Source organism: Streptomyces clavuligerus (assembly GCF_005519465.1).
Classification (GTDB): Bacteria; Actinomycetota; Actinomycetes; order Streptomycetales; family Streptomycetaceae; genus Streptomyces; species Streptomyces clavuligerus.
In genome coordinates, this window is record NZ_CP027859.1 from 460,776 (window position 1) to 576,118 (window position 115,343).

The 115,343-nt window shown below is 72.1% G+C and carries 86 protein-coding genes and 4 pseudogenes (2 of these 90 cut by a window edge); 54 read left to right on the forward strand and 36 right to left on the reverse strand.

Going from position 1 to position 115,343, the window contains the following annotated elements; all coding sequences use genetic code 11:
* Window positions 1-793, forward strand: partial view of a helix-turn-helix domain-containing protein gene (locus CRV15_RS30370; protein WP_009999123.1) — the 3' portion only. The gene continues 200 nt to the left of window position 1, outside the view; the window shows 793 of its 993 coding nt (coding positions 201-993); its start codon lies off the left edge, out of view; the stop codon is at window positions 791-793.
* 43 nt (window positions 794-836) lie between these two features.
* On the opposite strand, the gene CRV15_RS30375 is transcribed toward CRV15_RS30370, so the two are convergent.
* Together CRV15_RS30375 and CRV15_RS30380 are read right to left on the reverse strand one after the other, a co-directional pair.
* Window positions 837-1,481, reverse strand: coding sequence for a response regulator transcription factor (locus CRV15_RS30375; protein ID WP_003954328.1), 645 nt, complete (start codon window positions 1,479-1,481; stop codon window positions 837-839).
* Between the two features lie 17 nt (window positions 1,482-1,498).
* On the reverse strand, window positions 1,499-2,812 hold the full coding sequence (locus CRV15_RS30380) for a sensor histidine kinase (protein WP_003954329.1): 1,314 nt from the start codon (window positions 2,810-2,812) through the stop codon (window positions 1,499-1,501).
* A gap of 125 nt (window positions 2,813-2,937) precedes the next feature.
* On the opposite strand from CRV15_RS30380, the gene CRV15_RS30385 reads away from it, so the two are divergent.
* Window positions 2,938-3,762 (forward strand): DedA family protein, encoded by an 825-nt coding sequence (locus CRV15_RS30385; RefSeq protein ID WP_003963119.1) that lies wholly within the window; start codon window positions 2,938-2,940, stop codon window positions 3,760-3,762.
* On the opposite strand, the gene CRV15_RS30390 is transcribed toward CRV15_RS30385, so the two are convergent.
* Window positions 3,665-4,420, reverse strand: coding sequence for a thioesterase II family protein (locus CRV15_RS30390; protein ID WP_009999126.1), 756 nt, complete (start codon window positions 4,418-4,420; stop codon window positions 3,665-3,667). The genes CRV15_RS30385 and CRV15_RS30390 overlap by 98 nt on opposite strands.
* Window positions 4,421-4,661: 241 nt before the next feature.
* Between CRV15_RS30390 and CRV15_RS30395 the strand changes: the two genes are divergently transcribed.
* The 3 genes from CRV15_RS30395 (at window position 4,662) to CRV15_RS30405 (ending at window position 8,544) form a co-directional block, all read left to right on the forward strand.
* Window positions 4,662-5,396 (forward strand): ABC transporter ATP-binding protein, encoded by a 735-nt coding sequence (locus CRV15_RS30395; protein ID WP_029183243.1) that lies wholly within the window; start codon window positions 4,662-4,664, stop codon window positions 5,394-5,396.
* Window positions 5,390-7,852, forward strand: a complete 2,463-nt coding sequence (locus tag CRV15_RS30400) for an FtsX-like permease family protein (RefSeq protein WP_003963121.1) — start codon at window positions 5,390-5,392, stop codon at window positions 7,850-7,852. The genes CRV15_RS30395 and CRV15_RS30400 overlap by 7 nt, the downstream gene beginning before the upstream one ends.
* Window positions 7,853-7,929: 77 nt before the next feature.
* Window positions 7,930-8,544, forward strand: a complete 615-nt coding sequence (locus CRV15_RS30405) for a ribose ABC transporter ATP-binding protein (protein ID WP_009999129.1) — start codon at window positions 7,930-7,932, stop codon at window positions 8,542-8,544.
* 30 nt (window positions 8,545-8,574) lie between these two features.
* On the opposite strand, the pseudogene CRV15_RS30410 reads toward CRV15_RS30405, so the two are convergent.
* Window positions 8,575-8,805 (reverse strand): annotated as a pseudogene (locus CRV15_RS30410) (TauD/TfdA family dioxygenase); the annotation flags it as partial.
* A 120-nt stretch (window positions 8,806-8,925) separates the two neighbouring features.
* Window positions 8,926-10,401 carry a DNA polymerase subunit beta gene (locus CRV15_RS30415; RefSeq protein ID WP_009999130.1) on the reverse strand — a complete coding sequence of 492 codons (1,476 nt, stop codon included), beginning with the start codon at window positions 10,399-10,401 and terminating at the stop codon, window positions 8,926-8,928.
* 274 nt (window positions 10,402-10,675) lie between these two features.
* On the opposite strand from CRV15_RS30415, the gene CRV15_RS30420 reads away from it, so the two are divergent.
* Window positions 10,676-12,055, forward strand: coding sequence for a helix-turn-helix domain-containing protein (locus tag CRV15_RS30420; protein ID WP_003954335.1), 1,380 nt, complete (start codon window positions 10,676-10,678; stop codon window positions 12,053-12,055).
* Window positions 12,056-12,542: 487 nt separating this feature from the next.
* Here the strand turns inward: CRV15_RS30420 and CRV15_RS30425 are convergent, their stop codons facing one another.
* Window positions 12,543-13,010 (reverse strand): hypothetical protein, encoded by a 468-nt coding sequence (locus tag CRV15_RS30425; protein ID WP_003954337.1) that lies wholly within the window; start codon window positions 13,008-13,010, stop codon window positions 12,543-12,545.
* Window positions 13,011-13,343: 333 nt separating this feature from the next.
* Here CRV15_RS30425 and CRV15_RS30430 point away from each other — a divergent pair, with 333 nt between their 5' ends.
* Complete coding sequence (locus tag CRV15_RS30430; RefSeq protein ID WP_003954338.1) at window positions 13,344-13,985, forward strand: hypothetical protein; 642 nt, start codon at window positions 13,344-13,346, stop codon at window positions 13,983-13,985.
* Between the two features lie 619 nt (window positions 13,986-14,604).
* On the opposite strand, the gene CRV15_RS30440 is transcribed toward CRV15_RS30430, so the two are convergent.
* The gene (locus CRV15_RS30440; RefSeq protein ID WP_230864320.1) at window positions 14,605-15,450 is read right to left on the reverse strand and encodes a polyprenyl synthetase family protein; all 846 of its coding nucleotides are present in this window, start codon (window positions 15,448-15,450) and stop codon (window positions 14,605-14,607) included.
* A gap of 663 nt (window positions 15,451-16,113) precedes the next feature.
* Between CRV15_RS30440 and CRV15_RS30450 the strand changes: the two genes are divergently transcribed.
* From CRV15_RS30450 to CRV15_RS30460, 3 genes are all read left to right on the forward strand, one after another.
* Window positions 16,114-17,445: a phthiocerol/phthiodiolone dimycocerosyl transferase family protein gene (locus CRV15_RS30450; protein WP_009999132.1), complete on the forward strand. Its 1,332-nt coding sequence runs from the start codon at window positions 16,114-16,116 to the stop codon at window positions 17,443-17,445.
* 192 nt (window positions 17,446-17,637) lie between these two features.
* Entirely contained in the window at window positions 17,638-18,990 is a 1,353-nt protein-coding gene (locus tag CRV15_RS30455; RefSeq protein WP_003954345.1) for a cytochrome P450, read from the forward strand.
* Window positions 18,991-19,042: 52 nt separating this feature from the next.
* Window positions 19,043-20,680 (forward strand): labda-7,13-dienyl diphosphate synthase, encoded by a 1,638-nt coding sequence (locus CRV15_RS30460; RefSeq protein WP_003963126.1) that lies wholly within the window; start codon window positions 19,043-19,045, stop codon window positions 20,678-20,680.
* A 16-nt stretch (window positions 20,681-20,696) separates the two neighbouring features.
* Here CRV15_RS30460 and CRV15_RS30465 read toward each other — a convergent pair whose 3' ends face one another.
* A complete protein-coding gene (locus tag CRV15_RS30465) occupies window positions 20,697-21,728 on the reverse strand; it encodes a labda-7,13(16),14-triene synthase (RefSeq protein WP_003954347.1) in 1,032 nt (343 codons plus the stop codon).
* A 270-nt stretch (window positions 21,729-21,998) separates the two neighbouring features.
* The gene (locus CRV15_RS37110; protein ID WP_009999135.1) at window positions 21,999-22,211 is read right to left on the reverse strand and encodes a hypothetical protein; all 213 of its coding nucleotides are present in this window, start codon (window positions 22,209-22,211) and stop codon (window positions 21,999-22,001) included.
* Window positions 22,212-22,482: 271 nt separating this feature from the next.
* On the opposite strand from CRV15_RS37110, the gene CRV15_RS37545 reads away from it, so the two are divergent.
* Together CRV15_RS37545 and CRV15_RS30475 are read left to right on the forward strand one after the other, a co-directional pair.
* The gene (locus CRV15_RS37545) at window positions 22,483-23,361 is read left to right on the forward strand and encodes a hypothetical protein (protein WP_009999136.1); all 879 of its coding nucleotides are present in this window, start codon (window positions 22,483-22,485) and stop codon (window positions 23,359-23,361) included.
* Window positions 23,362-23,536: 175 nt separating this feature from the next.
* Window positions 23,537-23,817, forward strand: a pseudogene (locus tag CRV15_RS30475) (transposase family protein); the annotation flags it as partial.
* 537 nt (window positions 23,818-24,354) lie between these two features.
* Here the strand turns inward: CRV15_RS30475 and CRV15_RS30480 are convergent.
* The 3 genes from CRV15_RS30480 to CRV15_RS30490 all read right to left on the reverse strand — a co-directional run bounded on the left by CRV15_RS30480 (window position 24,355) and on the right by CRV15_RS30490 (window position 29,333).
* A complete protein-coding gene (locus CRV15_RS30480; protein ID WP_003954351.1) occupies window positions 24,355-24,645 on the reverse strand; it encodes a transposase in 291 nt (96 codons plus the stop codon).
* A 552-nt stretch (window positions 24,646-25,197) separates the two neighbouring features.
* A complete protein-coding gene (locus CRV15_RS30485) occupies window positions 25,198-27,576 on the reverse strand; it encodes a S8 family serine peptidase (RefSeq protein ID WP_009999139.1) in 2,379 nt (792 codons plus the stop codon).
* A gap of 146 nt (window positions 27,577-27,722) precedes the next feature.
* Window positions 27,723-29,333 (reverse strand): phospholipase A2, encoded by a 1,611-nt coding sequence (locus CRV15_RS30490; RefSeq protein WP_009999140.1) that lies wholly within the window; start codon window positions 29,331-29,333, stop codon window positions 27,723-27,725.
* Window positions 29,334-29,634: 301 nt separating this feature from the next.
* On the opposite strand from CRV15_RS30490, the gene CRV15_RS36125 reads away from it, so the two are divergent.
* From CRV15_RS36125 to CRV15_RS30510, 4 genes are all read left to right on the forward strand, one after another.
* The gene (locus tag CRV15_RS36125; RefSeq protein WP_157849253.1) at window positions 29,635-29,802 is read left to right on the forward strand and encodes a hypothetical protein; all 168 of its coding nucleotides are present in this window, start codon (window positions 29,635-29,637) and stop codon (window positions 29,800-29,802) included.
* Between the two features lie 697 nt (window positions 29,803-30,499).
* Window positions 30,500-31,606: a protein-L-isoaspartate O-methyltransferase family protein gene (locus CRV15_RS30495; RefSeq protein WP_003963131.1), complete on the forward strand. Its 1,107-nt coding sequence runs from the start codon at window positions 30,500-30,502 to the stop codon at window positions 31,604-31,606.
* A gap of 224 nt (window positions 31,607-31,830) precedes the next feature.
* The gene (locus tag CRV15_RS30500) at window positions 31,831-32,166 is read left to right on the forward strand and encodes a hypothetical protein (protein ID WP_197371779.1); all 336 of its coding nucleotides are present in this window, start codon (window positions 31,831-31,833) and stop codon (window positions 32,164-32,166) included.
* Between the two features lie 193 nt (window positions 32,167-32,359).
* A complete protein-coding gene (locus tag CRV15_RS30510; RefSeq protein WP_003963133.1) occupies window positions 32,360-33,154 on the forward strand; it encodes a 2'-5' RNA ligase family protein in 795 nt (264 codons plus the stop codon).
* 62 nt (window positions 33,155-33,216) lie between these two features.
* Here CRV15_RS30510 and CRV15_RS30515 read toward each other — a convergent pair whose 3' ends face one another.
* A complete protein-coding gene (locus tag CRV15_RS30515) occupies window positions 33,217-34,047 on the reverse strand; it encodes a hypothetical protein (RefSeq protein WP_003954361.1) in 831 nt (276 codons plus the stop codon).
* Window positions 34,048-35,048: 1,001 nt separating this feature from the next.
* On the opposite strand from CRV15_RS30515, the gene lgt reads away from it, so the two are divergent.
* From lgt to CRV15_RS30540, 4 genes are read left to right on the forward strand one after another with little or no spacing between them, the layout of a single operon-like run.
* The gene (lgt, locus tag CRV15_RS30525) at window positions 35,049-36,092 is read left to right on the forward strand and encodes a prolipoprotein diacylglyceryl transferase (RefSeq protein ID WP_106428624.1); all 1,044 of its coding nucleotides are present in this window, start codon (window positions 35,049-35,051) and stop codon (window positions 36,090-36,092) included.
* 42 nt (window positions 36,093-36,134) lie between these two features.
* Window positions 36,135-36,896: an SDR family NAD(P)-dependent oxidoreductase gene (locus tag CRV15_RS30530; protein ID WP_003954363.1), complete on the forward strand. Its 762-nt coding sequence runs from the start codon at window positions 36,135-36,137 to the stop codon at window positions 36,894-36,896.
* A gap of 37 nt (window positions 36,897-36,933) precedes the next feature.
* A complete protein-coding gene (locus CRV15_RS30535; protein ID WP_003954364.1) occupies window positions 36,934-37,695 on the forward strand; it encodes an SDR family NAD(P)-dependent oxidoreductase in 762 nt (253 codons plus the stop codon).
* A 20-nt stretch (window positions 37,696-37,715) separates the two neighbouring features.
* Window positions 37,716-39,875 (forward strand): MMPL family transporter, encoded by a 2,160-nt coding sequence (locus CRV15_RS30540; protein ID WP_009999149.1) that lies wholly within the window; start codon window positions 37,716-37,718, stop codon window positions 39,873-39,875.
* Here CRV15_RS30540 and CRV15_RS30545 read toward each other — a convergent pair.
* The 7 genes from CRV15_RS30545 to CRV15_RS30575 all read right to left on the reverse strand — a co-directional run bounded on the left by CRV15_RS30545 (window position 39,814) and on the right by CRV15_RS30575 (window position 47,546).
* The gene (locus CRV15_RS30545) at window positions 39,814-40,707 is read right to left on the reverse strand and encodes a phosphatase PAP2 family protein (protein ID WP_230864319.1); all 894 of its coding nucleotides are present in this window, start codon (window positions 40,705-40,707) and stop codon (window positions 39,814-39,816) included. The genes CRV15_RS30540 and CRV15_RS30545 overlap by 62 nt on opposite strands.
* Window positions 40,708-40,780: 73 nt before the next feature.
* Window positions 40,781-41,395: a sterol desaturase family protein gene (locus tag CRV15_RS30550; protein ID WP_009999151.1), complete on the reverse strand. Its 615-nt coding sequence runs from the start codon at window positions 41,393-41,395 to the stop codon at window positions 40,781-40,783.
* A gap of 119 nt (window positions 41,396-41,514) precedes the next feature.
* Window positions 41,515-42,711: a beta-ketoacyl-[acyl-carrier-protein] synthase family protein gene (locus tag CRV15_RS30555; protein ID WP_003954368.1), complete on the reverse strand. Its 1,197-nt coding sequence runs from the start codon at window positions 42,709-42,711 to the stop codon at window positions 41,515-41,517.
* Window positions 42,708-44,507 carry a beta-ketoacyl reductase gene (locus tag CRV15_RS30560; RefSeq protein ID WP_003954369.1) on the reverse strand — a complete coding sequence of 600 codons (1,800 nt, stop codon included), beginning with the start codon at window positions 44,505-44,507 and terminating at the stop codon, window positions 42,708-42,710. Before CRV15_RS30560 ends, CRV15_RS30555 begins: the two co-directional genes overlap by 4 nt.
* Window positions 44,504-45,574, reverse strand: a complete 1,071-nt coding sequence (locus tag CRV15_RS30565) for a MupA/Atu3671 family FMN-dependent luciferase-like monooxygenase (RefSeq protein WP_230864318.1) — start codon at window positions 45,572-45,574, stop codon at window positions 44,504-44,506. The genes CRV15_RS30560 and CRV15_RS30565 overlap by 4 nt, the downstream gene beginning before the upstream one ends.
* Window positions 45,565-46,710: a 3-oxoacyl-ACP synthase III family protein gene (locus CRV15_RS30570; protein WP_044955161.1), complete on the reverse strand. Its 1,146-nt coding sequence runs from the start codon at window positions 46,708-46,710 to the stop codon at window positions 45,565-45,567. The genes CRV15_RS30565 and CRV15_RS30570 overlap by 10 nt, the downstream gene beginning before the upstream one ends.
* Window positions 46,711-46,718: 8 nt before the next feature.
* Complete coding sequence (locus CRV15_RS30575) at window positions 46,719-47,546, reverse strand: fatty acid desaturase family protein (RefSeq protein WP_009999155.1); 828 nt, start codon at window positions 47,544-47,546, stop codon at window positions 46,719-46,721.
* Window positions 47,547-48,225: 679 nt separating this feature from the next.
* On the opposite strand from CRV15_RS30575, the gene CRV15_RS30580 reads away from it, so the two are divergent.
* On the forward strand, window positions 48,226-49,041 hold the full coding sequence (locus tag CRV15_RS30580) for a M12 family metallo-peptidase (RefSeq protein WP_230864317.1): 816 nt from the start codon (window positions 48,226-48,228) through the stop codon (window positions 49,039-49,041).
* A gap of 191 nt (window positions 49,042-49,232) precedes the next feature.
* Here the strand turns inward: CRV15_RS30580 and CRV15_RS30585 are convergent, their stop codons facing one another.
* The 3 genes from CRV15_RS30585 to CRV15_RS30595 all read right to left on the reverse strand — a co-directional run bounded on the left by CRV15_RS30585 (window position 49,233) and on the right by CRV15_RS30595 (window position 53,026).
* The gene (locus tag CRV15_RS30585) at window positions 49,233-50,012 is read right to left on the reverse strand and encodes an RICIN domain-containing protein (protein WP_003954375.1); all 780 of its coding nucleotides are present in this window, start codon (window positions 50,010-50,012) and stop codon (window positions 49,233-49,235) included.
* A complete protein-coding gene (locus CRV15_RS30590; RefSeq protein WP_003954376.1) occupies window positions 50,009-50,791 on the reverse strand; it encodes a CHAT domain-containing protein in 783 nt (260 codons plus the stop codon). The genes CRV15_RS30585 and CRV15_RS30590 overlap by 4 nt, the downstream gene beginning before the upstream one ends.
* A 783-nt stretch (window positions 50,792-51,574) precedes the next feature.
* On the reverse strand, window positions 51,575-53,026 hold the full coding sequence (locus tag CRV15_RS30595) for a beta-propeller fold lactonase family protein (protein ID WP_003954379.1): 1,452 nt from the start codon (window positions 53,024-53,026) through the stop codon (window positions 51,575-51,577).
* Window positions 53,027-53,197: 171 nt separating this feature from the next.
* Between CRV15_RS30595 and CRV15_RS30600 the strand changes: the two genes are divergently transcribed.
* From CRV15_RS30600 to CRV15_RS30610, 4 genes are all read left to right on the forward strand, one after another.
* The gene (locus CRV15_RS30600) at window positions 53,198-53,398 is read left to right on the forward strand and encodes a hypothetical protein (protein ID WP_003954380.1); all 201 of its coding nucleotides are present in this window, start codon (window positions 53,198-53,200) and stop codon (window positions 53,396-53,398) included.
* A 144-nt stretch (window positions 53,399-53,542) separates the two neighbouring features.
* Window positions 53,543-53,680 carry a hypothetical protein gene (locus CRV15_RS36130; RefSeq protein WP_169445907.1) on the forward strand — a complete coding sequence of 46 codons (138 nt, stop codon included), beginning with the start codon at window positions 53,543-53,545 and terminating at the stop codon, window positions 53,678-53,680.
* A gap of 253 nt (window positions 53,681-53,933) precedes the next feature.
* On the forward strand, window positions 53,934-54,332 hold the full coding sequence (locus CRV15_RS30605) for a hypothetical protein (RefSeq protein WP_230864316.1): 399 nt from the start codon (window positions 53,934-53,936) through the stop codon (window positions 54,330-54,332).
* 26 nt (window positions 54,333-54,358) lie between these two features.
* The gene (locus tag CRV15_RS30610; protein ID WP_009999160.1) at window positions 54,359-54,877 is read left to right on the forward strand and encodes a hypothetical protein; all 519 of its coding nucleotides are present in this window, start codon (window positions 54,359-54,361) and stop codon (window positions 54,875-54,877) included.
* Window positions 54,878-55,709: 832 nt separating this feature from the next.
* Here the strand turns inward: CRV15_RS30610 and CRV15_RS30620 are convergent.
* The 3 genes from CRV15_RS30620 to CRV15_RS30630 form a co-directional block, all read right to left on the reverse strand.
* Window positions 55,710-59,825 carry a WD40 repeat domain-containing protein gene (locus CRV15_RS30620; protein ID WP_230864315.1) on the reverse strand — a complete coding sequence of 1,372 codons (4,116 nt, stop codon included), beginning with the start codon at window positions 59,823-59,825 and terminating at the stop codon, window positions 55,710-55,712.
* Window positions 59,826-60,139: 314 nt separating this feature from the next.
* Window positions 60,140-61,192 (reverse strand): Kelch repeat-containing protein, encoded by a 1,053-nt coding sequence (locus CRV15_RS30625; RefSeq protein ID WP_003954386.1) that lies wholly within the window; start codon window positions 61,190-61,192, stop codon window positions 60,140-60,142.
* A 322-nt stretch (window positions 61,193-61,514) separates the two neighbouring features.
* Window positions 61,515-62,366: a LysR family transcriptional regulator gene (locus CRV15_RS30630; protein ID WP_003954387.1), complete on the reverse strand. Its 852-nt coding sequence runs from the start codon at window positions 62,364-62,366 to the stop codon at window positions 61,515-61,517.
* Window positions 62,367-63,002: 636 nt separating this feature from the next.
* On the opposite strand from CRV15_RS30630, the gene CRV15_RS30635 reads away from it, so the two are divergent.
* Window positions 63,003-64,097 (forward strand): endonuclease/exonuclease/phosphatase family protein, encoded by a 1,095-nt coding sequence (locus CRV15_RS30635; protein WP_009999163.1) that lies wholly within the window; start codon window positions 63,003-63,005, stop codon window positions 64,095-64,097.
* Between the two features lie 365 nt (window positions 64,098-64,462).
* Here CRV15_RS30635 and CRV15_RS30640 read toward each other — a convergent pair.
* Window positions 64,463-65,029 (reverse strand): annotated as a pseudogene (locus CRV15_RS30640) (helix-turn-helix domain-containing protein); the annotation flags it as partial.
* Window positions 65,030-65,116: 87 nt separating this feature from the next.
* Between CRV15_RS30640 and CRV15_RS30645 the strand changes: the two are divergent.
* Window positions 65,117-65,710, forward strand: a pseudogene (locus tag CRV15_RS30645) (class I SAM-dependent methyltransferase); the annotation flags it as partial.
* Window positions 65,711-65,809: 99 nt separating this feature from the next.
* Here the strand turns inward: CRV15_RS30645 and CRV15_RS30650 are convergent.
* Window positions 65,810-67,246, reverse strand: coding sequence for a hypothetical protein (locus CRV15_RS30650; RefSeq protein ID WP_137986991.1), 1,437 nt, complete (start codon window positions 67,244-67,246; stop codon window positions 65,810-65,812).
* Window positions 67,247-67,920: 674 nt separating this feature from the next.
* Here CRV15_RS30650 and CRV15_RS30655 point away from each other — a divergent pair.
* From CRV15_RS30655 to CRV15_RS30685, 7 genes are all read left to right on the forward strand, one after another.
* Window positions 67,921-68,214 (forward strand): hypothetical protein, encoded by a 294-nt coding sequence (locus CRV15_RS30655; protein WP_230864314.1) that lies wholly within the window; start codon window positions 67,921-67,923, stop codon window positions 68,212-68,214.
* Between the two features lie 278 nt (window positions 68,215-68,492).
* On the forward strand, window positions 68,493-71,360 hold the full coding sequence (locus tag CRV15_RS30660; protein ID WP_003963147.1) for an eCIS core domain-containing protein: 2,868 nt from the start codon (window positions 68,493-68,495) through the stop codon (window positions 71,358-71,360).
* A 438-nt stretch (window positions 71,361-71,798) separates the two neighbouring features.
* Window positions 71,799-73,043 (forward strand): LLM class flavin-dependent oxidoreductase, encoded by a 1,245-nt coding sequence (locus CRV15_RS30665; protein WP_003963148.1) that lies wholly within the window; start codon window positions 71,799-71,801, stop codon window positions 73,041-73,043.
* 407 nt (window positions 73,044-73,450) lie between these two features.
* Entirely contained in the window at window positions 73,451-74,413 is a 963-nt protein-coding gene (locus CRV15_RS30670; protein WP_009999167.1) for a DUF389 domain-containing protein, read from the forward strand.
* A 303-nt stretch (window positions 74,414-74,716) separates the two neighbouring features.
* Window positions 74,717-75,874, forward strand: coding sequence for a polyprenyl synthetase family protein (locus tag CRV15_RS30675; protein WP_003963150.1), 1,158 nt, complete (start codon window positions 74,717-74,719; stop codon window positions 75,872-75,874).
* 676 nt (window positions 75,875-76,550) lie between these two features.
* On the forward strand, window positions 76,551-76,976 hold the full coding sequence (locus tag CRV15_RS30680) for a hypothetical protein (RefSeq protein WP_003954402.1): 426 nt from the start codon (window positions 76,551-76,553) through the stop codon (window positions 76,974-76,976).
* A gap of 366 nt (window positions 76,977-77,342) precedes the next feature.
* Window positions 77,343-84,338, forward strand: coding sequence for a LamG-like jellyroll fold domain-containing protein (locus CRV15_RS30685; protein WP_003963151.1), 6,996 nt, complete (start codon window positions 77,343-77,345; stop codon window positions 84,336-84,338).
* A 111-nt stretch (window positions 84,339-84,449) separates the two neighbouring features.
* On the opposite strand, the gene CRV15_RS30690 is transcribed toward CRV15_RS30685, so the two are convergent.
* Window positions 84,450-85,088, reverse strand: coding sequence for a cutinase family protein (locus CRV15_RS30690; RefSeq protein WP_003954405.1), 639 nt, complete (start codon window positions 85,086-85,088; stop codon window positions 84,450-84,452).
* 465 nt (window positions 85,089-85,553) lie between these two features.
* On the opposite strand from CRV15_RS30690, the gene CRV15_RS30695 reads away from it, so the two are divergent.
* A complete protein-coding gene (locus tag CRV15_RS30695) occupies window positions 85,554-86,486 on the forward strand; it encodes a trypsin-like serine peptidase (RefSeq protein ID WP_009999170.1) in 933 nt (310 codons plus the stop codon).
* Window positions 86,487-86,697: 211 nt separating this feature from the next.
* Here the strand turns inward: CRV15_RS30695 and CRV15_RS30700 are convergent, their stop codons facing one another.
* Window positions 86,698-87,195, reverse strand: coding sequence for a tellurite resistance TerB family protein (locus tag CRV15_RS30700; protein WP_230864313.1), 498 nt, complete (start codon window positions 87,193-87,195; stop codon window positions 86,698-86,700).
* A gap of 365 nt (window positions 87,196-87,560) precedes the next feature.
* On the opposite strand from CRV15_RS30700, the gene CRV15_RS30705 reads away from it, so the two are divergent.
* Window positions 87,561-88,730, forward strand: coding sequence for a tryptophan dimethylallyltransferase family protein (locus CRV15_RS30705; protein ID WP_009999172.1), 1,170 nt, complete (start codon window positions 87,561-87,563; stop codon window positions 88,728-88,730).
* Between the two features lie 126 nt (window positions 88,731-88,856).
* Here the strand turns inward: CRV15_RS30705 and CRV15_RS30710 are convergent, their stop codons facing one another.
* Window positions 88,857-89,861: a hypothetical protein gene (locus tag CRV15_RS30710; RefSeq protein ID WP_003954410.1), complete on the reverse strand. Its 1,005-nt coding sequence runs from the start codon at window positions 89,859-89,861 to the stop codon at window positions 88,857-88,859.
* Window positions 89,862-90,069: 208 nt separating this feature from the next.
* Between CRV15_RS30710 and CRV15_RS30715 the strand changes: the two genes are divergently transcribed.
* The 6 genes from CRV15_RS30715 (at window position 90,070) to CRV15_RS30740 (ending at window position 96,814) form a co-directional block, all read left to right on the forward strand.
* A complete protein-coding gene (locus CRV15_RS30715; RefSeq protein WP_003963155.1) occupies window positions 90,070-90,627 on the forward strand; it encodes a carboxymuconolactone decarboxylase family protein in 558 nt (185 codons plus the stop codon).
* 202 nt (window positions 90,628-90,829) lie between these two features.
* Window positions 90,830-91,567, forward strand: a complete 738-nt coding sequence (locus CRV15_RS30720; protein WP_003954412.1) for a rhomboid-like protein — start codon at window positions 90,830-90,832, stop codon at window positions 91,565-91,567.
* A 64-nt stretch (window positions 91,568-91,631) separates the two neighbouring features.
* Window positions 91,632-93,395, forward strand: a complete 1,764-nt coding sequence (locus tag CRV15_RS30725; RefSeq protein WP_003954413.1) for a phosphatidylglycerol lysyltransferase domain-containing protein — start codon at window positions 91,632-91,634, stop codon at window positions 93,393-93,395.
* Window positions 93,392-94,105, forward strand: coding sequence for a hypothetical protein (locus CRV15_RS30730; protein ID WP_003954414.1), 714 nt, complete (start codon window positions 93,392-93,394; stop codon window positions 94,103-94,105). The genes CRV15_RS30725 and CRV15_RS30730 overlap by 4 nt, the downstream gene beginning before the upstream one ends.
* 157 nt (window positions 94,106-94,262) lie before the next feature.
* Entirely contained in the window at window positions 94,263-95,936 is a 1,674-nt protein-coding gene (locus tag CRV15_RS30735) for an APC family permease (RefSeq protein WP_044955190.1), read from the forward strand.
* Window positions 95,933-96,814 (forward strand): hypothetical protein, encoded by an 882-nt coding sequence (locus tag CRV15_RS30740; RefSeq protein ID WP_003963157.1) that lies wholly within the window; start codon window positions 95,933-95,935, stop codon window positions 96,812-96,814. Before CRV15_RS30735 ends, CRV15_RS30740 begins: the two co-directional genes overlap by 4 nt.
* On the opposite strand, the gene CRV15_RS30745 is transcribed toward CRV15_RS30740, so the two are convergent.
* Both CRV15_RS30745 and CRV15_RS30750 read right to left on the reverse strand, forming a co-directional pair.
* A complete protein-coding gene (locus tag CRV15_RS30745; protein WP_044972734.1) occupies window positions 96,792-97,220 on the reverse strand; it encodes a peptidase inhibitor family I36 protein in 429 nt (142 codons plus the stop codon). The genes CRV15_RS30740 and CRV15_RS30745 overlap by 23 nt on opposite strands.
* Window positions 97,221-97,289: 69 nt before the next feature.
* A complete protein-coding gene (locus CRV15_RS30750) occupies window positions 97,290-97,655 on the reverse strand; it encodes a beta/gamma crystallin family protein (RefSeq protein ID WP_009999176.1) in 366 nt (121 codons plus the stop codon).
* A gap of 227 nt (window positions 97,656-97,882) precedes the next feature.
* Between CRV15_RS30750 and CRV15_RS30755 the strand changes: the two genes are divergently transcribed.
* The 9 genes from CRV15_RS30755 to CRV15_RS30795 all read left to right on the forward strand — a co-directional run bounded on the left by CRV15_RS30755 (window position 97,883) and on the right by CRV15_RS30795 (window position 109,216).
* Entirely contained in the window at window positions 97,883-98,944 is a 1,062-nt protein-coding gene (locus CRV15_RS30755; protein ID WP_003963158.1) for an ABC transporter substrate-binding protein, read from the forward strand.
* A 25-nt stretch (window positions 98,945-98,969) separates the two neighbouring features.
* Window positions 98,970-100,028 carry a FecCD family ABC transporter permease gene (locus CRV15_RS30760; RefSeq protein WP_003963159.1) on the forward strand — a complete coding sequence of 353 codons (1,059 nt, stop codon included), beginning with the start codon at window positions 98,970-98,972 and terminating at the stop codon, window positions 100,026-100,028.
* Entirely contained in the window at window positions 100,025-101,101 is a 1,077-nt protein-coding gene (locus tag CRV15_RS30765) for a FecCD family ABC transporter permease (RefSeq protein ID WP_003963160.1), read from the forward strand. The genes CRV15_RS30760 and CRV15_RS30765 overlap by 4 nt, the downstream gene beginning before the upstream one ends.
* Window positions 101,102-101,274: 173 nt before the next feature.
* A complete protein-coding gene (locus CRV15_RS30770) occupies window positions 101,275-102,012 on the forward strand; it encodes a hypothetical protein (protein ID WP_003963161.1) in 738 nt (245 codons plus the stop codon).
* Between the two features lie 284 nt (window positions 102,013-102,296).
* Complete coding sequence (locus CRV15_RS30775; protein ID WP_003963162.1) at window positions 102,297-102,554, forward strand: hypothetical protein; 258 nt, start codon at window positions 102,297-102,299, stop codon at window positions 102,552-102,554.
* A 211-nt stretch (window positions 102,555-102,765) separates the two neighbouring features.
* Window positions 102,766-106,503, forward strand: coding sequence for a WD40 repeat domain-containing protein (locus CRV15_RS30780; RefSeq protein ID WP_137986992.1), 3,738 nt, complete (start codon window positions 102,766-102,768; stop codon window positions 106,501-106,503).
* A 385-nt stretch (window positions 106,504-106,888) separates the two neighbouring features.
* Entirely contained in the window at window positions 106,889-108,109 is a 1,221-nt protein-coding gene (locus tag CRV15_RS30785) for a cytochrome P450 (protein ID WP_003963165.1), read from the forward strand.
* Window positions 108,106-108,336 carry a ferredoxin gene (locus tag CRV15_RS30790; protein ID WP_003958913.1) on the forward strand — a complete coding sequence of 77 codons (231 nt, stop codon included), beginning with the start codon at window positions 108,106-108,108 and terminating at the stop codon, window positions 108,334-108,336. The genes CRV15_RS30785 and CRV15_RS30790 overlap by 4 nt, the downstream gene beginning before the upstream one ends.
* 178 nt (window positions 108,337-108,514) lie before the next feature.
* Window positions 108,515-109,216: a flavodoxin family protein gene (locus CRV15_RS30795; RefSeq protein ID WP_003963166.1), complete on the forward strand. Its 702-nt coding sequence runs from the start codon at window positions 108,515-108,517 to the stop codon at window positions 109,214-109,216.
* A 75-nt stretch (window positions 109,217-109,291) separates the two neighbouring features.
* On the opposite strand, the gene CRV15_RS30800 is transcribed toward CRV15_RS30795, so the two are convergent.
* Entirely contained in the window at window positions 109,292-109,693 is a 402-nt protein-coding gene (locus tag CRV15_RS30800; protein WP_003958911.1) for a RidA family protein, read from the reverse strand.
* Window positions 109,694-109,794: 101 nt separating this feature from the next.
* Here CRV15_RS30800 and CRV15_RS30805 point away from each other — a divergent pair, with 101 nt between their 5' ends.
* Complete coding sequence (locus CRV15_RS30805) at window positions 109,795-110,178, forward strand: winged helix-turn-helix transcriptional regulator (protein WP_003958910.1); 384 nt, start codon at window positions 109,795-109,797, stop codon at window positions 110,176-110,178.
* Window positions 110,179-110,303: 125 nt separating this feature from the next.
* Here the strand turns inward: CRV15_RS30805 and CRV15_RS30810 are convergent, their stop codons facing one another.
* Both CRV15_RS30810 and CRV15_RS30815 read right to left on the reverse strand, forming a co-directional pair.
* Complete coding sequence (locus CRV15_RS30810) at window positions 110,304-110,885, reverse strand: sensor histidine kinase (RefSeq protein WP_009999180.1); 582 nt, start codon at window positions 110,883-110,885, stop codon at window positions 110,304-110,306.
* A 76-nt stretch (window positions 110,886-110,961) separates the two neighbouring features.
* On the reverse strand, window positions 110,962-114,267 hold the full coding sequence (locus tag CRV15_RS30815; protein ID WP_003958907.1) for an amino acid adenylation domain-containing protein: 3,306 nt from the start codon (window positions 114,265-114,267) through the stop codon (window positions 110,962-110,964).
* Window positions 114,268-114,496: 229 nt separating this feature from the next.
* Between CRV15_RS30815 and CRV15_RS30820 the strand changes: the two genes are divergently transcribed.
* Together CRV15_RS30820 and CRV15_RS30825 are read left to right on the forward strand one after the other, a co-directional pair.
* On the forward strand, window positions 114,497-114,733 hold the full coding sequence (locus CRV15_RS30820; protein ID WP_003958906.1) for an acyl carrier protein: 237 nt from the start codon (window positions 114,497-114,499) through the stop codon (window positions 114,731-114,733).
* Between the two features lie 68 nt (window positions 114,734-114,801).
* Window positions 114,802-115,343 carry the start of a beta-ketoacyl-[acyl-carrier-protein] synthase family protein gene (locus CRV15_RS30825; protein ID WP_044977644.1) on the forward strand. Its footprint extends 667 nt past the window's final position, so only the first 542 of its 1,209 coding nucleotides appear in the window; the start codon lies at window positions 114,802-114,804; its stop codon lies off the right edge, out of view.

A 115,343-nucleotide genomic window follows, 5' to 3' on the forward strand; every position in this document is an offset into this window, starting at 1 on the left:
TCCTGAAGTCGGACTGCAAACTCTGATCGACGCACAGGAAAGGGAATTGCTCCGGCGGCAGCAGATTCTCACGCAGACGAAACTCGCGGCGGAGAACCTGGTCGACGAATACCGCAGTGCATCGGAGAGCGGGCCGGTGTCATCCGTGCGGGAACTGCGCGGGATCGACGCCGTGCAGACCTGTGTGGAAAAGGCGTGTCATGAGTGCCGGGAGGAGATCCAGGTGTTCGTGCCCGGTGGCGCGCAGCCCGGCGACGTCCTCGCCTCGTCCCAGCCGCTCGATCTGCTGCTCCTGGAACGGTCGGCCCGGGTCAGCTACGTCTACCAGGGCAGCATCCGCAACGACCGGCCCACCAGCGAGTACGCGCAGTGGCTGGTCGAGCAGGGGGCCGAGGTCAGGACGGTTCCGCATCTGCCGCTCCGGGTGATCATCTGGGATCGGCGCACGGCGCTCGTGCCGATCGACCCGGCCGCACCGGACGCGGGAGCCTTCCTGCTGTCCAGCCCGGGGCCGGTGGCCGCGCTGCAGTCCTTGTTCGAGCAGGTGTGGCAGCGGGCAGCGCGGTTCGGCGAGGAGCGGGACCGGGAGCGGGACGGGGCGCTCGCCGACCAGGAGAGCGCGGTGCTCGGACTGCTCGCGGCCGGCCTCACCGACGAGGTGATCGCCCGCAAGCTGGGGGTGTCGGTGCGCACCAGCCGCCGGGTGACGGCGGCGCTGATGAACCGTCTGGGGGCCCGTAGCCGCTTCCAACTGGGTGCGCTGGCGGCCGAGCGGGGCTGGCTCGTCGACTGAGCGGACCCGGACGACGGGGCCACTGTCATGCTGTCCCGGAAGGTCAGCCGCGCAGGTAGGCCAGGACGGCCAGTACCCGGCGGTTGGTGGCGTCGGACAGGCTCAGGTCCAGTTTGGTGAGGATGGAACCGAAGTGCTTGCTGACGGTGCCCTCGCTGACGTGCAGGGACGCGGCGACGGACGCGTTGGACTGGCCCTCGGCCATCAGCGCGAGGACTTCCTGCTCACGGGGGGTCAGTTTGGCCAGGGGGTCGCGGCGGTGGCGCAGGAGCTGGCGCACCACTTCGGGGTCGACGACGGTCGCGCCGGCGGCCACCCGTTGGAGGGCTTCCACGAACTCCTCGACGTTTCCGACGCGTTCCTTGAGGAGGTAGCCGACGTGTGTGCCGTCGGAGGAGTCGAGCAGCTCCTCGGCGTAGGCGCGCTGGACGTACTGGCTGAGGACGAGGATGGGCATGCGGTGGTTCTTCTCGCGCAGCCGCAGTGCGGCCCGCAGCCCCTCGTCGGAGAAGCCGGGCGGCATCCGCACATCGGTGACGACGATGTCGGGGTCGTGTTCCGCGACGGCTGCGATGAGTTCGTCGGCCGTACCGACACCGGCGAGGACCTGGTGGCCGAAGCGCTCCATGATCCCGACGAGGCCCTCGCGCAGCAGCACGCTGTCCTCGGCCAACACGATGCGCAACATCTGGTTCCTCTATCGGGCTATCGGGCCGGCGGGGCGTCGAGTCGGCGGTCCGGAGCCGGGGTGCAGGGCACGAGGAGGCGGAAGACCGTGGGCCCGCCGGACGGTGAGGACACTAGCAAATGCCCGCCCAGGACCGAGATGCGATCCGCGACCCCCTCCAGCCCTGTGCCGTCGGCCTCATCCGCGCCTCCGACACCGTTGTCCCGTACTCGGACGACGAGTTGGCCCTGGTCGACGCGGGCGTCGACGGTGGCCCGGGTGGCGCGGCTGTGCTTGGCGACGTTCGCCAGCGCCTCGCACACCGCGAAGTAGACGGCGGACTCGACCGCTTCCAGGAACCGGTGGGGCAGGTCGAGATCGAGGTCGACGGGGACCGGGGAGCGGTCGGCGATGTCCTCGATGGCCGCAGCCAGACCTCGGTCGGTGAGCACCCGGGGATGGATGCCCTGGATCAGCTCCCGCAGCTCTACCAGGGCGGCTTGGGCCTCACCGTGGGCCTGGGCCAGGAGCCCCGCGAGGGGCTCCTCGCGGGCGTCGAGGCGCGCCAGGCCCAGCCGCATCGACAGGGAGACCAGCCGCTGCTGGGCGCCGTCGTGCAGGTCGCGTTCGATACGGCGGCGCTCGGCCTCGAAGGCGGTCACCAGACGCATCCGTGAACGGCTCAACTCCCGCACTCGCAGGTCGTCCTGAGGGGGTGACACGTCCAACAGGAGGCGGGTGAGCTGCGCGCGTCCCACGGCGAGCAGGCCGAGCGGGTAGGCCAGCAGGGGGAGCAGGAGCAGCCCGGCCAGGGCGACGGCGAACGCCGCCGGGTAGGAGTGGACCAGCCACAGCTTGATGACCCGCGCCTCCTCGCCGCCGCCGGCCGTGGCCATGACCAGGGGGGTGGAGATCAGCCCCCCGCTCACACCGAGGACCGTGCCGATGACCGCTGCCTCCAAGGGCCACAGGAGGCAGCCGAACAGGAGGGCGTATCCCAACTCCCGCCAGGTGGAACGCTCCTGGAGGCGGGTGCGCAGCCAGGCGGCGGGCCCGGTGCGTGGCGGGTCCTGGTGGGCGTCGGCCAGCGGTACGGCCGGGTCGATCAGGCGCAGCCGGCGCCGCTCCACATGCGCGACCGGCAGCCCGGCGAGGACCAGTGTCAGCAAAAGAGGCACCCCGACGAGGACCACGGTCAGCAGGCTGCCGGCCAGCGCGAGGACGAGCAGGCAGGCCAGCAGAGCGGCGCCCAGCGGCACGCTGGTCAGGAAGTACAGGGCGCAGCGCCAGGGCCAGCCGCTCCGGAGGTACCGGCGCTGGTGCAGGGCCTGCCAGAGGCTGGGTGAGTGCATGGGGGCACGATATGAGGCCCGTATCGCGCCGGACCACCCAGCCAGCTCCACCATCGGACCGGTAGCGGGCTCCCCGTAAGGACGGCCACCAGGTGCAATGTGCGCGAGGGGTGCCGCGGGGTCGGATGGGGGCAGTGGGCAGCCGCCCGCTCCTGTACAAGGGGGAGGGGACCGGGATGTTCTCGCCGGAGGCCATGTTCGCGGTCGTGCCCGTCTGGCTGACGCTGGTGATCGTGTTCCTGCTGCCCGCGGTGGAGCCCGCGGTACCGGTGGTGGGCATGCTGTTCCCTTCGCAGACCGCCCTGGTGGCGAGCGGGGTGCTCGTGCACCACGGGGTGCTGCCGGTGGCGGGGGTGTTCGCGCTGGCGGTGGCCGGGGCTCTGGCGGGCAATGCGCTCGGGTACGGGGTGGGCCGGCGCTGGGGGGACCGGCTGGAGGGCGCCCTCCCCGGAAGGCTTACCGGCTCGCGGTCCTACCGGCTGGCGCTGGCCACGGTGGGCGCCCGGCACGGCCGGGCGGTGCTGCTCGGCCGGTTCAACGGGGGCCTGCGCACCCTGGTCCCGGCGCTGTGCGGCTCCGTACAGGTGCCCTGGCGCCCGTACCTGGGGTGGTCGGTGCTGGCCGCGCTGCTGTGGTCGCCCTGCTGTGTGGGGATGGGGCTGCTCGCCGGGAGCTCCTGGGAGAAGTGGGGCGGTTCGGGTGTGCTGGCCTGCGCGTCGGTCGTGCTGCTGCTGACCACGTCGCTGCCGCTGCTGCTCACGGCCCGCAGCGAGCACACCCGGGCCGCCCGTGCCGCAGAGGGGCCTGTCCAGGGCTCTTCGGGCGGGCCCGCCGTGGCCGGCGACGTCCGGGTCACAGCCGCTCGGCGAGGAAGCGCACCAGCGCCTCTTCCTGCGGGACCAGGTAGAAGTGGTCCCCGGGGAACAGCCGGTGCTCGTACGACGCTGTAGTCAGCGCCGACCAGGACAGCAGCTCGGGAAGGGTGCAGCCCGGGTCGGCCGTGCCGCCGACGGCCGTCACCGGAGCGTGCAGCGGGGTCACGTCGAGCGGCTGGTAGGACTCGATGATCCGGAAGTCGCCGCGCAGCGACGGCAGCAGCAGCGGACGCAGGTCGGGGTCGTCGTAGACGACGGAGCCCATGTCGCCGAGCCGGCGGGCCGCGGCCACCAGGTGCTCATCGTCGAGCAGGTGCACGGTGCCGCCGGCCCGCTCGGTGTGCGGGGCTCCCCGGCCCGAGACGACCACCCGTTCGGCGACGACGTCGTGGCGGTCCTCAAGGCGGCGGGCCACCTCGTAGGCGACGGCCGAGCCGAGACTGTGGCCGAAGAGGACCACCGGGGCGTCGAGTTCGGGCTCCAGGGCGTCGGTGATCGCGTCGGCGAGCTCCGTCATGGACGAGGCGCACGGCTCGCCCAACCGTTCCTGGCGGCCGGGGTACTGGGTGGCCAGCACCTCCACCCCGCCGGGCAGCAGCCCCGCCCAGCCGTGGAACAGGGTCGCGGTGCCGCCGGCGTGCGGCAGGCAGACCAGGCGCAGCCGGGGCGCCCCGCTCCGCGCCGGGTACCTCCGGAACCACTTTTCCCCGGTTCCCCTGCTGATGACCGTCATTCCGAGCCGCCCTCCCGCCACCTGCGGTGGCCGTGTCCGTTCCTCCATGGTGCAGGCCGGCGCCGCGGTGTTCCGCCCGGGCCGACGGCAGGAGCCTGCCCACGCAAGTTCCTGTCGCCTTCGGGTACCGCCCTTCCCGCCCGGGGCGGCCACCGTGCACAGAAGGGTGGAGCTATCTCCACCCCGAAGACTCCGCCCGGCTGCGATGTGCGCCAGCTCCGGGCCCGATTGAGTGGACACCATGAATCAAGCAGCCGTCCGACTCCGTTCGGTCACTCGCTCCTACGGCAAGGGCGCCAGCGCCGTGACCGCCCTGGACAACGTCTCCCTGGACATTCCCCGGGGTACGTTCACCGCCGTCATGGGGCCCTCGGGCTCCGGCAAGTCGACCTTCCTCCAGTGCACCGCGGGCCTGGACCGGCCGACCAGCGGCCAGGTGCTGCTCGGGGAGACCGACCTGAGCAAGCTGAGCGAGAAGAAGCTCACGCTGCTGCGGCGGGACCGCATCGGCTTCGTCTTCCAGGCGTTCAACCTGCTGCCCTCGCTCACCGCCGAGCAGAACGTGGCACTGCCGCTGCGGCTCGCCGGCCGCCGCCCCGGGCGGAGCGACGTCCTGGACGTACTGGAGAAGGTGGGCCTGCGCGAACGCGCCGGGCACCGGCCCAGTGAGATGTCCGGCGGCCAGCAGCAGCGGGTGGCGCTCGCCCGCGCCCTGGTCACCCGGCCGGAAGTGCTCTTCGGCGACGAGCCGACCGGCGCCCTGGACACCACCACCAGCCGTGAAGTCCTCACGCTGCTGCGGCAGATGGTCGACCAGGGACAGACCGTCATCATGGTGACGCACGACCCGGTGGCCGCCTCCTTCGCGGACCGGGTGCTCTTCCTCACCGACGGCCGGGTCCACGACGAGCTGTTCGCCCCGACGGCCGATCAGGTCGCCGCGCACATGACCGGACTGGCGGCCCTCCCGTGCTGAAGCTCACTCTGCAGGGAATGCGGACCCGCTGGGTCACGTTCATCGGCTCGTTCATCGCCCTCGCCCTCGGCGTCGGCCTCATCGCCACCACGGGGCTCGCCCTCGCGGCGACCTTCAGCGCTCCGGACCGCGGGCCCGAGCGGCTCGTGAAGGCGCCGGTCGTAGTGAAGACCTCCGACCTCGTCCGTGCCGACACACCCATCGGGGAACGTACGCAGACGATCACCGACCCCGCGCCGGTCCCGGCCGCCGTCACCGAGAAGCTCGCGGCGCTCGGCAAGGTCGTCGAGGACCGCAGCTTCCCCGTGTCGGGCCCCGGACTCGGCGAGGACACGGTCGGCCACCCCTGGTCGGTCGCCGCGCTCACCCCGTACACACTGACCACCGGACGCGCCCCCTCAGCGCCCGGCGAAGCCGTCGCCACCGGGGACGCGCTGCGGCCCGGCACCCGGGTGCAGGCCGCCACCGCCCGCGGGTCCGAGCAGATCACCGTCGTCGGGACGGTCGCGTCGGCCGGATTCGAGAACGCACTGTTCTTCACCGACGCCGAGGCCGCGCGGATCTCCCCCGACGTGGACGCCGTCGCCGTGCACGCCCCGGCCGACCGGGTCGAGGCGGCCGTGGGCGCCGGGTTCGACGTACTGACCGGCGACGGACGCCGGCGCGCCGACCCGGACCCCGACCGGGACGAGGAGGCACTGGTCTCGGTGAACGCGCTCCTCGGCACGGCCGCGGGCGTCACCGGCTTCGTCTCGGTGTTCGTCGTCGCCTCGACCTTCTCCTTCGCGGTCGCCCAGCGACGCCGCGAGTTCGGACTGCTGCGCACCGCCGGTGCCACCCCCTCCCAGGTGCGGCGGATGGTGTTCATCGAGGCGTTCGTCATCGGGGCGCTCGCCTCGGCGGCCGGCTGCTGGCTCGGCGCGGCGGGCGCGCCCCGGCTCGCCGCCTGGATGGCCGACGCCGGCATCGCCCCCGCCTGGTTCCGGATCGGCGAGCAGACGTGGCCGCTGCACACCGCGTTCTGGACGGGCCTGTTCGTCGCCCTGAGCGGGGTGGTCGTCTCCTCGTGGCGGGCCGGCCGGGTCGGTCCGACGGAGGCGCTGCGCGAGTCCGCGGTCGACGCCCGGGCGATGCCGGTCAGCCGCTGGCTGATCGGCGGCGCGGTCCTCGCGACCGGCCTCGGGCTGCTCTCCCTGGCCCTGCTGGACAGCCCGGGCGACGTCCTGAAGCGGAAGACCTACATCACCCAGCCGATGCTGCTGATCGTCGGGTTCACCCTGTTCGCGCCGGTCCTGGTCAAGCCGCTGATCCGGCTGCTGACCTGGCTGCCGGCCCGGTTGCCCGGTCCGACCGGGATGCTGGCCCGGGAGAACGCGTCCGCCGGGATCCGCAGGACCGCCGCCGTCGCCGCCCCGGTCATCATCACGGTGGCCCTCGCCGCCTCCCTGATGGGCACCACCGCCACGATCAGCGAGGCGAAGGCCGACGAGGCGCGAGAGCAGATCACCGCGGACCTGATCGCCACGGCGGGCGGGGAGGGCCGCGCGCTGCCCGACGAGTTCGTCCGGCGCGCCGGGGCCGTCCCCGGCGTGACCGTCAGCGCCACCCGGTCCACCGGGGTGACCGTCCTGGAGGAGGGGGTCGCCCTCGTCAAGTCCGAGGCCAAGGGGGTCGATCCGAAGACGCACGCGGTCGTCTCCCACCTGCCGGTCGTCGCGGGCCGTCTCGCCGACCTCGACGACGACAGCATCGTCGTCAACGAGGAGTGGCTGACCACGAAGGTGGGGGACACCGTTTCCGTCTGGCTGGGCGACGGCCGCAAGGCGGACCTGCGCATCGCGGCGGTGCTCTCCACCGGCACCGGCAGCAACGGCGTCTACCTCACCGAGCGCAACGCCGCCGGCGCCCCTGTCGACCGCGTCGACCTCGCGCTGCCCCGGGACGGCGCGGACAGCGCGGCGGCCGCACTCGACGCCGCCGCGAAGGCGACCGGAGTCCAGCTCCTGACGGGCGACCGGTGGGTTGAGGCCCACTACCCGCGCTCCAGCGAGAACACCCGGCTCGGCCTGTGGATGATCCTCGGCATCGCCCTGGTCTACACGGGCATCGCGCTCGCCAACACCCTGATGATGGCGACGTCGGACCGGGTCCGCGAACTCGCCTCGCTGCGACTGATGGGAGCCACGAAGGCGCAGGTGCTGCGGCTCGTCGGGGCCGAGGCCCTGGTGGTGGTCGCGGTCGGCGCGGTGCTCGGGGCGGTGATCGCCGGAGTGAACCTGCTCGGAGTGTGGAGCGCCCTCGGCCTGCTCGACGTCTGGTCCGACGTCGTCGTGCCCTGGGGCACGGTCGCCGCGGTGATCGGCGTGAGCGCCCTGCTCGCGACAGTGGCCTCCGTGCTGCCCGCGTCGTTCGCGCTGCGCGTCCGGCCGGTCGAACTGGCGGGCATGCGCGAGTGACCGCCCGGTACCGGGGCATGCCCCGCCGTGCCCCGGCACCCCGCGCCCACTCCCTTACAACGCGAGAGGCCAGCGCTGTGATCAGCGATCGAGCCATCCTGCCCGGCGGGCTCCGGCGCCGAGGGCCCCGGGCCCGCACCGCGGCGTCCGGCCCCCGCCGGATCGCCATGGCCCTGACCGCGCCGGTGCCCGAGTCGGGACAGGCCGTGGTCGTGGAGCTGGACCCGTACGAGGGCGAGGTGACCGCCCTGGTCCGGGAGCTGCTGGGCGGTCGGGGGCGGCACCTTGCCGTCGAGCCCGACCCGGTGCGGGCCGCCCGCCTGAGCCTGTGCTTCCCGGACGTCGAGGTCGTCACCGCCGACGCCGCGTCCCTGCCCGGTGTGCTTGCCGGGCGGGGGATCGCGGTGGCGGACGTGGTGATCGCCGGACGGTCCTGGGCGGGCCTGCCGCATGCGGAGCGGCGAGCCTCCCTCGCCGCGGTCCGCGAGGTGCTGAGCCCCGAAGGGGCGTTCACCGCGCCCGGCCCGCTGTACGCGCGGTTCCGGGCGGAGGAACGGCACTTCCGGCGGATGCTCGGGGTGTCCTTCGAGGAGGTGGTGGCCGGCCGCACGGCATGGGATTGTCTGCCGCCGGCCTTCGTGCACCACTGCCGGCGCCCGCGCGTGCTGGCCCCGCTGGCCTCCTCCCCGTGAGGCCGGCGGAACACGCGGACGGACGATGGCTCAGCCTGCCGCCAGCTGCGACGGCTCGGCCATCGCCACCGCGATCCTGCGCGGGCCGGTGAACGGCTCACGGGCGTGGGCGGCGAGCATGTTGTCCACCACCAGGATGTCGTGGCGCTGCCAGTCGAAGCGGGTGGAGGCGTCGCGGTAGCACTGGCGCAGGTGGGCCACGACGTCGTCGGGGATGGGGGCGCCGTCACCGTAGTAGGAGTTCGTCGGCAGGTCCTCGTCCGCGGGTGTTGTGGCGCTCGGGCGGCGGGGCCGCGCGCCGGGGCACGGGCAGGTGCGGGCTGACGGGCAGGTCCCAGGCCCCGTCCGGGTACAGGGCGTCCAGCCCCGTACGGGAGGGGGTCACCTGGTGGCTCCGGCGAGCGTGTGGGTGCGGGTGATGGCGTTCGCGGCGGCGATGCCGGTCATGGCGGCCTGGACGATGCCCTGGGCGATGCCGGCGGCGTCCCCGGTGACGTGGAGGGGCAGCCCCCGGGGCACCTGGAAGCCGTCGTCGAGCGGCGGGGTGGCCCACAGGGACTCCAGCTCGGGCCCGATCACGAGGATGTCGTCGAGTCCGGAGTCGGGCAGCAGCGTCCCGGAGTGGCGGAGGATGGAGTCCATGAGCCGCCGGAAGCCGGTGGCGAGCGCGGCGTGCTCGGCGTCGGCGAACAGGCGGTCGACCCGGCCCGCGACGAGGTCGGCGACCGACGGGTCGAACGACAGGCGGGTGCGGATCTCCTCCCACGAGGCGGGGGTGTCGGTGCGGGTGAGGAAGGCGCGCAGGCTCTGGACGAGGGGCCGTCCGCCGCTGAGCTCGCGGTAGCCGGTGAGGAAGGAGCCGAGGGCCGCTGCGGGTGTGCCGCGGCCGGTGGCCTGGCACAGGAGGCCGAAGTTCGCCGCGAGATGCCGGTGACCGTCCGGCTGGTGGCGTTCGAGGGTTTCGTGGCCGTCGAGGGTGATCACCGGCCCGCCGGGACCGAAGGCGTCGTGGTAGTGGGTGAACTTGATCCGGCCGCCGTTCGGGCCGCCGCAGAAGCAGAACGTCTTGACCTTCTGGCGCCCGTCCAGGTGCTGGGTGACCTTGACGTCGGGGTGCTCGGCGCCGATCGCGGCCAGCAGGGGCGCGGGCATCTCCAGCCGGATCCCGACCGACATGTCCGGCGGCTGGGAGGGGATGCCGAGGGTGTCGAGGAGGCGGGTGGTGGCGGTGACGCCCCGGCGGCCGGTGGCCAGCACCAGGCGCCCGGCGGTGACCTGCCGTACCCCGGCGACGTTGCGGACCGTCAGCCGCATCCCCGCCCGGTCCAGCTCCGCCCCCGTCAGTTCGCTGCCGTGCCACAAGATGGCCCGGCCGTCGAGCTCGGTGTGCAGGGACTCGATCACGGTCCGCAGACCGCTCTCGGACAGCACGGCGACCGGGTACTCCCGCAGCGCGAGCCCGTCCGCCGCGAATGCGGCCACCGCCCCCGGGGAGACGGCCTGCCCCACCAGCACCGGCGGCACGGTGAGCGCCCCGGTGAGCCACCCGTACGCCTGCTGGCACAGCTCATCGGCGCGCAGGCCGCCGAGGTGGTCGGTCAGCCGGCGACCCGAGGGAAGCTGGGAGAGCTTGGCCCCGTCCCCGTAGTGCATGCTGCCGCCGAACCCGCTGATCACGTTGCACACCCCGGCGCACCCCGTGCAGTGGAACCCGCAGTCAACCGGGCACGGCCGCCGCCGGTAGGCGCGGCCCGCCTCCAGCAGCAGGACCCGCAGCCCCGGCTGCTCGTTCAACAGCGTGCGAGCGCACGCGAGACCGGCCGGCCCGGCGCCCGCGACAGCCACATCGACATGCATGGTCAACCCCCAGGAAAACACGCGGAATTCGGAACCCCTGCCCCGGGCCGCGACACAGCCAGCGGCCGACGGCGGCCCGCCGTATCCGGGCCCGGCCGCGGGGCGGGAGCACCACGGTGCCGGAGGCCTCGAAGCGACGGCCAGTACCCGGGCTGTTGCTCCCTGTTGCGGCGCCGAGCAACAACGAGCAACACCCGAAACCCGCCTCACCGCCCCCGGGCGCGCGCTACGGTCCAGGTGACCATGCGAGGCACCGACACGCAGGGGGCCACCGATGCCGCCACCCCGACACCCCACCGCCTTACCCCAGCCCCGCGGCTACCTCCTCACCCGCGCCCGGACCGCACGCGGGTGGACCCAGACCGAACTCGCCCGCCGCCTGTGCGCCCTCAGCCTCACCCGCGGACGCCCGCTGCGCACCGGCCGCGACGGCGTCAGCCACTGGGAGAACCAGCGGGCCCCCGACCTCTTCACCCAGCTCCTCATCGCCGAGCTGCTCGGTATTCCACCGGGGGCCGTGGATGAGCGACCATGGCCCCAGTGGCTGTCCGAGGACCCCGCCCAACGGCCCGCCCCCAGGCCGTGGACGCTTCCCGGCGCCGCGCAGTCCCTCACCGAACTCGCCGCCGTACCCGGGAGTGCCGTGGACACCACACGCAGAGACCTCGTCCTGATCGCCGGCTCCACCCTCACCGCGTCCCTCCTCGCCTGGATCACCGCCGACCCCGTCGCCGCCGGCCAGCTCACCACCGGCCGCCGCATCGGAGACGCCGCCGTCACCCGGATCGAGGACCGGGTACGGACCCTGCGCCGCACGGACGACACCGACGGCGGCGGCGCCGTCCTCGCCGAAGCCGCCGCAGCCCTCTCCCTCGTCCGCGGACTGATCCGCACCCGCACCTACAGCACCACCCAGGGCGCCCGCCTCTACGCCGCCGCCTCCGACCTCGCCCGCCAGCACGCAGCCGCCGCCTTCGACATCCACGGCACCTGCGCCGACACCGCCTTCGACACCGCCCTGCGCACCGCCCACGCCGCCGGCGACCAGGCCCTCGGCGCCAACGCGCTCGCCTTCTGGACCGTCAGTGCCTACAACACCGGCCGCCTCCAGGACGCCGAAACGATGGCCACGACCGCGCTCGCGGCCGTCCGCGGCACCCACCCCCGCATCGAGGCCCTGGTCATCACCCGCCGAGGCCGGGCCCGCGCCCACCTCGGTGACGCGCGCTGCCAGCATGACTTCGACCGTGCCGAAACCCTTCTCGACCAGGCCGACGAACGCGGCGAACCCGGACCGGACTGGTCGTACTGGTTCGACCGCGCCGAAATCCTCAGCGCCCGCGCCTCCAGCCACCGCGACCTCGGCGAACACCAGCAGGCCGAACACCTCTTCAGGCACGCGACGGGCCTGTTCCCCTCCGGCGCCGTCCGCGACCGAGCGCTCTACCTCTCCCGCCAGGCCGAGGCCCAGCTCGCGCAGGGCCACATCGACCACGCCACCGCCACCGCGAACACCGCCCTCGACCTCACCGAGACCATCAGCTCCCACCGCACCACCAACCCGCTCCTCGCCATCGCGGACGATCTCGCCCTCTCCCCCTTCGCTGCCGCCCGCGACTTCTCCGAACGCGCCCACACCGTCCTGGCCGCCTGAACCGACACCGCGAACAAGCCGGTCGCCGCCGCCGGGACGCACCGGCCGGACCGGACCTCCGAGACGGAACGAGCGTGGTGCGCCGCCGGAACCTCGCGCCACGACCCGGTGGTCGAGTTCGCCGGGGTGCACCAGATAGCGGTGACCGCCGAGGGTGAACCGGACCGGGGTTCGGCTTGCGGGCCGTGGTGATCCCCTGGTCCGCGGACTGCACCGCGGCCAGCAGGGTCGCGGGCGGGTCACCAGCGCGGGCGGACCGGCCGTCCCGGCCGGAGGGCGCGGTCCAGGCGGGCAGGAGATGGTTGTGGAAGCGGGCGCAGGCCGGGGAGCCGAGGGCGACGCGCAGCAGGGTCAGCAAATTGGTTCCGGGGAGGTACGCGAGGGCCTCATCCAGCACGGTCAGGTTCTCGGCCTGTTGCGGACCAGCCTGCCAGGACGATGCTGTGGTGACCGGCGGTTCGGCGGTCCCGCAGGCGTGGTCACCGAGCTATGCCAGCAAGCCGTGGTCGGCGACTGCCGCCAGGAACTCCTTCGTCTGTACCACTGGTGTTCCGGGCAAGGGCGGGCTCGGCGCCGGTGCCGGGCCGCTCAGAGCCGAGTACCTCGCGGACGCACGGTCGACTGCGGCACGCATCTGCCGCTGCCGGTGTTCTTCCACGGCCTTCGCGTACGGCTCGGGGGCCTCACGCTTGTCGTGGATGCCGATGAGCGTCGCCCCTTCCGGGCCGCCGTCGAAACCGTATGTGCCGAACGTCCAGCCGAGCTCACGAGCGGCCTTCCGCAGCGCGGCCCGGATGAGGTCCAAGCCGCCCAGCTGGGCGGCCGTCTCGCTGGGCACGTGCACCTGGAACGTTCCACCGTAGCCGCCGGCGCTCTCGGGCCCGCTGCGTTCCAGAAGCGGCACCAGGACCTTCGCCAGCGCCACACACCGTTCGTCCTTCGCGTACGACACCATGCCCGGGAACCTACCGGCAGCGGCCGGCCCCAGTTCTCCGGGCCCTGCGGCTCGGCGTCGGCGCTGTGCCGGCGGTTCGCCTGTTCGCTGCCAGGCTGGGCCGGCCCCGGATGCGGGCGCAGCAGCGGCTCGACGCTCGCCGCGGTACGGCACGAGAGGTGGCGGTCCGGCGTCGTTGTCACTCGATCGAGTTCCTTCTTTCGCGTTTCGCGCCGTGCTCATACGGCAGACGCCGACAATCTAGCGCGTGCGTCACTAAAGACCCCAGAAGTCGTGGCGAAGGTGCCCATGCTGCGCTTCAGCGTCTTTCTGATCTCATGTGAGGAGTAGAAGATGAACGACCGTTCGGCAGCACCGGTCAGTGCCCCCGATATTGCCGGAGAAAATCACCATCACGCTTGGGCGAAGCTTCCGAAGGGCGAGTACCTGACAGAGATGCGGACGACATGGGTCGTCCCCAGCGTCCCGAAGGATGTGAGCAACCGCAAAGTCTTTATCTATCTCTGGCCCGGGGCCGGTTCCGTTCTTCAGCCTGTGCTCGCCTTCCATGCCGGATATCCCAAGTGGTATCTGCATGCGTACGCCATCCACGGAGACGAGAGCGTCAAGGGCGAAGACTACGATGTTGAGGTCGGTGACACCATCGTCGGTGTGATCAAGCTCAAGGAGATCACATCAGATGGAAAGTACACGTACCGGGTGTTCTTCGAACGCGAGGACGGCACGGAATACCCGCCCCAGACGGCGTGTGAGCAGACGTGGCCTGAACCAGTGTCGGGGATCTGTCAGTACATCGAAGCATTCGGCGATCCCGATGGGGACCAGTATCCAGCCGAGGAGTACCTCAAGATGTGCAACATCAAGGTCACCTCGAACAAGGGCCACGTTCCGGCCCAGTCGATCGTCTGGGACCTCTCCAGCAGCCCGCAAGCCAAGATCGTAAATGGCGATCTCTGGCTTCCGTACCGGACCTAAGGGCTCGCAGAGACTTTCCTCATGAGCCGCATCCTGACCAGCGCCGGGATCCTGCCCACTGCGGGAGCGCTGGCTCTCGCCCTGTCCACCCCGCCACCACCTGCGGAACAGCAGCGGATGGCCTGTCCTCTGTCCCGGCTCGCCGCTGAAGGAGGCCACGGGCGAACACACCCTGCTGCTCGCCCCCGGGGCCGCCGAAGCCCTGCGCGAGCGCCTGGCACACGGCCCCCGGGAACGCGCCGACGCGGTACACGCCTTCACCGAGGAGACCCACCGGGAGGCCGCGCCGCTCGTCCGCTGGTTCGAGAGGCTGCTGTGGACGGGCCTCTTCCCGGGGCCCGGCACCGACCGGCTGCTCACCCCATGACCGACCACTCGTCCATCCACACAGAAGCCGGGGGAACACCCATGACCACTGCGTCCGTGAACATCACTGACCGGCGGCCAGGTCGGGCAACGACGGACCGGCTCGAAGGAGCGCCTGGTTCCCGACGCGCGGTTGTTCACCACCTGGGTGGCCACCGGCGTGCCGCGTCCCTTCTTCCCGATTCGGTGGGGGAGAAAGGGCCGGTTCGTTTGCTCTGTGCGACGGCGTGGTTCGTCGGTGGTGTCGGCCGTGTCAGGCCGGGTGTGCGGTACTCCCGAGGGTGAGGCGGGCGAGTGCCTCGGCGAGCGGTGGGGGCAGTGTCAGGGCGTTGAGCGCGGTGAGGGCCTGGTCGCGCCGTTCGGTGATCAGGCGTTCGGCTTCCGCCCGGGCCCCGGTGGCGACGAGGACGCAGCGCAGCCGGGACGCGCCCTGCCGGTCGAGGCCTGGTGTGCCGAGCAGGGTGTCCAGGGTGTGCCGCTGTTCAGGTGTGGCGTGTTCCCGGGCGAGGGCCACGAGGACGGTGTGCTTGCCGCCGCGGAGGTCGTCGAGGTCGGGTTTGCCGGTTCTCCGTGGATCGCCGAACACTCCCAGGAGGTCGTCGGCGAGCTGGAATGCCTCGCCCGCCGGCAGCGCGTAGGCGCTGAGCCCTGCCAGGAGTTCCGGTCGTGCGCCGGCGAGCGCTGCTCCGATGTGCAGGGGGCGTTCCATGGTGTAAGCAGCGGTTTTGTAGCGCGCGATTCGCAGCGCCAGTGAGGTGTCCGTGCCGGGCCGGCGGGCGGAGGTGATGTCCAGGTACTGGCCGTGGACCGTTTCCGCGCGCATGGCCGTGACCAGGGGCAGTACCGCGGCCAGCCGGTGGGGGGTCAGGGGAGCGTACAGCAGTTCGTCCGACCAGGTCAGGGCGAGGTCCCCGACGAGGATCGCCGTGCTCACCCCCAGTTGTCCGGCTTGGTCGGGGTCGAGAGCGGCGCCGAGCCGGTCGGCGAGTGCCCGGTGCACCGTCGGGCTGCCGCGCCTGGTCGCGGAGTCATCCATGATGTCGTCGTGGATCAGCGCGAACGCGTGGAACATCTCCAGCGCCGCCGCTGTGGACACCACCTCGTCCGGCAGTCCTGTTCCGCCGCCGGCCTGCCAGCCGCGATGCACAGCAGCGGACGGATCCGCTTCCCCCCCCCCCGGCGCCGATGAACTCCCGCAGCAGCGCGGGCACATCCTGTGGAACCGGCCCCCCGGCGGCGGCCGAGCGCTCCTTGGCGTTCAGGAACGCGGTCAGGTGGGCTTCGACGGCCGCGCGGTACTCGGCGGGGAGCCAGGTGCATGGTGGTGTGCCCGCTGCTGCTCCGCTGTGCATCAACACATCAGACATATCGCTCGATTCCCCCCGGAAGAGGTCAGGCGCGCGGTGGTTGGCCATGATCGCCAGGTCTGGCGGGAGCGACGATCGCATTCTTGATATGCGCGAGTCAATACAGTCTCCCGGCGCGGTGAGAGCCCGCGGTCGAGCCCCGCCCGGAGCGCCGCGCGTCGGCCCCGCCCCGGAATCCGGCAGCCCAGGCCCGTCCACGGCGGTGGGTTTACCCGGGCCCGCCCAGGGCAGCCTCCTGCGGCACCTGATCAAGAAACGGGATGCCGTGACCACGGAACCCGTCGCCCGGGGCACCCGCCCCCGGCCCGCCGCTCGTGCGCCACCCGATGAGCCTCAGCTTGCCCGCCGCGGGCAAGCCGCCCCGAACGCGTTCCACCACGACCTGGAAATGCCCCATGCCGCATGCCGAACCGGTCCACCGGCTGCTGTCCGTGAGCGAGTCCGTGCTCGCGGCGCTGGAGCAGCAGGTCGTGGTCGCCGTGACAATCGACGGCCCGCTGGAGACGACGGTCCTGCGTACGGCGGTGGACCGGCTGTGCCGAGCCCAGCCGGTGCTCTCGGCGACGGTCGTGGCCGAGGGCGGACTCCGGTTCCGGCTGGAGGCGCCCGCTCCCCAGGACGTACGGGTGGTGACCGGCGGGGATTTCGACGGGGCGATCAGGGGGTTCGCCCCCGGTGAGCCGCTGCTGCGGGTCACCGTGCTGCCTCGCATGGACGGTGCGCATACGGTCGTCGTGGCGGTGCACCACGCGGTGAGCGACGGCGTCAGCGTCCTGGAACTGACGCGCGCCCTGTGGGGGACGTACACGGCGCTGGTCACCGGCCGGGAACCGGAGGCGACGGAGGCCCAGGACGGACTCCCCACCCCGGTCGAGCAGTGGCTGGTCGACCGGCACGACAGGGCGGAGATCGACGCCTTCCTCGCCCGCAGGGCCGTGTTCACGGCCTCGGTGGTCCCCGCCGTCCTACCCGTGGGGGAGGGGGCTGGGACCGGCTCGCACCTGAGCCGGGTGGCGATCACACCGTCCGGGACGCTGCGGCTGCGGGAGCTGGCGCAGCGGTGCGGGGGTTCCCTGCACGCCCTGCTCTCCGCGTCCCTGCTCGTCGCGGTGCGCGGGCAGATCGCCCCGGAGCGCGGGGCGCTGCCCCTCACCTGCATGTCAGCGGTGGACCTGCGCAGGCGGGTGACGCCCGGGGTCCCGCCCGGACGGCTGGTGCATGCGGCGTCCATCGCGTACACGGCCCTCGATGTCGCCCCGGACGACGATCCGCTCAAGGTCGCACCGGAGTTCCGGTCCCGGCTGCGCCGGTCGGTCGACGCCGGGGACCTGGAGCTGGAACTCGTCGCGGCCGAACAGGCGGCGGCCCACTTCACGACCGCGCCGATCAGCCTCGCCGTGACGAACGTGGCGCACCGCCCGCTCTCGCTGGAACTGCCACCGGGCGTCAGGGCCGGGTGCCTGCGGTTCTTCAGCCAGCCCCCGGGGCCGTTCCCGATCGCCTTCGTCAGCGCCTCGTGGGAGGGGCTGGGCATCGACCTGGGGTTGGGGCGGAGCTGGTTCAGTGCGGGCCAGTGCACTCGTCTCGCCGAAGCGGTCCGGGATGTCGTGGCCGGCCTGCTGGGCGACGCCGAAGCGGTCGAAGTGGTGGCGGCCGAGCCGATCGAGGAGGCCCAGCGGGCCCCGGAGCGCCGTGACGCACCCGGAACCCCTGCCGTCCACGCGTAGGGCGCAAGACGAAACGATCCTTCGACGCACCCGTGGGACAACGGCACGGCCCCGAGACCGGAGACGCCTGATGAACCCCTCACCCACCCCCGCACCCGGCCACCCGGCCCCCGCTTCCCCGCCCACCCGGCCCGGCCGCGCCCAAAGCCGGACCGCCCTCCCCCGGACCTCCACCAGCCGTGGCGGTGGGCGATGACCGGTGGCACCATCGCCCGGGTCCCGGGCGCCCTGCCCCTGATCGGTCACACCGGAGCGTTCCTGAAGTCCCCGCTGGAGTTCCTCAAGGGCCTGTCCGCGCACGGGGAACTGGTGGAGCTCCGGTTCGGGCGGAAGCGGGTCCTGGTCGTCTGCGACCCCGACCTGACGCAGGAGATGCTCCGGCGCGACCGGGTCTACGACAAGGGCGGACCAATCTACGACCGAATGCGCGAGGCCGCCGGCAACGGACTCGCCACCTGCCCCAGCCGTGACCACCGCCGTCAGCGCCGGACGATCCAGCCCGCCTTCCACCACTCCCGGCTGCCCGGCTACGCCCGGACGATGACGGAAGTGATCGACGAGGCCGTCCGCGGCTGGGACGGACCGGAGGTGGACCTCTGCCACGAGACCCGCTCCATAGCAAGCAGTGTCCTGCTCACCACCCTGTTCGGTACGGCCTTCGCCCCCGAGGCCCGCGACGCACTCGCCCGCGACCTCGAAACGATCCTGCGAGGCGGACTGCGGCGGGCCGTCCTGCCCGAGGCCCTGAGCGCCCTGCCCACCCCGGCGAACCTGCGCTACCAGCGCGCCAGGCGCCGGGCGAGGGGGATGATGGCCGACCTCATCCGCGCTGTACGCGCCGGAGACGGGAGCGGTGACAGCCTCTTCGCGACCCTGGTCAACCAACACGGCGCGGGCACCGGCGACCTCCCCATGACCGACGAGGAACTCGTCGACCAGGCCATCACCATGTACGTGGCGGGCACCGAGACCACCGCGGGCGTCGTGTGCTGGGCGCTCCACCTCGCGGCGCAGCACCCACAGGCCGGACGGCGGCTGGCCGACGAGTGCCGATCCGTCCTCGGTCACCGCGCCGCGACCTGGGAGGACTTGCCCCACCTGCCGTACACCCGGCAGACCCTGCTGGAAGCGCTGCGGCTCAACCCGCCGGGCTGGCTGATCACCCGGCTCACCACGACCGACGACGCCCGCCTGGGGGACCACGCCGTCCCGCGCGGCAGCACGATCGTCTACAGCGCCTATCTGCTGAGTCGCCTGCCCGCCCGGTACGAGGAGCCTGAGCACTTCGCACCGGAGCGATGGGCGCCCGGGACGATGGGCGCCAAGGTCCCCGACGGAGTCTTCGGCGGCGGCGCGCGCAAGTGCATCGGGGACGAATACGCCCTGATCGAAGGGGTGCTGATGCTGGCCACCATCACGGCACGCTGGGACGTCCGTACGGCGCCCGACGCTCCGAAGCGACCTCACCTGCCCGCGCTGACCCTCAACCCGACACGGCTGATGGCCACGGTGACCCCGGCCGCCGCCCCGGACGGTTCCCGCTAGCACCAGCCTTCCCCGCCCTTCCCTTCACGCCTCCCCGAAAGGCCGGTCCCCCATGCCCGTCGACGTCGGCACCCTTCCGCCTCCGGCACCGCGCGAGGCGGTCTCCGCCGCCGCCCATCTGCTGGCCTCGGTGGACGGTGACCCCTGGGGCCGCACCAGCCCGACCGTGTACGAAACCGCCCGCGTCCACGCCTGGGCGCCGCACCTGCCCGGCCGGGACCGGCGCGTCACCTGGCTGCTCGACCAGCAGCGGGCGGGCGGTCTGTGGGGCGACGGTCCGCCGGCGTACCAGGTACTGCCGACCCTCGCGGCGGTCACCGCCCTCCTCGCCGAACTCGACCGGCATCCAGAGGCGGGCCATTCCTCGCTGGGCGGTCGGCTCGCCGCCGCGGTCGCCGCCGGTCTCGACACGCTGCACGGGTTGTCGCACCACGACCCGCTGCCGGACACCGCGGCCGTCGAACTCCTCGTACCCGGACTGATCACCGAGGTCAACGACCGCCTCGACGCCATCGACCCGGAGGCCGCGCACCCAGCCCTTGCCCCCGTGCCGCACGGCCGTCGGCTGACCGCCGTCCATGGGATACCCGCCCTGCCGCGGCACCGGCTCGCCGAGCGCCTCGCCCGCTTCGCCCGGCTGCCCGTCAAACTCCACCACTGTTTCGAAGCTCTGGCTCCCGTCTGCCCGCCCGGCCTGGTCCCCGCGCGCCCGGACCATCTGCTGGGCAGTTCGTCGGCCGCGACCGCCGCCTGGCTCGCCACCGCGACCGCGGCCCCCGGCGCCCCGGGCCTCGACCGCCTGCTGCGGAGCACCGCCGCGCGCTACGGCGGCCTGTTCCCGGAGACCGCGCGGATCACCGTCTTCGAACGGCTGTGGGTGCTGACCACGCTCCACCGGGCGGGACTCCTGGCCACCTTCGAGCCCCTGGCCCGCCGCTGGGTGAGCGCCCTCGCGGCCCCCGGCGGCGTACCCGGCGTACCCGGCTTCGAGCCGGATGCCGACGACACCGCCGTCACCCTCCACCTCGCCACGGAACTCGGCGTCCCCTACCGACCCGAGGTCCTCGACCCGTTCCGCACCGGCGACCACTTCGCCTGCTACCTCGGCGAGGACACCGGCTCCGTCTCCACCAACGCCCATGTCCTCCTGGCCCTCGGTACCTGGACGCGCCACCACCCCGACACCGCCGACCACGGGAACACGATCCGCCTCCTGGGCCGCTGGTTGGTGGAGCGGCAGCACGGCGACGGTCACTGGGACGACAAGTGGCACGCCTCCCCCTACTACGCCACCGCGAAGGTCACGGCCGCGCTCTCCCGCCACGGCGGTCCCGAGGCGGCGGACGCCCTGCGCCGCGCCGCCCGCTGGGTGCGGGAGACCCGGCGGACGGACGGATCGTGGGGGATCTGGGGCGGCACCGCCGAGGAGACGGCGTACGCCGCCCAGATTCTGCTGGACGCACCGGAGCCCCCGACGGACGTGCTCGGGTGTGCCCACGCGCATCTGACGGCCCGCGCGGACGACGACGGTCCGCCGCCCGCGCTCTGGCACGACAAGACGCTCTTCGCGCCGGATGCCATCGTCAGGGCGGAAGTCCTGTCCACCCTGCGCCGGCTGGACCGCCGACTGCCCGCCCCGGCTCCCGTCCCGCCCGGCTTCGACGCCGCTCGGACCGGGCCCGCCGACTGACCCCGCGCGGTCGCGGCTACTCCTCCCGCCAGCGGTCGCTCACCTCGTACAGCCGTCGCGTCCCCCCGATGGCGTGAGCGACCGCCCCGGCGTACTCCGGCACGCCCTCCCGGGCCGAGGCGGACAACTCCCCGATGAGCCGGTGCGCGAGGACGGCCTCCTCCTCGCACCACCGGCCCGCCTCCGCGAAGGCCGCGTCCAGCGGTAGCCCGCGCTCCTGTGCGATCAGCCAGGGCAGGGTCCGCGGTACGGAACCGAGCGCCCGCTGCTCGTACGCGAAGGAGTACAGGTCGTTCGTCCGCTCCCACAGAGTGGCCAGGGCCTGGGTCAGGCGCCGGACCCCGGGGTCGGCGCGGACGCCGTGGGACAGGTCGAGACCGGCGCACGGCTCGACGAGGGCGGCACCGACCGCGCTGAAGAAGGTGTGCGGACGCATCGTCTCGTACTCCGCCGTACTGACGGTCCGCTCCCGCGTGGTGATCTCCCACAGCATCGCGACGAACACCTTGCCGAGCCGGGCCCGCACCCGCTCCTCCTGGAGCGGTGTCAACAGCTCCCGTGCCCGGTCGAGGAGTTCGGCCAGGGCGGCGGGGAAGGGGGTCGGCGCGGCCCCGGGAGCGGTGCCGGTCTCCAGGACTCCGACGAAGGAGGCCATGTGGGGGCCGAGTTCCGCGGTGGTGACCCCGGGCGCCTCCACGTGGACATCGTCGAAGGCGGTGAGCCAGGCGAAGAGGTCGGCGGCCCACCGCAACAGGTCCGCCGGGGCGTCGGGATAGGCCAGGGCCACCAACCGCCCCACCTTGCTGGCCTTCAGCCGCTCACCCGGCCCCGCCTCCTCCACCAGCCGCCAGCCGTCGAGCCAGACCCGGGTACCGGATTCGACCTCCCCGGCCAGCGGACTGATCCGGCTCGGGAACAGACCCCAGAAATCCGGTACCTCCCACAGCCCTCCAACGGCCGCCTCGCCACGGTCCCCAGACCTCACGGACACTCCTCCCCACAACGGTGACACACCGAACGAACGAGCAGACCGGGCTCTCCTCCCCACGCACGACTGCTTTCAGTCGGCACGAGACACAACACGGAGCAGACTCTCCAGGCGCTGGTTGGAGCTGCGGCACGCTCCCCGGCGGCCCAACAGTGAGGCCCACGCCTGGGCGTTCAGACTCTCGACCAGGCCGAGCACGCCGATCTGGTCCTCCCAGCCGTCCTGGGGTGGAGTGGTGGCGGCGCTTTGGCCCGGCCTCCGGCAACGAGCCGAAACCCGCCCACCCGTTCGGCCGGTATGTGATCACCGCGACGAACAAGGTCGAGTCGTTCAGCGGGTTTGCTGCTCACCCCCCGACGTGGTGCTCTGCAACGTGAACGTGGCCTCGCCCAGGACGGACATGCCCTTTGTCGCCGCGACGGTCGAGGGGGTGGCCGCCGGGGTGTCGGCGGCCCCGGCCGGTGCCTGGGCGGCCAGCAGCAGACCGCCCGCGACCAGCACCGCGAGGACTCTCCCGATCACCGCGCGGGCCGTTGCCGTCATGAGACTCTCCCTCTGCTCGACGGGCCCCGCGCGACAGGGCCCGGCTGGGGTGGCCGAGCCGGACGGAGCCCTCCAAGATCGTTTGTCGCGCCACGGCCGACGTTCCCGCACCCCCCGCCCCCGGAACAGCCGGAGATCAGATCAAGCCGGAAAGAGTCCGGAAAACGAACCAATGATTCTGGAACCGGGCGATACCGTCGTTCGTCTTCACGCCCCACTCGTTCACCCAGCGCCGTGCGGCCCTTCCCGGCCGGACTTCCGAAGGAACCCCATGTCCACCTCCGCCCGCCTCCTGGCCGTCGGCGCGCTCCTCGCCGGCGCCCTCACCACCGGCACCGCCCACGCGGCCCCGGCAACCGACGACGATCCCACCGGCGCGACCGTCGTCGTCGGGCCCACCTCCACCCTGGAGACCGAGAGCACCACCACCAGTACCGCGACCTGCCCCGAGGGAGCGGTCGCGACCGGCGGCGGCTACCGGCTCACCGAACCCCTCTCCGACCTCCAGGACACGCCCCTGTCCACCATCACCGCAAGCCACCCCACCGACGACGCCACCGGCTGGACCGTCACCGCCCTCGGCGCCGACGCCGTCGCCTACGCCCTCTGCGCCCCCACCGCCGACGAAAACGCCCCGACCGTCGTGACCGGCGAACCCGGCACCCAGGACTACGACGGGTTCTCCCACTCCACCGCCACCTGCCCCACCGGAACCCGCGTCACCGGCCGCGGCTACCGCCTCCAGGAACCCGACAGCACCTACTCCGGAATCCCCGAGTTCGCGGTCGCCTCCGACCACCCCACCGAGGACACCACCGGCTGGACCGTCACCGCCCTGTGGGCGAACGCCGTCACCTACACCCTCTGCGGGCCGGCCGACGCAGACCGAACTCTGTCCCTGGTCCTGGGCGAGGACGAGGAACTCGACGAAATCGACCAGGAAAACGGCCTGTCCCGGAACACCGCCGCCTGCCCCGAGGACACCACCTTCGTCACCGGCGGTTACCACCTCGAAGAACCCCGCACCGGCTTCTCCGGACTCCCCCTCTACGCCGTCGTCGCCGAACACCCCACCCCCACCGGCGACGGCTGGAGCGTCACCTCCCAACGGGCCACCACCCACACCTACGCCCTCTGCACCACGACCTGACGCCGACAGCCACACCACGGGGCAGACAGGGGCCACCCGGGCCCGGCCTCGACCCTCCGGCCCGTCACCGCACAACAGACCGAAGACACCCGCCAGGCACGGGACTGTAAGACGTTCGGCTCTGGCTCGTAGTCGGTGGTGACGCCGGGCAGCCGTCCTTGATCATGACCTTGTGATGGATGTCAACTCCCTCGTCAGCACGGTGTTTTCCGGGCTGTCGGTGCTGGTCGTCCGGTGCTGGTGGCCGAGGACGTGGCGGACGGTCGTGACGCGGTGGTGGTCACGGCTCGGACTCCGGTTGCGGCGGTGCCGTGTCCGGTGTGCCGGACGCTGACGGCGAAGGTGCACGGGTACCACGGCCGGACGGTGACGGACGTGCCGGTCGACGGCCGCCAGGCCGTCGACCACCTGCGCGTACGGCGGCTGGTCTGTCCGGTCCTGGGCTGCCGGCGGCAGATCTGTTCCCGGCTCTCGGCGGGGAGCCGTTCCCAGATGTCGAGCTGACGGGCCAGCAGCCCGGAGGCGAGGTCGAGCGCCGTCCGTTCGAGGAGACGGAGTTCCTGCGGGGTGCATGACATGGCATGGGTCTTCAGGGAGAGGAGGAACTGGTGCAGGATGCCGCCGATGCCGTGGTCGGCAAAGAGACTGCGTCCGAGCCCCCGGTCGAGCCGGTCGGCAGGGAGGGCGAGCATTGCCCGGGGAATGTTCAGCAGGGTGATCAGGGCACCGTCCCCACGGCGGCACCAGCGGGGTGCGCACACAGGACCCGCTGGCCTCCCCGCTCCCGGGACCTGTCGCTTCGCCCGGCCACGGGCGTTCCTCGCGCCTCCGGCCGTCCACGGCCCTGCCCGGACACGACAGCGGGGCGATCCGGCCGGCGCCTCATGACCTGGCCCGGTTCCTGCGGCCGTCTGTTCAGGGCTTCCGGAGCGGCGCCTGCCGAGGTGCGGCGGACGTCGGCGGACAGGCGCAGGCGAGCACCCCAACTGTCGGTCACGACGGTGGCGCCAGTACACGGATCTTCACGTTGATCACGTCCACGAACAGCACCGGACAGACGCTGTGCAGCGGGCGGTTGGACCATTCCGCCCTCCCGTCCATCACCTTGCCGGTGATCGCGGAGACGGCCGCCTCGGACACGCTCGCGTCGTAGACCTCGGCCAGACGGGCGGAGATCTCACCGCGTGTCAGCCCCTTCGCCGACAGCGACAGCACCATCTCGTCCGCACCGGACAGACGCCGCCGCCGCTTCTCGATGCCGGTCGGCCCGAACGTGCCCGCCACGCCCCCGGGCCCTGACCGCGGCCGGGCCGACATCGGCCAGCACCGCCTCGCGCGCGTCCCGTTACGGACTGCCACAGTCCTCGGCGGCGCGCTTCCCGTATCCGAGGTGATCGGTGATCTCGCCCTCCAGGGCGGACCCCAGGACCCGCTCGGGCAGCTGCTGCGGCAGCCCACCCTCCCCAGCCGGCCGCAAACTCCGGTTGCCGGCCCGGTTCACGAAGCATCGCGGCCAGCTGCTCATCACTCCCCGGCACGGCCGGCGCTGGGTCGCTGCCCGGTATCTGCTCGATGATGGTGCCGCTCACCTGGCGTCTCCTGGACTATCGGATTCGCCGATCACTGAACACCCCCTGACCGCGGGCAGCACTTCCAGCCTGGTCCAGCGGTCAGATACGAGTCGTCCTCGTAGCTGCCGGATGGGGCGACGGCCGATGCGGCCGGTCAGCATGCAGGCCCATGGGCGACGTTTTTGTCTTCGGGGGCTGGGTGATCATGCGTTCCCACAGCCTGCGGTAGCGGGCCCGTTCCGGACCCGCTACCGCTTGGGGGAAGTCATGGAGTGAACAGTCGCATCTGGCTGTAGCCCCAGCCGGTGGTCCTCTCGGCCCCGTGCTGGGGTTCGTTCAGGGTCCCTGCGGGCTGGGCCAGCCAGGTGATCATCTTGATTGCGCCGGTGCTGTAGCCGTACAGGCAGGCGAGGTCGTCGCGGCCGTCGCCGTCGTAGTCGCCGCTGGTAAGTGTCAGGTTGTCGCGGGTGTACCGGCCGGCCTCGGCCTGCCAGGCGACGGTGCGGCTGCCCAGTGCGCCGTTGGCCCCTGGGGAGAAGGTGATCACGGCGTCGGTGCCGTCGCCGTAGTCGTACCAGGCGGCGACCTCGTCGCGGCCGTCGCCGTCGAAGTCGCCGGAGACCGTGCTGGTCTGTTCCTTGGAGCCCCAGGTGGTGCTGGTGTAGCCGGTGAGCTGGGCGTTGTCGAAGCCTCCCGTCGCCAGCGCGGGGAAGGTGAAGAGTTTGACCTCTCCGGTGGCGTAGAAGTACATGCCCGCCAGGTCGTCGCGACCGTCGCCGTTGTGATCGCCGCTGGTCAGCTTCATGCTGGAGAAGGTCCAGCCGGTGGTGCGGTTCCAGGACCAGAACGGGTTGGCGAAGCCGCCGTCCGGGCGGGCGAGGAAGGTGAAGATCTTGTCGCTGCCGTCGGCGTAGTCGTACCAGACGGCGATGTCGTCCCGGCCGTCCCCGTTGAAGTCGCCGGTACGGGGGTTCATGAGAGTGAAGGACCAGTCGGTGTCGGTCCATGACACGGACGGTGCGGCGAGAGTGCCGTCCGCCTTGGCCAACTGGGTGAAGAGTCTGACCTCTCCAGTGCTGTAGCCGTGGAAGAATCCGGTGTCGCCCCGGCCGTCCCCGTTGAAGTCGCCGGTGATCAGCTTGGTACGGGCGGCATGCCAGGTGCCGGCGGTGGCCGCGTAGGCGGTGGTCGGCGCCTGGAGTCTGCCGTCCGCGCCGCCGGTCCACAGGTGCACGCTGTTCCGGCCGTCGGCGTACGCGTACCAGGTGGCGATGTCGCTGCGGCCGTCGCTGTTGTAGTCGGTGCCCGGTTTCCCGCCGGGGCCACCGAGCGTCTGGGCGATGTCGATACGGGGGGTGACGGCACCCGTGTAGGTGATGGGCTTCCCGGTGGTCCTCAACAGCGACTGGAGCTGTATGACGCTCTGGTCGGGGTGTGCCTGCCGCAGTATCGCGAGGGCACCCGTGACATGCGGCGCCGCCATGGAGGTGCCGTTCTTCGCGGCGTAGCCGTCGCCGGGGACGGAGGAGACGATGCCGGTGCCGGGGGCGAGGAGATCCAGCAGCGGACCCCGGTTGGTGAAGGAGGAGAGCTGGTCGTCATCAGTGGTGGAGCCGACCACGAGGGCGGAGGAGACACAGGCGGGGGCGCCGACGGCGTCGGTGTAGCCGTTGTTCCCGGCCGCGACCACGGTGGCGACACCCGCGGTCAGCAGGTTGTCGATGGCCTGTTTGCGTGGGTCGCTGTCGCAGGCGATGGTGTGCCGGCCGGTGCCGAGGCTGAGGTTGGCGGCGATGACGGGTGTCCCGGACTGCCGTAGCCGCAGCACCTTCTCCAGCGCCGCCAACTGTGCGCTGGTGAAGCTGAGCACACACGGTGCGGCACCGGGGCCGCAGAATGCTTCGGAGGTGAACTTGCTGAAGACCTGTAGGCCGATGATATCGGCGCCGGGGGCGACACCGGATACGGGGGTCCCGGCAATGCCGGTGCCTTTGCCTGCGGCGATTCCGGCCACATGGGTTCCGTGGTCGCAGCCGGCGAGGGCGGCACACGGTCCGGTCGCGGAGTCGGCGGTGCCGGGCCCCTCCTGCTGCTGAGTGCCGTCGGGGCACAGGCTGGAAGCGGAGTAGTCGGGGTCGACCGGCGAGAAGCAGGCCTCGGCGATGATCCGGCCCGCCAGGAACGGATGGCGGGTGGCGACGCCGGTGTCCAGGATCGCCACCGCGCTTCCTGTGCCGGTTCTGCCCTTCACATGTGCGGTGACGGCGCCGACGCGGGGGACGCTCCGGTCCAGCGTCGGCGGTACCGGGGTGTCCTCGGTGACGCCGACCACGCCCGGCTGGGCCGCCAGCGCGTCCAAGCCGCTCCTGCCGACCTTGAGGGTGACGACCGGCAGTGTGTCGAAGGACTGGAGCGTGCTTCCGGCGGTCGCCGCGGCGGCCAGGTCCGTGCGGCTCCGGGTGACGACGTTGACGCGGACGGTGCCACCGCCGGACGTCTTTTCGTACAGCGGCGGATCGACCGGCGCCGCCGCAGGCGGGGCGGCCTCGGGGGTGCTCGGCTGCTCAGCGGCAGGAGCCGGTGCCGCGCCGAGGGCCACGGTCAGCACTGCCGTGACGAACGCGGTCCACAGGGGTTTGTTCACAGGGGCCTCCGGGATACGGGCCCGGGCCCGTCCGCGGGGAGACCTACGGGCGGGCCCGGGCGGGGAAGGGCCGGGGAGGCCGGGTGGTGAATCGATTCGCCACCCGGCCTTCACCGCGGGTGCGGAGCGTCAGGCGTACACCGCGGTCAGGTCGCGACGGCACCGTTCCTGGGGTTGCCGGGCTTGACGCCCTGGTAGTAGACCCACGCGGTGGCGCGGCACCGGGTCTTCGAGGCGTAGGCCGGGCAGGTCTTGTCCCGGAGGGTGGTGTAGAAGACACTGTCCACTGCCGACTTCTTGTTGCGGTCGAGGTAGTAGCGGTAGCCCTTGTAGGTGTTGCCGATCAGGCCCAGACCGTAGTCGTGCATGTCGCACGCGGCCTCGTAGTTGAAGCCGCTCGGCCTGTCGGGCGAATCGGTGCACTTGTCGTACCTGATGCCCATCACCTTGAAGCCGGTGGGGGTCGTCCTCCAGCCCGGATTGCGCCAGCCGTAGTGCGCCACCTTCGCGACGCAACCGGTCTTCTGACGCCACATCCAGGATGCCGCGGTGCTGCACTGACGCGGGTACGCCTGCGGGTCGGAGATCTCCCCGTCGACGAAGTCCGACGCCGGTGGGGCGACGCCGTCCAGGGTGCTGACCCCGGGCTCGCCCTCGATCGGTGCCTGGGGGTCCGGGCCCGCGGGGCCGACCGGCGAGACGGCCGGGGCGGCCGAACCCGCCGCGAAGGCCAGATTCCACGCGCCGTTGGTCGGCGAGGCGAGGGAGGACACCCGGCCGGTGGTGTCGTACGCGTACGTGGCCTGCGGGTCGGTGCTCTCGACGGGGTTGGTAACCGTGCGCAGCAGGCCCGAGGCGTCGTAGGCGTAGCGGGCGAGTGTCTGCACCGTGGTGCCGGTGGTGACGGTGATCTCCTTGGCGCGGCCCGTGAAGTCTCCGAGGGTCGATCCGGTGGCCGTGGTGGCGCCCGCGTAGCCGATCGTCAGCGACTGTGCCGGGGTGTCGTCGGAGGCCGGTTCGCTGATCGCGTTCACCCGGCCCTGGGTGTCGTATCCGACGGTGGCGGTGCCGTTGGCCGTGCTGCCGACACCGGTGACCCGCCAGGGGTCGCCGCCGGGGACGACCGGCTTCCAGGTGTAGGTGGGCTGGAGGTCGGCGGCGGGGATCGGGTTGCCCGCGGTGTCCGTGAAGGTGTCGTCCCCCGGCCGGGTCGTCACGAGGTCCGTGCCGATGGTCTCGACGGCGGAGGAGACCAGGGTGCCGGCCGCCGCGTCCCAGCGGGTGGTCTCGGTGAACCGGTCGCCCTCGACCGTCTGATACTTCCTGACGCCGCCGCCCGCCGGGAAGTCGACGCTGCTCCTGAGGGTGTAGCGCAGCGATTCCTCCGCGTCGAGGTCGGTGACCACGATGGCGTCCGCCTGCTGGACCAGCTTGCGGTTGAGCGTACCGCCGAGGAATTCTGCCTCCCAGCCGGGGCCGAAGACGCCCATGTCGGTGCGGGAGGAGGGGGCCGACTCCGGCCTGGCGACGCCGCCGGTGTCAGGGACGACGCTGTGCCTGCGTCCGATGGCCCCCGCGGCGACGTCGGTCTCAGCGATCTCGAAGGATCTCTCGGCGGTCTGGTAGGAACCGGGGCCGATCTGCTGCAACTCACCGTTGGCCAGGGGCTGGTCGATGGTGGTCGCGCTCGCGGGCTGCTGCGGGAGCAGCAGCGAGACGGACAGCGCGGTGATGACGGGTAACACGGTTCTGCGCACGGGAGTACTCCCTGATAGGACGCGGGTTCTTGGATCGCGGCGGACTCTAGGGCGATGTTGATCGGCTCGCAAGAGGGTCGCAACGGGAGCCGGGGCGGGCCGGGGCACCGCTGTGGTCGACGGCCGCCCGTATCGACCGGGTCCGCCCCGCGCCTTCGCCGTACCGACCGCGCATCTGCTCTCCGACCGCTTCCCGGACGGCCGGCTCCATGCGGATATGCGGGCTTCGGCGACGAACCGGCCGAGCCGTTCACCGTGCTCGGCACCTTCCTCTGCGGGCACGGCGCCCCCGGGCGGTGCCGTGCCCACAGAGCCGACAGACCGCGTCCATCCCTACCGCACCCTGCTGGCCTGGCAGCGGACGCTGGTCGTCCTGGACAACACCGCGGGTGTCCAGCAGGTGAGCGACCTCCTGCCCAGCAGGGTGCGCTGCGCCACCATCGTCACCACTTCCACTCCAGGTCATTGACCGTGCTCGCGGTGTCGGGAGCGATCCGGACGGACGCCGGCCAGGACGACGAAGCCCACTTCCTCGCGTCGTCGAAAGTGTCGCCTCGGTCCAGCGGATCTCCCCCTCGTCGACGCTGGAGTCCTCCCGGGTCTCGGACTCGCCCCGGACACACGGCGCCGGCCGGACCGGCGCCGTGGTGGTGGCGCAGGAGGAACCGGTGACCGCGACGGCAGTGACCGTTGCGGCGGCGAGGGCAGCCGCCGTCCGCGGTAACACCATGAGGAGCACCTCCTGAGACCCGGGCAAACCACCGGAATATAGCGGGCCGAGGTCTCGTGCCGGACCGCTTCACCGCACGCTCCATCCGAACGGGTGGACAGGGCGCGCTCCGGAACAGGACCGGGTTGCCGTAGAGGCAGTTCCTGCGGCGCGGGGCGCTCTTCCGGCCTCGGTGCCCGGGGAACGGGTGGTGGTGACAGGCCGCTCCGGTCTCGGCACCATGGGCGGGTCCGCGTGCACCGCACCGTTGTGCTGGTGGACGGAGCCGGTTGTCCGGAGGAGGGATGCCCGGTGGCGCGTGAGGACGCGGCGAAGGATGGCCAGGTGACCGAGGAGGAGCAGGAGGATCTGGGCGGGATGCCGATCGAGGACCCTCCCACGGAGGAGGGCGAGGAGACATGACCACTTCCTGGGGGGGGACACCGTCGCGGGGCTGGTGGAGCGCGGTGTGCTGGCCGGGCGGTGGACGGCCGTGTTCACCGCGGTCGACCGGGCCGCGTTCACCCCGGACACCGTCTACGCCGAGGTCCCCGGTCCGGGGCGCCGGTACGAGGAGGTCACCCGTGACGGGCAGCGGGCCCGGTGGGCGGAGCTGGTGGCCTCTCCCGGGGCGGTGGTCACCCGCCTGGGCCGGTCGCCGGTGGACGGTCTGCCGGTCCCGTCGTCCTCGTCGTCGGCCCCGGCCGCGGTCGCCGCGATGGTCACCGCGCTGGATCTGACTCCCGGGGACCGGGTGCTCGACCTGGGTACCGGCACGGGGTGGGTGGCCGCCCTCCTGGCCGCGTACGGGGCCCGGGTGACGACCGTCGAGGCGGACGCGCACGTCGCCGCCGAGGCCGCCGTCCGGCTGGCCGGGTACGAGGGCGTCACAACGGTGCACGGCGACGCCGTCCAGGACCATGACCTGGGGGACGGGTTCGACGCGGTGCACGCCGGGTTCGCCGTCCGCCGGATACCGCTCGCCTGGCTCATCCACACCGAACCCGGGGCCCGCATCGTCGCCCCCTACGGCACCCTCTGGTCCCCCACCGGCCTGGCCCGCCTCGTCCGTGACACCGACGGCAGCGCCACCGGGCACTTCAGCCGCACCGCGGTCACCTTCATGTGGGAACACGGGCAGCAGCCCCACTGGCCTGAGCCCGACCAGGACGACGCGCGGATGTCGGCGTCACCGGTGGACCCGCGCGAGCTGCTGCGCTCCCCCGCCGGCCGCTGGGCCACCGGCCTGCAACTCCCCGACGTCACCTACGACCCGGTCCCCGCCCGCGGGGACCGGATGCTGCGCCTGTGGTCCCTGGACGGCAGTACCGCCGCCGTCCACGTCGACCACTGGGCTGATCCGGAGGGCGTGGCCCAGACCGGACGGCGGTCCCTGTGGGACGAAGCCGTCACCGCCCTGAACTGGTGGACCGGGCAAGCCCGGCCCGCCCGCGACCGCTTCGGCCTCACCACCACCCCCGGCGGGGACACCCTCTGGCTCGACCACCCCGGCCAGCCAGTCCCGAACCCGGCCACCAGAGCCGCCGAGCCGGCGCCGACGTGATCATGTTGCACGCCTTGGTGCGGACCCCCGGCGGGGAACCGGTCGGGGAGCATCTGGAGGACGGCTGGCACTGTCTGCCCGCGCTGGAGAGCTGAACCGGATGGGACCACCCGAACGGGTGAACCACTGTGTGTGACGGGCGCAGTGTGACTTCCGGCGGGCGGCGCGGCGGCGCGGAAAAAGCCGGTGCCACCACCGTACGGGGTGCGGCACACATGGTGCCCATGACCACCGACCAGACCCCGCCCCCCGCACCGCCGTTGGACGTGCACCAGCGGCGCACCCTGTCGATGACCAGCCGGGCCGTCGCCACCGGCCTGCCCGCCTTCCTCGCCCAGGCGACCCGGCTGGCCTGGCGGACCGACCGGCGCGCCGTGCTCACGGTGGCCGCCGGGCGGACGATCGCGGCGGCGGCACGCCGCCGAGATCAACCCCCTCCTCACCGCGTCGTCATCGGACTGGAGCCGGGCCCCTTGTCGGCCTCGACGTCGCCACCGCCCTGCTCCAGCAGCACCGGCCCGACATCGACCAGGCCATGGCCCTCGGGAGTACCGCCCTGAACGCCGGGGCCACCGCCCCCATCCGCTCCGTCCGGCAGCGCGCCGGCGAACTCCACCACCACGCCGCCCGCCGGCACACCGCCCCCGCCGTACGGGACTATGCCGACATGCTGCGCACCTGGCGCTCCCAGCCCCAGGCCGCGCCCCTCGTCGCGGCCACGCCCGCCGCGCACCTCCAACGAGGAGAAAATCGTTGCCGCCCGTCCCCAGGCCCGCCGACCGGTCGTTCCCCACCGCCCCGCCGACCGACGCCACACGCCCGCGGGCGATCACCGCCAACGACTGGAGCGCGTTCGCCGCCCTGGCGCGGATGGCCGATCACTGGGACCGGCCCCGCTGGACCACGGGCCACCGCGCCTACTACTGGATGCTCCTGCCCCGCACGCCGGAGCTCACCGCCCTGACCCGGCACTGCCAGCAGCACCTCGCCCCCCTCCGGCTCGACCCCATCCCCGACAGCGGCCTGCACATCACCCTGGCCAAGATCGGCAACCGCACCGACGGCACCCCCGAGCAGTTGGCCGGGCTGGCCCGTACGGTCTCCGAGCACGCCCCGCGGGCCTTCACCCTGTCCGCCCGCCCGCTGACCGGCTCCCGCGACGCGGTCCGCCACAGCCTCACCACCTGGACCCCGCTGCTCCGTCTCCACACGGTGCTGACCGCCGCCGCCCGCCGTCACGGCCTACCCGCCGGCCGCCCCACCGCCCACTTCCGCCCCCACCTCGGGATCGCCTACAACAACCGCGAACGCGACGCCCACCCCGTCATCGACGCCGTCGCCGAACTCCGCACCCTCCCCGCCGTCCCGCTGAGCATCGACCGGGCCGAACTCGTCGAACTACGACGCGAGGGCCCCACCTACCGGTGGAACCCGCTCCACACCGCCCGCCTCGCACCCTCCATCCCCGCAGGGCCCGGACGGCCGACTCCAGGGCCAGGATCGCGTCCGCCGCGTGCACCCGATCGAGTGCGCGCGGGTGGTGGGTGACACCGGACCTCTCCAGGTGCCGCGGGCATCACCCGGTGCCCGGACCGCGCGGTGCCGAGTGGTCAGGCGCCGCCGCGCAGAGTCAGGAAGTCGGTCCAGACATCGGCGGCCCGGGCGATGGAGGCCGCCGTGGGCACCTGGTCCGTGGCGAGATCGTGCCACCGGCGGGCTTCGGCCCGGGCGAACACTGCCAGGGCTTTCGGATCGGCGGTGCTCCAGCCCGGCACGCGGGCCGCCCATCGCCACGCCTGTTCGGGGGAGTGTCTGCCCGTGGAGATCAGGCGCATGCCCCACAGCGCCGGGTCGATCCACGACGGGCCGGCCGCGACCCACGACCAGTCGACCAGACGTGCACGACCGTCGTCCACGAGGACGTTGGTCGAGGCGGGGTCGGTGTGCAGGAGGTGAGCCCCGTGGAGCAGTTCCTTCTCCCCCGGGGCGCAGTAGTAGCCCCACCGGTCCCAGGCGGACGGCATCCGTACATCCAGAGGTACAGACAGCGCCGCGAGCTCGGCCAGCGCTGCGGCGACCGGTGCCAGGTCGGGCGAGCCGGGCGTGTAGTCGGCGTCCCGGCCCGGCAGGCCCTCGAAGGCGAGCAGGTGCCAGCCGTGGCCGTCCAGCCGCCACAGGATGCGCGGCGCGCTCGCGGGCAGATGCGGGTTCACCGCCTGCTCCAGGTCGAGCTCGTCCACCGGCGACCAGTCCGGACCCCACCAGTCCCCATCCTCGTCCCCGGCGACCGTCCCCGTGGCAGGTCCGCGCTCGCGCTGCCCCTTCACGAAGACCCTGTCCCCCGAGGACAGACTGAGCAGCGCGGCCACCCCGGCCGCCGCCGAGTGCTCGGTGTCCGTCGCGGTGAACGGCACACCGAGCCGGTCCCCGACAACCGCCAGCACGGCGGGGGGAAGCTGTGCCCAGCGGATGCGCCCTGCCGTCACTGCGCGGGAGCCGTCGGCGGGGCCGGCGGATTCGGCGGGACCGGGGGGTTCTTGACCGGCGTCACAGGGCCCGGCGGACGTCCGCGCGGTGTCGATATCACGGGTCCCCTGGGCGGCTTCTTGGCCTCCACGCTCGTCATACCAGCAGCATAGGCAGCAGGGCCCGCGGGCATGTCGGCTGTCCCGACACGACCGATAACGGTCAGGAGACAACCGGTTCTTCACGGAACCGGCTTGGACACGGGCAGTCGTCCGGCGGGCGGCGCGAGTCGGCTTCCACGGCCCCGGGGCGGATTCGAGCCGGCCGTAGATGTCGTGCAGGTACAGGTCGTTCTCCTCGTACTCTCCGTGGTGGCCGTCGACGTAGCCGGTGGACCAGCGGATCGGACAGGCCCCGTCGTGGCCGGGGTCCGGGCACAGGACACGGGCGAAATCTGCGCGGAGCCGGTCCACCTCCATGCGGGACGGAAGCAGCACGCCGACGCGGAACTCATGCACCCTCCGGGTGCCGGAGTCCTCGCCGGGGCGGTGGCCGGTCCACTGAGAGGGGAGCTCGTCGTAGAACTCGGCGAGCGTCATCCCCGCCCCCGGTCGTCCGGCCCTGGTCCAGCACGGCGAACTCGTACCGGACCGCCCGCTCCTCCAGAACGCGCCGCAGCCCTCCGTTCGGTGTCCTCCACGCCGCCGGAGGTTGCGCAGAGACCAATCTGGACCTCGAAGAGAAGCACGCGGGCTCTGCCTTCCGACCAGAGCAGCGGTGAGAGCGGCTGTCGCCATCGGGCGACGGCTCGTTCTCGGTTCCTTCCTTGGTGTCGGCGCGCCTCGCGCCGTGCAGAGACGACGCTATCGAGCGCTGCACCGTGGTGATATCCATGCTCAGTGGATTCCCTTCACGTTCCGTAGGACGCCGCGGGATTGGCAGGCTACGCTCGGTGGCGGTTCTAGGGAGGGCTCTCATGCGAGTGACGACCATGGCCATGCCGAGCCCGGTCCAGGGCGTCTGGCACCTTGGACCGGTACCAGTACGGGCCTATGCCATCTGCATCTTGATCGGCATCCTCGTCGCAGTGTGGCTCACCGAACGGCGATGGGCGCAGCGCGGTGGCAGGCCCGGTGTTGTCTTCGACATCGTGGTCTGGGCGATCCCTTTCGGAATCGTCGGCGGTCGGCTGTATCACGTCGCGACGTCGTGGCAGCCGTACTTCGGTCCCGATGGCGATCCGATCAGCGCGCTGTACATCTGGGAGGGTGGTCTCGGCGTCTGGGGTGCCATCGGCCTGGGGGCGGTCGGGGCCTGGATCGGCGCCCGACGCGCCGGCGTGCTGCTGCCGCCGCTGGCCGACGCGGCCGCTCCAGGCATCGCACTGGCACAAGGAATCGGCCGCCTGGGGAACTGGTTCAACAACGAGGTGTACGGAAGCCGTACGGACCTGCCCTGGGGCCTGCGGATCCACGAGTGGGACCAGTCCGTCGGCCGTGCTGTCCTCGGCCCGGACGGCCGACCGGAGATTCTCGGGACGTTCCACCCCGTGTTCCTCTATGAGTTGCTGTGGAACTTCGCCGTGGCCAGCGTCGTGATCTGGGCGGACCGCCGTTGGCGGCTCGGGCACGGCCGCGTCTTCGGGATGTATGTGGCGCTCTACACACTGGGTCGGTTGTGGATCGAGGCGCTGCGCATCGACTCGGCGAACCATGTCTTCGGCCTGCGCCTGAACATCTGGACCGCCATGATTGTGGGGGTGGTGGCCACCGCACTCACCTTGCTGTCGGCGCGGCGGCACCCCGGCCGTGAGGAGTCGCTGCTCCGCGTCGCCGCCGAAGCTGACGGTACCGGTCCAGTGCGGCAGAGTGACGCGCCGGACGACGGCATCGGTCCCGACCGCACCCGGTCTTCCGATCCGAGCGCCGCAGCCAAGTCCGGGGGCGACAAGCCCGACAACGGCAACCGCGATACACAGGCCCCGAGAACGACCCCGGTCGATCACGTGGGAGATGGCTGAATCTCCTCCTCGAAAGGCCCCCATTCTCGCTACAGTTGTGAAATGTCTACCGCTCTCGTCACCGGTGCCACGTCCGGTATCGGGCTGGAATTCACGCGTCAACTGGCCTCCCGCGGGTACGCGGTGGTCCTTGTCGCCCGGTCCGAAGTCCGTCTGCGGGAGGTGGCCGACGAACTCCAGGCGGCCCACGGCGTCCCAGCCGAGGTTCTCGTCGCCGACCTCGCCCATAGGGCCGATGTCGACCGGGTCGCCGAGCGGGCCCGGACCGTCGACACGGTGGTGAACAACGCCGGGTTCGGTGCGCGACAGCGATTCCTGGACAATGAGCTCTCCGTCGAAGAGGAGATGTTCGATGTCCTGTGCAGCGCCGTCCTCGTCATCTGTCATGCCGCGGGCCGGGCAATGAAAGAGCGCGGCAGGGGACAGATCATCAATGTGTCCAGCGTCGCCGGCTGGCTCGCCTCCGGTACGTACTCGGCGGCCAAATCGTGGGTCACCGTTTTCAGCGAGAGTCTCGCGGGCGAACTCGCCCCTTCCGGAGTCACCGTCACCGCTTTGTGCCCCGGCTTCGTCCGTACGGAGTTCCACCAGCGTGCCGGAATAGAGACTGGAGCGATCCCGGGTCGAGCCTGGCTCGACGCCCGGACCGTTGTGCGCGCCTGTCTGCGGGACGCCGACAGGCGCAAGGTGATCTCTTTACCGAGCCCGCTCTACAAAGGAATCGTCATCGCCGCGCGCTTGGCTCCCCGACGCCTTCTGCGATGGAGCGGCACATCTGTCGCGCGGGCCCGTCTGTCCCATTGAACTGACAGCCCTGGTTCTCTCGGATACCCTCTGTGATATGGCTACTGCGCTCGTTACCGGAGCCACATCGGGAATTGGGTTGGAGTTCGCATGTCAACTCGGCGCGCGCGGCCACCATCTCGTCCTTGTCGCCCCCGAGGCCGACCTTCTTCAGCGGGTCTGCGGCGAACTCTCCGAGACATACGGGGTCGAGACCGAGGCCGTCCTCGCCGACTTGTCCGTTCGGGCTGACGTCGAGCGTGTCGCGGAACGCGCGCGCACGGTCGACTTCCTCGTCAACAACGCTGGTTTCGGGCTCCAGAAGTGGTTCCTCAACAACGAGCGTGCCGCTGAGGAGGCCCTCTTCGACGTCCTGTGCCGCGCGGTGCTCGTCGTCAGTCATGCCGCGGGGCGTTCCATGCGCGACCGGGGCCACGGCACGATAGTCAACGTGGCCAGCGCCGCGGGCTGGGTCGCGGGAGGGACGTACTCCGCGGCCAAGTCGTGGGTCATCTCGTTCAGCGAGGGGCTTGCGTCCGAACTGGCCGCCACGGGGGTCACCGTGACGGTGCTGTGCCCGGGCTTCGTACGGACGGAGTTCCACCGACGAGCCCGGATCAGCCTCGACAAGCTTCCCGGGCCCCTGTGGCTCGACGCGCGGCGGGTCGTCCGTGACTGCCTCGCCGACGTCGACAAGGGCACGGTGATCTCCGTGCCGAGTCCGATCTACAAGACATTGGTGTGGCTGGCCCGCATCGCACCGCGTCGACTCGTCCGCAGCGGTGGCCCGCTCACCAAACACCGCCCGCCCCTGAGGTGAGAGCGGTCGGGGAGGGACCCATGAGCGCAGCGACGCACGACGGCCGGGCCGCACGGGCCGTCGCGGCGGTGAGCCGGGCGTGCGTCCGGCACAGGTTCGTCGTGATCGGTGCGTGGCTGCTCGTGGTGGCGGCACTGATGACCGGCGCGAAAGTGCTGGGCACTCCGACGGACAACGACGTCAGTCTGCCGGGCACTGACTCCCAACTCGTGCGGGACCTGAGCGTGACACCGCCCACATCCGGGATCGTGATCGTCACGGCCCCGGCAGGGCGGCTGGACGACGGCACCCGCTCCCGTGCGCTGGCGGCGACAGCCGCCTCCCTGCGGCGGGTGGCGCACGTGACCGTGGTGAAGCCGCCCTCGGCGAAAGAAGGTTCGCTGGCGGCGGACGGCCGCACCGGCTGGTTCACGATCGGTATGGATGTCCGCCGGGCGGACCTCACCGAGCAGAGGGCACGCGCCGTCATGGATTCCGCCCGGCCTGCGGCCGACGCCGGCCTGCGGCCGATGCCGGGTGCGGCATTCGCCCAGGCCATCGATGGCTCGGGCGGCCACCGCACCGAGTACCTCGGTCTGACCCTGGCCGCACTCGTCCTCTTCTTCACACTCGGCGGGCTCCTCGGCGCGATACTGCCCCTGCTGACCTCGGCGCTCTCGCTGATCGCGACGTTGGCGACCATAGGACTCGCCGGGAACGCCACCTCGATCCCCACCGTGGCGACGACCATCGCGACCATGGTCGGCCTCGGCGTCGGCATCGACTACGCGCTGTTTGTGCTCAGCCGGTTCCGGGAGTCGGCGCGGGCGGACCTTCCGGTACCGGAGGCCATCGGACGCGCGCTCGGCGACTCGGGCACGGCGGTGGCCTTCGCTGGTGTGACGGTCGCGGTGGCACTTGCGGGGCTCGGCCTCACTGAGGTGCCACTCCTTCAGACGCTCGCCTGGACATCCGGGATCGCGGTGCTGTTCGCCGTTCTGTCCACACTCACCCTGCTCCCCGCGCTGACGTCGCTCGCCGGGCGTCGGCTGGCCCGCGGAGGGGTACTGTGCAACCGGCTGAGTCGGGGGCTCCGTCGCCGAGCCGGATCCACTGGCGACGGCGGCTACTGGGCACGCCAGGCCGACCGGGTGACTCGTCGGCCCTGGCTCGCCGGTGGTTCCGCGCTCGTGCTGTTGGCCCTGCTCACCGCACCCGCGGCCGACCTGCGGCTCGGCCAGCTCGACGCCGGTTCGTCGCCGTCGTCCACTGCGGTCCGCCAAGCCGACGACGTCATCTCGGAGGCGTTCGGCCCGGGCACGGGGTCGCCGCTCACTGTGCTCGGCCGACTGCCGACGCCGGCCACCGATGCCGGGGACCCTCGCGTTGCCCAGTTCGTGGCGGAGGTGCGCACCCAGCCGGGCGTGGCCTTTGTCGGGCCGGTGACGTCGTCCAGCGATGGGCGAGTCGTCACCGTGTCGGCCATTTCCTCGGCTTCGGGCGGTGACTCGGCGACGGCTGATCTCGTCCACCGGTTGCGCGGCTTGTCCGTGCCAGGCGTGGCGGTGCATGTCGGCGGGACAACCGCCGCGCGTGTGGACCTCGCCGAACGCGTCACGTCCAAGCTGCCGGTCGTCATCGGAGTCGTGCTGCTGCTGTCGGTGTCCGTCTTGCTGCTGGCCTTCCGGGCGCCGCTGGTCGCTCTCAAGGCTGCCGTGATGGATGTCGTCTCTGTCGGGGCGGCCTACGGTGCCCTGACGGCCGTGTTCACCTGGGGATGGGGCGTGACATGGCTCGGGCTCTCCGGTCCGGTGCCCATTCCGAGCTATGTGCCACTCATGCTGTTTGCCCTGTTGTTCGGCCTGTCGATGGACTATGAGGTGTTCCTGCTGTCCGTCGTCCAACAGCGCTGGAACATATCGAAGGACAACCTGAGATCGGTGCGCGAGGGTTTGACGGCCACCGGCGGTGTGATCACCGCTGCGGCAATGATCATGATCGGGGTGTTTCTCGCGTTCGTGTCCAACAACGACCCGACGATCAAGATGTTCGGCACCGGAATGGCGGTCGCGATCGCTGTCGATGTGACCGTCGTCCGCGGTCTGCTTGTCCCGGCGACGATGGCGCTGCTCGGCGACCTCACCTGGTGGACGCCGCGCCGTCGGCGGGCGGAGGACCTGCACCGCGCCGAGGCGGCCTGACGGGGGGCGACTCTCCCGATCGGGAAGCGCCTGTGCGCCGCACGACGTGGACCGTGGTGGCGAAGACAAGGCCGGCGATGGCCATGCCGACGATCCCGTCGACGATGTAGTGATGGTTGAGGTAGACCGAGGCCAGGAGAACGAGGCCGAAGAAGCCCGCCGTGACGACGCGGAGGGAGCGGTATCTCCACGCGAACAGGGCCGCGAGGAAGGTTTGTCCTACGTGGAGGGATGGCAGCGCGCCGAAGACGCTCGAACTGCCGCTGTACTGCGAGGAGAACCACGAGATGCCCAGAAGCCGGTCGAACCGCAGGCCACCGGCCGCCTCCGGTGGTGCGGTGGCCACGGCCGGGCCGGTGCCGTATCTCTCGACGTACCAGGGCGGCGCCGTCGGATGGAGGAGGTGGATGGTATAGCCGATGAGGTGCAGCGCGAGCAGCGCCCAGGTGATGGCCTGTGCCTCCACACGTCGCGCCCCGAACCTCCACCAGGCGGCCAGGGCGATGAAGCCGACCATGAACAAGAGGTAGACCAGACCGCAGAGGGCGTCGAGAACCGGTGTCGTGTGGTCCTGCATCCACTCCGCCGGTGTCATCGGACCATGATCCGTCCGCACACCGAACCAGGCCAACTCCCAGTCGCGGGGGCCGGTGACGTTGATCCTCACACCTGTTACCGCAGGTGAGAGCACGCGTTGCCTGTCGTACACGAGGAACTGGATGAGCAACGGGGACGCGAAGAGCGCGAAGGCCCGCCACCGGTGACACATGGCGACGACCACCGCTGCCACCCCGCCGAGGAGCAGCCGGAAGACCGGCGGACCGTTCGACATGATCAGGTAGGAGATATACGCGACGCCCGCAACGCGGGTTACAACAGTGAAGCTCAGTACCCGGGGCACGCCGTCACCGTGGGGAGGACGGCGCTGCGGAGTCCCGAACGTCCCGCACCCTGCGCACCAGAACGTAGTCCTCCGCGAAGGCGTCGGCCAGTTGCCCTGTCTCGGGGTCGAACAGCCATGGCATCGCATGCCGCTCGGGTACCGCCAGGGGGGTCTCGAACGGCTCATAGGTGCCGAAGACGCGATCCCAAGCGGTTGTGGTCACGCCGAAATTTTGTCGCGGGGTATGGAAGTGATGCTGGGTGTGGTGCAGTCGCATCCACCGTCCATAGGCCGTACGCGGCGGCCTCAGATGGATGATCCGGTGAAGTGCCTCATAGGCGACGTAGGCAAGACCGAGTCCGCACGGGAATGCCACAGCGTCGAAATGTCCGAGGGCGAGCCGGAGCAGCACGATGAGGGTGACGACCACAAAGGCGAGTGTGAGGAGCTTGCGGGGCCAGCCGACGATATGCAGCAGATTCGCGTGGTGGAGTGCGTGCTCTTTCGCGAACGGGTTGCGGAGCCGGCGGGAATGGAAGACCTGCCCGTGCAGGAGCCACTCAAGAAGAGTCCACGCCAGTACTCCCCCGGCGAAATAGGCCAGCGTTCCTGCTGGATCGGCAACCGATTGGGCCATGGTTCCCCTGCTTTCCAGGCTGCTTGTGTGCGACTGTGCGGTGATTTTCGATGAATTCCTTGCGTCCCAGCGGCAAGGCACCGTCTTGTGCCGGCCAGCACCGGATCGTGCGCCGTGAGTCAGAGCCGCCCGAACACCACTGAGGCGTTGAGACCCCCGAACGCGAACGAGTTCGACATCACCGTCCGGGTCCGGTGCTCCCGCGCGGTGTTCGGCACACAGTCGAGATCGCACGCGGGGTCAGGCGCGTCGAAGTTGGCGGTGGGGGGCAGCACGCCGTGTTCGAGGGCCAGGAGGGCTGCCAGCGCCTCGATCCCACCGGCGGCGCCGAGGGCGTGACCGGTGGTGCCTTTCGTCGAGGACATGACGGGTACCGAGCCGACCCCGAAAACGGTCTTGAGCGCCGCTGTCTCGGTCCGGTCATTGGCGATCGTGCCTGTTCCATGGGCGTTGACGTAGTCGATCTCGGCCCGGGAGACGCTCGCCGAGCGAAGAGCGCCAGTCATGGCCGAGGCCATTCCTTCGGCACAGGGCCGGGTGAGATGACCCGCGTCCGCGCTCGAACCGGCGCCGAGCACCCGTGCCCGGGGTACGAACCCCCTTGCGCGCGCGTGCTCAGCCGACTCAAGCACCAACACGCCCGCGCCCTCGGCGAGGACAAGCCCGGTGCGGCCCGCGGCGAACGGCCGGCAGGTGTCCTCGGACAACACGCCGATGGCCTGCCAGGCACTCAGGGCACCCTCAGCGAGATACGAATCGGTGCCGCCGCACACAGCCACGTCGACGACACCCGACTCGATGAGCTGCGCGGCGATCCCGATCGAGTGCGTCCCCGACGCACAGGCACTGGCGACAACGAAGGCAGGTCCGCGGAATCCGAACGTCATGGAGATCCAGCTGGCCGCGGAACTGCTCATCATCTTCGGCACGGTGAGCGGGCTGAGTTGCAGCTGGCCCTGCCGGTAGAACCGCTCGTACTCCTCGTCCAGGGTGGCGACACCCGCCGCGCCGCTTCCGACGATCACGGCGACCCGCCCAGGGTCGCAGGAGTCGGTGGTCAGGCCGGCGTCCTCCAGCGCACTCCGGGTGGCCGCCACGGCCAGCAGTGCCGACCGATCGCACAACGCGGGATGGGAGACAGCCGATCCTGCGATGAACTCCGAGGAGCGGATCTCCGCCACCGGCACCCCCACCTGGGGGCAGCCGGACGGCGGCGCGAACTTCAGGGACGGCTCGACAAGGCCGCTCCAGAACTCTTCCAGGCTCGCCCCCAGGGGAGTCAGCGCCCCGAGCCCGCTGACACAGACGTCCTTCATCGAGGGCTCCCGGACGTCTGCGTCGCGACCTCGCGGAGGTGCTGGTCGAGTTGGCTCGCCATCGTGGCGAGGGTGGAGTCCATGCCGAGCAGGACCTGGTCCAGTCCGAGCCTGACGCCGAATTCGCGTTCGACGATGAAGAGCACTTCGAGCGCGATGAGCGAATCGACTCCCATCATCGCGAACGAACTCTCGGGATCTATGGTCTCCGGCGCGCGCGACAGGATCCGTGCGAGGCTCCCGCGTATCACGTCGATGATGCACTCGACGCGCTCTTCGCCCTCCAGCTCGCCCAACCGCCCCAGGGCCAATCCCTGCGGCTGCGCTGCGGCGAGCGGCTCCAGCGTGGGACGTGCTCCGACCCATGGCAGCGCATCCGCTCCCGCGTCGTCCCAGGAGACCACGGTGAGGTTCGGCTGATCCTGGGACAACGCCATGTCGACGGCTGAGAGCACCTGGTCGACGGTCAGCCGCCGCAGGCCCAGCCGCTGCCACACGTCGTGGAGCCGCGCCCCCTCCGGTGTGGCGCCGAAGCCGACCTCGCCGACGGGTCCCCACGCGATGCTGACGGCACGGACCCGGCCCCTGTGCAGGCGACGTGCCACGCCGTCGAGCACGGCGTTCGCCGCCGCGTAGTTGGCCTGTCCCGGGGACCCGAGCGTGGCGGCCGCGGACGAGAAGAGAACCATCGCTTCGGCACCCAGGTCCTCGGCCAGCTCGCTGAGGAGCAGCGCGCCGCCGGCCTTCGTCGCGAGCAGCACCCGATTCTGCTCACCGGTGGCGGTCATCAGCGAGGACACGCATGACCGTCCGTTCATTCGCCAGTTCGAAGCGAGATGGAACACGCCTCCGACGGCATCGCCGCGCTGCCGCAGGCGGGCCGTGAGCGTGCGCACCGCCGCCGGGTCCCCGATGTCCAGGACCTCGTACTCCACGCCGCATCCCAGCTCCTCAAGCAGGTGGATGTTGCGTTCGCGCTCGGCGTCGAGCGGACTTCGACCGAGGATCAGCAGCCGCTTCGCCCCGCGGCGGGCGAGCCCGCGCTCGATCTCGAAGCTCAGTCCCGCCGCCCCGCCACTGACGATCTGCAGGCGCTCCGTCGAAAGGCTCTGGTTGATCGCGGTGGGCGGCAGCGACGAGGCACGCAGGCGGGCCACGAGCGGGCCGTCGTCCTGGAGCAGGATCTCGTCCTCCGTCGAGTCGGAGAGCAGGTAGTCCGACAGCATTCGGCCGGCCGTGGCCGGGTCTTCGACGTCCAGGTCGACGAGGCCACCCCAGCTGTCGGGGCTCTCGGCGGCGTGGCACCGGCCCAGTGCCCAGGCGAAGTCATGTTCGGGCCTGACGACATCGCGGGTCCCCGAGCCGTGGAGTCCTGTACGCGTCACGATCCACACTCTCGCCCTCGGCCGGGACGCCACCGTCTGGCATGCGTGCACCACCGCGTCGGCCCACGCCCAGCTCGCGTCGTCGGCTACATCGGGTCCGCGCAGCGGCGCGGTCTCGTCCACGAAGAACACATGACGCTGATCGGCTCCGGCGCGGTAGTCATGGGACTCCGCGGACTCCGTCGCCACGTCCACGCGCCTGACGCCGACGCCCGGGGCGGTCCCCCGCAGCGTCGCGGCCAGTGCGTCGGCGCACCGACTCGGCCCCCACGACAGGACGAACCACTCCGCACGCATCGCCGCACCCGGTTGAGGTTCAAACGCGGGTGTCTTCTCCCAGTGCGGGGTGAGGATACGGGTCGGATCGTCTTCGACGTCGTCGACCCGGACTTGTGGTGAACCCGTGGTCATCGTTGGCTCCCCCTGATCGGCTCTTGGGTGACGGACTCGTTCAGCTCGGCGAGGTACGGCAACTGCAGATGGACCTGCTCGCTTCGCAGCCCGAAGTCCACAAGGCAGGCGACCTCGTCGACGCCCAGCTCGCGCACGGTCTTGATCGTCGTAAGCGCGTCCTCGACCGTGCCGATGAGTGACCGGCCGTCAAGGGCGCGCTGGAAGTGGGCCCGTACGAACTCATCGAGGTAGCGGGCGCTCAGCCGGTCGAGGTCGACGCTGCGGTTCCTCGCGGTGGCCAGACCTCGGGCCAGTGGTGCGATGGTCTTGAGGTAGTCGCAGTAGGGGTCTCTGACGACATCGATCACCTCGTCCCGGTCCTGGCCGAGGAAGGTGTGCAGCATGAGCGCGACGCGGCCGTCTGCGGGGGCGTGACCGGCCGCCGCGAACTCCTGGCGGTAGGCCGTGATGTTCTCCTGAAGCTTTTGCAGGTTACCGTCGAGGATATGGGTCAGCACCCCGTCTCCTCGGCGGCCGGCGCTGCGGAATGTCTCGATGCTCTGCGTGGCAGCGATCCACACCGGGAGGTCCTGCCGCACCGGACGGGGCAAGGCTCGCACCCTGATGTCCTCACCGGTCCCCGAACGGGCGTCGTGCGGACCGCCGAGCCACAGGGCTCGCACGTGGTCGATCAGTTCGAAGAGCAGGGCATGCCGCCGTCCGTAGCGATCGGGGAAGAAGGCGAAGTCGTCCGGCGACCAGCCGGAGGCGAACCCGACTTCCAATCGTCCTCGGCAGAGGTTGTCGAGGACCGCCAGGTCCTCGGCCATCCGCAGCGGGTCGTGCAGCGTGGCGACCAGACTTCCCGTACGGAGTGTCAGGTGTTCCGTACGGGACGCGACGGCCGCCAGCAGCAGCACCGGGTTCGGGAACGGGGCACCGAAGGTCGAGAAGTGACGCTCGGGCAGCCAGATTCCGGAGAATCCCTCCCGGTCCGCGAACTCGGCCAGTTCAAGGACGGTCCGGTACTGGTCCGCGGCGTTCGGCTCAAGCGCGCCGGAGAAGAACATCAGGCTCAGTCGCATGGGCTCGCCCCCACGTCGGACGATCCGGACGGCGTGTCGTGGACGGGGTTTTCCCGGCTGCCTTCCACGTAGGAGAAGCCGCCGTACATGAATTTGGTTGCCTCCGCCCCGAGTACGCCGAGCACCTGTCCGGGCTCCAGTACGTGCTGCTCGCGAACGCTGTGCAGCCCGATCCACGTCGAAGCGGAGCCGGTGTTCCCGTAGTCGGCGGCGCAGTTGTGGAACTTCTTCGCCGGGATGCCCAGGATGGGAGCGAGCAATTCGCCCATGCGGCCGTTCGCCTGATGCGTCAGGTAACGATCGACCTGCGGCTCGTCCAGGCCGATCGACCTCAGGGCCTCGAAGCCCGCGCGGAACAGGTCGAGGCCATCCTCACGGGCCAGTGTGTACTCGTTGATGAAGTTTCTCGAACCCGGCTGGTCCGTATCATGTGCCGGCCTTGAGGAGCCACCCGTGGCAAGGCTGAAGCCGGAGGGCTTCCGCAGACCGAGGGTTCCGAAATAGGTGTTCGCGAGATGGGCGCCGCCCCCTGTGTAGCGGGAGAGGACAACCGCGCCGGCCCCGTCACCCATCTGTGCCGCGTTCACCAACTGGCCCCGGTCCGTGACGGCTTCGTCGACGTCGAACAACACGGACCCCGTCTCGCTGCCGACGACGCACACGCAGTCCGCCGCCATCGATGTCAGCATCGAGCCAGCGATCATCAGTGCGTTGGCGAAGCCCGTGCAGGCCTGCCGCAGTTCCATGTACTGCCCGGAGTAACCGAGGAGATCGGCGACCCACGAGACGTTCGGCGGCAGCAGCGTGTGTGGTGAAGTCGTGTGCCCGATGAGGAGGTCCACGTCATCGATCGTGAGCCCGGCCTGTTCGAGTGCGGAGCAAATCGCCCGCCCGCTCAGCTCCGGGTTCGTGTCGCCCGCGCGGGGCAGCTCACGTGCGGCGGCGAGATCGCGGGACAGAAATCGCTGGTACACACCCAGCTGGTCCGCTATCTTCCCCACGAACTCGGACCGGTGCTTGTCGTTCCCCAGAGCGATGAATTGCACCATGTCGTCGTTCGTCACCGGCGACCCCGGCATGGAGACGCCGGTTCCGAGTACATCAAGCTGAACGGGCATCATCCGGAATGCTGTCATTGACCCGGTCACCTCTCGGCCCCGGCTGGCCCGCTCTTACACGTCACGGGGAGGAACAGGGGGTTGGTGACAAAACGCCGGGCAAAGGCCATGGTGAAGCTGCGCTCATAAGGAACACCACGGGCGAGGAAATCATCGCGCAGAATCTTGCTCACCTTGACCAGCCTCGGTCCGGGCACCGCGGGATAAGCGTGGTGCTCGGCGTGCCGATTGGCACCACTGAGGAACATCTGACCAAAGGCATCGCAGTCGAAGGAAGTGGACGCCTGGAGGGTGTTGTCCGCCACCAAACCCTGGTGGTAGACGATGTCGTTCAGACTGCCGAGGACGGCCCCCGCCACGATCGTCAGCAACAGGAAGCTCGATTGCGCGCTGGGCAGCACCATGCAGAGCGTCGCGTAGAACGCCACCGCAGCGATCGGTCCCCATACCGACCTGACCACGTTGTTGTGCTTCAAAGCGATGAACGGAGCGCGCACCAGCAGGAAGATCGGTGCGCCGAAGACGGACGCGGCCGTGAGGAGGGCCATTGTGACCGGCGCGGACCGCTGGGGAAAGATGACCTCCTGGGGATCGGCTTCCGTGCGGAACCTGGAGTGATGGGTCAGGTGCGCCGCGCGGTAGCCCGGGTATGACGTCCCGACGACTACGGAAATCACCTCCCCGAGCAGTCGGTTCGCCCTTCCGCTGCGGGCCAGATGCCCATGTGCCGACTCGTGCATCAACCCGAAGATTCCGATGAACTGGAGAGCGCCGAACACCACGAAGACGACCTTGACGAGCACGGTGAGCGGACCTGAATACGTCGACCCGACGGCTATCGCGAAGATCAGCATTGCTGCATAGCAGAGAAGTTTCCATGGTTGCCAAGCGACAGGGACGAAGTGCTCCGGGGCCAAGTCGCCCCGCCGACTGAATGTGGACACCATCTGAAGATTCACCTTCCCCCGATCAATCTTCGATCTTCGATTCGCCAGCCTACATTGTCGAGAGTTCGATGTGGAGGCTACCGATATTCGTGATTTGTTGGTCGATTTACTTGTGTGGCGCGTGTCTGCATATGTTGCGCCTGTAAAATCAAGGGGAAATTGAGTATCTGCAGGGCGAGTGGTGGCATCGGATTTTTTTCTGCTTCCATGAAAGAGCTGTGCACCCGGGACGGCCTGTCCCACGGTCCGGGCAGGCCGCCCCGGTCGCCGTACTGGGGAAGTTGATGCCTATCGCCTCGTGATACGCATCCAGCGACAGACCGACTCGTTCGCAATGGACCCCTCAGGAGCAGCCCGACGGGTATCGGACGTATCGATCACGGTCCGGGCCGTGGCGACGGTGCCGGTGGGGGGAGAGAGGCGGCACGGGAGGACCTGTTCCCTCTTCGCCGCTTCGTGGGATGCATGGGGTCGCCCGGGCCGTCCGCCGGGTCACCGCGACGGCCACTCGCACCGGGGCAGTGATCCACCGTTCATTACCCAATGGTCACAAGACCATCAACTTGCGTCCCTACGTTGGACTGCCATGAAGCGAAAGTTCATGCGCAAGACGTGCGGTGCGGTGATCGCCACCTGTGCCGTCCTCGGCGTCCTCACCCCCTCCGCCCCCAGCGCGGTGGCCGCGGAGAAGCCGGTCATCAATGTCCTGGTGCTCTGCACTTCGAACGCGGAGCGGGAGGCCGGAGGGGTGAAGAAGGTACGGGACATCGTCAAGCGATCCGTCGACTACACCAACAATGCCTTCGACAACAGCGAGGCCAACGCCGAGATCCGCATTACGGGTGTCGTGCGGGCCCCGGACTTCGGACCATGGGCAGACGACAACGACCGCATCTACGACTACCTCTCCGCGACCCCGAAGTCAGTGGCAAAGCTCCGTGACCGGCACCGTGCCGACGTGATCGCGATCATTCCCGATAATTTCGGCGGCATGGCCTACATCGGCGAACGTGGACGCCCGCTGCCGCCCGAGGCTCCGGGGATGGAGGGTGCCAGTATGGTGCTCGGCCACGATCTGCTCGGCAAGGAACCGGACACCTTCGCCCATGAACTGGGGCACCTGCTCGGCCTCGACCATGACCGCCACGTCAGCCCGGATCCGGGAGACGGCTACGACCACGCCCGCGGCTACGTCGCGCCCAGCAAGAAGTGGCGCACCATCATGGCCTACGAAGACACATGCCTGGACGCAGGCACGTCGTGCCCCGTCGTTCCGTACTTCTCCAACCCGGATCTGAACATCAATGGTGAACCGCTGGGCAAGCCCGTCGGCCAGGACGGCCAGGCCCACGCCGTGAGCATGATCAACGAATCCGCCTCCATCGTCGCCGCCTACCGATAGCCGGGCACGAGCACCCATCGACACCACTCCACGTATGCGCGTGCGAGGTCACTCCTCCAACGGCCGAAAACGTATGGATCACCACCGGGACGGCCGGATAGCTGCACGCGGTCGGCCCGCGGTGATTTCCGTCGCCGCGGGCGCTGCCCTGCCCAGTGCCCGCGGGCGGCGAACGCAGACACTGGGCAGCGTCAACCCGGTCGTTCGACGCCCGGAATTCGCCCGGACCGGGCCTGCGGAGCGGAGAGGCGCCACCACTGGTCGTCGTACTCCTCACCGCAGGACACCTGCGCCGCGGGCCGGTCCGCCGCGGGGCCCTGCACCACCAGGCACCTGGCGGCGCCGATGACGCGCAGCATGAAGCGCCCCGCCCGGTCGCCGGTCCCCCACAGCAGCTCCCAGTGCCGCCCCTCGGGACCGCCGGCGCAGCCGAGCTGGCGGGCGGGGGAGAGGTTCTGCCGACCTGTCACGGCCAGGCACCGGCCACTGTGCGCGTTGCGCAGGGTGTGGGTGGACGCGCTCCGCGGGGTCAGCGTCCACGTCCGGTCGGCGGCGGCGGTGCAGGTGTCCTGCACCGGAACGGCGTCGTCGGCGGTGTGGGGCACCCGCAGGCACAGACCGCTGCCGACGTTGACCAGCCGCCCGGTGAGGGCCGGCGGATCCGCCCCGTCGGAGCGGGGCGGCGTGGTGCCCGGGGCCGTCGCCGGGTCCGTGTTCCCGGGGGTGACGCCGGCGGTCCCGCCGCGCGTGTCCGGTCCGCCGTCCGGTCCGCCGCCCACCCAGACGACGACCACGGTGGCCACGCACACCAGGGCGACCGCGCAGGCGGAGAGGACGCCCGCCCGATGCTCATGAAAGTTCACCTGGAGGTTTCCGCTGCCGCGCTGCACCCCGGCCGGGCCGTGGAAGACGTTCCCACCGGAGTCGTCCCCGGGCCGGTCGCCGTCCCCCGCGGCCCCGGCCCCGGTCACCGGCCGAAGCCGAACCGGTTCACCTGGACACTGCCCTCGCCGGACTGGACCGCCGTCGGCCCGAGGAACACATTCCGCGTGTCGCCCCCGGCGGCCGGGGGCGACACCGCGCTCCCACCTCCGCCGTCGCCCTCGCCCTCGCGGGGAGGCGTCACCAGCCTGGTGGCGCCGGGGTCGGCGTCCGCGGCGCAGACCAGGACCGGTATGTCGTGGTCGGGCAGACCGTTCAGGGCGACGGCCGCCCGGCCCAGCAGATGAGCGGCCCGGACGGACTGTCCCTCGGCGACGGCGGCGTAGAACCGGGCGCCGTAGGCGATCGCGGCCATATCGCCCATGCGGTCGGACATGCCGACGGCGAACGGCACCGCGCCGACCAGCCCTTCGAGCTGGGCGGCGGACCGGCAGGAGTTGAGCAGCACCAGCAGCGGACGGTCGTCCACGGCCGCGACGGCGTCGGCGAAGGCACCGGCGGAGACGACGGCCCCCTCATGGAAGTCGTCCTCGTCCCGCTCGAAGGCGATCAGATCCCGCGCGCTGTGACCGGAGAAGTGCACGACCTGCGGACGGAACCGGACCAGGGCGTCCAGGAAGCCGTCCACCGTCGCGGCCGGATGGACTTCCAGCTCGACCAGCTCCCGCAGGGTGGCGCTCCGCACGGCGTCGCGGATCCGCTGCTGCTCCCGTCCGACGCGGAGGTCGCCCTCCGGAGCGGCCGCCAGCAGCAGCACCCGCAGTCTCTCCGGCCGCGGGGCCCGCTTCCCGCCCGTCACCGTGCCCATCGCAGTCCCCCCGCCGACGCGGACACCTCCTGGATGCCTCTTCCCCTGCGCCGGCCTGCTTCATGCGGGACGCGCCAACCGTTCTCCAGCGCGGAGCGGGGTCACGACCTGGAGCGCGAGGGCCTCGGCCGCCGCCTCGCGCAGGGCGTGCCCGTTGATCGGGTTCCGCGATGTCAGATGGGCGATCGCACGGCCCGGCCACTCCGCGTCGCCAAGGCGGTGGGCGCCGCCCGCTCCGACGGTCTCGGACAGGCGACGGCCGGAGCCATGACCGCTCGTACCCGAGAACCCCGCACGGGCGGGGCCGACAGCGGTCCGGAATGCGAAAGGGTGTCCTGCGGGTTCCGGCCAGGGGTAGGTGATCCGGTCGGATGTTCCTTGCGATTTCCGTCGCTGCGTGCGGTGTGATCGCTGGGTAATCCCGGGCCGGGCTTGCTCCAGCACGAGCCGACAGCCCCGGAAGGGGGAGGCCCAGACGGTCACGGCGTGGGCTTCCCGGGTTTCGGCCCTCCAGGGCAGCGGAGCGTCCTCCCGGAGAACCCGCTCGCAGTGGTCCCGGGTCATGTCCGTGCGGTGCCCGTGCCTTCGCCCGACTCTCCGGCGGGAGTTCCCGCCCGTCCCCGGCTCCGAAGACCGCGCGGTGCCGGCCCGGATCCGGCTTCGCAGGCTGGGCCAGGACACTACTGGCGCCGGGTGGGGGGCTCCCGCCCGGCGCCGGTGCCGTCGTGGTCGTCAGGGCCCCGGGGGCGCGGGAGTGCTCCCCCGCGCCCCGGGGGTGGGGTGTCAGGTGCAGCGGATGATGAGGGAGGTGGTGGCGGTGCAGGTGCGGGTGGCGGTGTCGTTGGCGGGGTCGGGGTCGGTGGGGGTGCTGGTGGTGCGGGTGGCGGTGGCCTGGTAGGAGGCGCCGAGGGCGAGGAGCCCGACGGGGAGGCGGAAGGCGCGGGTCGTGCTCGCTCCGGCGGCGAGGGTGTCGATGGAGCAGGTCACGGCGTTGGGTGTGGTGGTGCAGCCGGGTGCGGTGGTGGTGGGCCTGCCGGCGGGGGTGAGGGTGGTGGTGACGGTGGCGGAGGTGAGCGGGGCGGGGCCGTGGTTGGTGACGGTGAGGGTGTAGTCGATCCGGCCTGCCAGGCCGGGGGCGGGGGTGGCGGCGAGTGCGACCTGGAGGTCGGCGGCGGGCGGCGGCGCGGGGGCGGGGGTGATCGCCACGCTGACCGGTTCGGCGCCCGTGGTGTGGGTCGCGGTGACGGTGTTGGTGGCGGTGTCGGCCACCATGACGTTCCAACTGCCCGCGTTCGCGATGTACAGATCCTGTCCGCCGGGGGTGAGCGCGAGGCCCCGGGGCGTGGCGCCGGCCGGGATGGTGGCGGTGATCGCGCTGGTGGCGGTGTCGATGACGGAGACCGTCCTCGCGTTGCCGTTGGCCACGTAGGCGCGGGCGTTGTCGGCGGAGACGGTGACGGCGGTGGGGCGGCTGCCGGGGACCGTGGCGACGCGGGTGCGGGTGGCGGTGTCCAGGACCGCGGTCCTGTCGCTGCGGGGGTCCGTGACGTAGGCGCGGCGGCCGTCCGGGGCGATGGCGAGGGCCGAGGTCGCGCCGCCATCGCCGCCGGCGTCGATGGTGGCGGTGACCGTGTCGGTGGCGGTGTCGATCACCCGCACAAGGCCGTTCCCGTTGCTTCCGGCGTAGACCTCCTTGCCGTCGGGGGTGATGGCGACGGCGACCGGATCGCCCTCGGCGGGGATGCTGGCCGTCTGGGTACGGGTGGCCAGGTCCAGGACCCTCACCGCGGCACCGGTGTTGTCGGCGACATAGGCCCGGGTGCCGTCCGGGGTGATCTCGATGTCGTAGGGGAAGGTCCCGAACGGGAAGGTGGCGGTGACGGTGTTGCTCGCGGTGTCGATCTCCGAGATGGCCTTGTCGTCGCCGTGGGTGACGTAGGCGCGGGTTCCGTCGGGGGTGATCGCGATGCTGGTCGTCGTCTTCCCCAGATCGATGGTGGCGGTCGTGGCACCGGTGACCGTGTCGATCACGGTCACACTGCGCCCGCGGTAGTTGACCACATAGGCTGTCGGGTTCTCCGGGCCGGCGTGGGGAGCCGCCGGGGCCGCGACGGAGGCGGGGGCCGCGATGCCCGCCGCCGCGAGCAGTATCACCAGGACCACCGCCAGGGCCGGTCCGAAGCCCCGTACCGATAGGGGCGGGCGGGGGTCCGGGGGAAGAACACGGGAGTGCACGGCTGCCTCGATTCATTGTGACGGGAGCACATCAACGCCCGAAATGTAGTCACCGCACGGCCCCGTCACGGACCCTTCCCCGGCGGATCACCCGATCGTGTGCATCGGGGTCCGCTCCGCCCCCGTCCTTCCCGGGATGGCCCTGCGCCGGGAGCAGCGTTCCCGCGCCCGGTGGGCCGCGCGGGGCGCCTGAACGCCCGGTTCGCGGAGGGGACGCAGGACCTGTCGCGCGGCTGGGTCACCGGCACCCCCGGCCCGGGACACCCCACGCAGCTCGCCGCTCTCGGCGACGGCGCCGTCCCCCAGCGGGCCGCCCGCGCCCTCGAACGGCTCGCCCCGCCCCTGGGCCACTGCCCCCACCAGGCACGGTGAACGGCGCCGGAGAAAGGCTGCGCCTTCGCTGAACAGCGGCGAGGCGGGGTCCGGTGCGGCAGCTGTACCCGGCCGGTTCGGGCCCTGCATCCAGGAAGGGAGGGACCTGGTCCGGATCAGATCGATCGCTCTGCCGTCCCCCGCGTGCACGGAGCCGACTCCACCGCGCGCCGCACCTCCTCGACGGCCTCCATCGCGTCCCGCCGACAGGTGATCACAGGCTTGACCGCCACCAGCGCCGCGTCCTTCTCCGGCATCGCGGTGAGCCTCACCTCCGCGTGAACAGCGCCCCTGCGGGACCGCAGTCGGCGCGCCCACGTACCGGCTCGTGATGTCTGAGCAGGTCAGGGCCGCCATGGGGAAGCCCGGGTTGAACGATTGTCCGGATGTGGAGGGTGGTCCTACTGGACAATTCGCGGCCGTCCCATGGTCGTTCACACCGCCCGGTCCCCCGGGTGGCGAGGCGGGTTCCGCCCGCCGGTCAACAACAGAAGGAAATGGGGAAACACCGATGCGTCTCCATCGGAAAGCCAGCATGGCCTTGGTGGCCACGGCCCTGGCCACCGTGCTGACGGGAGGGCTCACCGCTCCCGTGGCACAGGCGGCGCCCTCGGCGGGCTCGCAGTCCGCCGTTCCGGCGGCCGAGTGCGGCGTCCGGGCTCAGGACCGCCGGCTGTGGTGCGGCAACCACGCAGATCTCCCCACCCGGTTGCGGCCGTACCACGAGAGCCCCATCAGGGGGCTGCTGACGTCGACGTTCAGCTGGTTCGACTGCTGGAGCTACGGCGGCCAGCACGGCGGTGGCAACGCCACCTGGTACCACACCACTCCCGACCACGGTGAGCCCGGCTGGGTGCCGGCCGACTGGGTCTTCACCCACAGTTCGTTCGACGCCAACCCCAGCGCGTTCGGCCTCCGGAACTGCCAGCCATGACTCCCCAGCCAAGGAGCAACCATTCCATGACCACATATATCCGTACCGGTGCCCGGCTCGCCGCGGTGACGCTGCTGACCGCCGGAGTTCTCGGTTCCACCGGTGCACAAGCGTCCGCGTCCCCGGCCGACACCCGGACGTACTCCCTGGACAAGCGGCACTGCATGACCGTGGTCGCTCCCGCCGCAGCGGAGGCAACGGCGTCAGAAGTCCTCTCGCACGGCTGCTACCGCACGAAGAAGGAGCTGGACCGGGCCGTCTCGGCCGACCGGGCGGCCGAGGTGCGGCTGTCGGTGTGGGCCGAGCACGCGAACATGGCCGGCATCTACGACGTCATCTACGGACCGGCGCCGTGCGACGGGACCGGCTACTGGCTGACCGCGAGTTCCTGGTGGAAGGTCCGGCTGAGCTCGTTCAGCAACGAGTCCGGCTGCAACAACTCCTTCCTCACCGGTGACCGGGGCAACGGGACCTTCGGATCGCACGCGAACTGGGTCGGTTCCACACTGGACAACGCCGTGAACCGGATGAGGATCTGGCGCTGAGACGCCACCGGGCCCGTCCCCACGGTGGACAGACCCGGTCCGGTCATCGACGACCGCCCTCCGGGCACGGCGGGCGGTCGTCGACACCGGGGAAGTGGAGCTGCCATGGCCGTCGATGGTCCGGGGTGGGCCGGTTCGCGGACGCGCGCGGCGGCTCGTTCCGGCCGGGTGGGCCACAGCCGGGCGGTACGGTCCTCGCCCGAGGTCAGCGGCGTCTCCCCGGGTGAACACCACCGTGTGCACCCGGTCGTCGTGGCCCGTCAGCACCGCGTACGGCGTGCGCCGCCGGTTGTCGGTGACGCTCCCCAGCCGGGCAGTACCGTCCTGGCCTCCGTGACCGGCGTCCGCCCGTCGGTCCGGACGAGCACAGCCGGTTGGGGAGGACTGGCGGCACCGGCTGTACGCCGAGTGCCGCGAGGAGCGGACGGAGCCGACCCGGCTGAACGGGCCGCGCTCCCCCGGGCCAAGGACGTACTGGCCGGCAATCCGCGACCGGCGGCATGACAGCCGTACGCGGTACGCGGTCGGCACGCCGATGCCACAGCGCCGTCCGCACCACCGTCAAGAGCACATTCCCATCGGGGAGGGCGACAGCTCCGAGTGCACCTGGCAGGGCTGGGCGGGCAACGACGACACCTGACACCGCGTCGGCTGGGGCGACCGGGCCGAATGGCTGTTCAGCGACGGCGACTCCGGCCAGACCTACATGGGTGCCGGCCCCCGGCGGCCGGGGTGTGCGCGGACGCCGGTGAGACCTGCGAAGCCGGTATGAACGGCAACGACCACGCCTCCCACCGCCGAGTGGTCGGCTGCTGACCCGTAGCGCAGAGGTTCAGCACAGAGCACGGACGGCGGTCTCCGGCAGATGGGTGCGCCATACCCCCTGCTTCTCCTGCTGCGTGGCGACCGCCGTCTCGCACACCCAGCGGGACGCCTCCCCCGTGTCCAGCGTCCACAGCAGCGCCACCCCGTCCTGGCCACCGGTGAGCAGGGTGTCGCCCCGGGCGGCGAAGGCGAGGGCGTAGACCGTGTCGCGGTGGCCGGTCAGGGTGGCGTAGGGGCGTGGGTCGGAGCCGGTACGCAGGGACCAGACCCGTACGGCGTGGTCGGCCCCGGCGGAGGCGAGCCGGTGGCCGTCCGCGCTGAAGGCCACGGCGTGGACGGTGTCGGTGTGCCCGGTGAGTGTGCGCGGCGGGCGGGGGTGCGCCCGGTCGCCGAGGTCCCACAGGCGGATGGTTCCGTCGGCCGAGGCGGTGGCCAGGTGGCGGCCGTCCGGGCTGAGGGCGATCGACTTCACGGCGTCGGCGTGCGCGCGCAGCACCGCCGTGGGGCGCGGGCGGGCCGGATCGGTCACGTCCCACAGGCGTACGGTGCGATCGGCCGAGGCGGTGACCGCGAGCGGTCCGCGCAGCAGGGCGGCGTCGATGCCGTCGGTGTGGCCGGTGAGCCGGGACAGCAGGCGCGGATGGGCGGGGTTGGCGGTGTCCCAGAGGCGGGCCGCGCGGTCGGTGCCGCCGGTGAGCAGCAGGGTGCCGCGCCCCTGGCTGTCGAAGGCGGCGGTGTTGACGGCGTCGGTGTGCTCGCGCAGAACGGTGGCCGGGCGGGGCCGGGCGGGGTCGGTGGCGTGCCAGAGCCGTACCGTGTGGTCGGCGGAGGCCGAGGCCAGCAGGGTGCCGGTGCGGTTGAAGGCCACGTCGTTCACGGCGGAGCCGTGGCCGGTGAGGCGGGCGCCGGGGCGGTGGTCGCCGGGGGCGGTGACGGACCAGAGGCGGACCGTGCGGTCGAAGCTCCCCGTGGCGGCGAGCCTGCCGCCGGGGTGCAGGGCCACGCCGTACACGGCGTCGGTGTGCCCGGTGAGGCCGAGGCTGGCGAGGTCCCAGACGCGGGCGGTGCGGTCGTCGCTCGCCGTGGCCAGGAACCGGCCGTCCGGGCTGAAGTCCGCGGCGACGACCGCGTTGGTGTGCCCGGTCAGCACCCTGGGCTCGCCGGTGACCCGTCCGTCCCGGAGCGGCCAGAGCCGTACGGTGCGGTCGGCGGCGACCGTGGCGAGACGGGTGCCGTCGGGGCTCACCCGCAGGTCCCGCACGGTGTCGGTGTGGCCGCCGAGGGCGGCGGTGCGGCGTGGGTGCCGGGGGTCGGTGAGATCCCAGAGCCGTACGGTGCGGTCCTGCCCGGCTGTGACGAGGAGGTTCCCGGCCGGGGCGAAGGTTGCTCGCACCGGGCCGCCGACCGGGGGCAGCTCGGCGAGGGCCCGGGGCGCGGCGGGCCGGGAGAGGTCCCACAGGCGTACCCCTCCCTTCCAGTCGCCGGTCGCGAGCGTGTGGCCGTCGGGGGCGAACGCGGCGGAGACGACGGTGTCGCGGTGGCCTCGTAGCGTGGCGAGGGGACGGGGTCGTGCGGTGCGGGCCGGGTCTCCCCATTCCTCCGGTTTCCCCGATTTATCTAGTTTCTCTGATTCTTCCGATACCGCCGATACCTCCAGGTCTTCCAGGTCCCACACGCGCACGGTGTTGTCGGTACTGCCGGTGGCGAGCAGTCGGCCGTCGGGAGAGAACGCCGCGGTGTTCACGTCGTCGGTGTGGCCTGTCAGCTCCGCGCGGACCCGGGGCGCGGCGGGCCGGGTGACGTCCCACAGCAGCGTGCGCTCGTCCCAGCCGGTGGTGGCCAGGCCGTTGCCGTCCGGGGTGAACACCGCGGAGGTGACATTCGCGGTGTGCCCGCGCAGGGTGCCGAGCCGGTGCGGGCGGTGCGGGTCGCGGGTGTCCCACAGGACGGCCGTGCGGTCCCGGGACGCGGTCGCCGCCAGGGTGCCGCCGGGACCACCCGGTCCCGCGGGGGCGAACGCCACGGAGTTCACATGGTCCCTGTGACCGGTCAGCCGGGTCGCGTACGGTGCGGCGAAGCCGCTGAGCAGGGTGGAGCGGGCCGCGACGGTGGGGGCCACGCGGTAGGCGGCCAGACCCAGTCGGGCGGAGAGCGCCGGGTCGGTGGCGCGCAGCGCGGACGCCTGTGCCGCGACACTCTGGGAGAGGGCGAGGTCGCGCTGCCGGGTCGCCTCCCGTGCGCTGCGCTCGGCGAGCACCGCCTGGAGGGTGGCGAGCAGGGCGAGCGCGGTCACCACGGCGACCAGGGCGCGGGCGGCCCAGCGGCGGCGGCGGTGCGCGGAGCGGCCGGCGGCGAGGAACGCCGTCTCCTGTTCGTTGAGGTCGCCGGGGTGTTCGCGGGCCCAGGTGAGGGCCGCGCCGAGTTGTCCGCCCCGGTACAGGGTGCTGCGGTCCTGGCCGGACTCGTGCCAGAGGTCGGCGGCCTGGGTGACCCGGCGGTGGACGCGCAGCGCGTCACGGCCGTCGAGCAGCCAGCGCCGCAGCCGCGGCCAGGCGGCGATCACGGCCTCGTGGGCGATGTCGACGGTGCGGGCGGTGGGGGCGGTGCGGGCGTCGCCGGTGGCCTGGGCGTCATGGGTGGTATGGGTGGTGGCATGGCCGCTGCTGCCCAGCACCACCAGCCGGGCGCGGGCGAGTTCGTCCAGCAGCCGGTCGAGGTCGGCCGGGGCGGCGAGCCCTTCCAGTTCGTGCCGGTCGATCCGGCGGCGGGTGTCGTCCGTACCGTCGCCGAGGGCGGTCAGCCGCAGGAACAGGGCGCGCATGAGGCGCTGTTCGGCGGGGCCGCGTCGCGCGTACAGCAGTTCGGCGCTCTGGGCCACGGCGCCGCGCACTCCGCCGGTGGCGTGGTAGTCGGCCAGGCTCAGTCGGTCGCCGGTGCGGCGCAGACACGTTTCGCGAAGCGCGTGGGCCAGCAGGGCGAGGGCGCCGGGTTGGTCGGCGGTGTCGGTCCGCAGGGCACCGACCAGCGCGGATTCGACGGTAAGTCCGGCGAGACGGGCCGGGCCGACAATGGCGGCGTGCAGTTCGTCACCGGTCGGCGGGCCGATGGGCAGATGGCTGCCCGCGCGCAGGGCGGCGACCAGGTGGGGGTGCCGGGAGCAGTGGGTGTAGAAGTCCGACCGCGCGACGATCAGCACCCGCAGCCGATCGCCACAGCCCCGCGCGGCCTCCGCGACCAGCCGCACGAAGATGTCCCGTTCCCGGGCCGGGGCACCCATGGTGAACACCTCCTCGAACTGGTCGATGACGAGGAGTGCGCGGGTGGCGCTCGGGAGGCTGCCGGTCAGCGCCCGGTGGAGGGACGTGGTGGGGGTCGTACGGGGCGTGGATGTGATGGAGGTGATGGAGGAGGCGGTGAGGGCGGCTGACCGGGCCGGGCCGGGCGAATCGATCGCATCGGTCGCATCGGTGGCGGCGGTCGGATCGGTGGCGGCGAAACCCTCCCGCAGGCCCCGCGCGTCCACCCCGGTGAGTGCGGCCACCGACCCGGCCAGGGCACCCAAGGGGTCAGGGCCCGGGGTGAACGTGGCGCAGCGCCAGACGGTGTTGTCCAAGCCGGGCAGCAGACCGGCGCGGACCAGGGAGGACTTACCGCTCCCTGAGGCGCCGAACAGTGCGATCGGACCATGGGAGGCGCCGGTTTGCCCGGTCGCGGTCACCATGGTGGACAACTGCTCCACGAGAGCGCCCCGACCGAAGAAATAGGCGGCGTCCTCCGCGCCGAAGGGCGCGAGCCCGGGGTAGGGGCACTGACCGGGGTCGAGGCTCCCCGCAGCCGTCGGAGGCCCGCCCCTCGGGGACGCCGAAGAACTCGCCGGGGCCTGCGCCGCTGCCGCCGCCCGCCAGCGGGCGGTCCACTCGTCGCGGTCGCCACCGCACGCCGCGGCGAGGGCCACCGCCACCTCCAGCGTGGGCAGCCGATGGCCCTTGGCGGCCTCGGCCAAGGTGCTCGGCGAGTAATGCGCGCGCCGGGCCAGCAGCCGATAGCTCGGCGCCCCGGCCTGTGCCCGCAACTGCCGCAGGTCCCCGGCGAACCGCGCCACCGGCCCCGCGTCCGGATGCACCGGACGCTCCGGCCGCCCCACCCGCCGCCCACGCCACGTCCCGTCGTCGCCCACCTGTACGCCCCTCCCCCGTCGGGGGACTGGTCAAGGTCCCCCACCTCCGGACAGCCGATACTCCGGCTCACCGGCTCACTGTCTGAATAGTTGCCGGACGGTTGCCCGGGAACCCCGATGGGCGGGTGGGATCACGTGGAGACAGGGAAGGAGGGGCGGGCAGGGTGTGTGCGCACCGGGTCGCCGGGGCGGCGCGGGCTCCCGGTTCGTGCCGGATGGGTACCTCCATCGGGCAGACAGCCGCCGGGCCCGGCAGCGGACTACCTCAGACGCAGCTCCAGCAGCTCCTTCGAGGCGCCGCCACCGCAGGTGGGAGCGCCCGCGGCGAAATAGGCACGGCCGCGCACCGCACCGGCGCCGAATCCGTGCCGGCTCCGGGGCAGGGGGCTCCCGGCGGACCAGTTGTCGGACTCGGGGTCGTAGACAGTCACGTCACCGAAGGTGCCTCCGTCGGAGCCGCATTCGCCTCCGGCGTAGACGATCCGGCCGTCGAGGACGACCGCGGCCCCGGCCGACCGGGGGGCCGGGAGCGGCGCCGCCGTGCCCCAGCGGCCCGTGCCGGTGCGGTACACGTCGTGGCGGGCCAGGTTGTCGGTCACGTCGGCCGTCCTGCCGCCGAACACATGGATGTCGCGGCCGAGGACCGCGACGCCCGCGTGATCGCGGGCCGCGCCGGGCAGCGGCTGCGCGGTGGTCCATCGGCACCGCCGCGGGTCATACACGAGGTGGCTGTTCACCGTGCCGTATCCCAGGGAGATCGGGGGGTCCGGAATCGTGACGACCGACGTCGACGCACGCCCGCCGATGAGGTGAAGCCTGTCGTCCACGGCGGCGACGGCGACCGATCCGAGCTTCTCGGGCATGTCGGGCAACCGGCTCCACCGGTCCCCGGCCGGGTGGTAGGCATAGGCCACCGGTTGCGGGTTCAGGTGCACCGCGTCGGTGAACCCGCCGAAGGCGTACAGCCTTCCGTCGAGGGCGGCCACCCCGACGTGGGTGAGCGGGCGCGGCAGCGGCGCGTGTGACGACCACCGGTCAGTGCGCGGGTCGTAGCTGGTCACCACGTCCGATGCCCACACCGGTGCCGCGTCGTCACGCTGGAGGGTGCCGCCGACGACATACAGGCGGCCGTCGAGCGCGGCGGCCCCGACCTCGGCGCGGGCCTGCGGCATCGGTGTTCCGGCCCGCCAATGGTCCTGGCCATCGGCAGCGGCCCCCATGGCCCGCGCGCTGGTGCGGGGCGCGGCCAGACCGACGGCGGTGATCGAGAGTCCCGCCAGTGCGCCCAGGGCGCTTCGTCGCGAAAGAGACATGACTCAACTGTGGGGATGACCTCTGTCCGGCGTCCAAGACCGATCCGGGAGGCCCGATACCGGATGAGTATGGTGGCTGGCCGGACGGCCTCGCGGCCTCCCGCCGCCCCCTGTGCCGGGCCGGGCCGATGCCTCCCCCGGCCGATAGCGGTACCGGCACCGCGGACCGCCCTCGGTGACCCCACCGGGCTGATCCGCGCGCCGCACGGAGCCCGCCTCGAACCGGTCACCGGGTGTTCACGGACTTCCGCTCCCGGCAGAGGTGTTCATGCCGCGCCCAGCGGTGGCTGCCGGGCGGGTGCGCCGCGATGGCAGGTTTGCCTCAGTGCCGGTAGGCGGCCGTCGCGAGCCGTACGAACGGCCGGATCAACGGGTTCGCGTCACCCTCGTTCCACGCCGCCACCACCAGGCTCGGCTCCATGTCGGTCAACGGGACCACGGCCAGCTCCCCGGACAGCTCGTGCCCGAGCGGGGCCATGCCGACCGTGCCGTTCCACAGCACGGCCTGCACGCACTCCTGGACGCCGCGCACCACCGGGCCCTCACGGGGCTCGCCGCCGTTCCAGTACGAGAGCCAGAGCGGGTCGGTGCCGTCCGGGAACCGGAACCAGCGCCGGGCCGCCAGGTCGGCCAGTTCCAGATGGTCGCGGCGGGCCAGCGGGTCGTCGGCGCGCAGCACCGCGCCCACCGGGTCGGCACGCAGCTTGTGCACCGTCAGGCCGGTCTCGTCGAACGGTGCGCGGGTCAGGGCGACGTCGACCAGTCCCGCCCGCAGCCCGCAGGTCGGGTCGGTGAGGTCGGTCTCACGGATGCGGACCTCGACGTCCGGGTGGCGCAGGCGGTACGCGGCGGCCAGCCGCTGGGCACCCCGGTCGGTGCTGTCGCCCAGCAGTCCGACGGTGAGGACCGCGGTGCCCGCCGCCGCGGCCACCCGTACCCGTATCCGATCGGCCCGGGCGAGCAGGGTACGCGCCTCGGTCAGGAGCGTCGCCCCGGCGGGGGTGAGCGTCACGCCTGCTGCGGAGCGGCGGAGCAATGGGGTACCGAGGCCGGACTCCAACTGCTTGATCGCCCGGCTGAGGGGAGGCTGACTCATATGCAGCCGGGCGGCGGCCCGGCCGAAATGGAGTTCCTCGGCCACGGCCACGAAGTACCGCAGGGTGCGCAGCTCCATGACCGGCGACGATACCCCTGCCGTATCGATCCTGGCCACGGCAGGGGGCGGGCCCTGGTGGACCGGGAGCCGTCTTTGCCGAGGACCTGGAGCGGTGACCCGCAGCGGTGCCGCCGGCGAAGTCGTCGCGTCCGGGGCCGGCGTCATGCCGTGATCACTATCCCGGAACGGGACGGACAGGACGGACAGGACAGATGGACGGGACGGACGGATGAAAGGAAACGGGACGCAAGGAAACGGGAGGGGACGGGCCGCTGGGCCGGTCGTCCTCCGGGCAGTCGCCGCTCCGGCGCCGCGCACTCCGGCGGGTGCCGGGAGCCTGCCGGTACGGGACGGTGGCACCCCGCAGGGCGTCCCGGGCGCCGGGGGCTGCCGGTGCTCCACCCGCGGAGCCTTCGGCAACCCGGAGCCGGAGGGAGCGGGTCTGCTCCACCCCGTCGATGTCTCGAAGCCCACGGGCGCCCGCACGCTGTCCAGCGCGAGCGCGGCGACGCCGCAGGTCCCGGCTGTTGATCATTCAGCATCTGTCGTTGCGCCTGGGTTCATGTGTCGTGCACGAGTGGCCTCAAAACTTTCTCCCGGCCCGCGTCGAACCGTGACCGGGCCATGGACGCAGGCGATTACTGGAGGTCATGGATGGTCGAGCGGCGTGAGTTGCTGGGGATGGTCGGCGCGGCCGTCGGAGCGGGAGTGCTGGGCATGGGCACGGCCGAGGCCGCCCCGCGGGACGGGCGGAAGCACGGCGGGCCCCGGCACCGGAAGCTCAAGGTCATGCAGTTCAACATCTGGCTCGGCGGCAGCCGGGTGCCGGGCGGCCGGGCGGGTATCGCCGACACCATCGCCGCGGTCGAACCGGACGTGGTGATGCTCAGCGAGTCGAACCCGGAGCGGGTGGCCCATCTCCTGGCCGATCTCGCCGAGCGCGGGCTGACCTACTTCGACAACAAGAACCCCGTCGACCCGGCGGTGATCTCGCGTTACCCGATCATCGAGCACGCCTCCTTCCCGTACTGGTCAAAGGCGGTCGTCTCGGTCGACGGCACCGAGGTCGCGGCCTACTCCGGGCACCTGGAGTACCGCTACTACGTCAACTACCTGCCGCGCGGCTACGGCGGCGGCACCCCGTCGCCCCTGGAGACCTCCGAGTACGGCTGGGGCGAGATCCCGACCGGTCCCATCACCGACACCGGCCTGATCACACGGCTCAACGCGGCCTCCGGACGCACGAAGGTGACCAGGACGGTACTCGCGGACGCCGCCGAGGAACGGGCCAAGGGGCGGCTGACGCTGCTGGCCGGTGACTTCAACGAGCCCTCCCACCGGGACTGGAACCACCGGACCCGGAACCTGTTCGACCACAACGGCACCGTCGTCACCTGGTCGACGACGAAGGCGATCGAGGACGCCGGTTTCCGCGACAGCTATCGCGTGATCCACCCCGACCCCGTCCGGCGGCCGGGCTTCACCTGGCCGAGCGACAACCCCGGCGCCGACGTCAGTCAGCTCACCTGGGCGCCGAAGGCCGACGAACGGGACCGGATCGACTTCGTCTTCTACCACCCTGACAGACGAATCCACCTGCTCGACAGCGTGATCGTCGGGCCGTCCAGCACCATCGTCCGCAATCAGCGGGTGGAGGAATCGGGCAGGGACAGGTTCTGGGAACCCACCTGGACCTGGCCGACCGACCACAAGGCCGTCCTCAGCACCTTCCGGGTGACCATCCGCTGAGCGGGCCCCTCTCCCGTCGACGGCCACCGGCCCGGGACGCCACGGGTCCACGGGCCTCCGGCGGCCCGGCCCCTCCTTCCGGCCCCGGGCCGCGCCCCCGGCGGAACAGCACCGGCGGGGGCGCGGGCCCCGGAAGTCGCGACGGGCCGGACCGCGCTCCGGCGGACACCGGACACCGGACAGCGACCGGATCAGGGATGTCCGCCCCGCCGCCTCCCGGGTGCCGACTCGGCCTCGGCGGACAGGGAAACGGGCGGGCCGGGAGTCCCCTTCCCCGTACGGGCGGAGGAAGGCGCGTTCCCCGTGCGGACGGAGGCAGGCACGTTCCCCATGCGGGCGGAGGCAGGCGCGGTGTCTCCCGCGTGGTGCACATGGGCCCGCAGCCCCTGCGGTCCGAACAGGATGAGCAGTTCGACCGCGCCGCCGTCGGCGGTGCCCAGCCAGTGCGGCAAGGAGGTGTCGAACTCGGCGGCCTCACCGGGCGGCAGGGTCAGATCGCGCTCGCCGAGCACGAGCCGCAGACGGCCGCTGAGCACATAGAGCCATTCGAAGCCCTCGTGGGTCCGCGGGGCGGGTTCGAGCGGCCCCGGGCGGGCGGGGATGATCATCTTGAACGCGTGGACCCCGCCCGGGCGGCGGGACAGGGGCACGAAGGTGATGCCGAACCGGCTGACCGGCTTGAGATGGACGCGGGGGTCACCGGTGCGCGGGGCGCCGACGAGGTCGTCCAGGGGAACGTTGTAGGTGCGGGCCAGGGGCAGCAGCAGTTCCAGGGTCGGCCGGCGCTGCCCGTTCTCCAGCCGGGACAGGGTGCTCTCCGACACACCGGTCGTCGTCGCGAGATCGGCGAGGGTGATGCCGCGGTCCCGCCGCAGGGCGCGAAGGCGCGGTCCCACCGCGTCGAGCACCTCGTCGTCCGTGGTCCGGTCCATGAGGGCATCTTGCCATTGCCGCAAGTTTCCGTGCCGGTTCGTGGTGTGCGCGGTGAGACTGGGCGCCCACCGACACAAGGAGATCCGATGGGCACCACCGACGCGGTCGCGTTCTGGGACGGCGTGTACGCGGACCGGCCGGAGGCCATGGACCCGCGGCCGAATGTCCGGCTCACCGGGACGGTGGCGGAGCTGCCGCCCGGTGACGCGCTGGACCTCGGGTGCGGCACGGGCGGCGACGCGCTGTGGCTGGCCCGTCAGGGGTGGCGGGTCACCGCCGTGGACATCTCGGCCGTGGCGGTCGAGCGGCTCGCCGGGCTCGCCCGGGCGCACGCCCTGGACGGCCGGGTCTCCGCCGTGCGGCACGACCTGCGCACGTCCTTCCCGTCGGGCGGATTCGACCTGATCAGCGCCCACTATCTGCACACCCCCTTCGATCTGGACCGGGCAGCCGTCCTGCGCTCGGCCACGCGCGCACTGCGTCCGGGCGGACGGCTGCTGGTCGTCGACCACGGCTCGGCCGCACCGTGGTCGTGGAACCGGAATGATCCGGGCGTCCGTTACCCGGGTCCGCGGGAGGTCGCCACGGACATCGGTCTGGATCCGGCGGTGTGGACGGTCGAACGGGCCGACACACCCCGCCGGATCGCGAACGGACCGGACGGGCGGACCGCCGCCGTTCAGATCACCGGACGGGGTCGGTGTCGCGGTGACCGCGCCGACCTGGGACGCCGGGTGTCCGTGTCCGTCCCCTGTCGGCGCGGGTCACGACCGAGGGGTTCAGCGACGGGCGGCCGTCCCGGGCAGACCGGTTCCCGCCGACCAGATCTGGCCGATGTAACGGCCCGTCGGCTCATCCCACCTGGTCTCCTCCCACACACCGGCGGCCTGGCCCGCCGCTCCTCCGGCGACATGGCCGATGGCCACCGCCGACGGTGTCCGGCTGAGCGTCTTCGGCGCGGTCCAGACGCCGTCGACCCGCGCGGCGTGCCGGAAGACCCGTCCGGTGTCCCAGGTCGGCGACGCCTCCTGCACCCAGCCCACATGGACGGTACCGTCGGGGCCGATCTCCGCGTCGAACTGCTCGGGGACGTAATCCGTCGACAGCGTCCGGACCGGGGACCAGGCACCGGCGGTGGAACGTGTGACCGCACGGGTGCCGAAACCGATGGTGCGGTGGTCGACCCAGACCACGGTGATCTCGCCGTTGGGCGCGACGAGCGGGCGGGTCGTGACCGCCGAGTGCACCTCGGCGACGGTCTCGACCGGACCCCACTGGGTGCTGCCTGCCTCGCGGACGGTCATCGCCATCGTGTCGGGACCGCCGACCGTGTCGGCGGGGCTGGTCCACAGCAGCACGGACCTGCCGTCGGGCCCCTGCCCGGCCTGGACCGCGTGCGCTTCGGACGAAGGCGCGGAGAGCGCCCGGGGCGCGGTCCACCCTGCCGCGCCGGCCGGCTTGTCGACGGCCATGACGGCGCTGGTGTGCGGACCGTTCTCGTTCCAGACGACCGTCAGCGACCCGTCCGCCGCGACGAGGATCTGCTGGTCCCCCTCGGTGGTGTCGGCGGGGGTGGTGTCGAGGCGTTCGGGGGTGGACCAGTCTCCGGCCGGGGTGGCGCGCTGGGTGACGAGGATCTCGGAGGACTGGCTGGAGGCCGACTGCCGCCAGGCCATCACGGCGCTGCCCGACGGGCCGATCGCCATGGCCGGGATGATCGGGGAGGAGTGCTGGACGATGTCGACCGGGGTCGACCAGCCCGTCGCGCCGGGGGCGAGCACCGAGGTGCGGATGGTGTACGAGGGCCCCGTCCGCAGCCAGGTCAGGGTGACGGAGCCGTCGGGCGCGGGGAGCAGTCGCACGGCCGGATGGCCCTTGCGCACGTCCATGGTGTCGACGAGCGTCGACGCGCCCCAGGTGGCGCTGTTCGCGGGCCGGACGGCCACCCGGACCTCCAGGTCGTCGGTTCCGTCGACCTGGCGGTACAGGGCCGCGACGACATCGCCGTTGGCGGCGGTCTTCACGTCGATGACGTTGACGGCCTCGTCCCCGCCGGTCAGTGCCGTCGGGGTGCTCCACGGTCCGGTCGCGCTCGCGGGCGCCGCCGCGGCGATGGGGGCGGTTCCCGCCATGGTGCCCATCGCCAGCACGGAGACGAGCGAAGCACCGGCTATCCGGCGCAGAACCCTGCCGCGAGGTTGAACGTGCTTTCTCAAAGCTCCTCCTGTTGGCTTCCACAGCCATGGTGTCCTGACGGGCGCATCGGCTCCGGCCACGGCTCGCGAACCCGACAAATCGATGCCCCGTACATGCAAACGGGCGGACGGTATCGATCACCGCCTGCAGTCGCCTTGCCACTCGCATGCCACGTCACGCGGACGCACGGGCGGCTTCCGCTGCTGGCCGGGCGAACCGGGGACGGCCAGGAGTCCGATCGCCGGTGCCGCATCCGCCGTCCAGCCGTTCCGCCGTCCTGCCGTTTCGCCGTTCCGCCGTTCCGCCGTTCCGCCGTTCCGCCGTCCAGGATCGCCAGGCACGTGAAGCTGTCCCCGTTGAACGCGCGAGCAGTCCGCCGTCCCCGCAGCATCCGCCGAAAGACACGTGCCGCTGTGGTTGTTCCTGAGGGAGTGCACCGGGTACCCATCGACGTATTTTTCCCGGGCCGACGTCCACAGCCGATCAACGGACAGGCCGCAGTGGAACTGCTGGGGACAGGTGAACCCGTATGGGGCTCCCGGGACCGACAGACCCTGTCGCTGTTCGAGTTGCTGAAGTGGTGAGCGTTCGACCGGACCATGCGTGAGCCGGCGGGCGTTCCCAGGCGATACCGGGTCTGACAGGCTGTGATATGCGGGGAGCTGTCGCGTCTCGCCGCAGGATGGAGGTCCGGATGGCGGGGATCGAGGGCGAGCCGGCGGAGGTACGGATTCCGCGTGCGGCCCTGGACGCCATGGCCGCAGCGCTGAGCGTGCGAACGGCGGCGATGCGGACCTGGCCCGACGGCATCGACTGGATGTACCCGATGGGGACGTGGGAGCAGCCGCACCTGGAGTTCGCGCTCATGCCCGGCGGTGAGGAGGTGTGGCTGCGGATGTCCACCGACCGTTCCAGCGTCGCCGTGTGGACCATCCAGCAGTGGTGGGAGTTCACCAAAGAGCTGCCCGAGGCGACGCCCCCCGGCTGACATCGTCCCTCGGTGCGCTGCGAACGGCCCGTCCCCGGCAGACCATTGCCGGGGGCGGGCCGTCGGCGTTCGCCGTGGCCGTCCGAGCCGGGTGAGCCGGGTGATGGCGGTGTCCGTCCGGTCATCGGCTGTCCCGACCTGGTACAGGCGGCTCCGGCGGCCCCGGCGGACACCGCCCGGTGCCCACCGGGACACGCCACACTGCCCCCGCGCTTCTGGTAACAGACTCACCCACCGGTTAGGAAGAATCACTCTCGGTTTCTCGGAAGGAAGCCTCCATGGCCTTCGCGCAGGGCAAGGACAGAAACTCCGCCACCGGGCACGACTCCGCTGCCCGGCGCTCCCGCCCACCGGCCTCCGGGGAGACTCCGCACCGTCCGCTGGAGGCCCTGCAGAGCACGGTGGGGAACGCCGGGGTCGTCCAGATGCTCCGCCGGGCCGGTCACCTGTGGGCGGAGGGGGCGGACCGGCACGGCCCCGGCTGCGGGTACCAGGAGCAGTCGGCGCGCGCTCCCGAGGTGCAGCGATCGGCCGCCCATGATGTCCTGCGGGGCCCGGGGCGGCCGATGGACGAGGACACCCGGTCGGAGATGGAGTCACGGCTCGGTGCCGACTTCTCGGACGTCCGGCTACACAACGACGCCACCGCGCGGCGCTCGGCGGCGGAGCTGGGCGCCCGGGCCTACACCTCGGGCAGCCATGTGGTCATCGGCGAGGGCGGAGGCGACAAGCACACCCTCGCCCATGAGCTGACCCATGTCGTCCAGCAGCGCCAGGGGCCCGTGGCCGGTACCGACAACGGGACCGGCCTGCGGGTCAGCGACCCCTCGGACCACTTCGAGCGGGCGGCCGAGGCCAACGCCCGCGCGGTGATGAGCGGTCCGGTGCCCGAGCGGCCGGAGAGCGCCGAAGAGGCGGGCTCCCCCGGCCGTGCGGGCGCGCGGGGGTCCGTGCAGCGGGCCGTGACGGTCGGGGACGACGTGTACTCCGACTCCGGCAAGCGGGCCGACGCGGAGCCGGACCACGAGAAGCTGTGGGCGCATGTGGAGGCGGTCGGCTGGGAGAGGGCGGCCCGCGTCGACATGCTGGGGGACGCGGCGGAGACAGCCGGGCTGCTCCAGGCCGAGCTGGGGAGGAAGAGGCTCGACGGCGAGTTCCGGGACACCCTGCTCGGGGGTGCCCGGGAAGCGGCCGCGGCGATCCGGGAGGAGGTGCTCCGGGCCGTGCAGCGCCAGGAGCTGATCGACGAGGCGACCAACGAGGCCGAGGACATGGAGGTCGACGAGGACGAGGAGATGGAAGTCGGCGCCGGTGGACACGACAGCAGCGGACTCAAGGAACAGATCCGCGAGCTGACACGCCAGCAGGCCGAGACGCTCCACCGTCTGGTGGGTGACGCCGAGGCGCTCCAGATCCAGTTGAACCGGGCACGCGACCAGGTGAAGACGGCCAAACAGGCCGAGTCGATCAATAACGCGGCAGACTGGTCCGACGACCTCCGGTCCGACCTCCAGGGCGAGGCGCTCCGGGCCGATTCCCAGCTCAATTTCCCGCGGCACGAGGAGGGAATGCAGCGCCAGTTGGCCAAGTGGGTCAACGACAAGGGGGCCGGGTCGAACCCCGAGGGCAAGAGCCATCCGGTATTCGGCCGCAAGGCGCACAACCAGGGATACCCGCAGGTCGATCAGCTCTACGACGGCCTGTACGGCTGGGTGGCCCAGAAGCCCGAGCGCCACCGCGAGAAGGAAATCGCCCATCAGGTCAAGGGCAACAAAGAAATTGAGATCCGGCTCGATCTCATGCTGGCGAAGATCCTCCGCTGGGTACAGTCCAGCAAGGAGCTGATCGGTGTACTCGACGGCGTGAGTGTCATCGACCGCAGCGCCGATCAGATTCTCCAGCTCCGGCAGGTCCTCGGGCAGTCCCCCGGCGCCATCGCCTCACTCGACACCATGAAGCTCACCGGATTCGCCCCCTTCCAGGTGGCCCACCTCCAGAGCGTGATCCGCCGGAGCCCCGCCGAGCTGCAAACGCTCGACACCCAGCCGTTCACCGGGCTCACTCCCCAGCAGATCGTCAAGCTCCAGGAAATCTTCGCACGCAGTCCGGAGAAGCGGTACCAGGAGCTTGTCGAGCAACTGGAGACCGGCATCGTGGACGGGGATGCGTACGGCACCTACCGGAACTACTTCGATATCGATCTGGCGGAGGAGAGGGCAAGCGCCAGAACTCCGGAGCTGGCGGCGGCGAGGCCACTGACAGGGATCGCCACCCAATTCGACGGCAATATGCTCGCCGTTCTGACGAAACCCGACAAGTACAGCATGCGGGACAAGGTCGTGGTCCTGCACGATGTCACGGAGTACTTCTACCACGTCCGCCATGCCGCGGAGACCCTGGGCAGCAACCTCATCCCCGAGGTCACGGACGACGAGGTCATGACCACCACGCTGATCAACAAGGACGGCAGCCGGGCCATCGGGAGCCTCACCAAGGGAACAGACAAAGACAATCCCCTCAAGCTCCTCTCACGGGACGAGGACGACCCCTCGACCAAGCTGGCCCGGCTGCACAATGTCCCCGTGTGGGTGGGCCAGTCGGAAACGGCCTCGCGCATCATGAAAATCGGAAAGCTCGCCGGGGCCGATAACCAGGAGCTGGAGGCCGCCGCGTGGGCGCTGTTCGCCTTCTGGCGCCTCGACTACGACCACACGGTCGAATGGGGTTATCACACCCTGCACGAAGTACTCGACATGGCACACAATTTCGGAGTCGAGTACAACATGCTGAACCGGGACCGGGGCCTGCGGAAATTCCAGCCGGGAGCCCTCTCCCGCGAACTGGAGAACTGGCGCGCCCACTTCGCCCAGGAGATGGGCAGGCTCACGGCGGCCGTCGCCGACCACGACGGCCGCGCCGCCTCGGCGGGCCTTCCCGCGCTCGGCTCCGACCTCGGAAGGCTCCAGGGGATGATGTCGGCCATGGAGAAGATCGACTCCCCCCTCACCAAGGCGGAACGGAACGAGGACCCGGACCTGCCGGCCATGCTGCGCGAGTACGCGCTCGTCTGCCAGGAGGCCATCGCGCTCTACCGGCAGATCTGCGGCACCCTCGCCGCGGGGGCCCCGGCGACCCAGGGCGCATAGGCCCATCCGCCGCCCCCGCCCGGTGACGACCGCCTCGTCCGCTCCACTCAGTGGCCGCGGACGGGGCTCCGTGACGCATACGGGCAGGGCACCGGCAGCGGTCCGGGCACACCGAGGACCGGGGTGAACCGGTCAACACATGCGTCCGTGAGGTGGGTGTGCCTCACGACATGCACAAGGCGCGGCACCGGTCACCGTACGGACACCCGTGCCGTACGCCCGCGTCGACCGTGTTCCGGTCCTTCCCTCTTCTCCGTCCCCGTCCCTCGGAGTGGAGGACTGCGGTGATCGGGACCCCGGTTCATCCACAGGCGCGGGCGCGATGCCCACGGACGGGCGCGGCACTCCTCCCCGGATCGACCGACGCGGCGCGGGTGGACGGCTGCCTACAGGTGATCGAGTACGGTCCGGACGGTCCGGAGTGACGAGGAGCGCGTCATGCGGTTCGACATCTTCTGTAGTGTCGCCCAGGCTCATCCGGCGGAGCGGCTGCCCCCGCACGCGGCTGTCCTGGCCAACTTCCTGGAGCAGGCACAGGTGGCGGACGCTCTCGGGTTCGCCACGATATGGGTGGCCGGGAGCCATTTCAGCAGCGAGTTGCAGCAGGGACACCGTCGCCCGGTGATCCCGAACTGGCGTGGCGAGATCGGGCTGAACACGGACTTCTGCCAGTTGGCGGGGCAGGTCCTGACCCGTACCCGGCGTATTGAGGTCGGCTCCGCGGTCATGAACATCGTCGGCCAGGGCGGCCCGCTGGCCGCGGCCGAACGGGTGGCCGCGCTGGTGGGATGGCATGGCCTCGATCCCGCTGAGAGCAGGACCCTGCACATCGGATTCTCCGGCGGGCGCTTCGACTACATCAACCGGCTCAGCGGAGTGGTCCCGCGGACGGGCTGGGAGGAGGCGGCGTGGCCGCGGGTGCGCTCCGCTGTCGCGGCGGAGGCCGCGGAGATCTTTGTCAGGCTCCTCGCGGGTGAGACGCTGACCAGCGAGGACATACCGGAGGCGGAACTCGGGCCCGAGGCGTTTCCCGACCCGGAGATGTACCGGCGGGCGCTGGCGGAAGGCAGGTCCGTGGAGGGGCGGGTGGTGCTTCCCCGGCGGTGGGAGTTCGAGGCCGTCAAAGCGGTGCCGGAGATCGCCAGGCCGGACCTCCTCGAACTGGTGGTGGGCTCGCAGGACCAGGCTCTGCAAGCCCGCCTGAACCTCATTCGGCCGGTGAAGGTGTTCAACCTCAGCATCACCCCGCCCTCGGTGATCGAGGCCACCCACACCCGTCTCCAGCGGGTCTACCATCCCGCGGGCGGGCCCTGGCGGCGCGGGTACATGCCGCGCACGGTATTCGTCTTCCTGCACGACCACCGAGGCCGGTCCGCCGGGGCCAACCGGTCCGACGCGCGGGCCGACGCCGAGGCGCGGCTGGCCGCGTACTGGCGGGCCATGGAGGGCACGGTGAACCCCGCGCGGGTCGCAGCCGCCGCCGACAACGCGCTGATCGGGACCTCGGCCGACATCGCGGAACAGATCGGTGCCCGGTTCCATCCGCAGGACCGGCTCATGCTCTGGTTCGACTTCTTCACACAGGACAGCAAGAGGGTGTGCGAGCAGATGGACGCCTTCATGACCCGCGTGGTGCCCCGGCTCCCCCGCGCTTTCGCCTCCGGGCCCCCGGCGCGCGCCTGAAGCGCCGCCGTCGAGGGCGACGGTACTGCCGTTCTCAAGGTCGCGGGCCGCGCGGGAAGGGGCCGACGGCGAGGCCCCGCACATCATCGCGCGGCTGCTCCGCCGGCCCTCCTGGCGGGAGAGGCCGCGTTCGCCGCCGACGATTCCTGGCTCTCCGTCAGCCAGTGCCGTCGGAGGCGGGGAAGACGGCGGGGCTGGGGCGCCGCTGTATCGTCCGCCATGTCAGGGCCCGGTGATGATTGCCGCGTGCCGGGGGGCCGGTGGCACCGGTGCCACCGGCCCCCCGGGACCCCATATCCGCAGGTCCCTGCGGGGAGGCCGGGGTGTGCGCCCGTACGATGAGGCGGCCATACCCCCCGTACCGCCGCTCCCGGCGCCGTACCGAACACCCCGAGGAGGGACCGGTCGTGCTGCACCTGCGTCTGATCACCCCGGCCGACCGCACCGCCGAGGTCATCGAACTGATCGAACAGACCGTCGGCACGACCCATCTCGCCGTCGTGCCCGGCGCCGCGCTCGATCCGCGGGGCGATGTGGTGATGTGCGATGTCGCACGGGAGGCCGGCGACCAGCTGATCTCCGGGCTGCGGAAGCTCGGCATCGACGAATGCGGTTCCATCGCCGTCGAGGACATCGGCTTCCAACTCTCCACCCGCGCCCACCAGGCGGAGAAGGACGCCCCGGGCGAGGCGGCGGACGCGGTGCTGTGGGAGCGGCTGGAAGGGGAGACCCGTGAGGAGTCGACGCTCTCCGTCACCTATGTCGCCTTCATGACGCTGGCCACGATGATCGCCGCCTGTGGTGTGGTGCTGGACAACGCGATCCTGATCGTGGGCGCGATGGCGGTGGGTCCGGAGTTCGGCCCGCTCGCCGGTGTCTGCGCGGCCCTGGTCCAGCGCGCGCCCCGGCTGGCCTGGCGGTCGTCGCTCGCGCTGATCGTCGGATTCGCGGTCGCCATGGCGGCGACCGTGGGGTTCAGCCATCTGATGGAGCTGATGGACCTCTTCCACCCCAGCGACCTCGAAGCCGAGCGGCCCAACACCGATTTCATCTATCAGCCGGATGCCTTCTCGTTCGTGGTGGCGATCCTGGCGGGTATCGCGGGCATGCTCTCCCTGACCTCGTCCCGCTCCGGCGCGCTGGTCGGCGTGGCGATCTCGGTGACGACGATTCCGGCGGCGGCCAACGCGGCGGTCGCCTTCTCCTTCCAGGAGTACCGGCAGGCATGGGGGTCGACCGAGCAGTTGCTGCTGAATCTGCTGGGCATCGTGATCGCGGGGACGCTGACCCTGCTCGTGCAGAAAGTCCTCTGGTCGAGGTTCGGGGCGGAGGGGGTCTCGCCGTCCGGCAGGAAGAGTACGGCGGGCTGATCGGCCGCGAGCAGGGGGAACGGCCGCCCGGGGCGTGCGCGGGCTGTCCCGCGGCGGGCGCCGGAGCCGCCCGAAGGGGTGCGCGGCCCGGCCGCGCGCACCCGTCCACTGCCGCTGTTCCGTATGTCCGGCGGTCGGCCCGGGCAGCCTTCCGGGGGATGCCCAGGGCGGTCCCGGGGCACCGGGAGGGACGCGGCACGACACCGTCCGGCGCCGCCTCACCGAGAAAGGCGCACCGCCGTGACCGATCCGGTATCCACCCCGCCGGGACCGCACGCAGGCCATCGCCCGTTCGTGACCGGTATGTCCTCGCGCCGGGCCGGGCAGTGGGTCGACAGCCATATCGACGGCCAGTACCCGAGCGATCCGGCGCCCTGGGGTGCCGGGCCTCTTCCGGGGAATCCCTGGGACGGCCTCGACCTGGCTCTCCACGGTCATGTCGCGGACCGTCTGCACCGTGCCCTGGTCGCACCGGTGCGGCATCTCATCGACCACGGCGGCAGACGCTGGCGGCCCGCTCTGGTGGCGCACACCATCGAACTCCTGGGCGGTGCGCCAGAACGGTTCGGTCCGTTGGTCGCCGCGCTGGAGCTCGCCCATACGGGCTCCCTGGTGGTGGACGACGTCGAGGACGGCTCCGCCGTGCGGCGCGGTCGTCCCACCGCCCACGCGGCCTTCGGCACCGCCGTCGCGCTGAACGCGGGCACCGCCGCGTACTTCGCCTTCGACCGGGCCATCGATCTCACCCTGCCGGACGACTCCGACCTCGCCGGGGAGCTGCGGGCCCTGTTCCTCGCCGCTCTGCGCGCCGCCCATATGGGCCAGGCCCTGGACCTCCAGGGCCACCATCCGGAACTGGAACACGCTCTCACCAGCGGGGAGTCCGCCCCGGTCCTGCACAGTGTCCGGCTCACGCACCGGCTCAAGTCCGGCACGCTCGTCGCCGCCGGGTTCACCATGGCCGCCCTGGTCACCTGTGCGCCTCCCGCGCTCGTCGGCGCCCTCACCGACTTCGGTATGGCCCTGGGCACGGCCTATCAGATCACCGACGACACCGCCGACCTGGAGGGCGTCACGCACGACGGCCGTCCCACCAAGACCGTCGCCGAGGATCTGCGGGGTGCCAAGGTCACCCTGCCGCTCGCCCATGCCACGGCGCGTGTTCCCGCCGACCGTCTCATGGCGCTGTGGGGCCGGGTGCGGGACGGCGCCCGCGCCGACGACGGCCGTGCGGCGGGCAACGGGGGCGACGGACGGGCCGCGACGGACGGCCGGGCTGTGGAGGAACTGCGCCGCGCCCTGCTCTCCTGCGGTGCCGCCGCCGTCTGCGAGGAGGAGGCCAGGCTCCTGGTCGACGGGGCCTGGCACCGTCTGCGCCCCCTGCTGCCCCACCGCCATCCCGCCACGGCCCGGCTGGGAGAACTCGCCCGGCGCACCGTCCTGCGTTCCCGCACCGCCTGACACGGCCGAGCCCGGCGGCCACGGTTCGCCCGGGGCCGCGCGGAAGAAGGACAGGGTCGTGTACGGTTCCTGCTCACGCCGGGGCTCGGCGATCCAGGCCAGCTCCTCCAGCGGGTCCCGCCCGCACGCCTCGGGCACGTCCGCGTCGTCCGGACCGCCGCCGCGGAACCGTCTGCCCCACGCCGGGTCGATCCGGCCCACTCCGCCAACTCCTCCTCCGAGAGCACCACGGACGGCAGCCCCACCCCGTGGAGCAGGGCATGGCGTACGGCCCTTCGCTGCCAGGCTTCCGCGAGCGTTCGCCGGATCGTCTCCATGACGTGACGACAGAGGGAGCCATTGCCGCGCTGTACCGTCACCGCACCGTCGGCGTTGCCGCGCCGCTCCCACTGCCCCGTGGTGGTACGGGCCGCCGGGGCGCGAGCGGCGACCCGCGTGATGAAATCGGGCGTACAAACCCTTTTTTCGTCAACAGGACCAAGAATCCGGCGTCTTGTGCAGACGTCCCCCGGAAGCTGCCCGGCAGGCTTTCCCCGGCCATGTCGATGGTGGACGCACCGTTATTACGAGGGGATCTCGGATATCACGCGCAGCGCACCCGCGACATCGGGAATCCGCAGAGCTAGGCTGACTTCGCTCCGTGTCGGATACCCATCATCAACACAGGAGGATATTCGTGTCCTTTCCCAAAACGGCAACCGTTCTCGCCACAACGCTTCTCACCCTGGGCGCCACCATGGCCACGGCATCGGCGGCTTCGGCCTCTCCGGCCGGCACCGCCTCGGTCAAGGAGCAGGCCGCAGAGCAGGGCGCGCGGGCCAGAGTGGAATGCACCAGGCTCAGCAACGGGCAGCTCTGCATTTCCCTGGAAGTGGACCCTTCCCGTATCGTTGTCTTCTACACCAAAACGGGCGGTTCAACCATACGGGCGCGCCTCGGTTTTCGTTCCTCCGGAACTGACTGGGCCGGCTGGCGGGACATCAGGCTGAGCGAGCGAGCCGCCAACATCTGGAACATGAGCTACCCGTGCTCCCGGGATTATGTGGGCTTGATCCAGGTCGAGGGACAGGGAACGTTCGAGACCCCGAAAGCCACCTGCTGATTGCCCGGTCATCACAGCGGCACCGGGCCGAGCGGCTGGTCCCGGCCCGGTGCCATTGATGAGCACGGCGGCTGAGAAAGACCGCTCATCTCCCCAGGCTCTGTCCCTTCCCTGAGAATTCCCGATGTTTCCGCCGCCGGGGAACACGGGAATGCGCCCACGGCCATAACGGCCGGGGCGGCGGCTCGCCCCCGTCACATTCCGGGGGCGGTGCCGCGGAGGCCGAATGCCTCCCGGAGCGGCGCCGCCGAACCCGCACGGGGTGGTTTTCGCGCCATCCTCCTGAGCCCCGGTATACGTCGTGGGCCTCGTGGGCAGGGTGCGCCGCGGAGACCGCCCGGGTCTCGGTAAGGGGCACTGCCGTTCATGCAAGCGGAACGTCCGGCGAGCAGCCGGATCAAGGTCTACAGTGACCGTGTCTATCTCCACACCACCCTCGTCCGCCACCAGGGCACCACGGTCGCCCTGGCCATGGACGAGTCCCGCCGCCTCCACTACAGCGTCCTGGATCTCGACGCCGCCCCCGCGGCGGCGGCCGGGGACGCGCCGGGCGGGCGGGCCGACCTGGATGTGCACCACTGGTCCGAGGAGCCGAGGGAGTTATCCTTCCCCCGGGAGATCGCCCGGGTGGGTTTCGCCGGCGGTGGCGCGATCCCGCTGCCGAGGGTGCGCCGGGGCGGTCGTGCCGAGCAGGGCCCGGGCGAGGTATTCGCCCCGGAGGAGACCGACCCGTTCCTGTCCAGTACCGCCCGGCTGTCGGCCGCCGTCCCCTTCCAGGCGGTCTCCGACGGCAGATATGTCCTCGTCTTCCGGCAGGCCGTCGGCGCGGACCACCAGGACACACTGTTCCATCTGCGAAACGGCGGCTCGTCCGGCGACCGGAACCGCACGGACGTCCAGCCGGGCACGGACGGCAACCCCCTGCCGATCGCGGCCGACGGGCTGCTGTGCGACCGCTTCCTCCTCACCGGGGGCGCGCTGAGGCCGGTGCAGGAGGTCCGCTACCGCCGCAGCCGCCACCGCGACCTGCCGGAGTCGGCCAAGGACAGCCTGGGCACCACCGACATGGACGGCAACCCCTTCCATGAGCCGACCCTGCACCTCGGTTTCACCGGCAGGCTCATCGGCGGCCGTTTCGCCGTGCTCCTGCTGCCCAGCGCCGTTTCCGGCCTGCGGCGCTGGCAGTTCTTCACCCATGACGCGGCGGCCGAACGCATCGACGCCATCAATGTCGAGCAGGGCGCGGACGGCCTCTTCCACACCCGGGGCACCCGTCTCTACACCAGCCCCGACGCCCGCTACCAGGACTCCGTCCTCGAACGGGCCCCCGGTGTCTGCCCGTTCACCCAGGAGCCGCTCGTCCCGGTCGCGCCGGACACCCGCTTCGCCGAGTCCGCGCTCTCACTCCCGGGCGACAGTTGGGCCGAGGTCACCACGGGCGCGGAGACCCTGGGGCTCGGCAGGGGCGCGTACACCGTCGAGGCGTGGCTGAATCCCGACAGCGGCGGTGGCACCATCCTCTCCACCCGGAACGGTGCCACCGGTGGCATCTCCCTCGCCCTCGACGCCCGGGGCACCCTGGTCCTGTGGCACGGCGGTCCGTCGGACGCCACCGTCACCTCGGGTTCCACCACCGTCGCGTCCGGTGTGTACACCCATGTCGCCGCGGTCCACGACGGCGTCCGCGCCCAGCTGTACATCAACGGCGAGTCCGTCGGCGAGGGCGATCTGGCCGCCGCCGGGGCCGCCGGACCCCGGCTGCTCCTCGGTGCGGACACGGACACCGCGGGTGCCGTCACCGGGTGGCTGACCGGAGTCCTGGACGAGGTGCGGATCTGGGGCCGCGCCCGGCGCCCGGAGCGGATCGCGGCGACGAGCGGGGAGCGGCTCATCGGCGACGAGCCCGGGCTCCTCGCGTACCACCGCTTCGACGAGGGCACCGGGCCGACGGCCTACGACCAGGGCGACCGCGCCCTGCACGCGGCCCTGCGGGGGTCCGCCGTGTGGGTCGCCTCCGGGGCTCCCGTGGCCGACCACCCCGGCGTACGGCGGGACTCCTTCCGGCTGAGCGGCCGTACGGTCGTGGGCGGTCTCTCCGCCGTCCTCCACCACCAGCAGGAGGAGAGCGTCGCGGGCCACAGCGGCGAGCCGCGGCCCCTCAAGCGGCATGCCCGGACGCTGCTCACCTGGACGGCGAGCGCCACCGGCACCGGCACCGGCACGGGTACGGGTACGGGTACGGCCGGGCGGATCGCCTCCCTGGACGTGGCCGTGGGCCGGGACGGGCGGCTCGCCCAGCTCCCCGATGTCCTCACCCTGCCGGTGATCGGCACCAAGGCGGTGCCGTCCGACCCGGCACGCGAGACCTGGCTCCGGGACGACATCGCACGGCTGGAACGGGAGATCCCCGCGGCCAGGAGCGAGCTGGAGGCGCTGACCGAGGACGTCGGCAACCCGGACACGGTCCTCGCGGCGCTCCGCGACATCGTGCTCTCGGAGGACCGGAAACCGTGGGTGCCGGAGAAGGCCGAAACCGTCACCGACTGCTGGGTCTATCTCCTGATCGAGAACCGCTACAACAGGGCGACCGGGCTGACGGTCGGGCATCTGACGGTCCACCGGGACGGGCAGGGCCAGGCGGAGCTGAAGGTCGTTCCCGGCGTCCCGGCCGCCGTGGACCCGGACCCCGGAGCGCGGTGGCAGGCCGTCGGTACGGGCCCCGGGACCGTGTTGAAGGACGGGGCGAAAGGCCAGGTGCTGTGCCGGGAGGGCGCGAACGTCGTCCTTCGCGATCAGCCCGATCGCGATGTTCTGTTCCATCGGTACCGGTCCAGCGACATCAGCGATCTTCGGCACCCTCTGGTGCTGGTCGGCGACACCCCGGTGATGTACGACCCTCGAACGCACGGATGGGGCGAGGACATCAGAAGAGTGGGAGTCATGCTCGTACCGGTCCAGCCCGGCGACACGGTCCGCGCGGAGACCGAGCGGTTCACCGCGGGCTGCCGCAAGGCGCACAGCATCGAGATCGTCAGCAGCACACCCAACGGCCTCCAGACCTTCGCCCAGCGGGTCACCGACCGTGAGAACACGCTGAAGGACCGGGAGGAGGAGCTGGGCCGGCTCACCTCCGGTGCCAGGGGCAGCAGCAATCTCGTCCTGCCCATGGCCCACCTCGGCCGGGACCGCTGCGGACTGGGCTGGTCCGGTGCCCTGTTGGACTTCGCGCGCACCTCCTCCGCCCCGTTCGCCGCGGACAGCGGAACCGGCCATCTCGGCCTGTACTACCGCGATGAGCAGGGCTGGATGACGGGGCTCTTCCACGACACCACCGTCGGCCGCTCCGGCAAGAGGCTGACCGCGGGCGGCGGCACGACCGTCCATCTGACCGCCCGCGACGCCGCCGTCGATCTGACGCAGGCCACGGTGACGGTCGCCCCCGACACCCTCGGCCCCTTCCCCGGCCGTTGCACCCTCACCCTCACCTGGCCGGATACGGACACCCCCTCCGGGCAGGGAGCGGCGCCCGGGGGCACCGGCACCGAGATCTGGTCCCTGCTGCCCCGTGACGCCGGTGCTCTCGCCGACGCGGTCAACGGGCTGCGGGCCGCCCCCGCGCCCGTCGGCACCGTGGCCTCCGCCACCGGCGGCACCCTCACCCTGGCCGCCCCCGGCAGCCGCCGCGCCCTCGCCGCGGGCGATCTGCTCACGATCGGCGGCACGGTGTACCCGCTCGCCAAGGCCGCCGGGGCGGGCGCCACCGGTCTCACCGTCCTGCGGCGGCCGGGCACCCCGGACATCGCGCCCGGCACCGCCGTCCAGCTCGTCCCGTACGACCCGTCGCTCGTCACCCACAGCCGGCCCGGCTCCGGGGCCGTGTTCGGCTCCCGGCTGGTCACCGCCGCCCTGATCGGCGCCGGTGGCTCCGTGCGGGACGGCACCGCGGCCGACGAGGGCGAGGCACGGCCTTCGCGCTGGTGGGGCGATCTCCCCGGGCGCGCCCTGTCGTTCGCCAAGGACACCCGCCCGCCCGCGCTGGACGCCGCTCTGCTGCCCTCGGTCCGGCACACCGACAACCTCACCCTGGAGGCATGGGTCAAACCCGAGCCCGGGGGGCCGCTCGCGCGGATCGTGCACGCCCACGCCGACGCCGACTCCCAGTACACCCTCGCCCTCGGCGCCCCGGCCGGGGACGGCGGGCGGCCTCTGGTCGCGGGGGTCGGGAACCGCTTCACCGCCAGCCAGGGCACCGTGCCCAACGGCCGTTGGACCCATGTGGCGGCGGCGTTCGAGCAGTCCTGGGCGCTGCGCTTCACGGGCGGCTCCTACGCCGAGACCCCGCACGCGGACGACCTGGACATCTCCCGCGATCTCACCCTGGAGGTGTTCCTCAAGGCCGACCGGCTCGGCACCGCCCAGGGCCTGCTCGCCAAGGGGCGCGTCGGCGACGGCCGGGGCAGGCGGGTCCCGTACCAACTGTCGCTGGAGAGCGACGGGCGGCTGACCTTCGCCTTCGAGGGCCGCGACGGCTCCGAGACCCGGGTGAGCTCCACCGGGAGGATCACGACCGACGAGTTCTGCCGAGTCGGGGTCGTCCGAAGGCTCGGCGAGTCCCGGCAGGAGCGGCGCGGCAGCCGCCAGATCGATCTCAGCGGCAAATTGACCACGGTCGAGGTCGTCGAGTCCGTCCAGGTGAGCCAGTGGTCCGACATCACCTTCTACCTCAACGGCAAGGAGGCGGGGACCCGGCGGCACGAGGACGCCCCGGACCTCTCCCACCCCGGCCCGCTGGAGATCGGCCGGGTCCGCAACGGCACCGGCGAGCAGTCCTTCACCGGGGTGATCAGCGAGGTACGCGTCTGGAATGTCGCCCGCCCGGCGACGGACCTCGGCGCCACCCTGTCCCTGTGGCAGGACGGCGGGGGCACCGCCCGCCCCAAGGGGCTGGTCGCGCACTGGAGGTTCGAGGAGAACGAGGGGAACACCACCCACGACGAGTCCCGCGCCCACCCGGCCCGGCTGCACGGCGCCGGCTGGACGAAGAACCCCGACGCGCGGGGCAGCACCTTCCGTCTCTACCTCGACGGACGGCCCACCCGGAGCAGTTCCCTCACGGCGGTCCCCTACGGCAGCGGTACCCAGTTCACCCTGGGCGGGCGTGCCGACGGGAACAGGACCGCCGAGCCCTACGCCGGGACCCTCGAAGAGGTACGGGTGTGGCGCACCGCCCGTACCGAGGAGCAGCTCCTCGACAATCTCTTCGGGCGGCTCACGGGGGAGAGCGAGGACCTTCTCGCGTACTACCCCTTCGACGACGACTCCACCGCTCCCGGGGCGTCCCGGCTGGCCGACGCCGGGCCGCGCGGACTGCACCTCGCGCTGACCTCGCCGGGCCCCTCGGCGGTGACGTCGTCGGCGCCCATCTCCTCGGACACCCCCGAGGTCCGCTCGGCCTTCATCGCCGGTTCGCCGCCCTTCGCCCAGGCGGTCGCGGCGGCACCCGCGGTCACCGAGTACGCCGATCTCCAGCGGCAGCCCGACGGCTCCACCCGGGGTGTGCTGAAGCGGGCGTACACCTCTGTCCAGAATGGCACCTGGCAGCTCATCACCGGCCACAAGCTGGGCGATCTGCGGTCCGAGTGGGTGGGGCAGGTCCAGTTCGACCCCCAGCTCATCGGCTATGTGGAAGGCGCCCCGCCGGTGCCGTCCGAGAATCTCGTGGCCACCCGCCGCCCCGAGTCCCTCAGCTATCTCAACGCCGCCACCGTCGAGTTCCGCCAGGCAGACCGGGTCGTCCAGGCCCTCTCCTCCAGCGGCGAACGCAGCGTGGACGCCACGCTGACCGCCCAGCTCAGCAACGAGGTCCAGGCCGACACCCTGATGATCACCGCCCCGCTCGGCTTCGGCGTCGCCAAGCCCGTGGTCACCGGCGGTGTGGAGGTGCGCGCCGGGACCAGCCTGGAGTACACCAACGGCTGGGGCGACCAGACCGAGGTGTCCGAGAGCGCCGAGACCGCCCGTTCCACCCTGGTCGGCCTCGGCGGCAACTGGGAGACCGACCAGCCCGCGAAGCAGGTGCACCCGGAGGGCGGTCGCCGCTTCCTCCCCGCCAACATCGGCTACGCCCTCGTCCAGTCCGAGACCGCCGACGTCTACGCCCTGCGGCTCGCCCACACCGGAACGGTCGTCGCCTACCGGATGCTCCCCAACCCCGACATCCCCCGCGACTGGAACCTCATCCCCTTCCCGATCAACCCCCACTATGTGAAACAGGGCAGTCTGGACGGCACCGTCGGCCTCACCACCACCGGGGCGCTGCCCGACCCGGACTATCCGAACGCGGGCAACGGCGAGGAGTACAGCTATTTCAAGCCGCGTGAGGCGTACGCCCTCAAGCGCCGTATCGCCGAGGATCAGCAGCGCCGCCAGGCGTACTACGCGGGTGTCTCCGTCGAGACCCACACCACCGACCCCACCGCCGACCGTGCCCGCGCCCTGCTCAGCAGCTTCATGGGCCCCGTCCCCGGCCCCGGCGACCAGCGGACGGACGCGGCGGTGGACCTCGACGCCTTCGCCCGCAGGGACCTCGTCAACACCTATGTGTGGTCCTCCGACGGCGGCTTCTTCGCCGAGACCACCGAGACCACCGATGTGGTGACCGAGACCACCACCGGCTCCTACCGCTTCAACGGCATGGCCTCCATGGGCCTGACCGCGGGCGTCAACGTCTTCGGCGTCGGCGCCCAGCTCCAGCTCGACGCCGCCCTCGGCGGCGGACTCACCCGCACCCGGGCCCGCGCCAAGGAGGCCACGCGCTCCTTCGGTCTCGAAGTCACCCTGGACACCCCGGGCGACATGCAGAAGTACGACGACCGGGGCAACCCCCAGTACGACGCCGACGGCAACCCCGTCCAGGTCCCCGGCCGGGTCGACGCCTACCGGTTCATGACCTTCTATCTGGACTCCGACAAGGCCAACTTCGAGGACTTCTTCGGCAAGGTCGTCCACCGGGGCTGGCTCGAAGGCGCGGACGCCAACGCCGCCGCGCTGCGCCAGGCCCGCCAGTCCGACCACAAGCCGCCCTGCTGGCGGGTGCTGCACCGGGTCACCTTCGTCAGCCGCAAGCTGCCCGAGCTGATGTCCGAGGCCGCGCCGCCCCTGGCACGGGCCATGCGGTCGACGGACATCGCCAGCAACTACGAGCTGGTGCGGAGGCTCGAACCGTATGTGGACCCCGCGGTCCAGAACCGCGAGGAGCTGTCCCGCCGGGTGCGGGAGGCCGTCGCCGGGCAACTGCCCGAACTGACCCCGCACATCGGCCGGATCACGGACCTCTTCGCCGACTACTACGGCATCGCCTGACGACCTCCGGAGTGGGGCGGGCGCCCGCCCCGCTCCGGATGGCGGGACCTGTAACCGCGCGCGGTCCGGCGACCCGTGCGGTCAGGTCAGGTCAGGTCAGGTCAGGTCAGGTCACCACGGATACCAGGCGCCGTTGTACCACTGCTCGTTGGCGCTGTCGTTGTGGTGATCCATGTTGAAGTCATGGGGGTAATTCTTGACGTGATTTTCCGGGTAAGTCCAAATTCCGGCGGACTCGTCGCAGACGTAGTCCCAGTGGCAGATCGACTTGACGGGTACGTTGCCGAAGAACCTGTCGGCACCGGCGAGCGGAGCGCCGACGATACCGCCGTACGGTACAGATCCGCCGTTGGCACCAGGAGGGGCCTGGCGCTTGGGGTCGGCGATGAGAATGGCGTTGACATTGCCGAACGTCTGCCAGTTCTCGGTGACCCAGATGTGCACCACCGCGGCGCCCAGGGAGTATCCGCCCATTTTCACGTGCTGCCCCGGGCACGCGGACCGCTGGTTGCGGACCAGCCGGTTCAGCTCATTGACACCCGCCCGGGCGCTCGCGCCGTTGGGGATTTGCGTGGGGTACCCGACGTGCTGCTGAATGTTGCCGTAGAAGCCGTCGTTGTTCCATGAGCTGCCAGTGCCCCCGACGACGATCGTATAGGTGCCCCCGCACGGGGCTGCCGCCTGCGCCGTGCCTCCCTGTGCCACCGAAAGCCCCACCGTCAGCAGAAGACCGGCCGACGCGGCTGCCATCCTTTGTGTGCGCACTTCACACTCCCCTGTTCAGTTGGCGTGCGTACCCGCATCTGCGATGGAATACGCGGGCAGTCAGGGTAACGGATGAATTCAGCGGCGCTCGGTGATATTTCAAAGGAATCCACGGGATCTGGCCGGTGGATCGATTTCAGGGCCCGGGGTTCCGTCGCTCTTCGGTCTCGCGAAGTTAACGGTGATACCGATAGTTACTACTGTCTGATTTTACCGTCGAGGCGCAGACGCAGAACCGGCGCGAATATCGAACATATAGTCAGAGGGTGAACCTGGGGACCGCCTGAACGTGCGGATGATCCCCTTCCGCACAGGCCCGCGCGGGCACGGGTACGCACGGGGTCGGCGGTCGCGTGCCGGGGCGTTCAGCGGATGTTGATCTCCCGTAGACCTTTCGCGGTGACGGTGAGCGCGTTCGGACATACCTCCCGCAGAACCAGGAAGGTTCCCATGCGCACTGGCAGAATCACCCTCACCACCCTTGCCGCGGCGGCGACCCTGTGCACGGTGCTGACCCCGGCCACCGCCGTCGCCCAGGAACGGCCGGCCGGCTCCCCCACCGGGACCGCCACCGCCGTCAACACCCTCTCCCGCGCCCAGCTCGACGCCTACTGGACCCCCGAGCGCCTCCGCACCGCCAAACCGGCACCCGCCCCCAAGGCCGTCCCCGGCACCCGCCCCACCCCCCGCGCGGCGACCGCGCCCACCGGCAAGCCGGTGCACGTCCCCGCGACCCGGCCCACGGCGGACGGGGCGCCCAAGGCCCGGTCCAGCGTGTGGGGCACCGTGGGACGGCTGCACTTCAGCGTCCCCGGCAGGGGCAATTTCGTCTGCTCCGCCAATGTCGTCACCAGCAACAACCGCTCCGTGGTGGCCACCGCCCGCCACTGCGGCTTCGGCGAGGGCGGCACCAACTACCGCTTCGCCCCCGGCTACAACAAGGGCGCGACCCCTCAGGGCTGGTGGGGCTGGCGCAGCGCGGGCTGGGTCACCGGAGGCGGCCAGGAGAACGACAACGCCTTCCTCGTCCTGGACACCCCGGGAGGCCGCCGCGTCCAGGACGTCGTCGGCTCCACCGGTCTCGGTTTCAACTGGACCAGCGGCTACGCGCGCATCCTCGGCCTCCCCGGCGGAGAGGGCAAGGACTTCGCCGTCTGGTGCGGCGGCCAGGGGTTCGCCGGTCCCGACGGCCAGCGCCTGATGAACAACTGCAACGGCATGACCGGCGGTGCCAGCGGTGGCGCCTGGATCGAGAACTACCAGCCCGACGGCTCCGCGACCCAGACCGGCGCCTACTCGGGCAGCTTCGGGGCGGCCGCGGCCGCGTCGTCGTTCCGCACCGAGGCGTTCAATGTCTGGAACGGGGCCCAGAACACCTGGTGAGACGAGGTCACGGCCCGGGGGCCGGTGGCTGTGCGCCCCATGGCGCGGCCCTCACCGGCACAGGGGATTCGCTCCGGGCCGGACACCGTCCCGTCGAGGGCGGGCGTACGGGCCGGGTGGTCGGCAGCGATCACCGTGAGAGCCGTGGCCGTGGCGCCGACCGGATGTACGTCCTGCCGCAGGGGCGTTCTGTCGTAGGGACGTGTTCCCGTCAACGGGATGCCGTCGCCCGCGGGAGTCCGAACAGCGACTGCCTCAGCGCGGTCGCCGAGCGTTCCAGCTCGACCAGGGCGATCAGCGCCAGGGCGATGTCCTCGGTGACGTCGAGCCACCGCGCCGCTTCCAGCACCCGGTTCCGCTCCGCCGTGTGGAGGACGCCGTCGGATGAGGCCATCTGAGCCGCGTGGTAGAGCAGATGCCGGGCGCCCTGCCAGGACGTGGAGTCCACCCGTACGGCCTGGAACACCTCGGCGAGATCGGCGCCCCGGACGTCGAAGCTCTCGTACTCCGCGAGGATCTCCGGCGGGGCACCGACCTTGCGCTGGTGGTCGAGGAGCCAGCGCAGCTCCGCCGGAGCCACCTCGCCGTCGGCGCCCGCGATGACGAGCAGGGCGAGCCCGTAGCGGAGGAGGGAGTCCGGGGAGATCTCCCGGATGCCGTACTCCTCACGGCAGAAGTCCGTCACGGGGATGGGCGTCGTACTGGCCATGGGTGTCCCGACCTTCACCGGCGGCCGCCGTCCGGCCGCTCCTGTCCGCAGCATCGCCCTCCGGCGGGCCCGCACACCCCGGCCGGGCGGGTTTCACCCCGACCGGGGAGCGCGGGTGGCGTCCCGCCCGGCGGGAGCGTGCGCCCGGCGTGGACGGACCCGCCCGCCCGCCTGTCCGGCCAGGTCCTCGGCCGCGCCGGACGACGAGGCCGACCGTGCTCTGTCGTGCGCCGGCCCGGGCCGGGAGAATGCCGGGCACGGCGGACCGGCGGAGGGCCCGACCGGTGGGGCGGACCGGCGGAGGCCCGACCGGTGGGTGCGGGAAGGTGGCCTGGCTCGTGAAGCCTCGGCCTGGGGAGGGACCTGTGGAGACCGGGAGCGCAGGAAGTGTCGCGGAGATCAGCGGTGGGCAACTGCGCCGGCTGGCGGCGGGCACGGGGCTGGCCGCGCAGGCGGACCTGGCTGTGCGCGTACTGCACGAGATGACCACGCCCTGGAACACGCGGGCAGCCGCCGACCTGCCGCCCTCGGACGTATCAGCCGACGGTTCCCCCGTGGAGTTCGCCGCCGGGATCGGCGGATGCGATCCGTCGGTGCAGTTCGCCGTCGAACCGATGACGGCGGACCCGGGCCCGGACGCCCGCGCGCGGGCCGCCCGCGCGGTCATGGCCCGGCTGGCGCACCGCGGCTGGGCCACCGCCGAACGCTGGTCGGCCGTCGCCGACCTGTTTCTGTGCCAGGAGGCCACCGGCCCGCACCTGGCCATGTACGGGGCGGAGTTCTCCGGTGCGGGACTGGCGGGCTGCAAGGTGTGGTTCTACCCCGGGTGCACCGGCGGGGACCGGGCCCCGGCCCTCGTGCGCGAGGCCCTGGGGCGGGTGCGCCTCCCGGGGGCCTGGGCGGCGGTGGTGCGCCATGCGCGCGGCGACTTCTCCGGGTGCCGGCCCATCCTGTTCTCCCTCGACCTGTCCGACCGTCCCACCGCTCGTACGAAGATCTACTTCCGTCACTACGGGGTCCGGCCGGACGATCTCTCCGCGCTCCTCGCCGATCACGGTTTCGACGCCGGGGAAACCTCGGCGTTCTGCCGCCTGGCGACCGGGGGCGGGACCGCCTTCAGCCGTCAGCCACCCGTCACCTGCCTCTCCTTCACCGCGCCGGGCGGTCGGCCGGATGCCGCCACGCTGTATGTTCCGCTGTGGGTCTCGGCCCCCGACGACGCGACGGTCCAGCGGCGCACGCACCGTGTCCTGTCCCGGCTCGGGGTCTCCCCCGTGCTCTACGACCGCTGCCTCGCCGCCGTCGCGCGCCGTCCGCTCGCCGACGCGCTGGGCCTGCACAACTACCTCGCCCTGCGGTCCGGCCCGGTCCGCCACCGGGTCAAGTGCTACTGGTCCCCGGAGCTGCGGCACACCGATCCGCTCCCGCGCTACCGGACCACGGCCCTGCCCGGCACCGCCCATGCCGGTCCCGTCCCGCAGGTCCCCCAGGTCCCGCGGGGTCTGGTGCGGGAGCGGCGGTGGTCGGGCCCATGAGGTGACGTCCGGTACCCGAACGAGGACACGGCCCCGGAGCCGGGCGCCTGTGCCCCGGGCCCGGCGGGCCGGGGCGCGCCCCCGTGGGCCGGCGGGCGCGCCCCGGGACGGAGGAAGGGGCGCCGGTCAGCGGACCCAGGGGGCCAGCGGGTACCAGATCATGTCGCGCATCGCGAAGATCCGGACGTCCCAGTACAGGACCATGAAGACCCCGGCGGCGAGCATCGACGCCGCCATCACCGCCGCCGAGCGGCTGGGGCGGGCCGCGAACCAGCGGTGCAGCCGCTCCCCGAGGAGTCCGGCGACGAGCAGCAGGACCACGCCCATCACGACCAGGTTGCCCAGGGCCTGGAGGCCGAAGGCGGCGGCTCCGTAGAGGACGTTGCCGCTCTCGGCGGCGTCCCGGAAGAGCTTGCGGAAGAGCGGGAACGGGCGGCCGATGAGGAAGGCGCCGATCAGCGCGCCCATCAGCAGCATCGGCGCGGCGGGGAGGCGTTCCGTCAGCCGGGCGACGGGGTCGCGGACCACGCCGAGGGCGGCGAGGCCGAACCAGATCAGCACGGCGCCCAGCACCCCGTACACCACCATGGCCTGGATCAGCCGGCCGGAGAAGCCGCCCGCGCCGGGCACGCTCTCGTCGAACTGCGGCATCCCGGTGCCGACGAGGGCGACGACCACCCCGTACCCGGCGGAGACGGCGACCGCGCCGACGGCCATCAGGGCGAGCGGTCTCAGGGTCGCGGCCATCCGGCCCCGGCGGGTGGCGGGCTGTCCGGCGAGCGGGCCGAGGGCGCTGAAGACGGCGATGTTGCAGGCGGTGAAGGTGCCCGCGACACCGGTGGCGAGGGCGAAGGCGGCTCCGGCGAGGACCCCGCCGATGGGGGTGGCCTCGGCGTCGTGGCCGAGCAGGAACCCGGCGACGTTGCCCGCGACGGTCCGGTCCACGAACTGGTGGGACCAGATCACGGTGAGCGCGAAGCCGAACAGCGCGCCGACGGCGGCGACCAGGCCGCGGCGCCGGGGGACGTGCCCGTTGAAGAAGAACGACGGCGAGCGGCCGGGGGCGGGGCGGGCGCCGTCCGGGTGGTCCGTACCGGCTGTGGAGGGCCTGCGGTGCTGCGTCTGCGACATGGCGATCCTTGTCTCGACCGTGCGGGGACAGGGGACAGGAGCAGGTGGCGCGAGCGTCATCGTCCTGTCCACCGGCGGGCGATCCCACCTTCTGCCGTGCGCTGTTGCCGCGCGGGGGCACCTGAGCACGGAGGAAGTTGAGCCCGGCGGCGGGCGCGCCGACGATGGTCCCGAACCCCGCCCCGTTCCCTCTGGACCAGGAGTCCCTGTGGCCCATATCGCCCTCGACAACGACCTGCCCGGCATCAGCGGCCTGCTGGCGAACCGCCCGGACACGGCGGAGCCGCTGGGGCACCTCGTGGAGGTGCTGCTGCGGGGTCCGTCCCCGCTCCCCCGGGGGGAACGCGAGTTGATCGCGGCCTATGTCTCGCGGTTGAACGCCACCCCGTTCTGCGCGGGGTCGCACGGCGCGTTCGCGGCGGCCCAGCTCAGCGGCGGGGAGGCCCTGGTGGCCGCCGTCCTGGCCGACCCGGACACCGCGCCGGTCACCCCGCTGACACGCGCCCTGCTGCGGATAGCTGCGGAGGTCCAGTCGGCTGCCGCCCCCGTCTCCGACGAGGCCCTGGCGGCGGCGCGCGCGGAGGGCGCGGGGGACACGGAGATCCATGACACAGTGCTGATCGCGTCCGCGTTCTGCATGTACAACCGCTATGTGAGCGGGCTGTCGACGCGGATCCCGGACGCGGCCTACTACCGGGAGTCGGCGAAGCGGGTGGTCGCCCACGGGTACCGGGGGCTGGGCGCGGGAGCGGGCGCCGGGGTCTGATCTCCCCCGTTCCCCGCCCGTCATGCCATGACGGACACCTCATGTCGTGACGGGCGGCCCGCGGCGGGAAGGGCCGCCCCCGGGCCGCCGCACCGGGGCGCGGTTCCGGGCCGCGGTCCCGGGGCCGTCGCACCGCGCCGCCGCGCGGGCGACCCGCCCGTCAATCACCGTGATCGCGCCCGGTCCATGAGGGAATCTCCTCATGCGATTCTTCCGCCCGGCCGGAAAGCACCCGGCGGGAAGAGACCCCTCCGCGCCGGACCCCGCCCCGGCGGGCGCGATCCGCACCGCCTTCGCCCGGGTCCTCGCCTATGTCCGCGGCGCGCCCGGCACCTATATCTGGCTGGCGATCCTCTTCGTCACCACCGTCCTCATGCACCACATGTCACCGGAGTTCGAGGAGGACTTCCTCCGCCGCCGCTCCACGAACATCCAGCAGCTCTCCACCGACCCGGTACGGGTCCTGATCTCCAGCGCCCTGTGGATCGACGGGGGGAGCTGGCTGTTCTACGCGGTGCTCTACACCGTCTTCCACGCCTCGGCCGAGCACTGGCTCGGCACCCTCCGCTGGCTGACGGTCGCCGTGCTCGCCCATGTCCTGGCCACGTTCATCAGCGAGGGCGCGCTGCTGTGGGCGATCCGCCACGGCCTCGCGCCGGAGTCCGCCATGCACACGCTCGACATCGGGGTGAGTTACGCGCTCGCCGGTGTCGTCGCCGTGCTCACCTACCGCATCGCGTCACCCTGGCGGTACGTCTATCTGGCGGGGGTGCTGCTCGTCTACGGCCTCCCCCTCGTCAGTGGCAGGACCTTCACGGACCTCGGCCACTTCACCTCCGTCCTCATCGGTCTGGCCTGCTACCCCCTCACCCGGCACCGGGGGCCCGCCTGGAACCCGGCGGACACCCTCGTACGGGCGCTGCGGCGCCCCCGCCGGTGACACTCCCCGCGCCCACCGTGCCGACGTGCGCGCTTTCCCGCTCCGTTGCCTCTAGATTCCCCTCATGGGGCGTGTCCGACCGGGTCTGCGGACCGGTGTACAGCTCACCGCGTGGCAGCGGCGTTCGTATGCCTTCGCGGTCTGGTACCTGCGTGTCGTGGCCCTGCTCAACTTCCTCGGCGCCGTATGGGTGACTCTCGGCAACGAGATCGGACGGCCGCACGGCCAGGAGGTCAGGCCCTATCTGCTGACCGCGGGCTTCTTCTCGGGGGTCCTGTCGCTGTTCCTCGCGGTCACCATGAGACGGCGCAAACGGGCCGCGTGGACGCTCAATCTCGTCCTGAGCGCTCTGACGCTGGTCCTGACCGCCCTGGCCCTGGCGCTGCCGGGCTTCCCGCGGCATCCGCAGAACTGGATCGCGGTGGCCCTGACCGCGCTGTTCGTCGCCGCCCTGCTCGTCGGGCGGCGCGCCTTCTACGCGATCGGCGACCGCTCCAATCCGCGGCTCGCGACGGCGGTCGGTGTGTGCGGGCTGGTGGTGGGCTCCCTGCTGGCCGCCGCCATGGTCTCGGTGACGAACACCGCCCCGCACTCCGGGCGCTCCGACTTCCTGGAGCGCTGGCACTACGGCGTCCTGCGGATGTTCTCACTCGCCCACGACGACGCCCGCTTCGAGGACATCGTCACCCCCGGCTGGGCCAATGTGCTCATCAACCTCATGAGTACGGCACTGATCCTGCTGGTCCTGTATGTGGCGTTCCGCTCCCACCGGGCCGTCGACCCGCTCACCGAGGACGACGAGGAGAGACTCCGCGCCCTGCTGGCGCGACACGGCGACCGCGACTCCCTCGGCTACTTCTCCCTGCGCCGCGACAAGAGCGCGGTCTGGTCCCCGACCGGGAAGTCCGCCGTCACCTACCGGCTCACCGGCGGGGTGTCGCTCGCCTCCGCCGACCCGATCGGGGACCCGGAGGCATGGCCGGGGGCGATCGACCGCTGGCTGACGCAGGCCCGTGAACACGGGTGGGCCCCCGCGGTGATCGGGGCGGGCGAGGAGGGCGCGACCGTCTACACCCGGCATGGTCTGAACGCCCTGGAACTGGGCGACGAGGCCGTCGTCGACACCCGTGAGTTCACCCTGGAGGGCCGTGCGATGCGCCATGTGCGCCAGGCCCACCACCGGGTCCGGCGCGCCGGTTACTCCGTACGCGTCAGATATCACGAGGACATTCCGCCCCCGGAGCTGGCCCGGCTGACCGCCCTCGCCGACGACTGGCGCGACGGGGCGACCGAACGCGGCTTCTCCATGGCGCTCGGACGCCTCGGCGACCCGGCCGACGGCCGCTGTGTGATGGTGGAGTGCCAGGACGCCGACGGCCGTGTCCGGGCCCTGCTCAGCTTTGTCCCCTGGGGCACCGATGGTCTCTCCCTCGACCTCATGCGGCGGGACCGGGACTCCGACAACGGGTTGTTCGAGTTCATGGTGCTGGAGCTGATCGAACGCTCGGCGGAGCTGGGTGTCCAGCAGATCTCGCTGAACTTCGCCGTGTTCCGGTCCGTCTTCGAACGCGGCTCCCGGCTCGGCGCGGGCCCGGTCCTGCGGCTGTGGCGCTCGCTGCTGAGCTTCTTCTCCCGCTGGTGGCAGATCGAATCGCTCTACCACGCCAACGCCAAGTACCGGCCCCGCTGGGAACCGCGCTACCTCCTCTACGAGACCAGCGGCGACCTGCCGCGCATCGCCCTCGCCAGCGCCCGCGCCGAAGGCTTCCTGGAGGCGCCGGGCCTGCCCAAATGGCTCAATCGCAGACGGCTGGGGAAGCGCCCGTGACCACGGTGCGCGCCGTCACCCGGCGTGAGTGGGGGCCGCTGTACTCGACCGTGCGCGCGGCGCTGGCCGCCCGGGGCGTGCGGGCGATCCCGCTGACGCTCGTCGCGGTCGGGCTCATCGCGGTCGTCCAGATCGTCCAGGTCGCGCAGGGTCCGGACGGGGGCCGCGGCATCGTGCAGGTACTGGGGGGCGTCCGGGCCGAGGACCCGCTCTGGCTCGCGCTCGCGCGTACCCCGCTCTCGCTCTTCGCCCCGGCGCCCGATCTGCCGCCCTGGGGTGCGCTGCTCCAGGTGCTGGTGGTGTTCGGTGTCGCCGAGATCGTCCTGGGGTGGCGCCGCACCCTGCTGATCGCCTATGTCTGCACCCTCGCCGGGACGTTCTACGCCCGGATCGGGATCGCGATCGGCCCCGGCGGCCCCCTCGGGCTGCCCGCCTCGGCGGCCCGTGTCGTCGACACCGGTCCTTCGGCGGCGGTGGTCGGGCTCGCGGTGTGCGTCTGTGTGTGTCTGCGGGCCTGGCTGACCGGTGCGCTGGTGGTCGTCGCGGTGATCGTCGAGGCGGTCGTCCTGCCCAATCTGGCGGGCCGGGAGCACCTGGTGGCGGTCCTGGCCGCGCTGGCCGTCTGCGCCGTCCCCGCCCTGCGCGGGCGGCGACCGCGCACCGGGCCGGAGGAGGACGGCGGGAACGGGCCGCCGGGGGTGCGGCCCTGACCCGCCGGGCGGCCCGTCCCGGGCCCGCCCTCCGTCCGGGGCAGGATCCCGCCCCGCCGAAGTGGACGGCGCCGGGCGGGGACAAGGAAGGGACAGTCCGCGGACGCGCCGGAGCCGCTCCGGGCCGCGTCCCCACCGGAACGAGGTGGTCCGCACCATGTCGGGACCGACAGTGTCCGAGGGGCCCCGCCGCCCCGGTCTTCGGCGGGACATCGGAACGATCGGTCTGACCTGGGTCTCCGTCGGATCGATTATCGGCTCGGGGTGGCTCTTCGGCGCGCTGTTCGCGGCGCAGGCGGCGGGAACGGCCTCGCTGATCTCCTGGGCCTTCGGAGCACTGGCGATCACCGTCCTGGCGTTCGTCCACGCGGAGCTGGGGGCCATGTACCCGGTCGCGGGCGGTACGGCGAGGTTTCCGCACTACGCCTTCGGCAGTGTCGCCGGCGCGTCCTTCGGCTGGTTCTCCTGGCTCCAGGCCGTCGCCACGGCCCCCATCGAGGTCATGGCCTCGCTCAACTACCTCAGTGTCCACGCCCCATGGATCCAGACGGACAGGAATCATCTGACCGCCGCCGGTTACGGCCTGGCCGTCGCCTTCATGGCCTTCTTCGTCGTCGTCAACTTCCTCGGCGTCCGCTGGCTGGCCCATACCAACAGCCTGGCGACCTGGTGGAAGATCGCCGTCCCCGTGGTGACCGTGGTGGTTCTGACGGCGACCGTCTTCCACACCGACAACTTCGGCCACCAGGGCTTCGCCCCGTTCGGCGCGCAGGGCGTCCTCTCCGCCGTCAGCACCGGCGGTGTCATCTTCGCGCTGCTCGGCTTCGAACAGGCCGACCAGCTCGCCGGGGAGAGCCGCGATCCCGCACGGGACATCCCCCGGGCGGTCATCGGCTCGATCCTGCTCGGCACCCTGGTCTATCTGGCGCTCCAGGTGGCCTTCATCGCGGCGCTGCCGCCGGGGGCCTTCGCCCACGGCTGGGCCGATCTGGCCTTCGCCGACAAGGCGGGCCCGTTCGCGGGGCTGGCCCTGTCGGCCGGGCTCGGCTGGCTCGCGGCCCTGATCTACATCGACGCCGTGGTCTCCCCCACCGGCACCGGACTGATCTACACCACCGCCGCCTCCCGGGTCTCCTACGGCCTCTCCCGCAACGGCTATGTGCCCGCGGTCTTCGAACGGACGACCGTACGCGGGGTTCCCTGGTTCGGCCTGCTCTTCGCGTTCACCGTGGGGCTCATCCTCTTCCTCCCGTTCCCCACCTGGCAGAAACTGGTCGGTTTCGTCACCTCGGCGAGTGTGCTGATGTACGCGGGCGCACCGCTCGCCCTCGGCTGTCTGCGCGAGCAGGACCCCGACCGGTACCGCCCCTACCTACTGCGCGGGGCCGCGTTCTGGGCCCCCGCCGCCTTCATCGTGTCCAATCTGATCATCTACTGGGCCGGCTGGGACACCCTGTGGCGGCTGGGTCTCGCCATCGTGCTCGGCTATCTGCTGCTGGGGGCCTCGGCCCTGCTCCGGCTCAATCCGGCGGTGCCCCGCCCCGACTGGCGCTCCGCGCAGTGGCTGCCCGCGTATCTCCTGGGCCTGGGACTGATCTCCTGGCAGGGCCGCTATTGCAGTACGGGTTCCACTCCCGCGGTGTCCTGCGGCGCGACCGGGGCGCTTCCCCTGTGGTGGGACATGGCGGTCGTCGCGGCCTTCAGCCTGCTGATCTACTACTGGGCGCGGTCCGTGCGGCTCCCGGACGAGAAGGCCCTCGCCTACATCGGCTCCGCCGGGCCGCCGGCCGCCGGTGCCGCCGCCGGGCCGGACCCGGGGGCCCGCCCATGACCCCGGGGATGGTGTACGCGCTCGCCGCGGCGGTCTGCTACGGCACGGCGTCCGTCCTCCAGGCCGCAGCCGCCCGCGACGCGGAACCCGGCTCCGGCGCCGGGGTCGACCCCGTCCTGCTGGTGCACGCCCTGCGGAACAGGGGCTATGTCCTCGGGCTGGCGCTCGACACCCTCGGTTTCCTGCTCCAGGTCGTCGCCCTGCGGTCGATCCCCCTCTACGCGGTGAGCGCCGCCCTCGCCGCCTCCCTCGCGGTCACGGCGGTGGTCGCGACCCGGCTGCTCGCCCTGCGGCTGAGCGGCGCCGAATGGGGTGCGGTGGTCACGGTCTGCGCGGGGCTGACGATGGTCGGCCTCGCGTCCGGGGCGGCCGGGTCAGGGGCCGGCCCGGCCGCCCTGCGCGGGTGCCTGATCGGCGCCGCTCTGGTCCTCCTGCTCGCCGGGGTCCTCGCGAACCGGCTCCCGGAGCGCGGCCGCGCCCTGCTGCTGGGCACCGGCGCGGGCGTGGGCTTCGGCATCGTGGCCGTCGCGGTGCGGCTGATCGACTCCTTCGCCCTCCCGGGGCTCCTCGCCGACCCGGCCCTGTACGCGGTGGTCCTCGGTGGGGTGACCGGGTTCCTGCTGCTCACCTCGGCCTACCGGTACGGGCCGGTGACGGTGGCGACCGCCGGTATGGTTCTCGCCGAGACGCTCGGCCCCGCCCTGGTGGGCCTGGAGTGGCTCGGCGACCGTCCCCGCGACGGTCTCCAGTGGCTGGCCTTCGTGGGGTTCGGCGCCGCGGTGACGGGGGCGCTGGCACTGGCCCGGTTCGGCGAACCCGCCACCGGGCGCCGACCTCCCGGCGGTCCCGGCGGTCTCAGCAGAGGGCGCCGGGGGTGATGGCGAACGAGGACATCCTGTCGTTGGCGTCCGCGAGGAAGATGGAACGCCTTCCCGGCGCAATGGAGTTGATCATGCAGCCGCCGCCGTAGTTCGCGTCGGGGTAGATGGTGACGTACCAGTCGGTGCGGTTCCAGAGCGAGGTGGCCTTGTCGTTGAAGACCTGGCCGACGTAGGCCACGCTGTGGTCCGTCGCGATGAACGACCCCTCGTAGTTGATGTGCTCCCACGCACAGAACTGGTGGGGCGGACAGTCGGCGAGGCTCGCCGAGGCCGCGGGGGCCTGAACCGTCGCACCGGCCAGAACGAGGGTGAGGGCACCGGCCAGAGTGGTCAGCCGGGAGCGGAGAGAGCCATGCTGTTCCATCGAGGTCCGCACGTTCTTCCGACTCCTCAGGTTCTTCATGCTCGGAGATCCTCTGCTTGGGGGTTTTCCTGATCGGCTCAGCACGCGGGGGCTGCCCCGCGGCCGGCCCTACTTCGAGAACGCGTAGGAGCTGATCCGGTCGTTCCAGGGGCCGAGACCGTTCTGCGAGGCCCAGAACCAGGTGGACGCCCCGGCGATCCCGCTGTGCTCGAAGACCACCATCGCGCACGGCTGGTGCATCTGGATCGAGCTGATGCGGTCGTTCCACGCGGACGGGAGGTTGCGCTGCGAGGAGACGAAGACGCACTCGTCCGCGTAGAGGTCGATGGACGCACCCTGGTAGTTCGCGTGTTCGTACACGGTGGCCACCCGCTGGGCCCTGGGTGCCGCGTCGGCGGTACCCGCCGCGCAGAGCACGAGGGACATCGCGGTGGCCGCGGCCATCAGGACCGCCGAACCGATTCGCTGGAGCATGCGTGGCCTCCGGAGTGGGAACCCGGACGCGGGTGCGTCCCGGGCACCCACCCCCACGGGCCCGCGCCACCCCCGGTTCACCGCCCCGTCCCCGTACGGGGAAACACGCCGTCCCCGGAACGGACGCCGGGGACGGGGGCGGAGCGGGGGGCGACATCACCCCGAAATCAGCACAGGTTAAGGTAAGGCTCACCTTATTCGTTGTAGGCAGAATCGGGAGCCCCGCCGTGCGTGGCAGAAGTGTGAAGGCCGTACTGGCCGCGTTGGTCGTCGGCGGTCTGGTCGCCGGGTGCGCAGGATCGGACGGGGACTCCGCCGCCGGATCGGCGAAGGGCGGTGACAGCGCCCGGAGCGCCGTCACCGGCGCCAAGGACGGCAAGGGCCCCTCCGCCGCGCCCAGCGCGCTGCCGGACGGCAAGGGAACGGACGCCGGGGACGGGGAGTTCCCCCGTACCGTCGGCCACTTCCAGGGGAAGACCGAGCTGAAGAAGGCGCCCCGGCGGATCGCCGTCCTCTCCACCGGGCAGCTCGACGACCTGCTGACCCTGGGCACCGTTCCGGTCGCCGCGACCCGGGGCGAGAACGCCGGGCTGGTGCCGGACTACCTCGCCGACGCCTTCCCCGCGCACAAGAAGCAGCTCGGCGCGATGACCGACGCGGGGACCCGGGCCGCGCCCAACCTGGAGTCGCTGGACCGCGCCAAGCCCGATCTGATTCTCGCCAACACCTCCCTCGGTGACCTCTACCCCAAGCTCTCGGCCATCGCGCCGACCGTCGTCACCAAGGGCCAGGGCATCAACTGGAAGACCGATCTGCTGCTGGTCGGCGCGGCGATCGGCAAGGCAGGACAGGCGCAGAAGGTCCTCGACGCCTTCGCCGATGAGGCCCGGGAGAGCGGCGCGCGGCTGGGCGCACGGGACGCCGAGGTCTCCATGGTGCGGTTCACCCCCGGCCGTACCAGGATGTTCGGCGTGTCGTCCTTCACCGGTTCCATCGCCGTCGACCTCGGGGTGAAGCGTCCGAAGAGCCAGGAGTTCCTGGCGGTGTCGGAGGACATCAGCGCCGAGCGGATCGACGCCGCCGACGGCGAGTGGATCTTCTACTCCGTGCAGGGCGACCCGGCGAAGACGGAGGCGGGCAGTGTGCTCGCCGGGCCGCTGTGGCAGTCGCTGAAGGCCGTCAAGGGCAAGCGGGCGATCCAGGTCGACGACGACCCGTGGTACCTCAACGCGGGCCCCACGGCGGCCGGTCTCGTCCTCGACGAACTCACCGACCGGCTCGGCGGCTGAGCGACCGGCAGCCGACAGCCCACCGATGAAGGCCCCCGTCGCCGGGGCCGGGCGGTGTGTCCCCTCCGTACCGGGGAGACACACCGTCCGGCATGTCCTCGGCCCCCTCCTCGCCCTCGTTCTCACCACCGTCGCCGCCGTGCTCAGCCTGGCCGTCGGGGCCCGGCCGGTGCCGCCCGCCGCCGTGCTGGACGCGCTGCTGCACGGCGCGTCGGCCGACGACCCGGACGCCCTGGTCGTCCGGTCCCTGCGGGTGCCGCGGACCGCCGTCGCCCTGGTCGCGGGGGCCGCGCTCGGTCTCGCCGGGGCGGCGCTCCAGGCCGTGACCCGCAACCCGCTCGCCGACCCGGGCATCCTCGGTCTCAGCCAGGGCGCCGCGGCCGGTGTCGTCCTCGCCATCGCCACCGGCCGGGCCGATGGCTTCAGTGGATATGTCTGGTACGCGTTCACGGGCGCGGTGCTCGCCGCGTGTCTGGTGTACGCGGTCGCGGCCCGGGGGCGGGGCGGGGCGGACCCGGTGCGGCTCGCGCTCGCCGGTTCGGCCCTGTCCGCGATGATCACGGGCGCCACGACGGTCGCGCTGACCTCCAGTTCGGCCACGCTCGACCAGTTCCGGTTCTGGCAGGTGGGTGCCGTCGACGGCCGGGACCCGGGGACGGTGGTCGCGATGCTGCCCGCCCTCGCCGTGGGAACGGTCCTGCTCCTCGGCTGCGCCCGCGGTCTCGACGGGCTCGCCCTCGGCGACGACACGGCACGCGCCCTCGGCCACCGCGTCCAGCGGACCCGGGTGCTGGCGGCGCTCGCCGCGACCCTGCTGACGGCCGCCGCCGTCGCCGCGGCGGGCCCGATCGCCTTCGTCGGCCTCGCCGTCCCGCATCTGGCCCGCCGTCTCGTGCCGGACGGCCACCGCCACACGCTGCCGATGTCCGCCCTGCTGGGTGCCTGTCTGCTGCTCACCGCCGATGTCGCCGGACGGGTGGTGCGGCCCCCGGGCGAGGTACCGGCCGGTGTGATGACCGCGCTGGTCGGCGTGCCCGTGCTGATCTGGCTGGTACGGCGGCGGCGGACAGTGGGGGACGCATGACGACGACATCCGGGCGGGCCGTTGCCCCGCCCCGTTCCGGCCGGTCGCCCGCCCACGGTCTGCGGGTGCTGCGCGTCGGCCGGTTCTCGCTCCTGTGGCACCGGCGTTCCGCCGCCGTGGCCGCCGTCCTCCTGCTGGTGCTCGCCTCCGTCATGACGGTGTCCGCGTCGGCCGGGCAGACCTGGGTGCCGCCGGGCGAGGTGTACGCGGTCCTGCGCGGCGCCGACAGCCCCAGCACACTGCTGGTGGCCGAGTTGCGGGTACCGAGGATCGTCCTCGGCGCCCTCGTCGGCACCGCCCTGGGGCTCGCCGGGGCGCTGGTGCAGTCCGTCACCCGCAACCCCCTGGCCTCACCGGATGTGATCGGTGTCGGCCACGGTGCCGCCGCGGCCACCGTGTTCGCCCTGGCGACGGGGGTCACCGCCTCCCCGAACGCGCTGCCGCTGGTGTCCGTCGCAGGCGGCCTCGTCGCCGCGGGCGCGGTGTGGGCGATCGCCTGGCGGGGTTCCCTGCGCTCCAGCCGGTTCGTCCTGACCGGGGTCGGCATCGGTGTCGTGCTCTCCGCCGTGGTCCAGCTCTATCTGACCGAGAGCGAGCTGGAACAGGCCGAGCTGGTCAAGCTCTGGCTGACCGGCAGCCTCAACGGCCGTGGCTGGGACCAGGCGGTGCCCCTCGCGGCGGTGCTGCTGCTGACCCTCCCCGCCCTGCTGTGGGCGACGCGCGCCCTGGGCCCGCTCGGTCTCGGAGCGGAGACGGCCACCGCGCTCGGCTTCCCCCTCCAGCGGGCGCAGCTCGGGCTCACCGTCATCGGTGTGGTCCTCGCCGCGAGCGCGACCGGGGCGGCCGGCCCCATCGGCTTCGTCGCGCTGACCGCGCCGCAGCTCGCCCTGCGCCTCACCCGCACCCCACAGCTCCCCCTGGTCTGTTCGGGGCTGGTCGGCGCGGTGACCCTGACCGCCGCCGACCTCGCGGCCCGTACGGTGCTGACCCCGCTGGAGGTTCCGGTGGGCGCGCTCACCGCGCTGGTCGGGGCGCCGTATCTGCTGTGGCTGCTCGGACGGTCGGGGAAGTAGCCGGTTCCCTTCGCCGTGGCCCCGCCGCGCGGACCGGCGCGCCCCGGCCGCACGACGGCCCCGCCGGACGGAAGGGGCGCACCCCCGGCACCGCCCGCGGCGGGGAGAAGATTGCCCCCGTCGTCCCGTGGACCGTACGGTGCGCCTGACAGGGCGGTGGAGAAGGGGAAGTGATGATCTCGGAACCCGAGCTGGCCGGTGCGGATGACAGCGGCGGCGGACGGTGGGCGGAGGGCCTGGACGGGCAGGCCCCTGATGGGCCCGGCCCGGACCGTGGTCCCGGGGCGGTGCGGGAGTCTCCCGGGCGGCCCGGGGTCCGGGGCTGGCTCTGGGCGGTGGGCGGTGGCGCCGTCGCCTCCGCGATCTGGGCCGGGGGGCTCTGGGCGTACGAAGCGGGTCCCCCGGACACCGGTGGCTACCGGGCTTCGCGCGATCTCTGCACGGATGTGCCGCTGCGCTCGATCACCGCGATCCTCGGCATGCCGGAGCCGGGGCTGCCCACCTCCACCACGCATCCCGACCGCTCCACCGCGGCCTGCCAGTATCTCTTCCCGCCGCCGGGGAAGGACGGGAGCTTCGATCGACCGGGTGTCCATCTGGTCTACACCCTGCACCGGCGGACCGACCCGGGCCCGGAGTTCGAGGCCGCCGTCCAGGCCCGCGCCGACCGGGAGAAGCCAGGGGCCGCGCTGGAGACCGTCGACGGCCTCGGGGAGCGGGCGTACGTCCACGGTGCCGATTCCTCGGCGGCCACCCTCCATGTCCTCGACGGTCAGGCCACCCTCACGCTCAGCCTCACCACAAGCGCGCCCACCCGCAGCGACCCGACGGGCGTGCCCACCGATCTGACCGCCGTTCAGGACAGCGCGGTGCAGGACCTCCGCGCGGCGCTCGACGCCCTCCGGTCCTGAGCCTCCCCGCCTGACCTTCCGCGCCTGAGCCGAGGATGTCCGACTCGAAGACCACGGTGCGCCCGTCGGCGCCGACCGCGTTCGAGGTCTGCCTGGTGCCTCGGCCGACGGCCGACCCCCAACCCCCCGGGCACCGGGCACCGGGCACCGGGCCACATTGGATGGTGTAGACCTCTTGTCGATCTTCCCTGGTTATGGCTAGTTTTCTCCTTGGCCGCCGCTCTCGGCGGCTCTCGTAAGACGCACGTTTTGTTCATGTTCCCCCTCTGACAAGGGAGTTCCACATGTTCAGACGCACAGCCACAACTCTTGCCATCACTCTCGCGGGTGCCGCTCTGGCGCTCGGTGTCTCATCTACTACTGCCACGGCGGCCCCGGCCGCGGCCCAGTCCTCGGCCACGACGGCCGCGGCGGCGAACGCGTTCCGCATCGTCGGCTACGGCGCGACGAAGGCGGAGTGCGAGGCGAAGGGCCGCGCCGGAGAGGGGCTGTGGGGCAAGGTGTGGTGGTGCGCGCCGTACGGCAGCGTCTGGGCGCTCTGAGCACGGTAGGAACGCGTGCGCCGCGAGCCCCCGCCCCTCTCCCCAGGAGGCGGCGGGGGCTCACCCGTCGTCACCTCCGCCACCAGGTACTTTAGGCTGCTCAGAGGGCATGTCCGGAGGGCATGCCACGACCCGCGCGGGGACGGACCGAAGAAGCCGGGCGGCACAGCCCGCGAAAGCGGGACCACACCGGGAGGGACGGGGCGACGCGGTGGGACGCCGGGAGAAACCACTCGACCCCGCCGCCGGGCCCGTCGAGGCGTTCGCCCATGAGCTGCGCGCCCTGCGCCGGGCGGCGGGCTCCCCCACCTACCGGGCCATGGCCGAGGACACCCCCTACTCGGCCCCCACCCTCTCCGGCGCCGCCTCCGGCGAGCGGCTGCCCTCCCTCCCCGTCACCCTCGCCTTCGTCCGTGCCTGCGGCGGCGACGAGGCCGCGTGGACCGAACGCCGCCTGAAGGCAGCCGCCGACGGGTCCGCCACCACCCCCGACGACGGGACCGGGGCCCCCTACCCGGGGCTCGCCCGGTACGGCACCGAGGACCGCGCGCACTTCTTCGGCCGGGAGGAACTCGTCGCCGATCTGCTGGAGCTGACCCGGCACCACCCGGTCGCCGCCCTGGTCGGCGCCTCCGGCAGCGGCAAGTCCTCCCTGCTGCGGGCCGGTCTGGTGCCCGCGGTCCAGGAGGACCCCGCCACGGACGCCGCCGTCATCCGCATCCTCACCCCGGGACCGGCCCCGTTCCGGACCCATCAGGCGCTCCTGACCCCCGGGGCGCTCCTCCTGGTCGACCAGTTCGAGGAGGTCTTCACCCTCTGCCGGGACCCCGCCGAACGCGACGCCTTCATCGGACTGCTGACCGGTCCCGGCCGCCGGGCCGTCCTCGCGGTGCGCGCCGACTTCTCCGGGCGGTGCGCCGAACACCCCGCCCTCGCCGCCGCCCTCAGGGAGGCCGCCCTCCTCGTCGGCCCGATGACACCGGAACAGCTCCGGGCGGCCGTCGTCGGCCCCGCCACGGCGGAACGGCTGATCGTGGAACGGGAACTGACCGCCCGGATCGTCGCCGACGCCGCCGGGGAGCCCGGCGGGCTGCCCCTGCTGTCCCACGCCCTGCTGGAGACCTGGCGACGGCGGCGCGGACGGACCCTCACGGCGGAGGCGTACGAGGCCATCGGCGGGATGCGGGGCGCCGTCGCGCACACCGCCGAAGAGGTCTTCACCGCCCTCGGCCCGCACGAGAGGCAGGCCGCCCGCGCCCTCCTGCTGCGGCTGATCTCCCCCGGCGACGCCACCGAGGACACCCGCCGCTCGGCCGCCCGCGCCGAACTCCCGCCCGGCCCCGCCGCCGGGCACGTCCTGGAACGGCTGGTCCGGGCCCGGCTGCTCACCGTCGACGACGGCACCGTCGACCTCGCCCACGAGGCCCTGATCCGGGGCTGGCCCCGGCTGCGCGGCTGGATCGAGCGGGACCGCGACCGGCTCCGGCTGCACCGCAGGCTCATCGACGCGGCCCGCACCTGGGACCGCCTCGGCCGGGACGAGGGCGCGCTCTACCGGGGCGCCCAGCTCGCGGCGGCCCGGGAGGCGTTCGCCCCGTTCCCCGACGGCACCGCCGAAGACCGGGCACACCCCGGGAGCACCCGCCGGACCCTCCCCGTGGACGGGGGTCCCGACGGCGCCGCGATCCCGCTGACCGACGGGGAACGGGACTTCCTCACCGCCTCCCTGCGCGCCGACGACGACCGGCTGCGCGCCGCCCAGCGGGCCGCACGCCGCCTGCGCCTCCTGACGGCCGCCCTCTCCGCCCTGCTCTGTCTCACCGCGGTCGCAGGGCTGGTCATCCAGCGGCAGAACACCGTCGCCGAGCGGCGCGCGGTCGAGTCGGAGGCTCGCAGAATCGCCGAGACGGCGCGCAGCGTACGCGCTTCCGACCCGCGCACCGCGCTGCGGCTCGGGCTCGCGGCCTGGCGCCTCGCCGAGCTGCCGGAGACCCGGCGCGCCCTCTTCGAGGCGGCGGACCAGCCGCTGACCGACCGGTTCGACCTCCCCGAGATACCCGCCGACCTGGAGCCCCACGAGAACGACGACAACTCCTCCTGGCCGGTGCTCTCGGCGGACGGGCGCACCGTGAGCGTCGTCGGCCCCGACCGGGTCGCCCGCTGGGACGCCGCCACCCGCGCCCGACTCCCCGACCTGCCCGGTCTCGGCGCCGCCGCCGACCGGATGCTCGCGATCGACCCCGACGCGCGGCGGGTGGCGTACGGGAACCGGGACGGCGTCCGGATCTGGGACACGGCGGCGGGACGGCCCACCGGCGGCCCCTTCGGCCCCCGAGGCAGCCACCAGGAGGGCTGGTTCGGCCCCGGCGGCCGTCTCTACGTCTCCTACCGCCCCGGCGCGGGACTGACGCTGTGGGACACCCGTACCGGACGGCGGCTCCTCGCGGTGCCCGGGAAACAGACGCCCGTACGGCTCGTCACCCTCTCCGCCGACGACGGGCTGCTCGCCTTCTGCCCGAGCGGCGGACGTCTTCAGCTGTGGGACACCGGCTCGGGCCGTCGGCTCGCCACGCCCGGGGCGTCCGGTATCTGTGCGGCGGAGTCCCTGGTGCCCGCGCCGGACGGCCGGTCGTTCGCGGTCTCCACGGAAGGCGGCGTCCGCGTGTGGGACGCCCGTACCGGCCGGACCCTCCACCGGATACCGGCCCGCGGATCGGCCACCACGGCGTTCGGCTCGGACGGGACCCTGCTCGCCACCCTCGACTCCGCCGGGGTCGGGCTCTGGCGGCTCACCACCGGTGCCCCGCCCCGTCCGCTGCTCCGGGTCCCCCGGGGCGCCATGAACCTGGCCGAGCTGCGGATCGACCCCGACACCGGTGCGCTCCGCTCACTGGAGTACCAACCGTCGCTGACACTCTGGACGTTCGCCTACGACCGTGCCGCCGCCCAAGGCCCCGGCGCGGCGCCACTCGGGCGGGCGGCGTACAGCCCCGACGGCACCCGGCTTGTAACCCACCGGGCCGGTGCCTACCGGGTCCGGGACGCCGCCGACGGCCGGGTCCTGGCGGTGCTCCCCGGGCCCGGCGGGGCCGTGGGCTGCGGCGAGTGCGTGCCCATGGCGTTCAGCCCGGACGGCCGGCACTTCGGCTACGCGGACGCGTCGGGTCGGCTGACCGTGCGGGACCTCGTCACGGGTGTCTCCCGGTCGGCTCCCGCGCCGCCCTCGTTCGACGGAGGTCTCTCGGTCGGCGCCGGTGGCACGGAGATCAGGGCGTCCCGCTCCGGCCCCGGCCACAAGTCGGTGGACCGGCTGCGGCTGCCGGAACGCGGCGGGTCCGGCTCGCGGGGGTGGTCCACCCTGCTCGCCGGGGTGCACGGGCCGGTACTCGGCACCACCCCGGAGGACGCCGTCCTCACCGGGCGGCGCACGCTGATCGAGCCGCGGACGGGGCGGGCCCGTACCGTCCTGCCCGGGGCGGGGCACGCCCACGCGGTGGCCTTCGGCCCGGACGGCGCCCACACGGCGCTGACCGGCGCCGACGGCCGGGTCACCCTGTGGCGTTCCGGCGGCCGGGCCCCGCTGGCGGAGCTGGCTCCGGCCGACCCGGCGGCAGCGTTCCGGGGCCGGCCGCCCGCCCCGGCCTTCTCACCGGACAGCCGGTGGGTCGCCCTGGCGGACACGGCCGGCCGGATCACCGTCCGGGACACCGCCGCGCCGCGCTCGCCCGGCCTCGTCGTCACCACCGGCCGGGCCCCGGTGCTGGCGCTGGCGTTCTCCCCGGACGGCGGCGAACTGCGGGTGACCACGGCCCACTCGGTCCACCGGGCGCACTCGCTGGACCCCGCGCGCGCCGCGGCGGTGGTCTGCGCGCGGTCCGGCGGCGGGCTCGGCGAGGAGGAGTGGCGGACCCATCTGCCGCATCTGCCCCACCGGAAGACCTGCCCCTGACCTGCCGTCCGATCAGCCGGTCCGGGGAGGCCCGGAGCCGGGTCACGAGGGCGTACCAGGGCGCAGAAGGGCACACCCCACAGCACGGACCGGCCCGCCGAATGGTTCACAGGGGCAAATAATCCTTGGCGCGGGCCGCCCGCGCGGCCCGGAAGCGCAGGTGGCGGCGGTGGGGGCGGGAACACCTCGCACGCCCTCCCGGGAGCGGGGGTTGCCGTGCGGCCCCGCGGTCTCCTAGCTTTCCCCGGTACGGGGCTCTCCCGCACCGGGACCCCGCCCACAGGACGCGGCGAGCGGGACGGCACAGGACACGGGCGGCGGGGACGCGAGCCGCCGCCGCACGACCCCGCGCCGCCGGTACCCATGACGCACACGAGGGAGCGCGATGGTGGACACCGCCCCGCCGGGCCCGTCCGACGCACCGTCCTACCCGCAGCCGAGGCCCTGCCCCTATCAACCGCCGCCCGCCTACGAGCGTCTGGGCGCGCAGGCGCCGCTGTCCCGGGTCACCCTCTTCGACGGCCGCGCCGTCTGGTTCGTCACCGGCTATCCCGAGGCGCGTCAGCTCCTCGCGGACCCACGGATATCCGCCGACCGTGAACGCCCGGAGTTCCCGATCACCGCGCCCCGTCTGCGGGCCGAGGTCTCCCGGCGGTTCATCCTCCTCAGCATGGACGCGCCCGTCCACGGCGAGTACCGGCGGCTGCTCAACCCGGACTTCAGCCGCAAACGGATCGCGAGCCTGCGGCCTGTCGTCCAGTCCGTCGTGGACGACCATCTGGACCGGATGCTGGAGCAGGGGCCGCCCGCCGACCTCCTGCGCGACTTCGCGCTGCCCGTGCCGTCCCGGGTGATCTCCGAACTGCTGGGGCTGCCCCCGGAGGACACGGAGCTCTTCCAGCGGCTCTCCGGCCGGCTGCTGCGGGCCGGCAGCGCCGACGACGCCCAGGAGGCCGCCCGCGAACTCGGCGACTACCTCGGCGCCCTGACCGCCCGGCCGCCCGAAGGGCCCGGTCCCGGGCTGATCGCCCGGCTCGCCCATGACGAGGTCGCCACGGGGCGGCTCAGCCACGCCGACCTGGTACGGATCGCCCTCGTCATCCTGCTCGCCGGGCACGAGACCACGGCGTCCACCATCACGCTGGGCACCGTCACCCTGCTCGACCACCCCGAGCAGCTCGCCCGTATGCGGTCCGATCCGGCCACCGTGCCGGGGGCGGTGGAGGAGATCCTGCGCTGTGTCGCGGTCACCGATCTCGCGGGGGTGAGGGTCGCCACCGCCGACATCCCGGTCGCCGGGCAGATCATTCGCGCCGGTGAAGGCGTTCTGCTGTCCAGCACGATGGCCAACCGGGACCGGCGCGTCCACACAGACCCGGACACCTTCGACATCGACCGCACCGGACGCCACCATCTGTCCTTCGGCTACGGCATCCACCAGTGCCTCGGCCAGAGCCTGGCCCGGATGGAGCTGGAGATCGCGTTCTCGGCCCTCTTCACCCGTATCCCCACCCTGCGGCTGGCCGTTCCCGTCGACCGGCTGCCCACCAGGCCGCCGAGCAGCGGCGCCATCCAGGGTTTCGACGAGCTGCCGGTGACCTGGTGAGCACCACCGGGCCGGACGGGGCCCGGGTCACCGCCGACCGGGGAGCCTGCATCGGCGCCGCCCAGTGCGTCTACAGCGCTCCCGCCGTCTTCGACCACGACGACGACGGAGTTGTCGTCGTGGTCGACCCGCGCCCCGGCCCCCAGGTGTGGGACGCCGTCCGGGAGGCCGTGGACCTCTGTCCCGTTCAGGCGGTCCTGCTGCGTCTCACGGCCGGGGGGAGCTGATCTCCGCCCTCGCCGGGGGAGTACCGTCCGGGCCCTGCCGCCGATCACACGGTGATCCGTCCTCGCCCCAGGGGGGCTCGGCAGGCCCGCCCCACCCCCTTCCGAGGGTGCGCGCGGGGCGGTTATCACCGGAACCCGGGACGGAATAGCAGGCGTTCGCAAGCAAGTTGAGAGAACCATGAGCTCAGATACCCACCCCGGTACCCAGTCCCAGTCCCTGTCCCCGTCCCAGTCCCCGTCCTCGTTCTCATCCCAGCCGCAGCCGCAGCCCGCCGCCGGCGTCTCCGCCGGTGCCGGCGCCGAGCGCTCCTTCCTCTTCGTCCTCGGCAGCTCGCGCGCCGACGGCAACACCGAGATCCTGGCCCGTGCCGCCGCCGCGCAACTTCCCGCCGGTGTACGACAGGAGTGGGTGGATCTGCGGGAGCTGGATCTGCCCGACTTCCAGGACGGCCGGCACGAGAACGGCTCCTGGCCGGTGGGCGAAGCCGAGCGGAAACTGCGCGAACTGACACTGGCGGCCACCGATGTCGTCCTCGTCACCCCGCTGTACTGGTACACGGTCTCCGCGCAGATGAAGCGCTATCTCGACTACTGGTCGGGCTGGGCCCGCGACCGTGAGCTCGGATTCCAGCGGCAGATGGCGGGCCGCACCCTGTGGGGTGTCACCGTCATGGCCGAACGTGAGGAGAGCATCGCCGACGGGCTCCTCATCACCCTCAACAACTCGGCGGGATATCTCCGGATGCGCTTCGGCGGCGTCCTGCTGGGCAATGGCTCCCGGCCCGGACAGGTCCGCGACGACGAGCGGGCGGCGGTCCGCGCCAAGACCTTCTTCGCCCAGGAGGCACCGCTCGCGCAGTACCCCGGGACCGGGGAGTAGTACCGCCGTGCGGCGCCCGGTCCGGCGCCGCACGGCCCGCGCGAGCGGACGTCGCGCGACCCACGCGAGCCGATGTCACACGGGCAGCCGGACATCGATGACGAAGCTGATCTCGACGACCTGGCCGGGGAGGGTCAGGTCGGTGACGCCCACGACCGTGGCGGCGGGGCGGTGGTCGCCGAAGTACGCCAGATTGCCCTCCGCCGTCGCCGCCGCGTTCCGCGGCAGGTCCACCACGTACACGGTCTGCGAGACGACCTGCTTCCGGGTGGCGCCGAAGCGGTCCAGGACCCGGTCCATGTTGGCGTGGGTCCGCCGGAGCTGGGCGGCGAAGTCGCCCGCGTGGACAAAGTCCCCCGACTCGTCGAAGGAGAGCTGTCCGGAGACATGGATCAGCTCACCGGACCTGATCGCCTGTACATAGCCGAAGTCGCTCTCGGCCGGTATGTCAAAGCTGAAGACATCGAGGATGGCCATGGTGCCCGCCCTTTCGATCCGCTCTCTTGTGGTTACTGGGAAACTGTAGGAGAGTGAGGGCTGACCTGGAAGAACGCACTTTTTGGTGACTGAGGAACCTGATGGTGACCCAACATCTGCTCAAGGATCTGCCCGAGAACGCCGACCTGAGGCGCGCGGACTCCCTGGCGCGGGAGATCTTCTCGGACGTCGCCAACAAGTGGGCGCTGCTGATCATCGAGGCGCTCGGCGAGCGCACCCTGCGCTTCAGCGAGCTGCGGAACGAGGTCGAGGGCATCAGCCACAAGATGCTCACGCAGAACCTGCGCATGCTGGAGCGCAATGGCCTGGTCGACCGGACGGTGTATCCCACCGTGCCGCCGCGGGTCGAGTACACCCTCACCGAACCGGGCCGGGCCCTGCGCGCCGCGGTCGACGTCATCTGCGGCTGGACGCATCAGCACCTCGGTCATATCGAGCAGGCCCGTGAACGTTTCGACGTCTGACGGCACCTCCTGACGGCACCCGGCGGCACCTTTCCGGTCGCCCCGCCCGTCCGGACCGTGCCGTTCGGCGGAGCGGGCCGACGCGTTCACGCGCGGCAGGGCGGCGAGGCGCCGGCCCGGCGGTCTCACCGGCCGGCGCGGTCCTCCACCGGGAGCCGGACCAGGAGCCGCCAGACCGCCTCCCCGGGTCCGGTGGGCACCATGCCCGCGTCGGCCCGGCCGCCGAGCAGCGCGGCCCGATCGCGGATCTCCCGCAGGCCGCGGTAGGGGCCGGGGCGCACTCCCTGGTGGCTCCGGAACACCAGATTGTCCATCCGGATCTCCAGTACGCGCAGTCCCGGGCCGACCGTGCGCCCGGGGCACGCAATCCGCCGCCACCAGCCGGTCCTCCGGTCGTCCCGCCATCCGTCGCGCAGCCGGATCGCCAGGACCACCGGGGTCGCCCCGCAGTGGCGCCGGGCGTTCGCCAGCCCTTCGCGGATGATCCGGTACGCCTCCCGCGAGACCGGCCCCGGAACGCCGGAGAGGTCGTCGTCCCCCTCCCGCGCCACGTCCACGCCGCCGGCCGACACCAGATCCGCCAGCGCCTCCAGCCCCGGGCCCGCGCTGTCGTCCGTCCGGTCCTCGTCCATCCGGTCCTCCTGGGGCGGGGCGGGTCGGCAGGCCAGGTCGTCGCGGCCGGGCGAGCCCTGCGAGAGTACCTTCATCTGCCGGGACTTGAGGCCGGACGGGGCACTTCGGCGGCACCGCGCGGAGCCGTGGACCGGGGGCACGGGGCCGCTGTCACCCGGTCGTGGTCCGCTCCTCGGCGCGGTGCAGGAAACCGGTCGTTTCGAGGTGGTCCAGACAGCGGTCGACGAGGGTGGCGTCCACGGGCGGGCACAGGATGCCGGTCCGGCGCAGGGCCCGGTCGGCGTTGTCGCGCCGGATTCCGCTCAGGTCGTCCATCAGGCCGTCCGTACCGGGCGGCGGGGTGAGCATCGGCAGGAACGGGGTGAGCGGGGCGTCAGGGGTCTCGGCGGCCTGCGCGGCCATGGCGGCGAGCCACTCCGCGGCGGGCAGTCGGCGGACGGTGTGGCCACGGGCGCGGAGCCGGTCCACGACGAGACGGAAGTCGGCGGGCCGGGGGTTGGCGAGGTGGTAGGTCCGGCCGTCGGGCGGCTCATGGGTGATCAGGTGGACGAGCGCGTCGGCGGCGTGGTCCACGGGGACCAGATCGAGGGGCAGCCGCGCGTCGGGGGCGGTGCCGGTGTCGGCGATCGCCTTGATCAGCGCGCTGATCAGCATGTTGGTGGGCCAGACACCGCCGGTGGCGGGCCCTGAGATGTCGTACGGGCGGTATACGGCGACGGGCAGCCCGCGGGCCGCCGCCCGGCGGAGCAGGCCCTCGGCCACCCACTTGCTCTGCGCGTAGCCCGTACGCAGCCGCTCGGGGTGTTGGGGCGGGGTGTCCTCGTCGAGAACGGTGCGGCCCGCCGTGGCGTCCCCGCCGAGCGTGTCGACGGTGGAGACGTAGTGGACCGGCTTGGGGCCGTGGGTGGCCGCCAGCAGCAGCACGGTGCGGGTGCCGGTGACGTTCGCGGGGCGCAGCGCCGTGTAGGGGTAGGCGAAGTTCACCTGTGCGGCGTTGTGGACGACGGTGTCGACGGTGCGGGCCAGGGTGTCGAAGGCGCCCGGGGACAGGCCGAACCCGGGGGCGGTGAGATCGCCGGGGACGGCGACGACACGCTGCCAGGTGCTGTCGGGGGTGAGGCCGTGGCGCCGGGCGCCCGTTTCGAGACGGCGCTCGGCGTGTGCGGTGTCGTCGGCGCGGACGAGGCAGTGGACGGTGGCGGTCGTGCGGCGCAGCAGACGGTGCAGGAGGTGGGTGCCGAGGAAGCCGGTGGCACCGGTGAGCAGGATGTGGGCGGGGGGAGCCGTGCGGGTGGAGGTACGGGTGGTGATGCGCGGCTCGGGCCCGAGCCGGGTCTCCGCGGTGAAGTCGACGGTTTCGCCGTCCGGGGCGCTGTCGGCGGCGAGGGCGTCGACGGCGCGGGCGAAGTCCCGCACAGTGGGCCCGGCGAGCAGCAGGGTGAGCAGGGCGGTGGTGTGGGTGGCGGGCATGGCCAGCCGGTTCCGGACGGCGGCGACGGCGCGTACCGCGAGGAGGGAGCCGCCGCCGAGGGCGAAGAAGTCGTCGTCCCTCCCGGCGTCGGGGACGGCGAGCAGATCGCCCCATGCCTCGGCCACCAGGCGTTCGGTCTTCGTGGCGGGGGGCGGGCCCGCCGGTCGGGTGCGGGAGTCGGGCAGTTGCCGGCGGTCCACCTTGCCGTTGGAGTTGTGCGGCAGTTCGTCGACGACGTGGATGGTGGCGGGAACCATGAAGGGTGGCAGGCGGTCCGCCAGGAAGGAGCGCAGCCCACGGGCGAGGGCGCTCCGCCCGGCGGCGCCGGGGGTGCCGCCGCGATCGGCACGGACGCCGTCGGCGGAGGTCGCGTCGGCGGAGGTCGCGTCGGCGGAGGCGGCTTCGGCCGGAGCGGCTTCCGTGGAAGCGGCTTGCGTGGAGGCGGTTTCGGCAGCGGCGCTCGCGCGGCGGCGGACGTCGGCCGAGGGGACGGCCCAGGCGATGAGCTGACGACGTCCGGCGGGGGTGGTGCGGACATCGGCGACGGCGGCGCTGAGCTGGGGGTGGGCGGCGAGGGCGCTTTCGACCTCGGCGAGTTCGACGCGGTAGCCGTTGATCTTGACCTGCCGGTCGATACGGCCGAGGAAGTCCAGGACACCGCCGGCGTCGCGGCGGACCCGGTCGCCGGTGCGGTACAGGCGGGTGCCGTCCGCGCCGGTGCGGAAGGTCTCCCGGGTCCGTTCGGGGTCGCCGTGGTAGCCGAGGGCGAGCCCGTCGCCGCCGACCCACAGTTCGCCCGGTTCGCCGTCCGCGGCGGGGGTGCCGTCGGGGCGCAGGACATGGGCGGTGGAGTTGGCGGCCGGGAGCCCGATGGGGACGGTCTGCTCCTCGTCGCCGAGTCCGGTGATCTCGTGCGCCGTGCAGAAGATCCCGTTCTCGGTGGGGCCGTAGGCGTTGATCAACCGCCGGGGCGGGCCGTGGCGCAGGACGGCGCGGACGGCGGTGGGGTTGACCACGTCGGCGGTGACGTACAGCTGGGTCAGGGAGGCGAACATCCCGGGGTCGTGGGAGGCGGCCTCGTGGAAGACCCCGGCGCTGAGCACCATGACCGTGGCCCGCTCGGTGCGGATGCGGCGGGCGAGCGCGGCGGGCGAGAGGAGGGTGTGCCGGTCGACGAGGACGAGGCGGGCACCGTTGAGGAGGGCGCCGTAGATCTCGAAACAGGAGACGTCGAAGGCGAGGCTGCTCGTGGCCAGCCAGGTGTCGCCGGGGCCCGCTTGCAGCAGGGGGGTGTCGAGGACCAGGCGGGTGGGGGCACGGTGCGGGACGGCGACGGCCTTGGGGCGACCGGTGGTACCGGAGGTGAACATGATGTACGCGGGGTCGGCCGCCGAGGGTTCCTCGACGGCGGCGGGCGGTCGCCCGGCGCCCTCGGTGACACGCGGCATGGGCACCCTGACGCCGATGGCCAGGTCGGGCAGGCGTGGATCGTCCACGGCGGCGCGCAGGCCGACCTGTTCGGCCATCCCCGCCAGACGGGCCTCGGGGTGGATGGGGTCGAGCGGTACCTGGACGCCGCCCGCCTTCAATACGCCCAGCAGGGCGGCGACGGCCTCGGCGCGGGGTTGCGCGACCACACCGACCCGGTCCCCGGTGCGGACCCCGTGGCGCCGCAGACGGTGCGCGACCGCGTTGGCCCACCGGTCGAGTCCGCGGTAGGTGACCCGGGTGTCGCCGTCGTCGACGGCGGGCGCGTCGGGGGTGGCGCGGACCTGGCGCTCGAAAAGCCTGAACAGCGTCGTATTGCGGGGGTAGGACGTTCCGGTGGCGTTCCACGGGGCGTCGTCCCCGCTCCAGCCCGCCCCGTTCGCGTCGGACTCGTTCCCGCCCGCTCCGTTCCCGCCGGACCCGGACGGGCCATTCCCGGCGGAATGATTCCCGACGGGGTGATGACCGGCCCGGTGCTTCTCGTGTGCGGCATTCATGAGACCCCTCTTCGGTCGCCTGCTGAATGCGACCGTAACGGCGGCGATCGGGGTCAGGTAAGCCGCGGTTCCGCTCAGCGGGACAGGCCGTCGACGACGCGTCGGGAAGGATCTAATGTGCTCCGCATGCCCGGTGGGAACGGCGGCGGAGATCCGGCCCGGGTGGCCTTTTCGATGTCGCGGGAAGCCCTGCCCGCGAAGCGACCGCGTCAGAGGACGAGGAAACCCGATGGTCTATGAAATCGTCACCGAACTGCTGATCACCGTGTTCGACGTCAGTCCTGAAACGGTCGGCTCCACCGCTTCCCTGGAGGATCTGGGGCTGGATTCACTGGCCCAGGTGGAGCTGGCCGACCGCCTCGCGGAGCATTTCGACATCCAGATCCCGGAAACCGCGTTGCGGGGTCCGACGACACTGGCCGATATCGTGCACACGGTCGAGCAGCGGCAGGGCACCTGGTCGTGAGCAATACACACAGGCCCCCTACACGCAGGACAGCGAATGAGCCATGGACCGCCCGGAGGGGACCGCGTGTGGTCGTCACCGGAATCGGTGTGATCAGCGCGGCGGGCACAGGTGTCGAGGAGAACTGGAAACGGGTGGTGGCGGGCGAACCCACCGCGGCCCGGGATTCCGTGCTCTTCGGCAGTCCGGTGGATTTCGCCTGCCGGGTACCGGATTTCGACCCCGGTCCGCGTCCGGGCGGGCCGCAGGCGGAACGCCTCGACCGGTATGCCCAGTTGGCCATGGTGGCCGCGGCGGAGGCCCTCGCCTCCGCGGGGCTGCCCGCCTCCCCCGGCGACCCCGACCGGTGCGGGATCGTGCTGGGCAGCGTGGCCGGGGGCATGGGCACGCTGGAGGAGCAGGCCGCACGGCTGGAGCGCGGCGGCCCCACGGCGGTGGCCGGGCGCACCATGCCCCTCGGGCTGCTGAGTTCGGCCGCGGGTGCCATCAGTGTGCGCCACGGCCTGCGGGGCACCTGTCTCTCCGTGGCGACCGCGTGCGCCTCGGGCACCCAGGCGATCGGCCTGGCCCGGGACCTGGTGGGCGCCGGTACGCTCGACATCGCCCTGGC

Coding starts and splice junctions, on each gene's coding strand:
- CRV15_RS30375 (WP_003954328.1), bottom strand. CDS start 1,481: ATGTTGCGCATCGTGTTGGCCGAGGACAGCGTGCTGCTGCGCGAGGGC.
- CRV15_RS30380 (WP_003954329.1), bottom strand. CDS start 2,812: ATGCACTCACCCAGCCTCTGGCAGGCCCTGCACCAGCGCCGGTACCTC.
- CRV15_RS30385 (WP_003963119.1), top strand. CDS start 2,938: ATGGGGGCAGTGGGCAGCCGCCCGCTCCTGTACAAGGGGGAGGGGACC.
- CRV15_RS30390 (WP_009999126.1), bottom strand. CDS start 4,420: ATGACGGTCATCAGCAGGGGAACCGGGGAAAAGTGGTTCCGGAGGTAC.
- CRV15_RS30395 (WP_029183243.1), top strand. CDS start 4,662: ATGAATCAAGCAGCCGTCCGACTCCGTTCGGTCACTCGCTCCTACGGC.
- CRV15_RS30415 (WP_009999130.1), bottom strand. CDS start 10,401: ATGCATGTCGATGTGGCTGTCGCGGGCGCCGGGCCGGCCGGTCTCGCG.
- CRV15_RS30420 (WP_003954335.1), top strand. CDS start 10,676: ATGCCGCCACCCCGACACCCCACCGCCTTACCCCAGCCCCGCGGCTAC.
- CRV15_RS30425 (WP_003954337.1), bottom strand. CDS start 13,010: ATGGTGTCGTACGCGAAGGACGAACGGTGTGTGGCGCTGGCGAAGGTC.
- CRV15_RS30430 (WP_003954338.1), top strand. CDS start 13,344: ATGAACGACCGTTCGGCAGCACCGGTCAGTGCCCCCGATATTGCCGGA.
- CRV15_RS30450 (WP_009999132.1), top strand. CDS start 16,114: ATGCCGCATGCCGAACCGGTCCACCGGCTGCTGTCCGTGAGCGAGTCC.
- CRV15_RS30455 (WP_003954345.1), top strand. CDS start 17,638: ATGACCGGTGGCACCATCGCCCGGGTCCCGGGCGCCCTGCCCCTGATC.
- CRV15_RS30460 (WP_003963126.1), top strand. CDS start 19,043: ATGCCCGTCGACGTCGGCACCCTTCCGCCTCCGGCACCGCGCGAGGCG.
- CRV15_RS37110 (WP_009999135.1), bottom strand. CDS start 22,211: ATGACGGCAACGGCCCGCGCGGTGATCGGGAGAGTCCTCGCGGTGCTG.
- CRV15_RS37545 (WP_009999136.1), top strand. CDS start 22,483: ATGTCCACCTCCGCCCGCCTCCTGGCCGTCGGCGCGCTCCTCGCCGGC.
- CRV15_RS30500 (WP_197371779.1), top strand. CDS start 31,831: ATGACCACCGACCAGACCCCGCCCCCCGCACCGCCGTTGGACGTGCAC.
- lgt (WP_106428624.1), top strand. CDS start 35,049: ATGCGAGTGACGACCATGGCCATGCCGAGCCCGGTCCAGGGCGTCTGG.
- CRV15_RS30530 (WP_003954363.1), top strand. CDS start 36,135: ATGTCTACCGCTCTCGTCACCGGTGCCACGTCCGGTATCGGGCTGGAA.
- CRV15_RS30535 (WP_003954364.1), top strand. CDS start 36,934: ATGGCTACTGCGCTCGTTACCGGAGCCACATCGGGAATTGGGTTGGAG.
- CRV15_RS30540 (WP_009999149.1), top strand. CDS start 37,716: ATGAGCGCAGCGACGCACGACGGCCGGGCCGCACGGGCCGTCGCGGCG.
- CRV15_RS30545 (WP_230864319.1), bottom strand. CDS start 40,707: ATGTCGAACGGTCCGCCGGTCTTCCGGCTGCTCCTCGGCGGGGTGGCA.
- CRV15_RS30550 (WP_009999151.1), bottom strand. CDS start 41,395: ATGGCCCAATCGGTTGCCGATCCAGCAGGAACGCTGGCCTATTTCGCC.
- CRV15_RS30555 (WP_003954368.1), bottom strand. CDS start 42,711: ATGAAGGACGTCTGTGTCAGCGGGCTCGGGGCGCTGACTCCCCTGGGG.
- CRV15_RS30560 (WP_003954369.1), bottom strand. CDS start 44,507: ATGACCACGGGTTCACCACAAGTCCGGGTCGACGACGTCGAAGACGAT.
- CRV15_RS30565 (WP_230864318.1), bottom strand. CDS start 45,574: ATGCGACTGAGCCTGATGTTCTTCTCCGGCGCGCTTGAGCCGAACGCC.
- CRV15_RS30570 (WP_044955161.1), bottom strand. CDS start 46,710: ATGACAGCATTCCGGATGATGCCCGTTCAGCTTGATGTACTCGGAACC.
- CRV15_RS30575 (WP_009999155.1), bottom strand. CDS start 47,546: ATGCTGATCTTCGCGATAGCCGTCGGGTCGACGTATTCAGGTCCGCTC.
- CRV15_RS30580 (WP_230864317.1), top strand. CDS start 48,226: ATGAAGCGAAAGTTCATGCGCAAGACGTGCGGTGCGGTGATCGCCACC.
- CRV15_RS30590 (WP_003954376.1), bottom strand. CDS start 50,791: ATGGGCACGGTGACGGGCGGGAAGCGGGCCCCGCGGCCGGAGAGACTG.
- CRV15_RS30605 (WP_230864316.1), top strand. CDS start 53,934: ATGGCCTTGGTGGCCACGGCCCTGGCCACCGTGCTGACGGGAGGGCTC.
- CRV15_RS30610 (WP_009999160.1), top strand. CDS start 54,359: ATGACCACATATATCCGTACCGGTGCCCGGCTCGCCGCGGTGACGCTG.
- CRV15_RS30625 (WP_003954386.1), bottom strand. CDS start 61,192: ATGTCTCTTTCGCGACGAAGCGCCCTGGGCGCACTGGCGGGACTCTCG.
- CRV15_RS30630 (WP_003954387.1), bottom strand. CDS start 62,366: ATGGAGCTGCGCACCCTGCGGTACTTCGTGGCCGTGGCCGAGGAACTC.
- CRV15_RS30635 (WP_009999163.1), top strand. CDS start 63,003: ATGGTCGAGCGGCGTGAGTTGCTGGGGATGGTCGGCGCGGCCGTCGGA.
- CRV15_RS30655 (WP_230864314.1), top strand. CDS start 67,921: ATGGCGGGGATCGAGGGCGAGCCGGCGGAGGTACGGATTCCGCGTGCG.
- CRV15_RS30660 (WP_003963147.1), top strand. CDS start 68,493: ATGGCCTTCGCGCAGGGCAAGGACAGAAACTCCGCCACCGGGCACGAC.
- CRV15_RS30665 (WP_003963148.1), top strand. CDS start 71,799: ATGCGGTTCGACATCTTCTGTAGTGTCGCCCAGGCTCATCCGGCGGAG.
- CRV15_RS30675 (WP_003963150.1), top strand. CDS start 74,717: ATGTCCTCGCGCCGGGCCGGGCAGTGGGTCGACAGCCATATCGACGGC.
- CRV15_RS30685 (WP_003963151.1), top strand. CDS start 77,343: ATGCAAGCGGAACGTCCGGCGAGCAGCCGGATCAAGGTCTACAGTGAC.
- CRV15_RS30690 (WP_003954405.1), bottom strand. CDS start 85,088: ATGGCAGCCGCGTCGGCCGGTCTTCTGCTGACGGTGGGGCTTTCGGTG.
- CRV15_RS30695 (WP_009999170.1), top strand. CDS start 85,554: ATGCGCACTGGCAGAATCACCCTCACCACCCTTGCCGCGGCGGCGACC.
- CRV15_RS30700 (WP_230864313.1), bottom strand. CDS start 87,195: ATGGCCAGTACGACGCCCATCCCCGTGACGGACTTCTGCCGTGAGGAG.
- CRV15_RS30710 (WP_003954410.1), bottom strand. CDS start 89,861: ATGTCGCAGACGCAGCACCGCAGGCCCTCCACAGCCGGTACGGACCAC.
- CRV15_RS30720 (WP_003954412.1), top strand. CDS start 90,830: ATGCGATTCTTCCGCCCGGCCGGAAAGCACCCGGCGGGAAGAGACCCC.
- CRV15_RS30725 (WP_003954413.1), top strand. CDS start 91,632: ATGGGGCGTGTCCGACCGGGTCTGCGGACCGGTGTACAGCTCACCGCG.
- CRV15_RS30735 (WP_044955190.1), top strand. CDS start 94,263: ATGTCGGGACCGACAGTGTCCGAGGGGCCCCGCCGCCCCGGTCTTCGG.
- CRV15_RS30740 (WP_003963157.1), top strand. CDS start 95,933: ATGACCCCGGGGATGGTGTACGCGCTCGCCGCGGCGGTCTGCTACGGC.
- CRV15_RS30745 (WP_044972734.1), bottom strand. CDS start 97,220: ATGAAGAACCTGAGGAGTCGGAAGAACGTGCGGACCTCGATGGAACAG.
- CRV15_RS30750 (WP_009999176.1), bottom strand. CDS start 97,655: ATGCTCCAGCGAATCGGTTCGGCGGTCCTGATGGCCGCGGCCACCGCG.
- CRV15_RS30760 (WP_003963159.1), top strand. CDS start 98,970: ATGAAGGCCCCCGTCGCCGGGGCCGGGCGGTGTGTCCCCTCCGTACCG.
- CRV15_RS30765 (WP_003963160.1), top strand. CDS start 100,025: ATGACGACGACATCCGGGCGGGCCGTTGCCCCGCCCCGTTCCGGCCGG.
- CRV15_RS30770 (WP_003963161.1), top strand. CDS start 101,275: ATGATCTCGGAACCCGAGCTGGCCGGTGCGGATGACAGCGGCGGCGGA.
- CRV15_RS30775 (WP_003963162.1), top strand. CDS start 102,297: ATGTTCAGACGCACAGCCACAACTCTTGCCATCACTCTCGCGGGTGCC.
- CRV15_RS30785 (WP_003963165.1), top strand. CDS start 106,889: ATGGTGGACACCGCCCCGCCGGGCCCGTCCGACGCACCGTCCTACCCG.
- CRV15_RS30795 (WP_003963166.1), top strand. CDS start 108,515: ATGAGCTCAGATACCCACCCCGGTACCCAGTCCCAGTCCCTGTCCCCG.
- CRV15_RS30800 (WP_003958911.1), bottom strand. CDS start 109,693: ATGGCCATCCTCGATGTCTTCAGCTTTGACATACCGGCCGAGAGCGAC.
- CRV15_RS30805 (WP_003958910.1), top strand. CDS start 109,795: ATGGTGACCCAACATCTGCTCAAGGATCTGCCCGAGAACGCCGACCTG.
- CRV15_RS30810 (WP_009999180.1), bottom strand. CDS start 110,885: ATGAAGGTACTCTCGCAGGGCTCGCCCGGCCGCGACGACCTGGCCTGC.
- CRV15_RS30815 (WP_003958907.1), bottom strand. CDS start 114,267: ATGAATGCCGCACACGAGAAGCACCGGGCCGGTCATCACCCCGTCGGG.
- CRV15_RS30820 (WP_003958906.1), top strand. CDS start 114,497: ATGGTCTATGAAATCGTCACCGAACTGCTGATCACCGTGTTCGACGTC.